At 39.2% G+C, this 115,343-nt stretch carries 101 protein-coding genes and 1 tRNA gene (2 of these 102 cut by a window edge); 32 read left to right on the top strand and 70 right to left on the bottom strand.

What is annotated here, in order from left to right; translation table 11 throughout:
- The 4 genes from SanaruYs_RS12950 to SanaruYs_RS12935 form a co-directional block, all read right to left on the bottom strand.
- On the bottom strand, nucleotides 1–3,181 hold the start of the coding sequence (locus SanaruYs_RS12950) for a PAS domain S-box protein (RefSeq protein ID WP_127122980.1). Its footprint begins 5,642 nt before the window's first position; 3,181 of the gene's 8,823 nt are visible here — the first part of the coding sequence; the start codon lies at nucleotides 3,179–3,181; the stop codon falls past the left edge of the window.
- A gap of 103 nt (nucleotides 3,182–3,284) precedes the next feature.
- Nucleotides 3,285–3,668, bottom strand: coding sequence for a tellurite resistance TerB family protein (locus SanaruYs_RS12945; RefSeq protein WP_127122979.1), 384 nt, complete (start codon nucleotides 3,666–3,668; stop codon nucleotides 3,285–3,287).
- A 160-nt stretch (nucleotides 3,669–3,828) separates the two neighbouring features.
- Nucleotides 3,829–4,662 (bottom strand): alpha/beta hydrolase family protein, encoded by an 834-nt coding sequence (locus tag SanaruYs_RS12940; RefSeq protein ID WP_127122978.1) that lies wholly within the window; start codon nucleotides 4,660–4,662, stop codon nucleotides 3,829–3,831.
- A gap of 750 nt (nucleotides 4,663–5,412) precedes the next feature.
- Nucleotides 5,413–5,486, bottom strand: a tRNA-Asn gene (locus SanaruYs_RS12935).
- A 180-nt stretch (nucleotides 5,487–5,666) separates the two neighbouring features.
- On the opposite strand from SanaruYs_RS12935, the gene SanaruYs_RS12930 reads away from it, so the two are divergent.
- A complete protein-coding gene (locus tag SanaruYs_RS12930; protein ID WP_127122977.1) occupies nucleotides 5,667–6,290 on the top strand; it encodes a hypothetical protein in 624 nt (207 codons plus the stop codon).
- On the top strand, nucleotides 6,287–6,589 hold the full coding sequence (locus SanaruYs_RS12925) for a winged helix-turn-helix domain-containing protein (protein ID WP_246011909.1): 303 nt from the start codon (nucleotides 6,287–6,289) through the stop codon (nucleotides 6,587–6,589). The genes SanaruYs_RS12930 and SanaruYs_RS12925 overlap by 4 nt, the downstream gene beginning before the upstream one ends.
- Before the next feature lie 120 nt (nucleotides 6,590–6,709).
- Here SanaruYs_RS12925 and SanaruYs_RS12920 read toward each other — a convergent pair whose 3' ends face one another.
- From SanaruYs_RS12920 to SanaruYs_RS12910, 3 genes are all read right to left on the bottom strand, one after another.
- A complete protein-coding gene (locus SanaruYs_RS12920) occupies nucleotides 6,710–9,085 on the bottom strand; it encodes a carboxypeptidase regulatory-like domain-containing protein (protein WP_127122975.1) in 2,376 nt (791 codons plus the stop codon).
- Nucleotides 9,086–9,120: 35 nt separating this feature from the next.
- Entirely contained in the window at nucleotides 9,121–9,849 is a 729-nt protein-coding gene (locus tag SanaruYs_RS12915; RefSeq protein ID WP_127122974.1) for an outer membrane beta-barrel protein, read from the bottom strand.
- 565 nt (nucleotides 9,850–10,414) lie between these two features.
- The gene (locus SanaruYs_RS12910) at nucleotides 10,415–11,050 is read right to left on the bottom strand and encodes a carboxypeptidase-like regulatory domain-containing protein (RefSeq protein WP_127122973.1); all 636 of its coding nucleotides are present in this window, start codon (nucleotides 11,048–11,050) and stop codon (nucleotides 10,415–10,417) included.
- A 67-nt stretch (nucleotides 11,051–11,117) separates the two neighbouring features.
- Here SanaruYs_RS12910 and SanaruYs_RS12905 point away from each other — a divergent pair, with 67 nt between their 5' ends.
- The 3 genes from SanaruYs_RS12905 (at nucleotide 11,118) to pruA (ending at nucleotide 13,996) form a co-directional block, all read left to right on the top strand.
- Nucleotides 11,118–11,528, top strand: coding sequence for an ArsR/SmtB family transcription factor (locus tag SanaruYs_RS12905; protein ID WP_306307935.1), 411 nt, complete (start codon nucleotides 11,118–11,120; stop codon nucleotides 11,526–11,528).
- A 38-nt stretch (nucleotides 11,529–11,566) separates the two neighbouring features.
- A complete protein-coding gene (locus SanaruYs_RS12900; RefSeq protein ID WP_160118659.1) occupies nucleotides 11,567–12,268 on the top strand; it encodes a YjjG family noncanonical pyrimidine nucleotidase in 702 nt (233 codons plus the stop codon).
- Nucleotides 12,269–12,367: 99 nt separating this feature from the next.
- On the top strand, nucleotides 12,368–13,996 hold the full coding sequence (gene pruA / locus SanaruYs_RS12895) for an L-glutamate gamma-semialdehyde dehydrogenase (protein ID WP_127122970.1): 1,629 nt from the start codon (nucleotides 12,368–12,370) through the stop codon (nucleotides 13,994–13,996).
- A 134-nt stretch (nucleotides 13,997–14,130) separates the two neighbouring features.
- Here the strand turns inward: pruA and SanaruYs_RS12890 are convergent, their stop codons facing one another.
- The 4 genes from SanaruYs_RS12890 to SanaruYs_RS12875 all read right to left on the bottom strand — a co-directional run bounded on the left by SanaruYs_RS12890 (nucleotide 14,131) and on the right by SanaruYs_RS12875 (nucleotide 18,514).
- Entirely contained in the window at nucleotides 14,131–14,982 is an 852-nt protein-coding gene (locus SanaruYs_RS12890; RefSeq protein WP_127122969.1) for a transglutaminase-like domain-containing protein, read from the bottom strand.
- A 161-nt stretch (nucleotides 14,983–15,143) separates the two neighbouring features.
- Nucleotides 15,144–16,772: an acyl-CoA carboxylase subunit beta gene (locus SanaruYs_RS12885; protein WP_127122968.1), complete on the bottom strand. Its 1,629-nt coding sequence runs from the start codon at nucleotides 16,770–16,772 to the stop codon at nucleotides 15,144–15,146.
- A gap of 15 nt (nucleotides 16,773–16,787) precedes the next feature.
- Nucleotides 16,788–17,741, bottom strand: coding sequence for an MlaD family protein (locus SanaruYs_RS12880; protein ID WP_127122967.1), 954 nt, complete (start codon nucleotides 17,739–17,741; stop codon nucleotides 16,788–16,790).
- Between the two features lie 35 nt (nucleotides 17,742–17,776).
- Nucleotides 17,777–18,514, bottom strand: coding sequence for an N-acetylmuramoyl-L-alanine amidase family protein (locus SanaruYs_RS12875; protein ID WP_246011911.1), 738 nt, complete (start codon nucleotides 18,512–18,514; stop codon nucleotides 17,777–17,779).
- Nucleotides 18,515–18,641: 127 nt separating this feature from the next.
- Between SanaruYs_RS12875 and SanaruYs_RS12870 the strand changes: the two genes are divergently transcribed.
- Entirely contained in the window at nucleotides 18,642–21,284 is a 2,643-nt protein-coding gene (locus tag SanaruYs_RS12870; RefSeq protein ID WP_127122966.1) for a putative LPS assembly protein LptD, read from the top strand.
- Nucleotides 21,285–21,380: 96 nt separating this feature from the next.
- Here SanaruYs_RS12870 and lysS read toward each other — a convergent pair whose 3' ends face one another.
- Both lysS and SanaruYs_RS12860 read right to left on the bottom strand, forming a co-directional pair.
- Nucleotides 21,381–23,114, bottom strand: a complete 1,734-nt coding sequence (gene lysS / locus SanaruYs_RS12865) for a lysine--tRNA ligase (protein WP_127122965.1) — start codon at nucleotides 23,112–23,114, stop codon at nucleotides 21,381–21,383.
- Between the two features lie 72 nt (nucleotides 23,115–23,186).
- Nucleotides 23,187–24,374, bottom strand: a complete 1,188-nt coding sequence (locus tag SanaruYs_RS12860; RefSeq protein ID WP_127122964.1) for a proline dehydrogenase family protein — start codon at nucleotides 24,372–24,374, stop codon at nucleotides 23,187–23,189.
- Between the two features lie 129 nt (nucleotides 24,375–24,503).
- Between SanaruYs_RS12860 and SanaruYs_RS12855 the strand changes: the two genes are divergently transcribed.
- Nucleotides 24,504–25,595, top strand: coding sequence for a bifunctional 3-deoxy-7-phosphoheptulonate synthase/chorismate mutase type II (locus SanaruYs_RS12855; protein WP_127122963.1), 1,092 nt, complete (start codon nucleotides 24,504–24,506; stop codon nucleotides 25,593–25,595).
- Nucleotides 25,595–26,632, top strand: coding sequence for a 3-dehydroquinate synthase (gene aroB, locus SanaruYs_RS12850; RefSeq protein ID WP_127122962.1), 1,038 nt, complete (start codon nucleotides 25,595–25,597; stop codon nucleotides 26,630–26,632). Before SanaruYs_RS12855 ends, aroB begins: the two co-directional genes overlap by 1 nt.
- Here aroB and SanaruYs_RS12845 read toward each other — a convergent pair.
- Nucleotides 26,629–26,817, bottom strand: a complete 189-nt coding sequence (locus SanaruYs_RS12845) for a hypothetical protein (RefSeq protein ID WP_127122961.1) — start codon at nucleotides 26,815–26,817, stop codon at nucleotides 26,629–26,631. The two genes, aroB and SanaruYs_RS12845, sit on opposite strands and share 4 nt — an antisense overlap.
- 75 nt (nucleotides 26,818–26,892) lie before the next feature.
- Here SanaruYs_RS12845 and SanaruYs_RS12840 point away from each other — a divergent pair, with 75 nt between their 5' ends.
- Nucleotides 26,893–28,113 carry a 3-phosphoshikimate 1-carboxyvinyltransferase gene (locus SanaruYs_RS12840; protein WP_127122960.1) on the top strand — a complete coding sequence of 407 codons (1,221 nt, stop codon included), beginning with the start codon at nucleotides 26,893–26,895 and terminating at the stop codon, nucleotides 28,111–28,113.
- A 104-nt stretch (nucleotides 28,114–28,217) separates the two neighbouring features.
- Here the strand turns inward: SanaruYs_RS12840 and SanaruYs_RS12835 are convergent, their stop codons facing one another.
- The 6 genes from SanaruYs_RS12835 to SanaruYs_RS12810 all read right to left on the bottom strand — a co-directional run bounded on the left by SanaruYs_RS12835 (nucleotide 28,218) and on the right by SanaruYs_RS12810 (nucleotide 34,220).
- Nucleotides 28,218–29,009 (bottom strand): ABC transporter substrate-binding protein, encoded by a 792-nt coding sequence (locus tag SanaruYs_RS12835; RefSeq protein ID WP_127122959.1) that lies wholly within the window; start codon nucleotides 29,007–29,009, stop codon nucleotides 28,218–28,220.
- A gap of 139 nt (nucleotides 29,010–29,148) precedes the next feature.
- A complete protein-coding gene (locus SanaruYs_RS12830) occupies nucleotides 29,149–30,222 on the bottom strand; it encodes a PAS domain-containing sensor histidine kinase (RefSeq protein ID WP_127122958.1) in 1,074 nt (357 codons plus the stop codon).
- 38 nt (nucleotides 30,223–30,260) lie between these two features.
- Nucleotides 30,261–30,770 carry a YfiR family protein gene (locus SanaruYs_RS12825; RefSeq protein WP_246011908.1) on the bottom strand — a complete coding sequence of 170 codons (510 nt, stop codon included), beginning with the start codon at nucleotides 30,768–30,770 and terminating at the stop codon, nucleotides 30,261–30,263.
- A 100-nt stretch (nucleotides 30,771–30,870) separates the two neighbouring features.
- Complete coding sequence (locus SanaruYs_RS12820; protein ID WP_127122957.1) at nucleotides 30,871–31,386, bottom strand: YfiR family protein; 516 nt, start codon at nucleotides 31,384–31,386, stop codon at nucleotides 30,871–30,873.
- A gap of 161 nt (nucleotides 31,387–31,547) precedes the next feature.
- A complete protein-coding gene (locus tag SanaruYs_RS12815; protein WP_127122956.1) occupies nucleotides 31,548–32,618 on the bottom strand; it encodes a M42 family metallopeptidase in 1,071 nt (356 codons plus the stop codon).
- Nucleotides 32,619–32,648: 30 nt separating this feature from the next.
- Nucleotides 32,649–34,220, bottom strand: a complete 1,572-nt coding sequence (locus SanaruYs_RS12810) for an acyl-CoA carboxylase subunit beta (RefSeq protein ID WP_174842774.1) — start codon at nucleotides 34,218–34,220, stop codon at nucleotides 32,649–32,651.
- Between the two features lie 96 nt (nucleotides 34,221–34,316).
- On the opposite strand from SanaruYs_RS12810, the gene SanaruYs_RS12805 reads away from it, so the two are divergent.
- Nucleotides 34,317–35,237, top strand: coding sequence for a Ppx/GppA phosphatase family protein (locus tag SanaruYs_RS12805; protein WP_127122955.1), 921 nt, complete (start codon nucleotides 34,317–34,319; stop codon nucleotides 35,235–35,237).
- A gap of 56 nt (nucleotides 35,238–35,293) precedes the next feature.
- Here SanaruYs_RS12805 and SanaruYs_RS12800 read toward each other — a convergent pair whose 3' ends face one another.
- The 3 genes from SanaruYs_RS12800 to SanaruYs_RS12790 form a co-directional block, all read right to left on the bottom strand.
- Complete coding sequence (locus tag SanaruYs_RS12800) at nucleotides 35,294–35,806, bottom strand: YfiR family protein (protein WP_127122954.1); 513 nt, start codon at nucleotides 35,804–35,806, stop codon at nucleotides 35,294–35,296.
- Nucleotides 35,796–37,763 carry a TonB-dependent receptor plug domain-containing protein gene (locus SanaruYs_RS12795; protein ID WP_127122953.1) on the bottom strand — a complete coding sequence of 656 codons (1,968 nt, stop codon included), beginning with the start codon at nucleotides 37,761–37,763 and terminating at the stop codon, nucleotides 35,796–35,798. The genes SanaruYs_RS12800 and SanaruYs_RS12795 overlap by 11 nt, the downstream gene beginning before the upstream one ends.
- 127 nt (nucleotides 37,764–37,890) lie before the next feature.
- Complete coding sequence (locus tag SanaruYs_RS12790) at nucleotides 37,891–39,510, bottom strand: DUF4139 domain-containing protein (protein WP_127122952.1); 1,620 nt, start codon at nucleotides 39,508–39,510, stop codon at nucleotides 37,891–37,893.
- Nucleotides 39,511–39,597: 87 nt separating this feature from the next.
- Between SanaruYs_RS12790 and SanaruYs_RS12785 the strand changes: the two genes are divergently transcribed.
- Complete coding sequence (locus SanaruYs_RS12785) at nucleotides 39,598–40,677, top strand: Ldh family oxidoreductase (protein ID WP_127122951.1); 1,080 nt, start codon at nucleotides 39,598–39,600, stop codon at nucleotides 40,675–40,677.
- On the opposite strand, the gene SanaruYs_RS12780 is transcribed toward SanaruYs_RS12785, so the two are convergent.
- From SanaruYs_RS12780 to SanaruYs_RS12750, 7 genes are all read right to left on the bottom strand, one after another.
- On the bottom strand, nucleotides 40,674–41,216 hold the full coding sequence (locus SanaruYs_RS12780) for a hypothetical protein (RefSeq protein ID WP_127122950.1): 543 nt from the start codon (nucleotides 41,214–41,216) through the stop codon (nucleotides 40,674–40,676). The two genes, SanaruYs_RS12785 and SanaruYs_RS12780, sit on opposite strands and share 4 nt — an antisense overlap.
- Nucleotides 41,217–41,507: a septum formation initiator family protein gene (locus SanaruYs_RS12775; RefSeq protein WP_127122949.1), complete on the bottom strand. Its 291-nt coding sequence runs from the start codon at nucleotides 41,505–41,507 to the stop codon at nucleotides 41,217–41,219. It abuts the gene before it with no gap.
- A 149-nt stretch (nucleotides 41,508–41,656) separates the two neighbouring features.
- On the bottom strand, nucleotides 41,657–42,487 hold the full coding sequence (gene tsf, locus SanaruYs_RS12770; RefSeq protein WP_127122948.1) for a translation elongation factor Ts: 831 nt from the start codon (nucleotides 42,485–42,487) through the stop codon (nucleotides 41,657–41,659).
- 87 nt (nucleotides 42,488–42,574) lie between these two features.
- On the bottom strand, nucleotides 42,575–43,336 hold the full coding sequence (gene rpsB, locus SanaruYs_RS12765) for a 30S ribosomal protein S2 (RefSeq protein WP_127122947.1): 762 nt from the start codon (nucleotides 43,334–43,336) through the stop codon (nucleotides 42,575–42,577).
- A gap of 11 nt (nucleotides 43,337–43,347) precedes the next feature.
- Nucleotides 43,348–43,734, bottom strand: a complete 387-nt coding sequence (rpsI, locus tag SanaruYs_RS12760) for a 30S ribosomal protein S9 (RefSeq protein WP_127122946.1) — start codon at nucleotides 43,732–43,734, stop codon at nucleotides 43,348–43,350.
- Nucleotides 43,735–43,737: 3 nt separating this feature from the next.
- Complete coding sequence (gene rplM, locus SanaruYs_RS12755; protein WP_127122945.1) at nucleotides 43,738–44,181, bottom strand: 50S ribosomal protein L13; 444 nt, start codon at nucleotides 44,179–44,181, stop codon at nucleotides 43,738–43,740.
- A gap of 182 nt (nucleotides 44,182–44,363) precedes the next feature.
- Nucleotides 44,364–45,080: an RluA family pseudouridine synthase gene (locus SanaruYs_RS12750; RefSeq protein ID WP_370684887.1), complete on the bottom strand. Its 717-nt coding sequence runs from the start codon at nucleotides 45,078–45,080 to the stop codon at nucleotides 44,364–44,366.
- 297 nt (nucleotides 45,081–45,377) lie between these two features.
- On the opposite strand from SanaruYs_RS12750, the gene SanaruYs_RS12745 reads away from it, so the two are divergent.
- Entirely contained in the window at nucleotides 45,378–46,229 is an 852-nt protein-coding gene (locus SanaruYs_RS12745; protein WP_127122943.1) for an SPFH domain-containing protein, read from the top strand.
- A 149-nt stretch (nucleotides 46,230–46,378) separates the two neighbouring features.
- Entirely contained in the window at nucleotides 46,379–46,540 is a 162-nt protein-coding gene (locus tag SanaruYs_RS12740; protein WP_127122942.1) for a type II toxin-antitoxin system antitoxin, read from the top strand.
- Between the two features lie 83 nt (nucleotides 46,541–46,623).
- Here SanaruYs_RS12740 and SanaruYs_RS12735 read toward each other — a convergent pair whose 3' ends face one another.
- From SanaruYs_RS12735 to SanaruYs_RS12715, 5 genes are all read right to left on the bottom strand, one after another.
- Complete coding sequence (locus SanaruYs_RS12735) at nucleotides 46,624–47,052, bottom strand: hypothetical protein (protein ID WP_127122941.1); 429 nt, start codon at nucleotides 47,050–47,052, stop codon at nucleotides 46,624–46,626.
- A gap of 206 nt (nucleotides 47,053–47,258) precedes the next feature.
- The gene (locus tag SanaruYs_RS12730; RefSeq protein WP_127122940.1) at nucleotides 47,259–48,302 is read right to left on the bottom strand and encodes a sensor histidine kinase; all 1,044 of its coding nucleotides are present in this window, start codon (nucleotides 48,300–48,302) and stop codon (nucleotides 47,259–47,261) included.
- Between the two features lie 122 nt (nucleotides 48,303–48,424).
- Entirely contained in the window at nucleotides 48,425–49,114 is a 690-nt protein-coding gene (locus tag SanaruYs_RS12725; RefSeq protein ID WP_127122939.1) for a response regulator, read from the bottom strand.
- 100 nt (nucleotides 49,115–49,214) lie between these two features.
- Nucleotides 49,215–50,261, bottom strand: coding sequence for an aminopeptidase (locus SanaruYs_RS12720; RefSeq protein ID WP_127122938.1), 1,047 nt, complete (start codon nucleotides 50,259–50,261; stop codon nucleotides 49,215–49,217).
- A complete protein-coding gene (locus SanaruYs_RS12715; RefSeq protein WP_127122937.1) occupies nucleotides 50,245–51,360 on the bottom strand; it encodes a lipid A deacylase in 1,116 nt (371 codons plus the stop codon). The genes SanaruYs_RS12720 and SanaruYs_RS12715 overlap by 17 nt, the downstream gene beginning before the upstream one ends.
- Before the next feature lie 353 nt (nucleotides 51,361–51,713).
- Between SanaruYs_RS12715 and recA the strand changes: the two genes are divergently transcribed.
- Nucleotides 51,714–52,748, top strand: coding sequence for a recombinase RecA (gene recA, locus SanaruYs_RS12710; protein WP_127122936.1), 1,035 nt, complete (start codon nucleotides 51,714–51,716; stop codon nucleotides 52,746–52,748).
- A gap of 94 nt (nucleotides 52,749–52,842) precedes the next feature.
- Here the strand turns inward: recA and SanaruYs_RS12705 are convergent, their stop codons facing one another.
- Entirely contained in the window at nucleotides 52,843–54,108 is a 1,266-nt protein-coding gene (locus SanaruYs_RS12705; RefSeq protein WP_127122935.1) for an ABC transporter permease, read from the bottom strand.
- Nucleotides 54,109–54,250: 142 nt separating this feature from the next.
- Nucleotides 54,251–55,510 (bottom strand): ABC transporter permease, encoded by a 1,260-nt coding sequence (locus SanaruYs_RS12700; protein ID WP_127122934.1) that lies wholly within the window; start codon nucleotides 55,508–55,510, stop codon nucleotides 54,251–54,253.
- A 229-nt stretch (nucleotides 55,511–55,739) separates the two neighbouring features.
- Between SanaruYs_RS12700 and queA the strand changes: the two genes are divergently transcribed.
- Nucleotides 55,740–56,786 carry a tRNA preQ1(34) S-adenosylmethionine ribosyltransferase-isomerase QueA gene (gene queA, locus SanaruYs_RS12695; RefSeq protein WP_127122933.1) on the top strand — a complete coding sequence of 349 codons (1,047 nt, stop codon included), beginning with the start codon at nucleotides 55,740–55,742 and terminating at the stop codon, nucleotides 56,784–56,786.
- A 78-nt stretch (nucleotides 56,787–56,864) separates the two neighbouring features.
- Here queA and SanaruYs_RS12690 read toward each other — a convergent pair whose 3' ends face one another.
- Entirely contained in the window at nucleotides 56,865–57,122 is a 258-nt protein-coding gene (locus SanaruYs_RS12690; protein ID WP_127122932.1) for a hypothetical protein, read from the bottom strand.
- A 24-nt stretch (nucleotides 57,123–57,146) separates the two neighbouring features.
- On the opposite strand from SanaruYs_RS12690, the gene SanaruYs_RS12685 reads away from it, so the two are divergent.
- A complete protein-coding gene (locus SanaruYs_RS12685; protein ID WP_306307934.1) occupies nucleotides 57,147–57,830 on the top strand; it encodes a 2-C-methyl-D-erythritol 4-phosphate cytidylyltransferase in 684 nt (227 codons plus the stop codon).
- Between the two features lie 126 nt (nucleotides 57,831–57,956).
- Here SanaruYs_RS12685 and SanaruYs_RS12680 read toward each other — a convergent pair whose 3' ends face one another.
- Nucleotides 57,957–58,178, bottom strand: coding sequence for a DUF2795 domain-containing protein (locus SanaruYs_RS12680; RefSeq protein ID WP_127122931.1), 222 nt, complete (start codon nucleotides 58,176–58,178; stop codon nucleotides 57,957–57,959).
- Between the two features lie 239 nt (nucleotides 58,179–58,417).
- Here SanaruYs_RS12680 and ettA point away from each other — a divergent pair, with 239 nt between their 5' ends.
- From ettA to SanaruYs_RS12665, 3 genes are all read left to right on the top strand, one after another.
- Entirely contained in the window at nucleotides 58,418–60,100 is a 1,683-nt protein-coding gene (gene ettA / locus SanaruYs_RS12675) for an energy-dependent translational throttle protein EttA (protein WP_127122930.1), read from the top strand.
- Between the two features lie 70 nt (nucleotides 60,101–60,170).
- Nucleotides 60,171–60,539, top strand: a complete 369-nt coding sequence (locus tag SanaruYs_RS12670; RefSeq protein ID WP_127122929.1) for a DMT family protein — start codon at nucleotides 60,171–60,173, stop codon at nucleotides 60,537–60,539.
- Nucleotides 60,540–60,733: 194 nt separating this feature from the next.
- Entirely contained in the window at nucleotides 60,734–61,798 is a 1,065-nt protein-coding gene (locus tag SanaruYs_RS12665) for an META domain-containing protein (RefSeq protein ID WP_127122928.1), read from the top strand.
- 25 nt (nucleotides 61,799–61,823) lie between these two features.
- Here the strand turns inward: SanaruYs_RS12665 and SanaruYs_RS12660 are convergent, their stop codons facing one another.
- The 4 genes from SanaruYs_RS12660 to SanaruYs_RS12645 form a co-directional block, all read right to left on the bottom strand.
- Entirely contained in the window at nucleotides 61,824–62,297 is a 474-nt protein-coding gene (locus SanaruYs_RS12660) for a DUF456 domain-containing protein (RefSeq protein ID WP_127122927.1), read from the bottom strand.
- Between the two features lie 319 nt (nucleotides 62,298–62,616).
- Nucleotides 62,617–64,179: an alpha/beta hydrolase gene (locus SanaruYs_RS12655; protein ID WP_127122926.1), complete on the bottom strand. Its 1,563-nt coding sequence runs from the start codon at nucleotides 64,177–64,179 to the stop codon at nucleotides 62,617–62,619.
- Between the two features lie 54 nt (nucleotides 64,180–64,233).
- On the bottom strand, nucleotides 64,234–66,462 hold the full coding sequence (locus SanaruYs_RS12650) for a zinc-dependent metalloprotease (RefSeq protein WP_127122925.1): 2,229 nt from the start codon (nucleotides 66,460–66,462) through the stop codon (nucleotides 64,234–64,236).
- Between the two features lie 21 nt (nucleotides 66,463–66,483).
- Nucleotides 66,484–68,094 (bottom strand): hypothetical protein, encoded by a 1,611-nt coding sequence (locus SanaruYs_RS12645; RefSeq protein ID WP_127122924.1) that lies wholly within the window; start codon nucleotides 68,092–68,094, stop codon nucleotides 66,484–66,486.
- Between the two features lie 825 nt (nucleotides 68,095–68,919).
- On the opposite strand from SanaruYs_RS12645, the gene SanaruYs_RS12640 reads away from it, so the two are divergent.
- From SanaruYs_RS12640 to SanaruYs_RS12625, 4 genes are all read left to right on the top strand, one after another.
- Nucleotides 68,920–70,458 carry a T9SS type A sorting domain-containing protein gene (locus SanaruYs_RS12640; RefSeq protein ID WP_127122923.1) on the top strand — a complete coding sequence of 513 codons (1,539 nt, stop codon included), beginning with the start codon at nucleotides 68,920–68,922 and terminating at the stop codon, nucleotides 70,456–70,458.
- Between the two features lie 121 nt (nucleotides 70,459–70,579).
- Nucleotides 70,580–75,052, top strand: coding sequence for a beta propeller repeat protein (locus SanaruYs_RS12635; protein ID WP_127122922.1), 4,473 nt, complete (start codon nucleotides 70,580–70,582; stop codon nucleotides 75,050–75,052).
- 595 nt (nucleotides 75,053–75,647) lie between these two features.
- Nucleotides 75,648–76,007 carry a YciI family protein gene (locus SanaruYs_RS12630; protein WP_127122921.1) on the top strand — a complete coding sequence of 120 codons (360 nt, stop codon included), beginning with the start codon at nucleotides 75,648–75,650 and terminating at the stop codon, nucleotides 76,005–76,007.
- A gap of 97 nt (nucleotides 76,008–76,104) precedes the next feature.
- Complete coding sequence (locus SanaruYs_RS12625) at nucleotides 76,105–77,370, top strand: RNA polymerase sigma factor (RefSeq protein WP_160118658.1); 1,266 nt, start codon at nucleotides 76,105–76,107, stop codon at nucleotides 77,368–77,370.
- Here SanaruYs_RS12625 and SanaruYs_RS12620 read toward each other — a convergent pair.
- The 10 genes from SanaruYs_RS12620 to SanaruYs_RS12575 all read right to left on the bottom strand — a co-directional run bounded on the left by SanaruYs_RS12620 (nucleotide 77,359) and on the right by SanaruYs_RS12575 (nucleotide 86,259).
- Nucleotides 77,359–78,249 (bottom strand): 1,4-dihydroxy-2-naphthoate polyprenyltransferase, encoded by an 891-nt coding sequence (locus tag SanaruYs_RS12620; protein ID WP_127122919.1) that lies wholly within the window; start codon nucleotides 78,247–78,249, stop codon nucleotides 77,359–77,361. The genes SanaruYs_RS12625 and SanaruYs_RS12620 overlap by 12 nt on opposite strands.
- Nucleotides 78,250–78,490: 241 nt before the next feature.
- Nucleotides 78,491–78,955 carry a 3-oxoacyl-ACP synthase gene (locus SanaruYs_RS12615; protein ID WP_246011907.1) on the bottom strand — a complete coding sequence of 155 codons (465 nt, stop codon included), beginning with the start codon at nucleotides 78,953–78,955 and terminating at the stop codon, nucleotides 78,491–78,493.
- A gap of 6 nt (nucleotides 78,956–78,961) precedes the next feature.
- The gene (locus SanaruYs_RS12610; RefSeq protein ID WP_127122918.1) at nucleotides 78,962–79,477 is read right to left on the bottom strand and encodes a glutathione peroxidase; all 516 of its coding nucleotides are present in this window, start codon (nucleotides 79,475–79,477) and stop codon (nucleotides 78,962–78,964) included.
- Nucleotide 79,478: 1 nt separating this feature from the next.
- Nucleotides 79,479–79,967, bottom strand: a complete 489-nt coding sequence (locus SanaruYs_RS12605) for a glutathione peroxidase (RefSeq protein ID WP_127122917.1) — start codon at nucleotides 79,965–79,967, stop codon at nucleotides 79,479–79,481.
- A 39-nt stretch (nucleotides 79,968–80,006) separates the two neighbouring features.
- Nucleotides 80,007–80,777, bottom strand: a complete 771-nt coding sequence (locus tag SanaruYs_RS12600; RefSeq protein ID WP_127122916.1) for a DUF6090 family protein — start codon at nucleotides 80,775–80,777, stop codon at nucleotides 80,007–80,009.
- Nucleotides 80,778–80,804: 27 nt separating this feature from the next.
- Entirely contained in the window at nucleotides 80,805–82,592 is a 1,788-nt protein-coding gene (gene argS, locus SanaruYs_RS12595) for an arginine--tRNA ligase (RefSeq protein WP_127122915.1), read from the bottom strand.
- Between the two features lie 81 nt (nucleotides 82,593–82,673).
- Nucleotides 82,674–83,651, bottom strand: coding sequence for a deoxyhypusine synthase family protein (locus SanaruYs_RS12590; RefSeq protein ID WP_127122914.1), 978 nt, complete (start codon nucleotides 83,649–83,651; stop codon nucleotides 82,674–82,676).
- A gap of 55 nt (nucleotides 83,652–83,706) precedes the next feature.
- Nucleotides 83,707–84,111: a DUF3052 family protein gene (locus SanaruYs_RS12585; RefSeq protein ID WP_127122913.1), complete on the bottom strand. Its 405-nt coding sequence runs from the start codon at nucleotides 84,109–84,111 to the stop codon at nucleotides 83,707–83,709.
- Between the two features lie 173 nt (nucleotides 84,112–84,284).
- Nucleotides 84,285–84,854, bottom strand: coding sequence for an LPP20 family lipoprotein (locus SanaruYs_RS12580; protein WP_160118657.1), 570 nt, complete (start codon nucleotides 84,852–84,854; stop codon nucleotides 84,285–84,287).
- 100 nt (nucleotides 84,855–84,954) lie between these two features.
- Entirely contained in the window at nucleotides 84,955–86,259 is a 1,305-nt protein-coding gene (locus SanaruYs_RS12575; protein WP_160118656.1) for an LPP20 family lipoprotein, read from the bottom strand.
- A 165-nt stretch (nucleotides 86,260–86,424) separates the two neighbouring features.
- Here SanaruYs_RS12575 and SanaruYs_RS12570 point away from each other — a divergent pair, with 165 nt between their 5' ends.
- Nucleotides 86,425–86,916: a hypothetical protein gene (locus tag SanaruYs_RS12570; RefSeq protein WP_127122910.1), complete on the top strand. Its 492-nt coding sequence runs from the start codon at nucleotides 86,425–86,427 to the stop codon at nucleotides 86,914–86,916.
- 4 nt (nucleotides 86,917–86,920) lie between these two features.
- Here the strand turns inward: SanaruYs_RS12570 and SanaruYs_RS12565 are convergent, their stop codons facing one another.
- The 5 genes from SanaruYs_RS12565 to SanaruYs_RS12545 form a co-directional block, all read right to left on the bottom strand.
- Nucleotides 86,921–87,295 carry a DUF1801 domain-containing protein gene (locus SanaruYs_RS12565; protein WP_127122909.1) on the bottom strand — a complete coding sequence of 125 codons (375 nt, stop codon included), beginning with the start codon at nucleotides 87,293–87,295 and terminating at the stop codon, nucleotides 86,921–86,923.
- A complete protein-coding gene (locus SanaruYs_RS12560; protein WP_127122908.1) occupies nucleotides 87,295–87,756 on the bottom strand; it encodes a GyrI-like domain-containing protein in 462 nt (153 codons plus the stop codon). Before SanaruYs_RS12560 ends, SanaruYs_RS12565 begins: the two co-directional genes overlap by 1 nt.
- Nucleotides 87,757–87,821: 65 nt before the next feature.
- Nucleotides 87,822–88,343 carry a DinB family protein gene (locus SanaruYs_RS12555; protein ID WP_127122907.1) on the bottom strand — a complete coding sequence of 174 codons (522 nt, stop codon included), beginning with the start codon at nucleotides 88,341–88,343 and terminating at the stop codon, nucleotides 87,822–87,824.
- On the bottom strand, nucleotides 88,333–91,785 hold the full coding sequence (locus tag SanaruYs_RS12550; RefSeq protein ID WP_127122906.1) for a sensor histidine kinase: 3,453 nt from the start codon (nucleotides 91,783–91,785) through the stop codon (nucleotides 88,333–88,335). Before SanaruYs_RS12550 ends, SanaruYs_RS12555 begins: the two co-directional genes overlap by 11 nt.
- 94 nt (nucleotides 91,786–91,879) lie before the next feature.
- Nucleotides 91,880–92,836 (bottom strand): lysophospholipid acyltransferase family protein, encoded by a 957-nt coding sequence (locus SanaruYs_RS12545; protein ID WP_127122905.1) that lies wholly within the window; start codon nucleotides 92,834–92,836, stop codon nucleotides 91,880–91,882.
- A 27-nt stretch (nucleotides 92,837–92,863) separates the two neighbouring features.
- Between SanaruYs_RS12545 and SanaruYs_RS12540 the strand changes: the two genes are divergently transcribed.
- A complete protein-coding gene (locus SanaruYs_RS12540; protein WP_127122904.1) occupies nucleotides 92,864–93,355 on the top strand; it encodes a SixA phosphatase family protein in 492 nt (163 codons plus the stop codon).
- Between the two features lie 163 nt (nucleotides 93,356–93,518).
- Here SanaruYs_RS12540 and SanaruYs_RS12535 read toward each other — a convergent pair whose 3' ends face one another.
- The 4 genes from SanaruYs_RS12535 to lon are packed head-to-tail and all read right to left on the bottom strand — an operon-like array spanning nucleotide 93,519 to nucleotide 99,519.
- The gene (locus tag SanaruYs_RS12535; RefSeq protein ID WP_127122903.1) at nucleotides 93,519–94,598 is read right to left on the bottom strand and encodes a DUF4421 family protein; all 1,080 of its coding nucleotides are present in this window, start codon (nucleotides 94,596–94,598) and stop codon (nucleotides 93,519–93,521) included.
- A complete protein-coding gene (gene hslU / locus SanaruYs_RS12530) occupies nucleotides 94,598–95,989 on the bottom strand; it encodes an ATP-dependent protease ATPase subunit HslU (RefSeq protein ID WP_127122902.1) in 1,392 nt (463 codons plus the stop codon). The genes SanaruYs_RS12535 and hslU overlap by 1 nt, the downstream gene beginning before the upstream one ends.
- Entirely contained in the window at nucleotides 95,986–97,002 is a 1,017-nt protein-coding gene (gene porQ, locus SanaruYs_RS12525; protein ID WP_127122901.1) for a type IX secretion system protein PorQ, read from the bottom strand. Before porQ ends, hslU begins: the two co-directional genes overlap by 4 nt.
- Nucleotides 97,003–97,062: 60 nt before the next feature.
- Nucleotides 97,063–99,519, bottom strand: a complete 2,457-nt coding sequence (gene lon, locus SanaruYs_RS12520; protein WP_127122900.1) for an endopeptidase La — start codon at nucleotides 99,517–99,519, stop codon at nucleotides 97,063–97,065.
- A gap of 154 nt (nucleotides 99,520–99,673) precedes the next feature.
- On the opposite strand from lon, the gene SanaruYs_RS12515 reads away from it, so the two are divergent.
- Nucleotides 99,674–101,638, top strand: coding sequence for an OmpA family protein (locus tag SanaruYs_RS12515; protein ID WP_127122899.1), 1,965 nt, complete (start codon nucleotides 99,674–99,676; stop codon nucleotides 101,636–101,638).
- 240 nt (nucleotides 101,639–101,878) lie between these two features.
- Nucleotides 101,879–102,901: a threonine aldolase family protein gene (locus SanaruYs_RS12510; RefSeq protein WP_127122898.1), complete on the top strand. Its 1,023-nt coding sequence runs from the start codon at nucleotides 101,879–101,881 to the stop codon at nucleotides 102,899–102,901.
- On the opposite strand, the gene SanaruYs_RS12505 is transcribed toward SanaruYs_RS12510, so the two are convergent.
- The 8 genes from SanaruYs_RS12505 to rocF form a co-directional block, all read right to left on the bottom strand.
- Nucleotides 102,898–103,248, bottom strand: coding sequence for a T9SS type A sorting domain-containing protein (locus SanaruYs_RS12505; protein WP_127122897.1), 351 nt, complete (start codon nucleotides 103,246–103,248; stop codon nucleotides 102,898–102,900). The genes SanaruYs_RS12510 and SanaruYs_RS12505 overlap by 4 nt on opposite strands.
- 103 nt (nucleotides 103,249–103,351) lie before the next feature.
- Entirely contained in the window at nucleotides 103,352–104,854 is a 1,503-nt protein-coding gene (locus SanaruYs_RS12500) for an NAD(P)H-hydrate dehydratase (protein WP_127122896.1), read from the bottom strand.
- Nucleotides 104,855–104,933: 79 nt separating this feature from the next.
- Nucleotides 104,934–106,145, bottom strand: a complete 1,212-nt coding sequence (locus SanaruYs_RS12495; RefSeq protein WP_502697145.1) for an NADH-quinone oxidoreductase subunit D — start codon at nucleotides 106,143–106,145, stop codon at nucleotides 104,934–104,936.
- 23 nt (nucleotides 106,146–106,168) lie between these two features.
- Nucleotides 106,169–106,660, bottom strand: a complete 492-nt coding sequence (locus SanaruYs_RS12490; RefSeq protein ID WP_127122895.1) for an NADH-quinone oxidoreductase subunit C — start codon at nucleotides 106,658–106,660, stop codon at nucleotides 106,169–106,171.
- Entirely contained in the window at nucleotides 106,653–107,219 is a 567-nt protein-coding gene (locus tag SanaruYs_RS12485) for an NADH-quinone oxidoreductase subunit B (RefSeq protein ID WP_127122894.1), read from the bottom strand. Before SanaruYs_RS12485 ends, SanaruYs_RS12490 begins: the two co-directional genes overlap by 8 nt.
- A complete protein-coding gene (locus SanaruYs_RS12480) occupies nucleotides 107,197–107,685 on the bottom strand; it encodes an NADH-quinone oxidoreductase subunit A (RefSeq protein ID WP_174842773.1) in 489 nt (162 codons plus the stop codon). Before SanaruYs_RS12480 ends, SanaruYs_RS12485 begins: the two co-directional genes overlap by 23 nt.
- A 45-nt stretch (nucleotides 107,686–107,730) precedes the next feature.
- Nucleotides 107,731–108,705, bottom strand: coding sequence for a TolB family protein (locus tag SanaruYs_RS12475; RefSeq protein ID WP_127122893.1), 975 nt, complete (start codon nucleotides 108,703–108,705; stop codon nucleotides 107,731–107,733).
- 71 nt (nucleotides 108,706–108,776) lie between these two features.
- Nucleotides 108,777–109,739 carry an arginase gene (gene rocF / locus SanaruYs_RS12470; protein ID WP_246011906.1) on the bottom strand — a complete coding sequence of 321 codons (963 nt, stop codon included), beginning with the start codon at nucleotides 109,737–109,739 and terminating at the stop codon, nucleotides 108,777–108,779.
- Nucleotides 109,740–110,027: 288 nt separating this feature from the next.
- Here rocF and SanaruYs_RS12465 point away from each other — a divergent pair, with 288 nt between their 5' ends.
- The 5 genes from SanaruYs_RS12465 to SanaruYs_RS12445 all read left to right on the top strand — a co-directional run.
- On the top strand, nucleotides 110,028–111,422 hold the full coding sequence (locus SanaruYs_RS12465; RefSeq protein ID WP_127122891.1) for a type III PLP-dependent enzyme domain-containing protein: 1,395 nt from the start codon (nucleotides 110,028–110,030) through the stop codon (nucleotides 111,420–111,422).
- A gap of 185 nt (nucleotides 111,423–111,607) precedes the next feature.
- Complete coding sequence (locus SanaruYs_RS12460; RefSeq protein WP_127122890.1) at nucleotides 111,608–113,242, top strand: N-acyl-D-amino-acid deacylase family protein; 1,635 nt, start codon at nucleotides 111,608–111,610, stop codon at nucleotides 113,240–113,242.
- Between the two features lie 15 nt (nucleotides 113,243–113,257).
- Nucleotides 113,258–113,830, top strand: coding sequence for a Crp/Fnr family transcriptional regulator (locus tag SanaruYs_RS12455; protein ID WP_127122889.1), 573 nt, complete (start codon nucleotides 113,258–113,260; stop codon nucleotides 113,828–113,830).
- Nucleotides 113,831–113,941: 111 nt separating this feature from the next.
- A complete protein-coding gene (locus tag SanaruYs_RS12450; RefSeq protein ID WP_127122888.1) occupies nucleotides 113,942–114,469 on the top strand; it encodes a YceI family protein in 528 nt (175 codons plus the stop codon).
- A 272-nt stretch (nucleotides 114,470–114,741) separates the two neighbouring features.
- A protein-coding gene (locus tag SanaruYs_RS12445; protein ID WP_127122887.1) for a DEAD/DEAH box helicase crosses the window boundary here: on the top strand, nucleotides 114,742–115,343 show its start. 700 nt of this gene lie beyond the right edge of the window; only the first 602 of its 1,302 coding nucleotides appear in the window; it begins with the start codon at nucleotides 114,742–114,744; its stop codon lies beyond the right edge, outside the window.

Below are 115,343 nucleotides of genomic sequence, written 5' to 3'. Positions count from 1 at the left end.
CGTTGTCTGTTTCCTCACCTTGCAGAAAAGATCCTGGTTTTTTACCCATTACCTCACCCAGTGAAAATTCAGAGATTCTTTCGAAACCCTCATTAACCCACGTTATATTACCCAATACATCAGTAAGAATAACTGCATTGCTGGTATGGCTTGCAATCAAAGCAAGTCTATTGATTTCAAGTGTAAGCTTTTTCTTTTCTGTTATATTGGCAGCAGTAAAACTGACGCCAATTACTTTACCTTCAGCATTAACAATTGGTAAGTGTCTATATAACCACCACGATAGTTCTTGTTCTGGTGAAGACACTTCAACTTCAGCTTCCTTCTCAACGCCATTTAAAGCTTGCTTAAAATTGCTTATAAATATATCTGAAGATTCAGGTAAGATATAGTTAAGAATACTTTGATTCTTTCTTGGCGTTCCGTTAAAAACCAGACCTGATTTATCTACAGCCTTTTTATTGAAATCCAGTATAGTATAATTGTGATCCAAAAGAATAGTGGCATCCAATTTACTATCAAAGAAAGCGCGAAGACGGTTTTGCGATTCTTGTAATTTAAACTCAGTCTCTTTTCTTGAGGTTACATCTGCTATATATCCATACCACTGTATACTACCATCACTCAGTTTATCAGGTGATGCATAACCTTCTACCCATTTTATTTCGCCATTAGTAGATATAACTCTATATTCTTCACTCCAAATACTAAGATTATCAGCGGAAATCTTAATTGTGTCATAAATTCTTGAAAGGTCGTCCGGATAAACAGACTTAAAAATTTTTCCTCCATCTTCTAAAACTTCTTCTTTAGTAAAATTATAAATATCTACTATGCCTGAGCTGGCATAAGGGAAGGAGGATTGACCATCCGGTTTAAGTATATATTCGAAAATAAATCCCGGCAAATGATTTGTAATCTTTTCAAATCGTTCTAAAATTTCTTCTCTTACCTGCTCGGACTTCTTTCTATCGGAAATATCCCTCACTAAAATTGATGCTCTTAGCGCCCCACTAGGATCTATAAAAAGTCGTGAAGCAATTTCCGAAGGAAAAACAGAGCCATTGCCTCGTCTCATCAATATCTCGCCTTTAAAAAAACGCTCTTCATCTCTTTGCTTCAAAATTCTGTTTAAATTATCCTGATCCTCAGCCACCAGTCCACCTCTACCTGTCCTACAAATCTCCTCCTCAGTCATTTTAAAAATCCTACATGCTTCTGGGTTAGCAGATAACACTCCACCCATGGCATCAGTGAATAAAATTCCTTCGCCACTATTTTCAATAATTAAACGGTTCTTTAATTCACTTTCAGCGATCCTTAACTCGTCAAGCTTTCGCTGCGTAATATCCTGCATGAATCCATACCAGTAATTACTGCCATCTCGCTCAATATAAGGGTTGGAATTACCGCCTATCCATTTAATATCTCCGTTTCCATTTATCACCCTAAACTCATAGGCCCAGGGCTCATTAGACTCAAAAGCAGAAATGATAGATGCCTTTACACCGGAAAGGTCATCATGATGGATAAAGTCAAATAATAAACTGCCATTTTTCATCAACTCCTTTCTATCAATTCCAAATAACTTTTCGCAACCACTGCTCACATAGGGAAATACGGGCTCCAAATCCGCAGTTAAATAAAAGTTATAAATCATGCCCGGCACATTAGCGGATAAACGCTTAAAAAGTTCGTAAGTATCCCTCAACTCTAACTCTGCCTGTTTAGAAACAGATATGTCGTGGTAGTAAATGAATAACCCCTCAGGATTAGGATAAATATTAATATTAAATATCTGATTATGGTTTGCGGGGTTTCTATGCTCTAACTGAACTGACTTTTGTGTTTGTAAGACTTCCAAATATGTATTAACCAAATCACCACCTTTCATAAAAGGAAATAACTCCAGCATATTTTTGTCGAGCATTTCTTCAACTTCCATTTTTGCCATGGCCGCAAAAATGGGGCTTATCATCGTAAAATTTAATAGCTTGTCGGTGGCGAAGAAACCATCTGTTATACCCCCAAGCATCATTTCAATTTGCTTAGCTTTAGCCAGCATCTCTTTTTGTGCCAGCCGCTTTATAGTAATGTCCCGAAGAATACCCAACGCCATTCCATTTTTACGAAATCTTCCCTGGGCATCGATATAAAGTAGTTTTCCTTTGGCTGTATTGAGTCTGAATTCTACGTTCAATACAAAATCATCAGGGCCAGTGGTTACTTGCTCAATACCAGCTGCTATTTTCTCGTAGATTATTGGAATATCTTCTAGCACAATATACTGGCTTAGAAAATCATCAAGTAATACTGACCTAACATTTGTATCATCTTCTTGCAACAATTCTAACAACTCGCTGCTAAGTTCTAGTGAATTTGTTTCCAGATTCAATTCGGCTGTGCCCATTCTGGCAAATTGCATTGTCTCACTTAGTCGTTCTGCAATTAATTTATTATTCTCCTCTTCAGCTTTCCTTTTCGTAATATCATTTCTAATAGATAGAAACTCTGTAATTCTTCTCTTTTCATCCACCAGTGGCATGATAAAAGTATCAACCCAATAGTAAGTTCCATTCTTCGCTTTATTCTTAACTTCTGCACGCCAGTTTTCTCCCTTCGAAATGGTCTTCCACATTGCAGTCCAAAAACTTTTAGGATGATACCCAGAGTTAATGAGATGATGATTTTTACCAAGTAATTCTTGCTCGGAGTATCCACTGATGCGTACGAAATTTTCATTGACAAATGTGATGTTACCACGTACATCAGCAATAGATACTATTGACGAGCTTTCTACTGCTTGCTTAAACTGTAAGTCATAGGCAGCAGGATGTTCAATATTGTTAGTTGAATTAGCATGAAATTCAGCAAGTGCATAGTTTCCAGATTTGGCACTAATCGGATGTAGATATAGATCTAAGTGTTCTCTCTTGCTTTTTGTATTTATAAAAACACCTACTTTTTTCTTTGTTTTACCAAGTTTAAGTTTCAGGTAGTTTGCGTCAATATCATTAATCAGTTGAGTAATTTCCTGTGAAGTCAGGAATCGTTTAGTATAACCAAAGGATTTGACAGCGGCTTTATTGACTTCTACTATTGAAAGATCCCGTACATCATATAGTACCATTGGTAGAGGATGTGAATCGAAATAAACGGGAAGCTGATACGGTGTTTTCATGGCCTACTGATGCGTGAGAAATACAGTAGGAAATTTAGCCATTATAAAAATCCCAAACAGCCGTGCAAGTACTTACGTAGATATACGTAGTAAGCGCAAACAATCAAACAGACTTTGCTGCAAATAATCTAGCAGAAGCAATAAAATCAGCACGTTCGCCCAAATCATGGTTAGTGAAATAATCTACCACTTCAGATTTATAATTAAGTTTAACAGCCAAGGCTTTACAATAAGCAGCTTCATCTGGATGAATTATACCATCTGCTTTAATGATACGTAATGCCCAATAAAGAATGTCGGTTTTTGTCGGCACTTCTTTAAAATCATTTAAGTCAACGGGTAAAACTTTATCTGTAACGAGAGAATCAGAAAGTCCTGCATCGCTTAAAAGATTAGCTAATACTTCTTTTTCAGTTTCATCAAATCTTCCATCAATTTTAGCAAGGTGCACCAACAGGTTTAACTTCTTGCGGGTAACATCATCCATGACCTTAATTTTTGCTTCAATGTAGTTGAATAAAATAATCTAGGCATCAGTGGAAATACGTAAATTCTACGATGAATAAAGTGAAATTAATTCAAGACTCAAATTTGGAATTAAAGTTGTGATCTGGTTTAACATAGACTCGGTATTTTGTCGTAGTACTTCAGTCCAAATGTTTTACAATCACAGGCCATACTTTATCCTTCATTCTTTTTGATAAAAAAGACGTGTGCCCAATTTTTGAAAGATTAAATTGACTGGGTATTAGTTGTATTGATTGTGTAAAAGCTTGTTTATAAAATGAGAGCAGCTTGGGAACATTCTTAGCATTGGCAATAGGATCGTCTGTAAACCAAATAGATGTTATCTTTTTATCAAAAGAATAAAAATTACTTGTATCTCTAAATGTTTCTGTACCAAAGTAGCTCGGTGACATACACCATTTACGCCATTGCATACCAGCGCCTGTTGGATAATTATCGCCTTGTTTAAAAAATTTAGCATTAATAAAACCCCAAATGAATACTGAAAGTGGCATAATAGTTTTTAAGAGTAAGAAATTCTTCCATCTATTTTTTGTTTCAAACCAATAACCCGTAGAAGTTGCAATAAACACTGCATTTGAAAAAAGATCTTTATTATTAATAAAACCGAATAACTGACCTCCTATGCTGTGTCCTAAAAATATGCATGGTAATTGAGGATGTTGGTGCTTTAGCCAACCAGCGGCTATTTCCATATCTGCCACCCAATCATTAAGATCTGCAGAAAAATTTTTTAGTGTTGCTGGCGCGGACAAGCCGACACCTCGGTAGTCAAGAATAAGAATGGCGTAACCCTGCTCAGCTATCCAGCTACTCATATTTATGTAAAACTTGGCACTTATACCCATTGCAGGACAAACTAAGATAGTCCCCTTTAAATCATTATGTGATGACGTTACCCAATAACCACAAAGAGTGTGGTCTACATTTTGTCTTATTTCGATTCTTTCCATGGATTTCCCTTAATTACACCTTTAAATTGCTTTCTAAATTTAACAGCAGGTATAACTGGAATATCCGCCTTCAAACTTTAAATTAGGTTTAAAAAAAAAGGGATGATGCAATATAAAGTTCAATTCTTGTTGGTATATGTTGAGTTTAGAATTTAAGAGATGGAGCAGGGATCTCATACTAAAAAGGAGTCTGCTGCAGAATTACAATGCAGGATGATCAATGCTATCAAAGTTGTACCTATATAACTTTGATAAATAATTGTATAGTCGCAACTAGGCCCAAAAAAAGCCCTGACAGTTACGTCAGGACTTTTGCTTTTGCTCTTCCTCTTGTCTCGATGAATCGGGAGAACCAATCCCGACATTTCGGGACTGACTAACAGTCAGGCACAAAAGATGCACAAAAATCAAATCGGAATATTTCATCCGACAGCAGACGCTCAATAAATTTTTGGCTCTTCATTGATTTAATCTTGCCCTCCAATGCTAATGCCGAAGTTTTATTCTTACAAACAATGCTACGTTTCAGTAACCAAGGCAAACCCTTTGCTGTAAATTTTCTATTCTGGTGGATGATTGTGGATGTGTACACGCAAGGAAAGATCATCTGTGCCGCCAAGGTAGTACTTATCTAATTTTTCTGAGTAAAGAATGTATACACAACTTGAACCTATATGCAGATCAACAGTAATAGCCTAAAATATGGAACAGGCTAAAAGTAAAAAAGCTGACCTACTAGTCAGCTTTTTGCTCTTCCTCTTGGGTTTGAACCAAGGACCCCCTGATTAACAGTCAGGTGCTCTAACCAGCTGAGCTAAGGAAGAATTTTACTATTCCCTAAAATTTGGGAGTGCAATATTACGGCTTTGATTATAATATTTCCAAAAACCAGCGCAAAATTTCATCAAAAATCCTGATTATTTAATTCGAATAAGTTTTGGCTAAAAAATAAACCTTGTCAAATCCCCTTCATTCGCTAACTTTGGTAAACAAAGTACTTTTAAATGAAGGAGATTGACGAATATCAGCAAGACATCGCCTCTATAAGATCGATCATGGAGCGATCGGTTAAGTTCGTATCACTCAGTGGGCTATCTGGTGTTTTGGCCGGTATTTATGCCCTTTGCGGGGCTTTGGCTGCTTATTTTACCATCTATTATCCCAATTCTCCCTTTGGTTTCCGTTTCCATTACATCAACGAAACGGTTACATTGATCAAACTTTTTACGATCGCTGCCATCGTTTTGGGTGCATCCCTTCTAACTGGATATTTAATGAGTGCACGTAAGGCTAAGAAACTTGGTCTTACTGTATGGAATAACACTAGTCGTCAATTGGTAATAGATCTCTTAATACCATTAGTAACAGGTGGATTATTCATTATTGTACTAACTTATCAAGGCTACTTCGTAATCATTTCATCAGCATGCCTGTTGTTTTATGGCTTAGCACTAATTAATGCCAGTGGCAGAACCTTTAAAGAAATTAAATACCTTGGACTCCTTGAAATTATTTTAGGACTTCTCTCAGCGTTTTTACCTGGATATGGCCTTATCTTCTGGGCAACAGGATTCGGTGTTCTACACATTATATACGGTATCTTAATGCATTATCGTTACGACCAGTGAAGAATCCGTTCGATAATTTAGACAAAACACTTGAGCATAGAGTAAGACTTCAAATTATGTCTGTACTTATTGCCAATGAATATGCTGATTTTAATTCTCTTAAAGAAATGCTGGATATTACCGATGGAAATCTGGCATCTAATATGAAGGCACTAGAAAAAGAAAAATACATAAGTGTTAATAAGTCATTTACAGACCGCAAGCCGCTGACAAAGTATAAAGCAACAGAAAAAGGCAGAACAAGTTTTAGAAAACACTTGGACGCACTCGAAGAGATTCTTAAACAACAGAAAAAATAATATACCCCCTCAATATCAGTATGAAATTCTCGCCAAATACAAAAGCCCTCAAATTTGAGGGCTTTTGTATTATTTAAAAAATCAATGCCTGTTTTTAAAACAAACTGCGATTTTAAAAGCTTAATTCTCAATAGCTTCTAACCGTACACCTGTACCGGCATCAATAGTTAAATTATAAACTTTACCAGTTTGTACAACAATGTTCGTGGTAGTACCTGAATAGCCTCTTGCAGCATTGGTTCTGTTAAGGTTAGCTAAATAACCAGCGCCAGGACTTAAGCGAACAGTTGCTCCGCCCCATGTAACCAATCTATTGTCAACGTTTTGAGTTGTGGTTAGATTAAACACAGCACCACTACCTGGTGCACCAGTAATGGTTGGTACTATTTCAACACTTACGGCATCATAACCTTGTCCTGTAATTGTATTGGCTGCATCAGGTATCAAACGCTGGTTACTTAAACCTCCATCAGCAAAAGGATTTTGGAATGTTACTTGTCCTGTAACTGCATCAATAGTTAAATTTGCCGCTGCTGCTTCTATTGTTCTGTCTTGTACAAAAACTGTAGGGGCAGTAGTCCAAAAACGGTTTGTTCTAAAGCTCAACCCTTCATTAAGGGCAATTATGTTGGTTCCGTCTGTTGTGAGATTAACAATGAAATCCGCATTTGAGGTTTGTGTAGTTCCAATAGGATTGATCAAATCAACTTTACCACTGATCTCTATTGTTTGCCCATCAACCGCATTAGCAGGATAGATGAACTGGATATCATTAGGTAGTACACGATAAGGTGTAGTAGCTACGCCAGTTGGCAAGCTAAAATTAAATTGTGTTCTAAACGCAGGCACAGTAACAGAAGCAGTATTAACTGGCGTACCACCCGCAGCAAGTGCAATGGTAGGCGCAGTAGTATAGCCAGATCCGCCATTGGTGATTTGTATACCCCCCAATTCACTATAGTCATCAACGACAAAAGTGGCTGGTGTTGTTGGTGCCGCAGGCTGACCAGTTGCCACATCAACGACTCTATACCCAAAACCCTGAATTTGATTCGGTGTAGTGTAGGGTGCATTTGGTGCAAAACCAGCTACGTTAGGCAATGGTCTTAAGCCTGTAGGCAATGCGCCTCCAATCGCTAAAAATTGACCTGATGTTGCATAAACCTGAACGGCAGCGTTTTGATCAATATAGGTAAACTCAATAACATGAAGTCCGCCTGCATAGCCTGATCCACCATTGGTGATGTTAAAACTATTGGTAAGAAGACGTAAGAAGCTTTCTGCTGTAGCACCAGAACCACCACCGCCAGAAATGGTTACAGTGGGTGCGCTTGTGTAGTCAAGACCCCTTGAATTAATCCTGTACGTTGTATTGCTAAGTGTGGTGTTACCCGTATTAGAAACAGTACCTGTACTTAATGGTCTTGCCACTGGCGTAAAATTAGTAATAGTAAACCCTCTACCTGCGGGTGCAGGTGTACTACTACCATTGTAAGTAAACACTGCACGGGCACCTGGTATTACTGGAATGTTCGTTGAAGCAGCCGTAGCAGGATCCCAACGTACAGGCACCTGACGAAACTCTGGTGTAATGTCTACGCCATTCAGGCGTCTCACAGCGATGCGTTGTGTGCCTACTATAGTAGGATAAATCATACTGATATTAAGACCGTTTGCTGTTGCCGGTACGCGCATAGAGAAAGCACCAGTAGCAGCATCAATAGTGGCTACTCCCAATGAGCCTTCGCCACCTGTGAAACGATAATCTGCCACGCAATTACAAGAAGAGGTAATGGAACCGGCATTGGCCAAAGCTGTACTCAAGTTTGCAGCAACCACAAGTTCAGCAGGAATTGCATCCATGACATTAGGATCATTGGTCAAATCGTTCTCAATACGGAAAGTGCCTTGAATAACGGCTGTATTGCCTTCAGCATCTGACTCAGAATAAAGTGGTAACGCAAAGTTTTCAAAACGTTTTGGTGGTGCAATGTAACGTGTTACCGAAGTTCCATTGATGTTTGTATTGAGGGCAATTGGTACCGGAGGAGTACCAAAATCAACACGAGCCGAAGCTGAAACATAGTTTGCTTTAGATAATGAAATAACATTATCACCAATGGTAACACGTTCAAAAACTGCACGACCTGCTGCATCAGTTACAACAGTTACCTCCTCTTTTGTGCGACCATTAGTAGTTTCAGTGGAGCCAGAAGCGATTGATACACTTACCCCTGCAACAGGTGTATTATCTTCTCTTACTAATACTGTAATTGATAATAAATCTCCTGCTTCATTCAGCGCGGCAATGTACGATTCGGCTTGCTCTTGCGTCATGGCCTCCAAATAGGCAGAGTCTCTCTTTTCCTTTTCTTTAGCCAGCTCATTTTGGAGTTTTAGAAAATCCCCTTCTGTAAAATCATCTTTACAGCCAAAAAATGTTGCAGAAGCAACAATGGCTATCATGCCAAAAAGCTTTAGTTTTCGTAGAATCATAATTGGTTAGTTTTAGTTGTAATTGTGGAGTTGTTTTAAAATTTGAATAAAGTCATGGCAAAACTGATGGTGAGGCTGGATGAATAGAGATCACCTTGCTGCCCTACAGTACCAGGTAAACCATCTAATGGTGGAACTACATAGCTTAAGTTGTTCAGCTGATTAAGACCTTTGCGATAGCGCACTTCAAAAGTGCAAGTTTGATCTCCGCTGGTAAAGTCTAGCGCAAAACCTGCAACAAAGCCCCATTGGTTTTGGGTGTAATTAGAACCCACATTTTCTGTTTCATCTGAGGTGTTGGCAAAGGGAATTGTACTATTGGAGAAATAGTACATTTTATCGTGTTGCTCATATGCACTAAGGTTCATGCCATAAGCTGCACCCACTACTAACCTCGGTGAAATATATTCGTCAGAAAAAGAAGGATGAGATAACTCTAACAAAAGCGGAATTTCAAGATTGTGAAGCACAACAGAACGATTGCTGTAATTAACGTACGACACATTACCGCCTATCGAAGAATAATCGCGATAATAATCTTGTCTGGCACCACCTTGCTGATTATAGAGTACTTCTGCCCTTACATCTAAAAAGGAAACAGGTTTATACTTAACAAAGGCTCCTCCGCTGAACCCAAAGGTGGTTCCTGGCTGGTTAAATTGATTAAGGTTAGCACCTACTTTAGCACCGACCGATATTTGTGCAACCGATAAGGACTCGCATAATACTATAATGAGTAGAGAAAGAGTAAGTTTTATTTTCATAGTAATCAATTTTGCTAAAATCTAGTTTGACAGTATTCCTTTAAGAATTGCTGCAGAGCAAAATTGATGAGGGAAATATTACTTTGAAAAGTTTTGGACTTTACACAATATCAATTGATTGAATAGTGAGATAAGTATTTAGTGCTTGCAAGAATTGTAATAGTTCAACAACTTAAATTTATATGCCGACTCAAATAACATGAGCCTTAAGCAATATAAAGTGATACTTTTCGTGAATTGAATTTCATTAAAGATGATGATTTACATTGAAGCAGGGTATCAATCAAATGCATATGTTTTATAGTTACAGATGAACCATCGTTTGTGCGTAAAAAGTGTATGTAGCTTAATGATGAAATTTTTCTTCGTAAAACATCGAATGCTTATACGTTTGTTGGCAACCGTAAATAACCACTAAATTTATTCTTGTAAGATAAAGTGAAACGTGACGTTTAAGGTAAGGCAGTCAATTACTAGACCAGGCGCTATCAAACTATCTGAAAGCAAAAGCCATTACTTTCCCTGCCCAAACATTTAATGATTACGTGCTTAACCTGTTAAATGACTATTTCTTCTTTTTATTCTGTTTCAGCGATTGAATAAACTTGGCCCAGTTAAATGGATTGAGCAGAGGATTAGTGATAGGCACGTATTTAGATGATTGCGTATAATTAAGTTGATCTAACATATAACGTTGATTCGAATAACCATCCATTGGTGTGGTTTTCAAAATCAAAGCCAATAGTTCTGCATCCAAATTATTTTTGTCGTAAGCTGCATCATCTAAAGGAAGGTTAAGTGCTAAAACAGCTTCTTTAAAAACCTCTTCCGTAGGAAAAGGCAAGACAGTTAATTCTTTCAAATAAGTAACATCTTCACTCAACTCGAAAATGAGCGTTAAAAATTCCGATGTGTGGTTGGGTATAATATAATACTGACGCTCATAACCTACTGCGCTAATCACTACGCTATCCCCTACTTGTACTGGCATAGAGAAGAAACCCATAGCATTGGAAGGTGTACCCCTACCAGCTTTAGGTACATAAATATTAACCCCGGGTATACCACCCTGTAAACTATCTGGGCCTAACACAATCCCTGATAATTGTATTAAGCGTTTTTGTCCCTGGGCCAGGCTATTAGTAAAGAATAACGCTGCCGAAGAAATTAGAATAAATAAAATTAAAGCCCTATTCTTCACAAATTCTTATGTTTTTGAACAACTCAAATATAGATATGGCAGTGATAAGTGCCTAATTTCCATACCTTTGTTGGGCATAAAACGTGCCATGCGGTTAAAAAATTTCAATCTCACCCTAGGATCGCAAATTTTTAAGGCTTGTGCCGATGAATCTCGACTCCGGATACTGTTTCTGATCTTCGAAAATGGAGAAATGTGCATCGCAGATTTAGAGAAAATTCTTGATTTTACGCAGGCTAAAACCTCCCGGCATTTGATATACTTGAAAAATGCAGGAATACTATCTCATAAACGCTATAATCACTGGGTTTTTTACCAGCTAAAAGATGAAGTGGAAGATATAATTGGTCAGATTTTTCAGTTTTTGAAGAAAGACCCTCAGCTGCAAAAAGATATTCAGGTTTACCAAACTCTTTTTACCAATAGAGAGTTAGCTGTAAATAAAATACAAGTACAACAATGGCTGAAAAGTAGCTGACAATTTTGCCGGCTATAATCATCAAACAAATAAAAAGCGTGAATACAAAAAGCTACAAGACCATTTTTTTCGACCTGGATCACACCCTATGGGATTTCGAAACAAATTCTCATGAAACACTTGGAGAACTTTATGATAGTTATCAGCTTGAAAAGCTTGGTGTTACCTCTTTTGAAGCTTTATGCAAAATTTTTAGTGAAGTGAATAGCGATTTATGGTCGCAGTACGATAAAGGCCTGATTAAAAGTGAGGTAATACGTGCAGAACGATTTAAAAGAGTATTAGCTCCCTTCGAAATTACTGATGAGGAATTGATTGGAAAAATATCTCATGAGTATCTGTATACCTGTCCTCGCAAAGGAACTTTACTACCCGGTGCCATTGATACGCTTAACTACCTTAAAGAAAAGTATTCGCTATCGCTGATTACTAATGGCTTTGATGAAGTACAGCATATGAAACTTGCATCTGGTAAAATTGCCCATTACTTTAAACATGTTGTTACCTCCCAGCAAGCGGGCCATAAAAAACCATCTCGTGAGATTTTTGATTATGCGCTCGGTCTTCATGCAAATCATGCTAACGAAGCCATTATGATTGGCGACAACCTGGAAACAGATATTGTCGGTGCACAAAATGCTGCTGTTGATGCAGTTTTTTTTAATCCAAAAGGCATCAACCATGATCAAAGTCCACATCATGAAATTATCAACTTAAACGAATTACAGACAATACTCTAATTTTGGCCTCACCTCCTGTGCTCTCCTGAAGGAGAGGATGAATATTGATTACGATTATTTAATTTTGAATATTGAAACATTGAATTTTGAATTACTCATATGAACGGATTTTTTAAAGTACCAGCTCCCAAGAATGAACCGGTTTTAAATTATGCACCAGGTTCTAAAGAACGCACATTATTGCAGAAGGCATTGGCAGAAGCACGCGCACAAACGCTTGATATACCCATGTACATCGGTGCAGAAGAGGTAAGAACAGAGAAAAAGAAATCATTACATCCTCCACACGATCGCCAGCATGTACTGGCTTACTTTCACGAAGGTGATAAGAGTCATGTAGAGCAGGCTATTAATGCAGCATTAGGTGCTAAAGAATTGTGGGCCAATCTTGATTGGGAATATCGCGCCAGTATCTTTTTAAAAGCAGCTGAATTACTAGCTGGCCCCTACCGTTACAAAATAAATGCAGCCACAATGTTAGGGCAATCTAAAAATGCCTATCAGGCAGAAATAGATTCAGCATGCGAGCTAATCGATTTCTTGCGTTACAATGTGCATTTCATGAGTGAAATCTACCGCGATCAACCTGATTCAGGACCAGGCATCTGGAATAGAATGGAGTACCGACCGCTTGAAGGTTTCACTTTCGCACTAACGCCATTCAACTTTACTGCTATTGCCGGTAATCTACCAACAAGTATGGCAATGATGGGCAATACTGTTGTGTGGAAGCCCGCGAATACACAGATATATGCTGCTAATGTAATCATGCAAGTTTTAAAAGAGGCAGGTCTACCCGATGGTGTAATCAACTTAGTATATGTGAGCGGACCTGATGCAGGTGAAGTAATTTTTAATCACAAAGATTTTGCCGGCTTACATTTTACAGGAAGCACTGGGGTTTTCCAAAATATGTGGAAGACTATCGGTAACAATATTCATAAGTATAAATCGTACCCACGCATTGTAGGTGAAACAGGTGGTAAAGATTTCATTATGGTACATAAGAGTGCCGATGCTAAACAAGTAGCCACAGCCATTGCTCGAGGTGCGTTCGAATATCAGGGGCAGAAGTGTTCTGCAGCATCGCGTGTTTATGTTCCCTCTAATTTGTGGGATGATGTGAAAAAGTATTTGCTTGAAGATTTGAAGAGTATGAAGATGGGGCCGACTGAAGATTTCGGAAACTTCATTAATGCTGTAATTGATGAAAAAGCTTTTACCACTATTACAGATTACATAGAGAAAGCAAGGCAGAATCCATTGAATGAAATTATAGCAGGAGGCCAGTACGATAAATCGAAAGGTTATTTTATTGAACCAACAGTCATCGAATCTAAAGACCCATCGTCACTCACCATGTGCGAAGAGATTTTCGGGCCGGTGCTAACTGTTTATGTTTACCATAGTGAGAACTTCGAACAGACGTTAGAATTAGTTGACAGCACATCACCTTATGCTTTAACGGGTTCTATTATGGCAAAAGATCGCTATGCGATTGAAATGGCCACTAGAAAACTAACACATGCTGCTGGTAACTTCTATATTAACGATAAACCAACAGGAGCTGTAGTGGGACAACAACCATTTGGTGGAGCGAGAGGTTCAGGTACCAATGATAAAGCTGGTGCTAAAGTGAACTTGATGCGCTGGGTGAGCATGCGAACCATTAAGGAAACTTTTGTAACACCCGTTGATTACAAATATCCATTTTTAGATAAGGAATAACTTACATCTTTCTAAAAGCCACAGATAACACAGATTTTCACAGATTATTAATGAAAATTTATGGTGTCTGTGGCTCTTTTACTCAGCGCAGATCTGCCTTTGAAGTTCAGCATTCAGCAAAAATATTTGGATTGTTATACACCAAGATCAGCCGCATCGGCAACGATCAATAATAATTCTTTCACTTCTTCTGCTTTGGCATGTTCGCCCATTTTATCGAACGACATTACCAGGTTGCGAAGTGTTCTGCGAATTATTTCCAGACTTGAACAAGGTTGAAAAAAAGAATCTTGTGGTGTCAGTCTTAATTCATGAATGTAATTTTCAATATCCTGTTTAGAAAAAATCAAACCACGATTAAAGGCATTGATATAAAACTGCACCTTATCATCTTTAAATGTTAGGATAAAAAGATTTGGAAGGTTAACACCATGAATGGGTAATTTCAATTTTTGTGCTACCAACATATAGATAACGCAAAGGGAAATCGGATTACCCTTTCTGGTTTCTAAAACGATATTGATAAGTGAATTGCCAGGTGAGTGAAAGTTTTTGGTGTTTGCACCAAATTTGAGTTTATTAAAAAAAACGCTGTTAATAAGTTTTACCTGATCGAATGGATGCAAATCCGGTCTGAACTCCAGCCATGCTTCATAATAAATTTGTTCTAAATCTTGCTTTAATTTTGCGAGCTCAATATCAGGATATTGATAAGTAGAAATGAGCCATAGTCCTGTGAGCAAATCCTGCTCGGGGTCATCAAACCAGTTTTGAAGCCGCTCTTTTAAAACCTGAAACTGAAGCGTATGTATAAGGTCTTCAATTTTTCTTTGCAGCCCCGGATTAAAAGTACTCTCCCACTCTTGCTCCAGATAAGGGATTATCTCTTTACCAAGTGAGCGTATCTTCTCTTCAATGTGTGCAACGATTTGGTCGTCCTCATCATCAAGTAAAGAAACTAAAGCCTTAAGTTCTGATTCCTGCAAAATTGTATCTCCTTTATGAAACTAAGTTACAAAATTGATTTAACTGATAATCCACATCTTTACTTAAAATCCTTCTGATCGCTGTTTACTTCTGCTTTCAGCGGTCTGGACGGATGGTCTATTTTATCAAATCAGAATAACATATTGATTTATTACCAAGCCTAGGTTTGAATAACCCCCACGTTAAATTTCTCTACCGGAGCGTTATTCGCAGCTTCAATTCCCATAGAAATCCACTTTCTGGTTTCTGCAGGATCTATTACCGCATCTACCCACAAACGTGATGCAGCATAGTAAGGGCTTAATTGCTCGTTATAGCGGTCTGTAATTTCTTTTAGCAGATTCTCTTCCTCCTCTTTGCCAATGGTTTTGCCTTGCGCTTTTAAAGAGGCTACTCTGATTTGCAATAAAGTTTTAGCAGCAGAAGAACCACTCATTACTGCAATCTGCGCTGTAGGCCATGCAGCAATCAGACGAGGATCATAAGCTTTACCACACATGGCATAGTTACCTGCACCATATGAATTACCCATAATAATGGTAAACTTAGGCACTGTACTATTAGCCATCGCATTAACCATTTTGGCGCCATCTTTTATAATGCCACCATGTTCGGATTTACTGCCCACCATAAAACCACTTACATCTTGCAAAAAGACCAAAGGGATTTTACGTTGATTACAATTCATAATAAAACGCGCTGCCTTATCTGCAGAATCTGAGTAGATGACACCACCCATTTGCATCTCGCCTTTTTTATTTTTAACTACTTTGCGTTGATTAGCTACAATACCAATAGCCCAACCGTTAACTCTCGCAAAACCACAAACAATGGTTTTGCCATATAATGCTTTATATTCATCAAATGAATCTTCGTCAACAATACGTTGAATGATATCTATAGTGTCATAAGGTTTAACGCGATCGCTTGGGAACAATCCATAAATTTCTTTAGTGTCAAAAGCTGGTGCTTTAGGTTCTACACGATCAAAACCTGCTTTTTCAAAAGCCCCTACCTTACCCATAATAGATCGGATGTAATCCAGGCAAGCCTGATCATTAGGGAACTTATTATCCGTAACACCAGATATTTCGCAATGCGTTGTTGCACCTCCTAGTGTTTCATTATCTATATCTTCACCAATAGCTGCTTTTACCAAATAAGAACCTGCTAAAAAAATTGAGCCTGTCTTATCAACGATCATTGCCTCATCACTCATGATAGGCAAATAGGCACCACCGGCAACACAGCTACCCATGATAGCCGCAATTTGCACAATACCCATGGCTGACATTTTAGCATTGTTGCGAAACTGTCTTCCAAAGTGTTCTTTATCCGGAAAAATTTCATCCTGCATCGGCAGAAATACACCAGCGCTATCCACTAAGTAAATTACAGGCAGGCGATTTTCCATCGCTATTTCCTGAGCACGCAAATTCTTTTTTGCTGTAATGGGAAACCAGGCACCAGCTTTAACGGTAGCATCATTCGCAACAATCATACAAAGACGATCCTGCACATAACCGAGGCCAGCTACTACACCACCTGATGGGCAGCCGCCTTGCTCTTTGTACATGCCTTCTCCTACAAATAAACCAATTTCTAAAAATTCAGAATTCTTATCTGTAAGATATTCAATACGTTCACGTGCAGTCAGTTTTCCCTTTTGATGTTGCTCATCAATCTTCTTCTCACCTCCACCCAGTTTTGTTTTCTTTGCTTTTGTATCTAGCTGATAAATGATCTGCTTATACTGGTCTTCATTTTTGTTGAATTCCAGATTTTCCATGTGCTTGTCGTTTAATTAGTTTGATTTACTTTCTTTGGCGTGGTCACGCGCAATCTTCCTGCTGCTTTTTCCTAAGGGTGCCAAAAAATGTTTAGGATGTGTGTTAAAATGATTTGCCAAGGTATCCATTGTCAACACAAGTTTATTCAAATTAACGTAGAGAGAATCTTCTGTCATTAACTTGCTAACTGTATTATCACCACTATTAAATCTGCCAAGGGTTTCATTAAGTTTAACCATGGCCTCTTCTGTACGCTGTAGTGTTCCGCTTAGGCGCAGGTCTTTCAATGAGTCGGATAGTGTTCTAAAATTATTTAATGTAGGCCGAAGATCACTTAAGGCACCATTAAGGTTTTGCGAAACTGATTTAGCCTGATCAGAGAGCTCTCCTATTTTTTGTTGCGTAATAGTAAGAGTTCCGTTGATTAGGCGTGGAGTGGCTGCTAATTCGGCAAACATCTTGTCCATTTGAGCAGTATTCTTTTCAAGGTTGCTTAAAATATTATTGACCTTAATCAATGTTGACTGCAAACTACTGGCTACAGGAGCGGCCTGCTCTAAAAGTTCGGCCATACCTTTGTCTAACTCAGCTTGAAGGGTATCGTTTTGCTGTAAAATCTTTTGACCTTTACCCAGATCCAGCAGAATTGACTTTGTGCCCAAAAAATCACTTGTTAGCATAGCAATGGTCTCATTGTTAAGCTTAACCTCGGAATCAATTTTTAACTCTACTAATACTTTATTGGTAGCACCCTGAATAATACGGATATCACTAACGCGCCCAACAGCCAAGCCATTCAAGAAAATCTGGTTGGATTGTGTGAGTTTATCAACATTCTCGTAAAAAGCATAGTAACGCTTTTGGGATGAAAAGAAGTCTATTCCTTTTAAGAAGTTAAATCCAAAATAGAGTAGGACAAGGGCTGAAACCATGAAAATGCCCACCTTTATTTCTTTAGAAAATTTCATAGAGTCGAAGGTAAGGAGAATTGATAGAAAATATATTATTTAACTGCTTCTACTTCTGCTTTGTATTCCTTAAAAGCCCGGTAGATACCAGATGCAATATAGTCCTGACCCTGAGTAGATAATAAATATTGTTCTTCTTTTTCGTTAGACAAAAAACCTGTTTCAATTAGTACACTTGGCATGGCAGTACTCCACAACACCCAAAAGGGTCCTTGTTTTACACCCCTGCTATGTCGGCCAACCCTGTTTTTAAATTGACTTTCCACCTTATGAGCAAAGCTTAAACTATTCTCTTGAAAGGCACTTTGGGTTAATGAAAACAAAATATATGACTCAGGGCTTTCAGGATCAAAGCCTTCATATTTTTCCTTATAATTTTCATCTAAAAGTATAACGGAGTTTTCACGTTTAGCCACTTCAAAGTTCTTTTGTTCTTTAGCTAAACCCATTATATATGTTTCCGTGCCAAACGCCTTTGTGTTGGGATTGTAATTTGCATGTATAGAAATAAAGAGATCGGCATTATTACGATTGGCAATTTTAGGTCTTTCTTCCAAAGCAGGAAATGTGTCCCCTTTTCTTGTATAGACAACCTTCACATCCGGTAAGTTCTCCTCGATATATTTACCCAGCTTAAGGGCTATCTTTAAGGTTATATCCTTTTCTTTTCCTTTAAGCCCTAATGAGCCAGGGTCTCTGCCTCCATGCCCTGCGTCAATCACCACTACGTCCACCTTAAAGTCGGTTAGCGGGGCACTCGCAGAATTTAGCATTGTTATTGCTATAAGTGCGGCTGAAATACTAAGATTCTTCAAAGGCTTTATAATGATCACTAGATTTGCAATAACTTTACGCAAAAATGCGAAAAAATCGCAGAATGGTGTATATAAACCGAAAAGTGTGCGCATACGTTTAGTCCTTTTTATCTTAGTTATTGGCCATTTTTCCGGTTTTGCTCAGGTTGAACGTCCTGTAACAACCCCTGTTATCAACCAACCAGCAGCGACTGATTCCATTAGCAAAACTGCTCTGGCCGGTTCTGATACTCTTAAGCTTCCAAGCGACAGCTTAAAGGTTAAAAAGAAAAGTGCCATCGAAACAACTATCAATTATACTGCCAATGATTCAATTGTTTCGAGCATCAATGGCAAACTTATATGGTTGTATGGTAATGCTAAAATTACCTATGGCGTAATTGAACTTGAAGCTGATGAAATTTTAATTGACTACGGAAACAATACAGTTACAGCTAATGGGAGGCGCGACTCTGCCGGTAGGCGCATAGGCTTTCCGATATTTAAAAATGGCAGCGAAGTTTATGAAACTAAAGACATTGTTTACAACATTAAAACTAAGCGTGCTAAAATTTCGGAAGTAGTTACTAAGCAAGGTGAGGGCATTATTCATGGAAAAACTGTTTATAAAAATGAAAAAAATGAATTGCTCACTAAAGACAATCTTTATACAACCTGCACACTTGAACATCCACACTTTGCCATCCGCTCAACAAAAGTAAAGGCCATTCCTAACGACAAAATTGTATCTGGTCCTTTTCATTTAGAATTTAATGATGTTCCTATTTACCCGGCAGGTTTTGCCTTTGGTATGTTCCCTGCAGAACGTGAAAGTAAATCAGGCATAATTTTTCCATCATACGGTGAGGAGCGAAGAAGAGGTTTTAACATTCGCCAGGGCGGCTACTTTTTTGATATTAGCGAATACTTGAAATTAATGATTGTTGGAGATCTCTACTCTAAAGGTGGCCATGCCATCAGAACAAACGTAAATTATAATAAACGCTACGCATATACAGGCTCATTAAACTTCAGCTATTCTAAAACACCGCAAAGTCGGGATATCGAAGACAGGTCGTCTGCTAATGATTACTCCTTAAACTGGTCGCACAGCCCGCAATCGAAGGGAACGGGTCGTTTTTCCGCCTCCGTTAATGCTGCTACCTCTACTTATAATTTGAATAATAATTTATTCAGTAATAATGTTTCGCCAAACTCAAATGGCCTTAACAATACGCAAAGGAGAATGCAGTCCAATGTATCATATGGTAAAACTTTAAAAGGCACACCCTTTAGCTTTGGATTGAATGCTAGTCATAGCCAAGATTTAATAACTCGAAAAGTAGATCTCCTTCTTCCCTCTCTAACTGTAAACATGAATAACATTTACCCATTCCAAAAAAAGAGTGGAGGCAAAAGTGGCCCCTTGGAAAATTTTAACTTCCGTTATACCATGGCTGCGCAAAATAAAATCAACAATAATTTGGGAAGAATTGGGGCCAACGCACTTGAGGATAGCATTGCAGCATTTACTCCGGCAAACTTTAATATTTTTTGGGATAAGGGGAATCGTGGTATGCGCCACACAATACCTTTTTCTACATCAGCAAAAGTTTTTAAATACTTTACCCTTGCTCCAAGTGTACAATTAGAAGAGGTGTGGTACGGAGAAAGACTTGAGTGGGGCCGAAACGAAGATGGCGCAATTGTTAAAATAGATACTGCTAAAGTTTTTAACCGTGTTACTTCCTATAGTGGAAGTTTGAGTTTGAATACCCGTATTTATGGAGGTCTCACTTTTAAACGCGGTTCAGTAAAAGCAATCCGACATGTTATAAACCCAAGCATTTCCTACAGTTATCGTCCTGACTTTTCGGAAAACGAGAATTACTTTCAAAGGTTTGTTGATACTGAGAGAGACAGGGTTGAATACAAATCAAGACACGAAGGTTTTATGTATGGCGGTGCCTCTATAGGGAAAAATCAATCGATGGGTTTTTCTATCAATAACAACCTTGAAATGAAAGTAAAGTCTAAAGATGATACCGTTGCTAGAAAAGTTACCATCCTAAACCAATTATCACTCGGATCAAGCTATAACTTTTTAGCTGACAGTTTTAAACTGGCACCTCTTGGTCTAAGCGCCAATACCAATGTGTTAAATAATAAACTAAACATTAACGCCAGTGCTACACTTGATCCTTACACATATCAAAATGGAAGAAGAATTGATGTTTATTCTCTTAGTTCAGGAAAGTTAGGCCGCATTACTAACGCCAATATCGCTTTAGGAACTAATTTGAATCCTAAAGGCCAGGAAAGTGACGCGAAAACACAAGAGAAAATAGGCAAGTCGAATATGTCTGAAGCGGATAAACAGTACATGCTTAATAATCCAGGTAATTATGTTGACTTCTCTATTCCATGGAACTTGCGTATTAATTATAACCTTAGCTACAACAATACACTGCTTAATCAGAGAGACATTAAGCAAAATCTACAATTCAGTGGTGATTTATCTTTATCGGAACAATGGAAAATTCAGTTCAATTCGGGTTTCGATTTTGAAGCCAAGAAGCTGACACAAACTAATCTTGTCATACTTCGCGATCTCCACTGCTGGACAATGTCTTTAAACTGGACACCCTTTGGTTACTTTACCCAATACGATTTTAGAATAAATGTGAAGGCCAGTGTACTACAAGATTTAAAGATGGAAAGAAGAAAACCTTTCTTTGACAATTTCTAGAGAAAGACTTTAGTAGCAAGACATAAGTATCAAGATATGAGTAGCATCTTACGTCTTGCTACTTATGTCTAATGTCTTGCTACTAACGTCTTAAGTCTAGTTCTTCAGCCAAGCCTCAACCTCTTCCATCGTAGGGTTCTGCACACTTTCTAATTTCATCTTCTTACGCATGCCGCACACATCGTTAAACAATTTTGAAGCTTTTATTTCCTTAAATTGTTCTACTGATTGTATGTTCAGCTTTTGAATAATCTGAACTAAATCCTTTCTAATACCCAAAGCCTCCATGGCAGCCTCATCAAAAACAGGTGCTGCTTTTTCTGGCTTCATTTGTGGGAAGAAAAGTACATCCTGAATAGAAGGTGAGTTGGTCATGATCATACTCAAACGATCAATACCAATACCTAAACCTGCCGTTGGCGGCATACCATACTCCAGTGCTCTTAAAAAGTCCTCATCAAGTGTCATGGCCTCTTCATCGCCACGTTTACCTAAAGCTACCTGTTCTTCAAAACGTGCACGCTGATCGAGCGGATCGTTCAATTCACTAAAGGCATTACAAATTTCCTTTCCATTACAAATCGCTTCGAAGCGTTCAACTAAACCAGGTTTAGTACGGTGCTTCTTTGCCAGCGGAGACATTTCTACCGGATAATCAGTAATGAAAGTAGGCTGTATCAGTTGCCCTTCGCACTTCTCGCCAAAAATCTGATCGATGAGTTTGCCTTTACCCATAGTGGCATCGAAAGGCACATGTAATTTTTTACATGTTTCAATTAATCCTGCTTCATCCATTGAAGAAATGTCGATACCTGTGAAATGTTCAATTGCTTCAAACATTGTAAATCGTTTCCATGGACGCTTAAAGTCTATCACTTTATCACCTACAGTTACTTCTGTTTTACCGTGCAGTTCCAGCGCTACTTTCTCAATCATTTCCTCCACCAGCTCCATCATCCAATAGTAGTCTTTGTAGGCTACATAAAGTTCAATTTGGGTAAACTCAGGGTTGTGGAATCGGGACATACCTTCGTTACGAAAATCTTTTGAGAATTCGTAAACGCCTGGGTAGCCACCAACAATTAATCTTTTTAAATACAACTCATTGGCTATACGCAGATAAAGCGTCATGTCTAATGTGTTGTGGTGTGTTTTAAACGGACGTGCAGCTGCACCACCATACAGTGGTTGCAGAATAGGCGTTTCTACTTCTAAATAGTTTTTATCGTTTAGGTAAGAACGCATGGTGTTAACCAACTTGCTACGCTTTACAAAAGTTTCACGTACTTCAGGGTTTACAATCAAATCCACATATCGCATTCTATAACGTTGCTCTGGATCCGTAAAAGCATCATGTTTGTGCACAGCACCTTGCTCATCTACAGTTTCTTTAACAATAGGCAGCGGCTTGAGTGATTTCGAAAGTATTTTAAATTCAGTAACGTGAATAGAAATTTCTCCAGTCTGTGTTGTAAAGCCATATCCTTTTACACCGATGATGTCACCAATATCTGTTAATTTCTTGAATACAGTATTATATAGAGTCTTGTCTTCATCCGGGCAAAGGTCATCTCTACGGAAATAAACCTGTATACGACCAGTCTCATCCTGCAACTCAGCAAAGGAAGCATTTCCCATTACTCTGCGGCTCATAATTCTACCAGCAATTGATATTTGCCGGTAGTCACTCTTATGACGCTCATAGTTTTCCAGGATTTCCTGAGCAGAAGCATTTACTTCAAACAATTCGGCTGGGTATGGATCAATACCTAATTTGATCAATTCAGCCAGGCTTTGCCTGCGTACTAATTCCTGTTCACTTAGTTGCATATCTTAAATTTTGACAAAAATAAATAATCTCTTAAAGGGTTGTCTTATGCTGATAGTTATTGCAGTTTAGAACTAACCATTTTCATCTTTTCTTCTTCTTAATTCCTTTCTGATCAAGGTCAATTCTCTGCTGCTTTGCCCTGCCACCGAAGTATTTTCTTCTGCTCTTCTAAGTAAGTAAGGCATTACTGATTTAACAGGACCATAGGGTAAATATTTGGCTACATTAAACCCGCCTTTGGCCAGGTTAAAGGAAATATTATCACTCATACCAAATAGCTGCGCAAACCAAACACGATTATCATCTGGGTTCATGCCATGTTTATTCATGAGTATGGTCAGATAATAATTACTGTAATCATTATGTGATCCGCACATGAAGGTAATGCGTTGCTTATTATCTATGCAAAACTCAAGTGCCTTATTGAAGGCATCATCTGTGGCTTCTTTAGTAGGCTGGATGGGATCGGCATAATTATTATCTGCCGCGCGCTTTCTTTCTTTCTCCATATAAGCACCCCTTACCAGCTTTACTCCAAAAAAATAATTATGCATAGCTGCTACATGAAAAGCTTCGCGCAAATTTTTTAGTGATTCCGTCCTGTAAAGTTGGTATGTATTAAAAACAATGGCCTTTTGTTTATTGTATTTGGCCATCATGTCATAAGCCAAAGCATCAATGGGATTTTGTATCCAGGTTTCTTCTGCATCTATCAATACAGGCACTCCCATTTCAAAAGCTTTTGCACAAACCATATCTACACGTTTTTTCACGCGCTCCCAGGCTTGTTGTTCATCTATGCTTAATGCCTTGTCGTTTTGAATATTCTCTAATAGCTCTGCCGAAGCAAGACCTGTCATTTTAAAAACTGAAAACGGAATATGCACCGAGCTTTTAGCTTTCTCAATCGTTCGTAAGGTCTCTTGAAGGGTGGCATCAAAAGCAGCATCATTGTGTTCGCCTTCTACTGAATAATCAAGGATGGCACCTACATGGTATTTGCCTAACTTTTGTATAGTTTGTTCTGCCTCTTCTATACTTTCTCCTCCGCAAAAATGCTCAAAAACAGTAGTTCTGATCAGGCCTTCAATTGGTAGGCCTAATTTAAGCCCCAACTTAACGGCTCCCGTTGCAAAACTTGATACCCATGGATGGTTTACGATAGTAAATACGAAATTGGCTTTACGTATTTCTTTATCGCTTTTATAAGAAAAAGCTGTGGCTGTGTCATCAAATGAGATTTCCGGTCGTGTTTCCATAGTAACAGAAAAGGTGCGCAAATATAGGTATTGATTGTAATTTAGCCTTTCTAAAACAGGCCGGGCTACTAACTTAAACAAGCATTGGCTGCTGCTGTTTTATAATCGATATTAGCGGGAGCATTTTACATGGAAATTAAGCCTTGGTTAGCGGATTTTAGTCAGTCGAAACACCCCTTTATTGTTGCAGGCCCATGCAGCGCAGAAAGCCCTGAGCAATTATTGACTATTGCCAAGGCTGTTCAGGCGCTGGGAATTACAACCATGCGGGCAGGTGTTTGGAAACCTCGCACCAGGCCGGATTCTTTTGAAGGCAATGGCAGTGTTGCTTTTCAGTGGATAGCAGAAGTGAAGAAGGCCACCGCTATTCGTTTTGCAACTGAAGTAGCAACAGCAGATCATGTAGAGCAGGCGTTAAAAGCAGAAATAGATCTTTTATGGATAGGGGCGCGTACCACTGTAAATCCTTTTACTGTTCAGGAGATTGCAGATGCTTTGCGAGGTGTAAAAATACCTGTTCTTGTCAAAAACCCGATCAACCCGGAACTGGCCTTATGGCTTGGCGCGATAGAGAGAATTTATAAAGCAGGTGTAGAAAAGGTAGGCGCAATCCACAGAGGCTTTTCTTCTTATCAGAAATCCCGTTATAGGAACCAGCCTTATTGGCAAATACCACTATCCTTAAAAAGTCAGTTCCCCGATCTCCCCCTAATTGCCGACCCTAGCCATATTGCCGGGACAAGAAGCCTGATACAAGAAGTATCGCAAAAGGCAATGGACTTAGGCTATGATGGTTTAATGATTGAGACTCATCCTGATCCTGACAATGCTTTAAGTGACGCACGTCAACAAGTTACACCCGCTAGTCTTGGTAAGCTGTTAGAGGAATTACGTGTCAGTAACCCCTCATCAAACAATGTACTTTTTGTAAATAAGTTGGAGGGGCTTCGCGAAAAAATTGATAACCTTGATCAGGAATTGATTGATACGCTGGCTACACGTATGAAACTAGTTGAGCAAATTGGTGAATACAAAAAAGAGAATAATGTTACCGTTTTTCAACTTGAACGCTGGCAGGAAATTATACAAACCCGACCTGAATGGGCTACCCGACAGCAACTCGCTATTGACTTCATTGCAGAACTTTTTAAAGTCATACATGACGAATCCATTCGTATACAATCAGAAATAGTTAATAAAGAAACCCCAACCAAAAGCTGATGCTTCCGGAACATATTCGTATTACTACAAATCCCGGCCTGGATCTCGCCCAATACATTGCCAGCAAAAAGTATAGTCAGGTAATTGTGTTAACGGACAATAATACCAGAGAACATTGCTATCCTTTAATAAAAGATGAATTACCATCGCATCTCGTTTTAGAAACAAAGGCAGGTGAAGAATATAAAAACATAGAAACCTGCTTATCCATCTGGCAGCAATTGACTGATGCCCAGGCCGACAGGCATGCCTTACTCATTGTAGTGGGTGGTGGTGTGCTTGGCGACATGGGAGGCTTTTGCGCTGCCACTTATAAACGAGGAATTGATTTCGTTTTAATACCCACCACCCTACTTGCCCAGGCAGATGCCAGCATTGGGGGTAAGCTGGGAATCGATTTCAATCATTATAAAAATCATATCGGTGTGTTTCAACAACCGGTTCTTACACTGTTAAGCAGCACATTTTTAAAAACATTAAGTACCACTGAGCTGCGGTCTGGTTTTGCAGAGGTGATTAAACACGCCCTGATTTCAGATCCTGAACTGTGGAGAGAAATTAGTTCCAAGAAACTTGATCAACAAAATTGGGACAAACTTCTTCAACATTCAGCCGAATTCAAATACAGTATTATTGAGCAAGACCCTAAAGAAAAAGGTATCCGAAAAATTTTAAATGCCGGTCATACCATAGGGCATGCTTTAGAAAGTTACTTATTGGGTGAGGGTAGAAAAGTAATGCACGGAGAAGCTGTTGCGGCAGGACTGGTGGCAGAAGCTTACCTGGCACACCAAAGGAATTTATTAAGTCTTGATGAGCTAAAAGCAGTTCAGCTCTACATAGAAAGCATTTATAGTAAACTTAGTTTTGAAGAAAATGAAATTGGAGAAATTGCCTCGTTAACGCTGCAGGATAAGAAAAATAAAGGCAATGAAATATTATGCGTCCTGTTGAAAAACATCGGGACGGCCGGATGGGATTATGCTGTTAGTTTAGAAGATGTAAAAAGGGCTCTGACATTTTACGGGGCTTCTTAAACGTAGTGTGCTTCAGAATCATCAAAAGATTTCTTCTTGCTCTTCAGGTCATTTTTTAAGGTAAATGCCTTCTTAACAATAAAGTCCTTTGTTCTCTTTTTGCGGTCACCGGTTAATAACCATGCCGCCAAAAGAGCGCCTGATGCTACACCTAATCCAAGTGCTATTTTTTTTGTTGCGCTCATACCGTTTATAACTCAATTACAGCTCAAATAGTTTCGTTGCTCGCTAAAAAACTTTGTATTCTCTAACTTGCCAACATGAATTCCATCACGCTGTCTCCTAAAAATTCTATTCAAGGTGAAGTCACGCACCTGCCCTCCTCTAAAAGCATTAGTAATCGCGTACTCGTCCTTAATGCACTGGCTGGGAATGTTGGTAAGCTTCACAACTTATCTGACGCTAACGATACGCAATTAATGCAGCGTATGGTTTTATGTAACGATGAAATCATAAATGTTGAGGACGCAGGAACTGTAATGCGTTTTCTTACCGCTTACTTTGCAATAAGTGGCAAGACAAAAACACTTACAGGTACTGCACGAATGAAGGAGCGACCCATTGGTATACTTGTTGATTCCTTACGTTTGTTAGGGGCCGACATCGACTATCTTGAAAAAGACGGCTACCCTCCTCTTCGCATCAAAAGCTTTCAAGATCAAAAAACAAATACGCTTCAGGTAAGGGGTGATGTAAGCAGCCAGTTTATTTCAGCTTTGATGATGATTGCCCCTGGTCTTCCAAAAGGATTAACAATTGAAATAACAGGACACCTCGGCAGCAAGCCATACATAGATATGACAGCGAGCCTCATGAAAGGTTTTGGTGCTAAAGTAAATTTTGATGGCCGTCTTATACAAATTGAAAAGCAGGTTTTATCTGTAAATGAACATACAGTAGAAGGCGACTGGTCAGCTGCAAGCTATTGGTTTGGTTTTGCTGCTTTGTGTAAAGAAGCCAACCTAATATTGCCTAATATGGCTCTGCGCTCTCTGCAGGGTGATCGTGTTGTAGTTGATATGATGGAGAACCTGGGCGTGGCGTGCGAGCCAAGGGGGAGCAAACTTCACCTGCGCAAAAAAGACCATATGCCCTTTTTCTCCTGGGATTTTACGCACTGCCCTGATTTGGCACAGACCATTGCAGTAGTATGTGCAGCTAAAGGAATTGAAGGGAGTTTTAAAGGACTTGAGAGTTTACGCATTAAAGAAACAGACCGTATAGCTGCATTACAAAATGAGCTTGCTAAAATAAATGCACAACTGATTGAGGAAGGTGATACCTGGCGATTAGTACCCTCAATCAAATTACCGGATAAAGTAAGTATACATACTTATCATGATCACCGAATGGCAATGGCCTTTGCTCCATTGGCTGGGTTAATGCAAGTTGAAATTGAAGATCCGGCTGTTACGCGTAAATCATATCCAAAATTTTGGGACGATGTTAAGCGCTTAGGAATTCTGGTCAATGTAGTTTAGTTAAGTTAAGACTTTTTATTGGCCCTGCCTTTGCCGAAGCGGCTACGTACAGGTAGGCTCACCTCCAGTCCTCTCCAAAGGAGAGGATGACTAAGGAAGCTTAACTAAACGACATTGGAATTCAGGTAGTGACTCAGTGAGTGTAAGTAGGCTGGGAATTTTAACAAACGACTACCATACCAGGAGAACATTTCTCCATCAACTAATATAGTTTTGGCGTTAGGTAAAACACGTTGAAGCTCAGCCATATGTTTTTCCTTAAATGGATAAGGCTCTGATGAAAGAAAAACAAGATCCGGATTTAATTGTTCAATAACTGATGCCGATAATTCGGGATAGCGTTCATCTACAACACAGTTGATTAGTCCGCTCATCGTTAGCATAGTATCAATAAAGGTATTTTGGCCTGCTGCCATCCATGGCTTTCGCCAGATTAAGTACAAAACCCGTTGCCCATTGAATATGCTAATAGAGGAAAACTGATGCTGGATTTGCTGTACCAACTGACCTGCTCTTTCCTTTTTTTGCGTAAGCAAACCAAGTTGCTCAATCATATTAAGAGCATCTTCTAGATTATAAATATCACTGATCCAAACCGGGTAGTCACGCATCAGTGTTTCAATCCCCTCTTGAAAATTTTCTTCCTTATTGCCAATGATAAGGTCGGGTTTAAGACTGTGGATAGCCTCCAAATCAAACTGTTTGGTTCCACCTATAATGGTTTTACGTGTTCTCCATTCTGCAGGGTGAATGCAGAACTTTGTAATACCCACCACTTCCTGATCAAGACCTAAATCATACAGTAACTCTGTTTGTGAGGGCACTAAGGAAACTATTCGCTTTGCTTGTGCCTGAATATTTACGGGCTGTTGAAGTTGGTCGTATACAATTGACATTGTAACAAAGCTAAGTGTGTAACCTCAAAAGCAAAAATCCTGTACAGCTATTGCTGCACAGGACTTGCATGTGTTACGCACAGGGTACGAAGAGAAAAGACCCTCTCAACAAAAACTCAACGACCCCGCGCGTAATTTCTTATAATATCGTACGACTTGATTGATTCGGTATTTCTACTACAAAGGTAGTACCTACATCTTTCATTGAAGAAACATCAATCGACCCATTAAGTCGTTGAACGGTATCTTTTACGATAAACAAACCGATTCCATTTCCATAGGATTGACCCGTGGCTCTGAAAAACCGATCAAATATTTTTGATTGGTATTGCGACTCAATACCAATACCATTGTCTTGTATGCGTATTATACACATAAGTTCATTTACCTCTACCTCTAATCTTATGCTGGGTGCTGCCTTAGAAAAGTCAGCATACTTTAGCGCATTAGATACAAGGTTGGTGATAATTGTTTTTACCCGAAATATATCTGAATAAAAATCAACCTGTTGATCAATATCCAACGATATGGCTATGCGCTCTGTCTCATGGAAATCACGTAGATTGTCAATTTCCTCTAAAATCAAAGGCTTCAATTCAATTTTTTCTCTCTTTATTTCAAGCCTTTCTCCTTTGAAGAAGTCATTGATTTCTTCAAGGTAAATATCAAGCTTTAATAAACTTTTTTTAATCAGAGATATATATTCAAGGCGTTGAAGGTCATCCGAAGTATTTTGTGCCAAACTGATGAGCCCTAACACTGACCTCAAAGGAGCCTTCAGATCGTGAGTAGTCTTATAAAACACCTGATCTAGATGCTGATTAGAATCTATCAGTGCCTGTTCTCTCTTTTTAATTTCAGTTATGTCGTGGAGTTTTACAATAATACCTCTCACCTGACTGTCATCGACCAGGTTATTAAATTGAGCCGAGAAGTAACGCTGTTCTTTATTAACAGGTATTCTGATACTAATATCAATAGTTTTGTGCTCAGATAATGATGAAACAGAATTTTTCCATTCCTCTGCGCTATTATCATTAATAAATTCAAAGATCGGACGGCCCAGTAAAGCCATCGGCTCCTGACCAAAAATATCTGTTACTGATGATGAGATATATCGGATTTTAAAATCCTTATCTGTAACCACCGTAATATCGCATGAGTTTTCTACTAACTCACGAAACATATCTGTTTGAACTTCCAACTTTTCCATAAACCAACCCCTCTTAAAACTTTCTTGCTGGAATTTACTTAGATGAGAATTGCCATACTGCTCAACTGGCTTGACACTTTGAGGTTGTTGCTACCAAAAGTTCCTTGATTCATCTCGAACTTTAGTTTTCCATCAATTACTTTAAAATTTATGCAGCTTCCCTTTTGTGCCAGTCCGTTACCATTGGTGATGGTAAGCACAGGCTTACCTGTAATGCTTCCTTTTATGGCTTCGAATTGATTGCTTTTGCCCCTGCCTAAGTAAACCACAGCACAGGTTGCTGCTTCTTCGGCAGATGTTAATTTCTTAATTACGTATTTCTTGCTGCCTTTCGGCTTGCCGTCATACCACTGTTTAAGGGTGTTAAATACATCTTCATCACCCATTACGCCCACAACAAATTCGCCACCTTCGGCTTCGTTGGGCCATTGTACATACTTAATAAAGTTGTACAACATGGCTGAGTGTATTTCATGAACGGGCTTGTCCTGGCCGAAAGCCAGACTAAGCGAGAAAAGCATAATGCTTGAGAGAATTAACTTTTTCATGGGGCTCCTTGATTTAGATTATTGGTAATGCAATCTACAATTTTCATTCCACAAGAAGAAGCCCCGGCCGTAAAGCCGGGGCCAATTCCCAAACAACCCATTAAATCACTATTGCCATTGAAGAGAGTGCACTAGACACTTTTAGGTTTGAAGCCTCAACTGCCTTTTGATTTAACTCGAACTTCAATTTATTATCGATGGTGCGGAAGTTAATCGCGCTACCTTTTTCACCAAGACCAGCCTTATCGGTGATAATAAGGGTGTTTTTGCCCTTTACTTTATTGCTGATCGCCTCAAAATCATTGCTTTTAGATCTGTCGATGTATACTACATCACACGCTGTAAGGTCTGCTGCTGAGTTGAATTTCTTAATTATGTAAGTCTTACCACTGCGTTCTTTGCCACCGTGCCATGTATTAAGTGTTGTGTAAATTTCGTTGTTACCAACGACTCCTATTACGAACTCGCCTCCACTTGCCTGATTAGGCCATTGAACATACTTTACGAAGTTCACCATCATCATTGAGTATACCTCATGAATTGGTCTGTCTTGAGCAAAAGTGTTAACGCTTACAAGAAGTGCCAGGGCTAGAACTACTTTTTTAATTGCTTTCATGTTGTTTGAGAGTTTTTGTGTCATTTGTTGATACAAAAGTAGGCCTCCCCAACAATCTGGAGAGGCCTATATAAAACTCAAACTTTCTGATGTAAGGTTTTTACAAATGCTGTGCTATTAAAAGTCCATTTTATATAAAAAATGGCTTTTTTTGCTTAAAATCACTTAATATACCTAAAGTCATGCCCTGATTTGAGCTGCAAAAGGAACTGATAAATTAACTGAATTACATTTTCCACGTCCTTTTTATGCACCATTTCTACAGTTGTATGCATGTATTTGAGCGGAAGCGAAACTAAAGCAGATGCTACCCCCTCTGCAGAATAGGCAAATGAATCCGTATCTGTACCGGTAGATCGGGAAACGGCTTGACGTTGGAAGGGTATTTTTTGCTTTTCAGCTGTTTGTAAAACCATTTTTAAAACATTGTTCTGAACAGCTGGGCCGTAGCATAGCACCGGGCCTGAGCCTGCCTTCAAATTGCCACTTTCCTTTTTATTGTACATGGGCGACTGTGTGTCGTGAGTAACATCTGTACAAATTGCCAAATCAGGTTTAATTCTGCGCGAAATCATTTCAGCACCCCGAAGACCAATTTCTTCCTGCACCGAGTTGACGATATAGAGACCGAAAGGCAGCTTCTTCTTGTCTTCTTTTAATCTTCTAGCCACCTCTGCTATCATAAACCCACCCATACGATTATCCAGGGCGCGGCCAACCAGCCAATCGTTATTTAACTCCATTAGCTCATCTTCGAAAGTGATTACGCAGCCTACATGTATGCCCATACCCTCAACCTCCTTCTTACTTTCTGCACCTACATCAATAAAGATGTTCTTCAATGACGGAGCTTCTTCCTTGGAAGAGTCGCGAACATGAATAGCAGGCCAGCCGAAAATACCTTTTACTATTCCCTTTTCAGTATGAATGTTTACGCGTTTACTCGGTGCAATCTGATGATCGGAACCTCCATTTTTGCGCACATAGATGTAGCCATCATCGGTGATGTAGTTGACAAACCATGAAATCTCATCGGCATGTGCTTCAATCACTACTTTGTAAGCTGCTTTTGGGTTTATTACACCAACAACAGTACCATATACATCAACAATATAATCATCAATGTATGGCTTAAGATAATCCAACCATATCTCCTGACCAGAAGATTCGAAACCTGTTGGTGATGCATTGTTTAAATAGTCGTATAAAAACTTTTTGCTCTTCTTATCCATATTCTAAAATTCAAAATTTCAAATTGCTAATTACAGCGGAATATTACCATGCTTTTTCCTCGGTAGCTTATCTACTTTATTCTCCAGCATCTTAAAGGCACGCATTAATTTTTCACGAGTTTGATCAGGATAAATTACTTCATCGATAAACCCACGATGCGAAGCACGATAAGGGTTTGCAAACTTACGTGTGTACTCGTCTACCTTTTCATCTAGTTTTGCTTTTGGATCAGCAGCTTCTGCAATTTCCTTCTTAAAAATAATTTCGGCTGCGCCTTTAGCGCCCATCACTGCAATTTCAGCAGTAGGCCATGCATAGTTTAAGTCTGCACCGATGTGTTTGCTGTTCATTACATCATACGCACCGCCATAAGCCTTACGTGTAATTACAGTTACGCGAGGCACGGTGGCTTCTGAAAATGCAAATAACAATTTGGCACCATTGGTAATAATGGCGTTCCACTCCTGATCTGTACCTGGTAGAAAACCCGGCACATCTTCAAATACCAACAACGGAATATTGAAACAGTCGCAGAAACGAACAAAGCGTGCTGCTTTTACACTTGCATCAATATCTAAAACACCAGCTAATACCGCTGGCTGATTACCAACTATACCGATGCTTCTTCCTCCTAATCTGGCAAAACCGACTACAATATTTTCAGCGAAATTTTTATGCACTTCGAAAAACGAACTCTCATCAACCACACCACTAATCACCTCACGCATGTCGTAAGGCTGGTTAGGGTTAGTCGGAATAATGGTGTTAAGCGCTGGTCTCAGTTCATTACCTTCTGTATAAGCTTTGCGTGGTGCAGTGTCCTCACAATTTTGTGGAAGATAGCTAAGCAGCTGTTTAATATTTTGAATACATTCTACTTCATTAGCGGATGCAAAATGTGTTACACCGCTTTTAGTGCTGTGGGTAGAAGCACCACCCAACTCTTCTGCTGTTACGTTTTCGTGTGTTACTGTTTTTACAACGTTAGGCCCAGTTACAAACATGAAAGAGGTGTTCTCTACCATGAAGATGAAATCAGTAATAGCTGGTGAGTATACTGCACCACCTGCGCATGGGCCCATGATAGCGGATATCTGTGGAATAACTCCAGAAGCCAGTGTATTACGATAAAAAATATCTGCATAACCACCGAGTGACACCACACCTTCTTGAATACGCGCACCACCAGAATCATTCAAACCTATTACAGGTGCTCCATTTTTCATGGCCATGTCCATGATCTTAACTATTTTCTCGGCATGTGTTTCGGACAGTGAGCCCCCAAAAACAGTAAAGTCTTGTGAAAAAACATAAACCAAACGCCCCGAAACGGTGCCATATCCGGTAACTACACCATCGCCCAGATAATATTCTTTATCTAATCCAAAATCTTTGGATCGGTGCATTACAAATTTATCCAGCTCTTCAAAAGAACCTTCATCCATCAATAGGTGTATTCTTTCCCTCGCAGTTAGTTTCCCTTTAGCATGCTGCTGCTCAATACGTTTGGCGCCTCCTCCCAGCAATGATTCATTATTTTTGCGGTCCAGTTCATCAAATTTAGCCTGCAATACCGGGTCGTTTATGCTCCTTTTCGTCATGATCTCTTTAAATAATAACAGCCCGAAATATAGCGCCCTTTAGGCTATACAAGAAGCCTAAATGGTAAATCCTTCTATTTTTGCGTGTCCAAAAATATGCAGGAAAGAATAGCCATTATTGACCTCGGTACCAATACTTTTCACCTGCTTATTGCTGAGAAGGTAAAAGAACAATATACTTTTATTTACAGGGAGCGACTAGCTGTTCGATTAGGCCAGCGCGGTATTAACGAGGGTATAATTCAGCCAGATGCCATAGAAAGGGCTGTTCGTGCCTTAGCAAGCTTTAAAACTACCATCGATCAATATGATACCATGGCCATTTTTGCATTTGGCACTAGTGCCCTTCGCAATGCAAAAAATGCTTCAGAGGTGGTAAAGACCTTCAAAGAAAAAGCGGGTATAGACATTAACATTATTTCGGGGGACAGAGAAGCAGAGCTCATTTTTATGGGCGTGCGCTCAGGGCTTGCATTGGGAAGGGATTATTCATTAGTAATGGACATAGGTGGAGGTAGTGTTGAATTTATCATTGGTAATGAAAAAGAAATTGTATGGAAGCAAAGTTTTGAAATAGGTGCCCAACGGTTGCTCGAAATGTTTCATCGCACTGATCCAATCGATCAAAATGAAATCGACCAACTTAATCAATACTTCGCTTCTCAATTACCAGCCTTATTTGATGCACTTAACCAATGGAAGCCAAAAACACTTGTCGGCTCTTCGGGTACATTCGATACTTTAAGTGATATTCATTGTATAAAACATGACTTGAACAGTAGCGTAGAAGATATTGAAACGCCACTAAGCATTCAGGGATTTAATGACATCTATGAAGAGCTATTGATCAAAAACCGGGAAGATCGCATGATGATACCCGGAATGATCGAAATGCGCGTAGATATGATTGTGGTAGCATGTTGTTTAATAAATTTTCTATTGGATAAATACACTTTCAAACAAATAAGGGTATCTACTTATGCACTTAAAGAAGGAATACTCGCTTCCTTAAAATAAAAAGAGCCAGCACTAAGGCTGACTCTTTCAATTATTCGGAGTAACTACTATAACCTTTAAATAATCTCGTGAGCAAGGGCCTGCATTTGAGTAGAAGTCTTTATGTTTCTTCCTGAAAGCTCAACATTATTGATATCGATACGCAATTTATTATCGATCGCAATGAAACTCATACCTGCTCCCTTCTTATGCAATCCTTCACGTTCTCCGATAATTAATACAGGCTTTCCTGAAGTCATTTTTTTAACATCGTCTAATTGCCCGCTCTTACCTTCAGAAACATAAAGGATATGAGGTTCACCAACCGTTGAAATATCTTCAGCCTGGACAATCTTTATCGGTAAGCCGTTTACGGTTTTTCCGGATAGCCCTTTCATCATTTCATCGTACACCTTCGACTTGCCAAACACCACAATAACAAACTCTGCTTTATTATTAGATGGCCAAGACATATACTTTGTCATGCCATAAACAAAAACAGAATATGCCTGGTAGTTGGTTGTTTGTCCCTTAGCAACAAAGCTTAACGCAGCTACACAGATAACCAGTAAAATAAATTTACTTCTCATCACTCTTGAAATTTAATTGATACGATAGTTTAAGAACAAGCTCCCGGCTTCTGCCTGGCAATGGAGCATATTCTCCGTTATAAGCTTGAGCAATTGCTGGTTTCTCATTTAATAAATCATAAACCCCTACTCCAATATTCAGGCCAGGAAGTAAATTTTTATAGTTTAAGTAAATATTTGCCAGGGTATAAGCTGGTAACTCTTCAGACACAACGCCCTCCCCATTCAAATCAGATAAGTATGCAAAGCGCTTGCCACCTGCTATCAATGAGGCGTTAACAGACAATTTCTTTGTTGCATAAACATTTGCTTGTAAAGTGAACTTGTGCGCTAACTGACCTGCATATTGCCTTGTTGTTTGCGTTACGATGTATTTATCCACTGTGTTTCCAGCTAAGGCCTCACTAAAAGAATAAGTGGCATTAACATACCATAAAGCTTTTCGCACACTGTAAATCAATTCCAGTCCACGACTCCCTGATTTATCATAGTTTTCATACCATTCATTAAAATCGACATCTGTCTCTTCAAAGCCATAAATGAGCACATCTTTAGTCGATAAGTAAAAAGCATTAACAGAAAGCAACATTTCGGGTGTAAATTGGTAACCAACTTCTAATTCAAAAACATCAGAAATTTCTGGTAATGCCCCCGTTGTGTCAAGTTTTACATTCTGTATTGAAGGAGAACGGAAAGCCCTGCTGTATAAAAGTTTAAAATGAAGATTTTCAATCTTTTTCGTGAGCGCCATGCGTGGTACGAAAGCACCATCGTAGCGATTATTTTTCTCGAAGCGGAAACCAAGAGTGGCATTCGCCAGACGATGTTTAAATAAGGCCTGAGTATAGAATGCGTAATTTTTCAGTATAAGCGTTTCTTCATAAAGATTATCAACGCCCTTATCTTGAAAGTACAACGCCCCCATATTTATGTTAACCCTTCTACTTAAATCGTAGTTAGCATCTAACTGCCCCAGTACGCGTTGGGCATCCGTATTAAAATCATTCTCAGGCGTTTCGTAATAATCATAATCCCATGGGTTCTGCTTTTGAAACTGGAATTTTGGTGCCAGTGTAAATTTCTCATTCATTTTAAAAGCATACCCAGCTTCAAGGAAATAACTCTGGTAAGAAATTTCTGTTGTCGGATCTGTTACCTCAAAGTTATCATAGACAGCACGCACATAAGCATCCTTATATTTTATACCAAGGTTTATATTCGTTGGGTCTGACGATGCAAGGTCTGTTAGATTCACCGGATCAGACTCTCCAAAATAATCCTGATAATCACCGTCACTGGCAATTGCCTTTCCCTGATAGGCTGTAAGATCCCATGATAAGTCTTTATTTTTTTGTGCAAGCATTACACCTGCATTGCTACGACCTACAGCTGAAGAATGTAGACCACCGGTTGCAAATACCGCCACTCCATTTAAAGAACTCGCTGCTCTGGTAATAATATTGATTACACCATATTCAGCAGAGCCACCATAAATTGCTGAACCAGGACCACGAATAATTTCAATCCTCTCTATTGTCTCAATGAGAAAACGATTACCCAGAGCAACAGTCTGATAAAGGAGGTCATTCATTGGCTGACCATCCAGCAAGAAAAGGACTTTACCTTCGTTAGCCCAATTGCCACGCAAGCTTACGCCCTGTACAAATTGCAGGTCTTGCGAGATATCGAAACCTGGAATAAGTCGTAGAACATCAGTAATATCACGCGCACCTGAATTCTCAAGGTCTTCACGTGTAATCACGCTTACAATACCTGGCGTTTCTCGGGTAGTCAATGAAAATCCAGAACCTACTTTTGTTGATTGATTAAGCTGTTTTTGCAGATCACTCTCTGCGGTAAAGGCATTCACGTTCAGTAGTGAGTCCAGGTCTTGTGCTTTGGCAAAACCGGACGCAAAAGCGATTATTAAAACCGCTCCTAAAAAGGGTTTAAACATAAATAGACAGGGGGCTAAATTGGAGCCCAAAAGTACGAATAGAAAGGAAGAATGCAATTGTCAATCAAGCGATTAGCTCTGATTTAAATCATTGAAAAAAAGAAGCCCTCTTCGGAGGGCTTCTTTTTTATTCTAGACCGCTTATTTGCTTATCCTTTGGATATTTTACTTCGTATTTAAATTGAAATTTCTTTGTCTCATTGGGTTGTAAACCTACCTCCCAAATCAGTTTACCGGTTTCTTTATTAAACCTTGCACCACCACTATCTAACGCAGTAATCTCAATCTGGCTATTCATCGATATTGGTAGTTGATCTTCAACGATAAGCTGTATTGATTCTGCCTTAGTGTTACGAACAGATATCTCAAACGTATAGGTGTCGCGTTGATTACTACCTATTGTCCTTCTGCTGCTGAAATCCTTTAGTTTTTCACGTTTTACTACCACCCGCTTATCGCGACCTAAAGAAATTGCAAGCGTATCTTTAATAGAATTCGGATCAATAAAAGAGGTGCTTACAAAAGTACCTTCGAAAAATATGTTGGCTTGTCCAGGAAGCAGGTTAAAATCTTCCCAACCCACTGCTTTTGCCAATAAAAATGCATCGTTGTCAAGCTTTGGCGCAACTGAATATACATAGCTTGCTTTCATCTCATAGCTTCTAATATCCACCATTGTTGGTTTATTGGCAGAAGACACAGTGTATGGCAGACTAATAGCAAACTCTGTATTGAGCGAAGTTTGAATGGTGTTTACAAATCCTGACATACTTTCTACTTCTTGCAATCTATCAGCAACCACAGCAGATTCTTCAGCTGCAACCATGCTACGCATAGCTGGCTTACTTTGCATTTCCATTTTCCTGTTACCATAAATAGGTTGTGGTATATAGAAATCAAGTAGCCATGTGTAGAGTTCAGGTTTTACACCGCCTTCACTTGGGTTTGCGGTACTTAGGGTAAGTTTTACATTATTCCATTCTTCACCTGTGCTCTGGTAAACATTTGCTTTGTAATTTAGCTGAACAGGGCTTTTAGTATTAGTAGCTCTCAAATCATAAATGGGTTGCCATCCAGCGTTGCCAACTACATAATTTAGTTCCAACTCTACTGCTGTTGCTGCATCCGCAGAAAGCGCCACAACAATTTCACTTGTATTGCGGCTATACATATCATTTTGTTCTGCTATCTGTCGTTGCAAGCGCACAATACTGGCATTCGCCTTCCTGATTTTATCTTCATGCTTCATCCGTGTGGTTACTATATCAGTCATTCTTGTTCTAAAGAAGTCTGACATTGCTTTTAATTCCGCCACTGTTAGGTTGCTTTGTGTGCCACCAATTTTTTGGTTACTCAACAACATTTGCTCTTCCTTGTTAAGGATTTCCTTCTGGCTCTGCTCTAATTGCAGTTGTCTTTGCAATAACTCAACGGAATCTTTCAGTGATTTTAGTTTAGCAGGCATATTGAATTCATTTAAAAAATTCTGGCGATGCGAGATTCCTTCAATCACCACCTTACCCTTACCCGATACTTGTACGGATTGTTGATCTAACAATGCAGTAAGCCCGGTAACTACCAAAGTACTGCGACCCGCGCCTACCTTGGTTTTAACCTCTCGTGTAACCTGCGCTTTATTTAAAAATACTGTTACATCGGTAATCTTACTATCAACGCGTAGTTCGGTTTGTGTATAGGCCTGTACATGCATTAAAGCAAACAAGGCTACTAGCATAAGTTTTCTCATATATAGAAATTTATAAAGAAGATGCGGTTATAGGGCTAATTCCATACCATAACTTAAAATATTTCAGCTTCGTTCTATCTTTGTGCCATGACAGACGTTACCCTCCCTTTTGAGCAGCTCCGATCTTTTGCTCTAACTGTTTTTGCAAAAATTGGTTGCTCACCTGAAGACGCAGCATTGGCTACCAATGTGTTACTCAGTGCCGATTTACGTGGTATTGACTCTCATGGTCTTGCTCGATTATCCGGATACGTAAGATTATGGGAAGCCAAGCGCATTAATACACAAGCAAATGTAAAGGTAGTTTATGAAACGCCCAGCACAGCAGTAGTAGATGGCGATTCCGGTCTTGGTTTAGTGGTTGCCCCTAAAGCCATGCAAATAGCCATAGAAAAAGCTAAAGTTGCAGGTACTGGTTGGGTTTCTGTTAAAAACTCTAATCACTTCGGTATAGCTGGCTATCATGCTATGATGGCTTTGCAACACGATATGATCGGCATGGCCATGACCAATGCGAGTCCGCTTGTTGCTCCAACTTTTTCAACGGAGCGTCTATTGGGAACCAACCCCATCGCGGTAGCAGTGCCTGCTAAAGAGCAACCTGCCTTTGTTGCTGATCTTGCTACCACCACTGCTGCCAATGGCAAACTAGAAATTTTACAACGAAAAAATAAAACAGCACCCACTGGCTGGATACAAGACAAGGATGGTAATACCTCTACTAATCCACATGAGTTAAAGGATGGTGGTGCGCTTATTCCGTTGGGCAGCGATTATGAACATGGCAGCCATAAAGGATATGCTTTAGGTTCTGTGGTTGATATTTTTTCGGCAGTACTCTCAGGTGCTAACTATGGCCCTTGGGTTCCTCCCTTTGTTGCTTTTTTACAACCACCAGCCGACCCGGTGGGCGAGGGTATAGGTCACTTTTTCGGTGCCATGCGTGTTGATGCATTTAGACCTGCCGAAGAATTTAAAACACACATGGATAAATGGATAACTCGTTTTAGAAGTGCCAAAACTGTAGAAGGAAAAGATCGTGTGTTAATTCCCGGAGATCCTGAGAGAGAAATGGAGAAAATTCGCTTAACCAGTGGCATACCGCTTAATGCCAAAGTGGTTGAAGACCTTACTGAGCTTGGGAAAAAATTTGGGGTAAATTTCTAAAAGGAAAAGAAAACCCTGAGAACCCAAGGTGAACCGAAAGGTCCTGAATTAGTAAACTTAAGATCGTATAAGGCGACAAAGTTAAGAGCCCCGCGTGTTCCGATTCGCTGCGTATAACCAGCACCCACCAGAAAACGCTCGAATATTACTCGCTCATTATTATCGTTAAAAATGTCTGGATCAACACTGATAAAGTTATATTCTGTAAGTGCGAATAACTCGTTTGTTACATTGTAACGTAAAAAAGGATTTCCACCATATTGAGAAGTTGAAATATCCAGGTCTGAATAATTTAAGTAAGTATAATTGATACCAACACCTGTAGAGAGTTTCGGTGTTAGCATATACCCAAGTATTGGTGATACCTGTGCATAAAAATAGCGGTAACCGTTAAAGTCGCGGCCGGCATCCATACCTAAACCACCACCAACATACATTCTATCCTTCAGACTCCAACCAGTGTCTTCTCCTATTTCACGTTGTGCAAAAACGAGGTTAATAGATAGAAAAGTAACAATCAGGGTAAGTGATAATCTCATTTATTCTTCAACGACTAAAAAGATTTCTTCGGTCTCTTTTTTCATTAAATATTTTTCACGCGCGAATTTCTCAACCGATTCGCGGTCACCAAAAAGATCGTCATGATCCTTTTGTACCTCTTCAATCTTTTCCTCATAATACTCCTTCTCTGCTTCTAAAGATCGGAGCTTGGCTGTTAACCTGAATCTGGACAGGAAGTCGTTTTGATCTAAGAAAGACATCCATACAAGAAAGAAGACTGTCCCAACAACATAAAAGTTGCGAAAAATAGGATTTACTCTTTTCAACATAGTTTAAAAAATGATAGCTAAGGTAGTAAAAGCAATCTAATATAAAAAGGCCAGGAAAATCCTAAAATGACAGAGGCCTACATACATAGTTTAAAAACAAAAAAAGGGAGTCAATAGACTCCCTTTTTTTTTACTATTTTATTGATGGATTAACCAATCATTACACGCTTAAACTCAACTACTGTTAACCCTTTAGTTACGCTGTCTAAATATTGTGCTACAGTCTTAGAGCTGTCTTTCACAAAAGTCTGAGGTAACAAAGTGCTGTCTTTGAAAAACTTGTTCAATTTACCAGCAGCAATTTTCTCTACCATGTTTTCTGGCTTGCCTTCAGCAAGGATTTGCGCTTTAGCAATCTCCAATTCCTTTTCGATAAGGGATTTATCAACTTGTGTTTCATCAACAGCTACAGGGTTCATGGCTGCAATTTGCATACCTACATCCTTACCTGCTTCAGTTACATCTTTGCCATTAACACCTTTCAGTGAAACCAACACACCTAATTTAGAACCCATGTGTATGTAAGGCACAACTGCTTCACCAGTCATACGCACATATTCGCTGATCTCGATCTTCTCACCAATTTTACCAACCAACTCAATGATTTTATCATTGATGGTTAAGCCACCACCGGCAGCTTGTGTTAGTAAGTCCTCCTTTGTAGCAGGTTTATTAGTGAAAGCCGTTTCAGCAATCAACTTACCTAAGTTTTGGAACTCTTCGTTCTTACCTACGAAATCAGTTTCGCAGTTAAGGGCGATCAATACTGCTTCTTTCTTATCATCGCTGCTCTTTACAAAAACAGAACCTTCTTTTGCATCGCGATCAGAACGGGAAGCAGATACTTTCTGTCCTTTCTTTCTTAATATTTCAATTGCCTTTTCGAAATCACCTTCTGCTTCGGTAAGGGCCTTTTTACAATCCATCATACCCGCACCAGTCATTGTGCGGAGTTTGTTTACGTCTTGTGCTGATATCATATGTTTATAAATTAAAAAAATTCAAAATTCAAGGTTCAAAATTGAAACCCTGAATTTTGAATTTCAGATTTTGAATTTTAAATAATCTTAAGCTACAGTCTCGTCAACTTTACGCTTTTCTTCTTCGTCTTTCTTAGAAGCTACATCTTCCTTGTCCTTCTTGCGCTCTGCCAATCCTTCTTCAATTACTTTACCAATGTGTTTCACAATGATAGAGATTGATTTGAAAGCATCGTCATTAGCAGGTATAGGGAAATCTACAGTAGTAGGATCTGAGTTAGTATCCACCATAGCAAATACAGGGATATTCAACTTCAATGCTTCTGTGACTGCGATGTGCTCACGCTTAACGTCAATGATGAAAAGTGCAGCAGGTAAACGGTTAAGATCGGTAATACCGCCTAACAATTTCTCTAACTTAGCCTTCTCACGTGTTACCATCAAACGCTCACGCTTTGCAAGGTTGGTAAACGCTTCGTCCTTCATCAACTTCTCGATCTGAGAAAGCTTCTTCAATGACTTACGGATAGTAGCGAAGTTTGTTAACATACCACCTAACCAACGCTCGGTTACGAAAGGCATGTTTAAGCGTGTTGCCTCATCTGTGATGATGTCTTTAGCTTGCTTCTTAGTTGCTACGAACATGATCTTACGACCAGAACGTACAATATTCTTCAAAGCGAAGCTAGCCTCATCCAGGCATGACAAAGTCTTGTTCAAATCTATAATGTGGATACCATTGTTTTCCATAAAGATGTACTCGGCCATCTTTGGGTTCCACTTGCGGGTAAGGTGACCAAAATGTACACCTGCCTCCAATAATTCCTGATAGGTAATTTTTTGTGCCATTGTCGTATCGATTAACGCTTGCTAAACTGGAATCTCTTTCTTGCTTTTGCACGACCGAACTTCTTACGTTCAACCATACGCGAGTCACGGGTAAGCAGGTTGTCTGTTTTCAGGGCTGCTCTGTTTTCTTCGCTTATGCGCACCAAGGCACGAGCAATACCTAAACGGATTGCCTCGGCTTGTCCTTTAATTCCACCGCCTTCTACATTAATTGTTACATCATATTGGCCTTCCAGTTTAGTAGCTGCTAAAGGCTGCTTCACAGTAGTTTGATGTATTTCTGATAAGAAATATGTTTTCAATTCGCGGTTATTGATAAGAATAGCGCCATTGCCTGGTGTTATGTAAACACGGGCTATGGAAGTCTTTCTTCTACCGACTGCATTTTTAGTCTCCATGTGTTAGAATTTAATCTGTTTAGGTTGTTGTGCCTCGTGAGGGTGCTGATCGCCCACGTATACATGCAAGCTTCTGTATAACTCGTTGCCAAGTTTATTCTTAGGAAGCATACCGCGTACTGCGTGTTCAATCAAGCGCTCTGGGTGTTTGCTCAGGATCTGCGTAGGTGTATGCTCGCGTTGTCCACCTGGATAACCAGAGTGTGTGAACAATACGCGTTGCGTTAACTTACGGCCTGTCATCTTTACCTTTTCAGCGTTGATAACTACCACATGATCTCCACAATCCACATTAGGTGTGAAGTTGACCTTTCTTTTTCCACGTATAATGCTTGCCACCTGGCTGGCTACTCGACCAAGAACTTGATCTTTTGCATCAACCAATACCCAATTCTTCTCAGCAGTTGCTTTGTTGGCGTGAGTGGTTTTGTAACTTAAATGATCCACTTTATTTTAAGTTTTAATTGTTTAAATACCCTTCTCTTCTAAAAAGGGACACAAAAGTAGGTGTTTGGTTGAGATTATCCAAAGTGGCGCGTTAATAATAACACAAATGAGCAAAATTAACTGACAATCAAGTAATTAGCAGTTGGAAACGTAATGTGTCCTGATTTTTATCGGTTGCAAACTTAAGAGGCCAGGTCTAGCTGCCTCACCAAGGCCGCAAAATCTTTAGGGTAAGGTGCCTCAAATCGTTGTTTTTCACCATTAATAAGGTTGAATTCAAGCGAAAACGCGTGTAGTGCCATCCTTTTCATCAGTGGCTGCTCTTCGGTATATTTTTTAAGATTGAAGCCCCGTTTTAGCTGCGAAAGCATGACCGGCCTTCCTCCGTACTGCTCATCTCCCGCAATGGAAGCTCCCAGACTTGACAAATGGATACGGATTTGGTGCATCCGACCGGTAATGGGCCTACACTCTATTAATGTATGTTGACGGTAAGATTTAACGGAGGTAAAATAGGTTTGTGCCTCTTTACCCATACGGGAGAGTTTAACAATGCCATCATCCTGCTTTAGAATGGGGGCGTCTACCAGTTGATCCTGAAATCGATGAATCCCATCGACTACTGCATGGTAAATTTTATTGACCTCGCGGTGCTCAAACTGCATACTCAGGTGACGGTAAGCCTCTGGATTTTTGGCAAAGGCCAGCACACCTGAAGTATCCTTATCTAAGCGATGGCAGGCTTGCGCATCATCCGAATATTCCTTTGCCAGTGCCAACAGATTTACCTTCTCTACTCTATCATTTAGTGTAGACATGTATGGCGGCTTATTCACAAGGAAGAAATCTTCATTTTCAAAAAGAAGAATGTCGGATATGGATATTTTGGAGGCTTTCAATCGAATTTGGTAGTTGAAAGTACAAAGTTACCATTTTTCGGGACGGATTTTTTTTCACCACCCTGAAACTTTATTTTTCGCAAACCGTTTATCAATATGATATCAATTTAATATCAAAGGGAATTAAATATGAAATTTACCTAGTACTAACAATGTCGTGCACGTAGGCCTTCTTTTCTTTGCCCTCACACTTGCCTCTGCCTGGGAGAGTATAAATAGAGCTTAAGTAAACGACATTGAATCACTGAAATTTATGCACCTTATTTTATTCGTCCTCAACCCTAAAATTCTAGTAAGATGAAAAATGAAAAAGACTTTTCGCCCATATCAGGTTATGTAATGCTGGTGATCATTTTTTTAACCTTTTGCTTCAGTTTGTTTGGCCTGATTGCAATGCGACATCCAATCTTTGTTTTTCCATTAGTTTTCGCGCTCATATTAATACCGGGTTTCTTTTTCATTAACCCTAACAGCTCGGTAGTACTTGTGCTTTTTGGAGATTATAAAGGCACAGCAAAATCCAATGGCTTCTTTTGGGTTAATCCATTTTTCGCTAAGAAGGCAATATCGCTGCGTGCCCGAAATTTCGATAGCGAAAAAATAAAAGTAAATGATAAAGTGGGGAACCCTATTCAAATCGGTGTAATTCTGGTGTGGCAGGTAAAAGATACTTTCAAAGCTGCTTTCGAAGTAGATAATTATGAAAACTTTGTGCGCATACAAAGCGATTCTGCTGTGCGAACACTTGCAGGTGAATTTGCTTATGACAATTTCGATTCTGAAGAAGAATTAACGCTTCGTTCAGGGCATACTGAAGTGAACCATGCACTTGAAGAAAACTTACGCAAGCGATTGGAGATTGCGGGCATTCATGTTATTGAAGCACGCATTGGTTATCTTGCTTACGCACCTGAAATTGCAGGCGCTATGTTGCGTAGGCAACAGGCTACAGCAGTAGTAGCAGCACGTCATAAAATTGTAGAGGGGGCTGTAAGTATGGTGCACATGGCTTTGGAACAATTGTCGAAGCACAATATTGTTGACTTGGATGAGGAACGAAAAGCAGCCATGGTTAGTAATTTAATGGTTGTACTTTGCGCAGATAAAGATGTTAGTCCTGTAGTAAACACAGGTACTTTGCATAATTAATAAATTCAAGGTCGTTTAGTTAAGCCTTTATTATGGCCCTGCCTATGCCGAAACGGCTACGTGCAGGTAGACTCACCTCCATTCCTCTTCCAGAAGGGAGAATATGGAATCTTAACTAAACGACATTGATTAACAATTTACGAATCATTATGGCTCAGAAAAAACCATTTGTACTTCGGATAGAACCAGAGATATTAAAGGCACTCGAAAAATGGGCCGCTGATGAATTTCGAAGCACCAATGGTCAGATCGAGTTTTTACTTTCTAAGGCTTTGAAAGAAGAAGGTAGAGTTAAGTCAAAAACAAAATAAGCACTTTAAGTTTTTATATATTTCTTTTAGAAATCTAAAACATTATTCTGAAACCAAGTAACATTTCCAACATACTACTGATGCTACTTTTGAATTCTACTGTTTAAAAAATCACTCAGTTGTGTCGGTGCATCACTTCCTACCCTAATAGATTTAAGTTTATCTTTAAACAGGATTTCAACACAATCCACGCCACCTAAACTGTAAAGCATATAGTTAGAAATTTGACCAGAACCAGCGACAGAACTTTTTGCAGGCCTGGCTTCTTGCAAACTATGGATTGGAATTGTTTTCCTTATTAATCCAATTCCAAATGCTATGACCAGTTTGGTGTCGCTAACTTTAACTTCAAGCTTATAAAAGAAAATAAGAAACACTAAAAGAAATGTGCTAAAACCAAACATAAGCTCGTGCGAGGGCTTTTCAGCATAGAACAACATAAACCCAATTAAAGTCATCTCAACTATTATGCATACCATAATAATGGGTCTTCCAATTTGCGTAAATTTCATAGGTGATTCAATACTTGAAATCAAATAACTGCACAGTTTAATCAAGCTGACTCTAATCCTTTTTCGGAAAATCAAATTGATGAGCCCAAATATCGTGATAAGGGTTATCAGGATTGGTTCAAATGATATCTTAAACGTGTAATTATTTCTGAGAGAAGATAGTTTAGAAATCTATCAATTCATTTCTAGATATATTGAATTAATTCTCAATCCTCCTCTGGCTTTGCACGCGGAAGTCTGAAACTAAATACTGAACCTTTACCGATTACGCTCTCGACTTCAGGTTTGCTTTTATGATTTTCTAAGATGTGTTTTACAATGGCCAGACCTAAACCTGTTCCGCCTTTTTCGCGACTGCGGCTTTTATCTACTCTGTAAAAACGTTCGAATATACGAACCAAATGTTCCTGTGCTATACCTTCCCCATGATCACGCACACTAGTGATTATATTTTTCTTGGTTACTTCAAAACTAATCAACACTTCACTCTCTTCACTGGAGTGTTTAATAGCATTTGAGATGAGGTTTGTCATTACCTGATTGATACGCTGCCAGTCTGCATAGGCAATCACTTTATGAGGATGTCCGTCAATGCGTAATTTTATTTTTCGTTCTTCTGCTTTTTCCTCAAACTGTTCTATCACTTCCTCAGTCAACTTCACCATGTCTATGGTTTCGAAGTGCATTTTAATCTGGCCTGTTTCTATGTGCGAAAGTGTAAGTAAGTCTTGTACGAGTGCATCCAACCCATCAAGACTCTTGGCTGCTTTCTTTAAAAACTTAGTGCGAACATTTTTATCGTTCACTGCCCCATCTAACAAAGTATGTACAAAACCTTGTGCTGCAAAAATGGGTGTCTTCAACTCATGTGATACATCTGCAATAAATTCTTTTCGAAAAGCTTCCAGTTTTCTCAGTTCATCAATTTCTTTCTGCTTCAATTCTGCAAATGAAAAGATCTCTTCGTTAATACTTTGCAGTGGGTTTAATGTTCCCGATTTCTGTTTTCCTAAACCACCCAATTCTTTCTTTTTGAGTTTGCCTACCAGCTTATAGATTTTATTGACTTCACGAAAAATCAAAAACTCCAACACAACAAAAGTTAGCAGGTAGGAAACAGATAAACTGATAAAAGCAGAAACCAGTAGTGCACTTGTTTCAATGCCTTTAAAAAGAGAAAGGAATAAGGTTGTAATCAGCGAAATGCAAAAAGCGAGCAGAAGGGCTAGTACACGCGAACTATAAACCATGATGATTCGGTGATTCGTTGATTACTTGATTCGTTGATATAGATAACTTTTCAATAACTTTATTCAAATATAAAGGTAACATTTAAGCAATCATCGAATCAACGAATTTACAAATCACCAAATTAATTTAAGCTAAACTTATACCCTACGCCTTTAACGGTAGTAATAAAGTCTTCCCCAATTTTTTCTCTCACTTTTCTAATGTGTACATCCACCGTTCTGGCTAGCACATAAACATCCGAACCCCAGATATTTTGTAGCAAGTCTTCGCGACTGAAAACCTTGTTGGGGTTTTGAGCCAGAAAATAAAGCAACTCAAATTCCTTTTTAGGCAGGTTAATTTCTTTATTACGGATCTTAATGGTGTAACTGGTTCTATCTATAGTAAGCTCGCCAATTGAAATTTGGCTGGAAGGCGCTTCTTTCTTTGTATCCCTGCGAAACAAGGCACTTATGCGGCTCATGAGTGCCCGGGGTTTAATGGGCTTGGTTATATAGTCATCGGCTCCAACATCAAACGCTGCCACCTCCGAATACTCTTCTGATCTTGCAGTAAGGAAAACCACAAAGGTTTTTTCCAGTTCAGGTATGCCCTTAATTTGTCGGCAAGTTTCCACGCCATCCATTTTGGGCATCATAATGTCCAGCAAAACGAGATCGGGAAGAAAACGCTTGGCAATTTCAACGGCTTTCATTCCATCGCTGGCTGTTTTTACATCGTAGCCCCCTTTTTCTAAGTTATACTTGAGTAACTCCAGGATTGGTTCCTCATCATCTACAACCAAGACTTTCTGTGCGGGCTTTGTGGGCATGGTATTTCAGTTAATGGTCAAAAGTAGGGAGTAGTACTCTATTTAAAAATACGAAGTCTTTTCTTAACAATTCCTTAATTATGGGCAAAAGGTCTTAACATCAGTCAGATGCGTACTTCTGCTTAAGGTGCTCGAGATATTTCTTCAAATCATTGTTAAACCTGGCTTCACATTCTCTTTCAAAATAATTCTGTTTGGCTTCATATTGCATAAAAGACATGAAATAGGCATTGTTGGGCAAATGATTAACAAACCGTTTTGAAGGCTTCTCCACAAGCTTAAGGGAAAGGGTATCCAATCTCATTACAATCGAGCGGATTGTTGCTTCTTTTAACTGCTTCTTTTCCTCAATACTTTGTTGTTCTTCAAAAGTTGTATACAAGCTATCCAGCCTCTTGGTTCCCCTTAACATGTGTTCGGCAAACAATGTATAATCATCGTCTTCATACAAATACTCAAAATATTGCTTGCTTTCTTTGCCAAATTTATGTCGCACAAACTCCAGAGCCCCTGCGTCACCAATAAAATTGGCCAGGTTCTCATTAAAGTCTATGCTATCCTTAATAAACATGGTGGTGTGCACCATTTCGTGAATAATCAAACTGGCAAGATCGCCCTCGCTTCGTTTCAGCATATTACTCAAGATGGGATCGTTGAACCAACCAAGTGTAGACCAGCCACCGGGGTTACGAACCATTACATCTTTACCTGATGCTTTCAATTCATCGCGTAAAGCAAGCGCAAGCTCTTGTTTGAAAAAACCTTTGTAAGGTACAGCACCAATAAGCGGGAAGGTCCATTTTACCGATTGCAAAGCAAACGGTTCGCAGGCCTGCACTACCCACATGATTGGCTTGCCTTGCTGGTCGTACATTTTTTTATATACATCGGTATCGTTAAGCCCAAGTGAGTCTATGGCGAAGCGCCTGATCTCTCCTATCAGCAAAAGTTTTTGTTTTAATGAATCCGGATAATTAGGGTCTGCAATAAAATCCTCCACCGGTTTAGCATACCAGATTATTTTTGCCTGCCCTATCCCCTGCCTTACACCATACACTACCAACTCTTGATAGATGGCGAAGAGCAACAATAAAATGCCTGCACTGAATAAAAATATTTTCCTGCCAACTCTACTTTTCTTTTGCATGCCCTAGAAAAAAGCGATCGGTAAAATTGAAATAAAAGCCATAAGCATATTGAATGTTGCTGGTATAGGTATCATAAATTGGTTCTACACGCGCAGTCAAAGTCAGGCCTGTTGTTAACTTCTTTTCGTATAAAAATCGTAACATATAAAGTATGCGAGCCTGCTGAACTAAATACGGATAGCGTTCCGTTGTAACTGGATACATCTGCCCACCATCATTGGTTAAAAACTCATTACCATACCAATAACTACCCATAACACTTAACCCAAAATTTGATTGCACATAAGGATTGATGTAAATGCCATTGCCATCTTTATATGGAACAATACGGCTGGTAAGACTTTTATACGTGAGGAAGTAAGATTTTAAACCAAAGGCTTTAATAAAACCACTGGTGCTTTTATTAATATTAAAACCACTGGCAGAAGCAAATACAGAAGTGAGTGGCTGAGGATTACTATCGATCTGCCCTCCTGCGTGGCGTACAGTTGCCTGAATCGGAACTGAAAGCGACCAATCATTTTTGCTTAACACTTCCTTATTTAACGACAAGCCAGCAACAAATCTTTCCTGATCGGGGTCGTTGAAGTAGATCATCTTCTCCCAGTTTACCCAGGTATCTACAAAAAGTCCGTCTCGCTCAACTAAAAATTGTAGTCCGTTTTCAATACGTTTATTTAACACATTCTCGAAGTCGTAAAGCGGCTCTACTAATTGATGATGCAAGCTGCCTTCTATGGTGCCAATCGTTGCTGAGAAATCTCTGTGTTTGAATTTAAGGGAAAGTGTGGGCACAAAGGTAGACAGGCGATCGTTGCCAAAATCTTGTTGCAGATAAGCCCCAACATCCAACCTGAGTTTGCTACCAACCTGATAATAAACAAAGGGGTTAAGCTGATAACCAAACAAAGTATAACCACTGTAGGTAGTTTCGAAGTACTCGTTGTTTTTGCCAAAAGCCAAAAGACGAATACCCGCGTACAGGCGATTAGAGTCTTGAGGGCTAAGACTTAACTTTTGATCAAAAGCGGTGTTATCAAGCTGAGCCTTGACTGAAAAGCCTGTGAAGAGCATTAAACAAAAAATCAGGTATTTCATGGATTGCGAATATAGCGAAAGGACGCGTTCGAGATACAGCCTACCACAACCATTGGCAGTATTACTAAAAGTTAAAGGGAAAAAACCATCCCATATTTTGTTTGGGTCGCAGTTTATATCCTTCCACTCAGCAAACAGACTGATTGGGCATAAATAAAACGACAATTGATGTCGCAAGCGGTTTAGAGGCTTTTTAATTAGCGACCCAGTCGCGTACTTTGACCTAATTAATTATAATGAATTCCATTAAATTAAGCCTTTTGATAGACTCACCTGTAATCCTCTCCGAAGGAGAAGTAAATAGGAAGCTTAACTAAATGTATTTGAATCTGTAATAAATAAATAAAACATATATGAGTGACGCAAAAGAGAAGCTAAAGGCCCTTCAACTGACGATCGATAAACTGGAGAAGACTTATGGCAAGGGTACCATTATGAAACTTAGCGATGAGCGTGTAGTAGATATTCCCGCTATTTCAACAGGTTCTTTAGGTTTAGACATTGCCCTGGGAATTGGCGGTATTCCGAGAGGAAGGGTAATAGAAATATATGGCCCAGAATCATCTGGTAAGACAACCCTTACCATGCACATGATTGCCGAAGCACAGAAGAAGGGCGGTTTGGCTGCCTTTATTGATGCAGAACATGCTTTTGACAAGTCTTATGCCGAGAAACTGGGTATCGACACTGAAAACCTATTGATTTCTCAACCCGATAATGGTGAACAAGCTTTAGAGATTGCCGATCATTTGATTCGTTCTGGCGCCATAGACATTATCGTAATCGACTCCGTTGCTGCTTTGGTTCCTAAAGGTGAATTGGAAGGTGAAATGGGCGAAAGCAAAATGGGTTTACAGGCACGTTTAATGTCGCAAGCCCTGCGTAAGCTGACAGGTACGATTGCTAAAACAGGATGTTCTTGTATTTTCATCAACCAGTTGCGCGAAAAAATCGGTGTAATGTTTGGTAACCCTGAAACCACTACTGGGGGTAATGCCTTAAAATTCTACGCTTCTGTTCGTCTTGACATTCGCAGAATAGGACAGATTAAAGATGGTGATGATATTAATGGTAACCGTACAAAAGTGAAAGTGGTGAAAAACAAAGTGGCACCTCCTTTCAAAGTTGTTGAGTTTGATATCATGTACGGTAAAGGTATTTCTAAAGTAGGTGAGATTATTGACCTTGGTGTTGAGTTAAATGTGATTCAAAAATCAGGTTCATGGTTCTCTTACAATGGCAACAAACTTGGTCAGGGTCGTGATTCTGTTAAGCAATTGATTGAAGATAATCCTGAACTTGCTGATGAACTGGAGAAGAAAATTAAAGATCTGGTAATGGTTGCTAAGGATAGTGGCAAACCAGTATTAGCTGAAGAGAAAGAATAAATTGTTGGTTGTTCGTTGTTGGTTGTTCGTCTAAAAATGCATTGACAAACTGACAACCAACAACGAATAACGACCAACGAATAACTAACAACCACTAATTCGAACGTATAGCTGCCACAGGATCTAACCTAGCCGCCATGGCTGCAGGAACTATACCAGAAACCAAACCAATAACAGTAGACACGCCTAAGCCAAGTACAATATTTTTTATTGTAAGCACAACCTGCAAGCTACCCATCGGAATAAAAGTAATCAGCCACACCAGAACCAAGCCTGCGAGACCTCCAATTAAACTCAGAAAGACTGCTTCGAATAAAAATTGAAAGAGAATAAAATAGTTTTTTGCACCCAGCGATTTTTGTAAGCCAATAATACTGGTTCGCTCTTTCACAGATACAAACATGATGTTGGCAATACCAAAGCCACCTACTAAAATAGAGAAACCACCAATAACCCAGCCGGCCAAACCAACTACATCAAACAAACTACCAATTACATTGGCAATAGCTTCTGGTCGGTTAATGGCGAAGTTATCTTTTTCTGTTGGCTTCAATCCCCTGCGACCACGCAAGTAGCCACGCATTTCGTTTTCTAATTCAACTAAACCTATATCAGTTTCTTTTCCTTTTATGCCAATGCTTGATCCTGTTTCATTCCAACGGCCGGTACCGGTCTGATACAAGCCTCTGAACGCTTTGTAAGGAATTACGCAAGCATAATCGTTGCTGGGCGTTCCTATAAAACTTTCCCCTTCTTTTTTTACAACACCAATTACAATGTATTTCAGGTTCTTGATTTTTACTTCTTGTCCAATAGGGCTCTCGTTATTTGGAAAAAGTGCCCTAGCGACCTCATGACCTAAAATCACCACATTTCTTCCTCCATCTAATTCATCTAAAGTAAAGTATCGACCATTCTCTACATTTACTTCAAATATTTTATCATAACCCTCGCTTCCACCAATCAGCATAATCTGACCAATGCTGCTGCTTTTTCTTCTGATAACCATATTCCCCTTACGGGCAAGAATGGCAATCGCATCCGCATTTTTTAAGTTAGTCTGAAGAAATCTAAATTCATTATAGCTTGGATTAGGTCTGCGCCAGAAATCCCACCACTTATATTCTCCGGTGTTGTCTGCTGTGTATGGCCATTTGTCGACATACACCACTCCTGTTCCTAAAAAGTTAAAGCTGTCCTTGATGTTCTTTTCTAGTGAGTCAACAATAGTTAACACAGCAATAATGGCAAAAATACCCACCGTAACGCCAAGCAAAGAAAGTATCGTTCGGAGCAAGTTCGACTTAAGTGCATTTACAGCAAAGCGAAAACTTTCAAAAATCTGACGGACTAAGAACATAGGACTTATAAAATTTCAAACTCAAATTAAGCAATAAACATACTTGTTGTTGGTTGGTCGTTATTGGTTGTTCGTATTAATTTCAAATAACTACTAAAGGTCATCCAACAACGATCAACCTGCAACGAATAACCATCAACCATCAATTCGAACGAATTGCCGCAACTGGATCTAAGCGCGAAGCCATGGCAGCCGGAACAATACCCGACACTAAACCAATTACTGTAGACACACCTAATCCCAATACTATATTTTTAACGGTTAATACCACTTCCAGGCTACCCATAGGAATAAAAGTAATCAACCACACTAAGAATAATCCACCCAAGCCACCAATCAGACTTAGGAAAACTGCTTCAAAAAGAAACTGGAATAAGATGAAATAGTTTTTGGCACCAAGTGACTTTTGCAAACCTATAATGCTTGTTCTCTCTTTTACTGAAACAAACATGATGTTGGCAATACCGAAGCCACCTACTAAAATAGAGAAGCCACCTATTACCCAGCCTGCTAACCCAACAACATCAAATAAACTGCCTATGGCATTTGCAATTGCTTCCGGTCTGTTCATCACAAAGGTGTCTTTATCCCGAGGTTTTAAACCACGCTTGGATCTTAATAAGCCTCTGGTTTCATTTTCTAATTCAACTAACCCTATATCACTTTCAAAACCTTTAATGCCTATTCTTGAGGGTATTTCATTGTACCTGCCAGAACCTGTCTGATACAACCTCCTGAAATTATTGTAAGGAATAATCGTTGTGTAATCGTTACTGGTAAAACCCATAAAGCTTTCACCTTCTTTTTTAGTAACACCGACAACAACGTATTGCAGATTTTTGATTTTCACCGTTTGTCCAATTGGATCTTCTCCATTGGGGAATAATCCATTTGCTACTTCATAGCCAATAATGGCTACATTTCTGCCTGCTAAGAATTCTTCTGGTATGAAATAGCGTCCTCTCTCAATATTTAATTCAAAAATACCGTCATATCCTTCGCTACCGCCCACAAGTCTGATATCGCCAATAGTACTGCTCTTACGCTTTACAACTTGTCCGCCACGACCTGCAAATATGGCAATGGAACTTTGATGCTTTAATTTTGATTCTAGGAAACGGTACTCATTGTAAGATGCTTGAGGTCTTCTTAAATATTCCCACCAGGCGAAGTCCGGGTCGGTATTAAAAGGCCATTTCTCAACATAGATTACACTACTTCCAAGAAAATTAAGACTGTCCTTAATATTCTTCTCTAAAGAATCAACCATTGTTAGCACGGCAATAATTGCGAAAATACCGACTGTTACTCCCAACAGAGACAAAATGGTGCGTAAAAGATTGGATTTAAGCGCAGTAATGGCAAACCTGAAGCTTTCAAGAATTTGGCGTACTAAAAACATAAGCTGTATGTCGGAGGCTAAGCACTAAAATTACGGCTATGACTGCCTTTTGACCTTTTTTGTTACAAAAATTTGCCTTTGCGAGTACCAATCGATTAAAGTGACCTTATTTTTACGCCCTTAAAATTATTGTAAACCGCTAAAATCCGCCCTTAGATGGCGGAGCCTTACTAACAAGGGTTTGCAGGATCAGGCCTGTAAAAAAGCATTAAATGTTAGCCCGTAAGCTATGAAGTTATCCGAATTCAAATTCGAACTCCCTCTTAATCTAATTGCCATGGAACCTGCCGACAACCGCGATGAATCGCGTTTGATGGTGGTACATCGTGATAGTGGTAAAATTGAACACAAGGTTTTTAAAGACATTGTTAATTACTTCGATGATGGCGACATTATGGTTGCCAATGACACTATGGTTTTTCCTGCCCGCCTTTATGGCCGCAAAGAAAAAACAGGTGCGAAAATTGAAGTTTTCCTATTGCGCGAACTTAATGCCGAAATGCACCTTTGGGACGTGCTGGTAGATCCTGCCCGTAAAATACGTGTAGGTAATAAGCTGTATTTTGGTAATGGCGATTTAGTTGCCGAAGTCATCGACAACACAACATCACGCGGAAGAACTATTCGCTTTTTATTTGATGGCACTTCTGCTGATTTCGATAAGGTAATTGAAACCTTAGGTGAAACACCACTTCCTAAATACATTAAGCGTAAAATCAAGCCTGAAGACAAAGAACGTTTTCAGACAATTTTCGCAAAGCATAAAGGTGCTGTGTCTGCCCCCACGGCCGGTATGCACTTTACACGCCAGTTGGTAAAGCGTTTGCAGTTGAAGGGTGTAGACATGTCGTACATTACCCTGCACATTGGTTTGGGTACTTTCCGCCAAGTTGATGTGGAAGACCTGACTAAACACAAAATGGATTCTGAAAATTTTATTGTGGGTGAAGAAACAGTAAATGCTGTTAATAAAGCGCTTGATAATAAGAATCGTGTTTGTGCAATTGGTACAACTACTATGCGTGCGTTGGAATCATCTGTATCCGCTACAAATAGATTGAAACCACGCGATGGATGGACAGATCGTTTTATCTTCCCGCCTTACGATTTCAAAATCTGTAATGCCATGGTAACTAACTTTCACCAGCCTGAGTCAACTTTATTGATGATGACAGCTGCCTTCGGTGGTTTTGATTTAACAATGGAGGCCTATAACGCAGCTAAGAAAGAAAAATATAAGTTCCTGACGTATGGTGATGCAATGCTTATTATATAAACTTCAGCATTCAGGATATAGAATAGTAAAAAAAGTAAAGAGGCCATTTCAATGAAATGGCTTCTTTATTTTAAGCTGTTACAAAACCTTCTCTTCCCTGATCAGATAAATGAAGAATGATACAGCTACCGGATAAATAAGCAGGTAGACCATAGAAAAGGGAATGATTCCGAAAATGATAGCCAGTGGCACTATCAATAATACACCACCTGCAAACCATATTACATTCTTTTTAGAAGATGGTATGTCTCTTTTGTATAATTGAATCATGTTGTAAACAAGCAGGGTTATAACCACAACATTAAAAAGAAGCACTAAAAAGCGAAGGATAATCATAGCAATTGATATTTTAGCAAAAATATGAATTTGAAAGAATACGCACTCATAGTTGCCGGTGGTAAAGGCACTCGCATGAAAACTAAATTACCTAAACAGTTTTTGGCACTCAGTGGCTTACCTGTGCTCATGCATACCATCAATGCCTTTTATCGCTATAACGCGAATACTGAAGTTATTCTGGTATTGCCTGAAGATGACTTTCAGCTTTGGGAGGAATTGTGCGTAAAACATAATTTCAAAAAAAACATCAAACTTCAAAAAGGTGGCGATTCACGCTTTCAATCTGTAAAGAATGGTTTGAGTCTGATTGAAGGCGAAGGCCTTGTGGCTATACACGATGGCGTAAGACCCCTGGTTAGCGAGGACATCATTGGTGCATCTTACCGACTGGCAGCAGTGCACGATTCTGCCGTAGCCGCTGTGCGTTTGAAAGAGTCAATTCGTATGACCGATCAGGACAATACAAAAGCTATGGATCGGTCGCGCTTTCGTTTAATCCAGACACCGCAAACCTTCAAAACCGCCTTAATCAAACAAGCCTACGAAGGCAAGGAAGATGCCAGCCTGACGGACGATGCGAGTGTGGCAGAGCGTGCCGGGCATGTTATTTCTTTATTCGAAGGCAGTTACGAGAATATTAAAATTACTACTCCTGAGGATTTGGTGGTGGCGAAGGCGCTGATGGATGACAGAAGCAAGACGTAAGATTTTAGACATAAGACGTTAGACGTAAGACTTTAGACCAGCTAGAGGCTAGAAGCTAGAGGCTAAAAAAGAAAAAGCCCCCAACAGGAGGCCATCTTCAAATCTTCAAATTCTCAAATCACCGAATCAATATTCGTCTTCGTTAAAAAAGAAATCCTCTTTGGTCGGGTAATCCGGCCAGATCTCCTCAATACTTTCAAAAGGTTGACCATCGTCTTCCAACTCTTGCAAGTTCTCAACTACCTCCAGGGGAGCTCCCGTGCGGATGGCATAGTCAATCAACTCTTCTTTAGTAGCCGGCCAAGGCGCATCTTCCAGGTAGGAGGCAAGTTCGAGAGTCCAGTACATAGTATAAGCCTTTAATTTTCCGCAAAAATAGAATTAATCTGATAGAAACAAACTACTTGCCAGGCCTGTCATCTATTAACTGTCGACCGCTTGACAAAAAGTTGATTTCAATGCTTTAAAACCGCTTTTTGTAACCTAAAGTTTCAGATTAATCGCACTTAATTATTAAGCCATAACCTACAAGCTGTCAACTGTCGCCTACTTTTTCCCATATTTGCCTTCTTATTTGAAAACAGATCATGGCTGACGAAAAAATAATCTTCTCAATGACCGGGGTGAGTAAAATTTACCCTCCACAAAAACAGGTCTTAAAAAATATCTACCTCTCCTTCTTTTACGGTGCCAAAATTGGCGTGCTCGGTTTAAACGGATCTGGTAAATCATCGCTATTGCGCATTATTGCCGGTATCGATAAAGAATTTCAAGGTGAGGTTGTCTCTGACCTAAGCTTTAGTGTTGGTTTGCTTGAGCAAGAACCTCAACTGGATAAAAGTAAAACAGTAAAAGAGATCGTTGAAGAGGGTGTTCAGCCTATCATGGATCTGCTAAAAGAATTTGAAACCATCAACGAAAAGTTTGCCGATCCGGATATCATGGAAAATCCGGATGCCATGGACAAACTGATTACCCGCCAGGGAGAGGTGCAAGAAAAACTGGACGCCATTGGTGCCTGGGAACTGGATAATAAACTGGAGCGTGCCATGGATGCATTACGTTGCCCTCCTGCTGATGCCAACGTTGAACACTTATCGGGTGGTGAGAAAAGGCGTGTAGCCTTATGCCGCTTGTTATTGCAAGAACCGGATGTGCTTTTACTTGATGAACCTACTAACCACTTGGATGCAGAATCTGTTTACTGGTTAGAGCAACACTTAAAACAATACAAGGGAACTGTTATCGCAGTTACCCACGATCGTTACTTCCTCGACAATGTAGCGGGATGGATTCTTGAATTGGATCGTGGAGAAGGTATTCCATGGAAAGGCAATTATTCTTCATGGTTAGATCAGAAGCAGAAGCGTTTGGCACAAGAAGAGAAATCTGAAAGCAAGCGTCAGAAAGCATTAGAAAGAGAATTGGAATGGGTGCGCATGAATCCGAAAGGACGTCAGGCAAAAGGTAAAGCACGTTTGAATAACTACGAGAAGTTAATAGGACAAGAAGGCCGCGAGAAGGAAGAGAAATTAGAGCTTTACATACCACCAGGTCCGCGCTTGGGCAATGTCGTGATTGAAGCACAAGGTGTTGCTAAAGCTTATGGAGATAAACTGTTGTATGAAAATTTGAATTTCACTTTACCTCCTGCAGGTATAGTAGGTATTATCGGTCCTAACGGTGCAGGTAAAACCACTTTGTTTAAAATGATCACTGGTAAAGAAAAACCAGATGCCGGAACATTTAAAGTAGGTGAAACAGTGCAAATCGCTTATGTAGATCAGGAGCACGATGATTTAAAACCTGAAGAAACTGTTTTTCAGGCTATCACGGGTGGCAATGATCTGATCATGATTGGTGGCAAAGAAATGAATGCGCGTGCTTATGTAGGCAAATTTAATTTCGGTGGTAACGATCAGCAGAAAAAAGTGAAAGAACTTTCGGGTGGTATGCGTAACCGTGTACACTTAGCGATTGCCTTGAAACAAGGTGGTAACTTGTTGTTACTAGATGAACCTACCAACGACCTGGATGTAAACACACTCCGTGCGTTAGAAGAAGGTTTGGAAAACTTTGGTGGTTGTGCTGTAATTATTTCTCACGATCGCTGGTTCCTTGATCGTGTCTGTACACACATTCTCGCTTTCGAAGGCGACTCACAAGTATTCTGGTATGAGGGTACCTTTAGCGAGTACGAAGAGAACAGACGCAAGCGTTTAGGTGATGAACAACCGCATAGGATTAAGTATAAGAAACTAGTTAAATAATGTTGACCGTTGATAGTTGTTGGTTGATCGCACCACCAACAACTATCAACTAACAACGAACAACTACTTAATGAAATCCCTCTACACCATCATCCTCCTCACACTCTCCAATGCCTTTATGACCCTGGCCTGGTATGGTCATTTAAAGTTTAAAGACATGAAGTGGAGCGAGAGTCTTGGACTAATTAGTATCATTCTTATCAGTTGGGGTATCGCTTTGTTTGAATACATATTACAAGTACCTGCTAATCGTATAGGGTTCAAAGAAAATGGCGGGCCTTTCTCTTTGGTTCAGTTAAAAGTAATTCAGGAAGTAATTACACTTAGCGTGTTTGTTATTTTTTCGCTCGTCTTTTTCAAAACAGAAACATTCCGTTTCAATCACTTAATCGCCTTTGTGCTGCTTATTCTTGCCGTTTACTTTATGTTTAAAAAGTGAACTAAGACAGTCTTTTGTCTCCGGTAAAAATTCATTATCTTTTAGTATAAAATCGAATGTCGCTTAATTAAGCCTCTTATGGCCTTGCCTTTGCCGAAACGGCTACATGCAGGCAGGCTAACCTCAGATACTCTCCTGTGGAGAGGACGAATTCGGAAGCTTAACTAAACGCCATTTGTATTAAATCCGAAGCCATGAAAAAATTTGTCTGCCTTTTTATTCTGTTAGCTGCTTGTTCAACCCAAAACAAAAAAGAAACTAAAGAACCTGTTACTGCACAAAAAATAATGGGCGTTTACACAGGTGTAACCCCTTGTGCCGATTGCGAAGGTATCTATACAAAAATTGAATTCATTGATTCTATTACTTTCATTAAGTCTTCTAAATACTTGGGTAAGAGTAGTCGTGCGTTTTTTGATATGGGGCAATGGAGCATTGAAAATGATTCAGTACTTGTTACTACTGCACATGGAAAACAACAACATTATCTGCATGAAAACAGTGGGTTAATCATACTCAGTCAGGATGGTAAGCGCATAAAGGGTGAGTTGGCTAACTATTATAGATTAAATAAAGGCGAACCTGAAGGAAAGAAAGACAGAAGTAATGAAATAAAAGCAGGTATCGATTTTATTGCGCGAGGCAATGAACCCTACTGGAATTTAGAAATTGATTTTAATGGAACGCTTCGCTTTACCACACTGGAAAGTGATAGCATTGTTAGTAAAACACCTTCACCTGTACTTGACGGCAATACTACACAACTACAGGTTATTGAAGGCGAAAAACAATTGTCTGTTAAATTCTCTCCGGTAGGCTGTATTAATAATATGTCAGGCGCATACAGTGATTATGCAGTTGAAATTAATTTTAATAATGGGGAGCTTGAATCAGGATGCGGTGAGTTTATTAATCCGGCCTATCAACTTTCTGGCACCTGGCAATTGGTAAGTCTTAATGGAGAGGTTGCTAATGTGGAAGACTATGCAAAGGAACTACCGGAACTTAATTTTGAAGCATTCAACAAAAAAGTAAGTGGCTATAGCGGTTGTAACAGACTTACTGGTAACTATAAAGCAGATGAAACAGGTTTACTCAATTTTTTACCGCTTGCCACAACACGCATGATGTGTATGGGTAAAAATAAAGAAGGCGCTTTCTTAAGTGCACTCAATGATGTTAGTGGTTACAAATTCGAATCCGATCATTTGCTATTGTTGAAGGGAGATGAAGTAGTCGCAGAGTTCGCTAGTAAATAAAACTACACTTGGTACAGAATTTTCACTACCAAAGACTAACAATAAAGTAGTAGGTCATTATACCGCAGACAACTAGCTTTAATAAGGTGCCTGTTAAAAAACCTAAGAAGGAACCGATGGCTGCGCGAAGTGCTTTGTCCGGATTGCCCATGGACATCCATTCGCCAATGTATGCACCAATAAAAGGCCCGATAATAATACCAAAAGGTCCTAACCAGAAACCAGCCACTAAGCCTATAGTGCAACCCCATACACCTGCATTACTGCCTCCAAATTTCTTTGTACCGTAAATTGGTATAACGTAATCCAACACTGTAACCACCACAACAATGGCAGCCCATATCAACAAAAACTTCGTGGAAAATGGAGATACCTCTCTTAATTGCAAAACCAGAAGTCCTGCATAGGTAAGTGGTGGGCCAGGCAACAATGGCAAAAGACAGCCAACTAAGCCCGCCAGCAGCAGTAGAATTCCAATTATCAGCCAGAAAACATCCATTTTTCTTAGGGTTTGAAAAGCTTTCAGTAAATTAAACTTAGATTATTCATTAGCATTTAACGGAACCTTTCGTAAATCTGACGAATGGTTAAATTACCGTAAGCATTGGCAAGGTTTAACTCATTAAGTTACGGTCAGGTCAGACATTTATCGTCTCACTCTGACAATGAAAGTCATTAACTGATTCAATCTAAATTAAAGTTAAGTTGGCGATTTTTATTTGTCAAATTATGACATAATTCTTTTCATAGTCGGAATCTATATAGTAAACCATAGAGACTTGGGGATTGATTGACGCACCTTTATCCACCTGAATTCATTATTGTAAAAAGTAAATATCATTTAAATACACCCTATCCTGCCCCTCTACAATCTCACCTGTAAAATCGAACTGTACCCTTAAAACGTTTTTATTACCAACCACATTGAAGATAGATACAGGGATGGTGTATGACCTCATGGAGTTGCGAGGACAAAAAGGAATATCTAGACTATTGATGTTTCCAATAGAAGTTGTTAAATCTACCCATTCGCTTGTGGCGTAGCCCGAACCAAAAATCATTTCATTGTATATGAGCCTCACTTTGCCCCCAATGCCAACAAGGGAATGCAATTCTCCAATATCCTGATTAACAAGTTCTCCGGCTCTGAAATGCAGATAGTTGATACCTGTTACAGAAATCGGATTAGTAAAAGAGAATGTAACACTTCGGGATGGATTTTTGACATTGAGTATGCCCCCTCTGGTAATCCGATAAGAATTGGCCAAGTTTAAGGATTTTGTAATAGAATTGTCGATCCCCAAGTGTTGGGCAGACGGTCCGTACAGTACACTCAAGCCAATAGCAGAATGAGTCGTTGGGTTCGGTAAAATATTGTTAGGTCTCCAATATAGAATATACGAATCAGATAATTGAGCATCAAGTGAGGTCAAGCTTTGTTCTTGAAGCACAATATAGTTTTGTAAGTCCTGAGTTTGACTTTTTAGAAATGCTTTTGCAACAATTTTTAAAACTTCAATGGTGGCATTCCTATTTTGTATATAGTGGAAAAACTGATAGCCCTTGAACAAAATATAGGCTCTTGCAGCACTGGTCTTTTCTTCTAATAGCGACACTTTATAGCTAAGTGGATTTACTACGCTGCCAAAATGGTTGCAGTCGTTTCCATCAGTATCTTGATTACCTTGAACAATAAAAATGGGCAGATTTCCCTGGTGCGGCATATCATCAGGAATAGTGGGTGCAATTAGGCCAAGTGCTTTTAGGTTTAATGGGCTTTGTTCTAGCGATTCAATCGTGGATTTACTGTAAGTAAGGATCGCCCTTCCTCCCGCACTGTGTCCGATAAACATCACATCTTTGCCAATCAACGAAAATTGCCCCAAGGGAGGTGGCGTGTATAAATTATCTAATATTATTTCATTGTTGTAGTGTTCGTATAAATACGCGATGTATTCTCTGATAACATGAGGCGCCAGGTGCTCGTCTTGATAGTTGTTTGATTTAACCCGATTGGCGGATAGCACGAAGAATCCTGAAAGAGCCAGGTCAACAGCAAGGGTTTCATACTGTAGATGATAGTCCTCACTATCTCCTTGCAAACCATCCGCATGAAGAATGATTATTAAGGGAAGATTCCCTGAATTATTGGTGGGGTAATAATTTTTACCTCTGAAGGTTTCAGTGGCACCGTCTAATACTTCTTCAAATTCAAATGTGTGTGTAGTAACTATTGGTGCAAAAATATTGAAACCATTTTCAATGTTGACAGATTCGTAATTCTTAGTATATAAAGTTGGTTCATCGACAAATGAACTTGTGCAAGAAATGATGCTAATGAAGATGATAAATAAATATCCACAATATTTTTTTGAAGTCATGGCTTAAAAGGTTTAAAAAGGCCCTTCGCTTTGCGAAGGGCCTCAAGCTATATCTTATTTTATAAAGAGTTTTTTGATCTCCATTTTATTGCTATACTTAATTTTGATAATGTATAATCCACGCTTTAGTGGTGGTAATTCAAAATCATTTTCTGATGATTGATTGTTCCATCCTTCGTAAACCTTACTGCCCTTATCATCCAATATTTCAATGAATGAACCGATCTTAGGGCTATTCACCTTTACCTTGCTCCCGGATTCTGCAGGGTTGGGGAAAACTGTGTTCGAGCGTTTGAGTTCTTCCAAACCAAATGGTGTCTGCACTATTTGTATGTCATCTAGGTAGATGCCGTAAGAATGCTCATTTTCATTTTCAAAAGTAAACTGAAAAATAACTTGGTCTTGCCCCTTTAGTGAGTTGATATCTACCTGAACTGTATCCCAATCTGATATTTCAAGGTACCAATTTAAGTCAACCATTGGCTCTTTTTTGGGATTGGTTGTAGATGCATCTTCTCCATTCCTACTCCATATTTCTGTAAACGTAGAAGCGCAATCGGTACTATAGGCCAACTTTATTGATGCATAATGGCCATCAGGAATACCGCTATTATAACCTGTATGGGCATATTTAAAACTAATGTTCAAATCCTCCTCAGTTAATTGACTGAAATCAAAAATTGGAGACATGAAATGTTCCGGCTCAGTGACAATAGAGATACCTGGATAGTTATTAAAATCTGCTAATATGCATTGTTCTCCTTCATAGGCTGCATGATCTGTGATCTTGATATAACGTTTGGAGGTTGGTGTGGTCCAACCTTGATAAAATGTTTCAAAATCAAATATCTGAGGATAGGTATCTCTTATCCCCCTTACCCAAAGGGTTTGTTCTACTACATCTGTTATTGTTCCGTTATCGATTAAAAGTTTTACTTTACAAGTTCCAGCAAAAGGAAAATCAATAACAGGGTTCTTTTTCTCACTTGCGATAGTCCACATGCCACCAATATCAAACAACCAAAAGTATTTAGTAATAGGATCTGCAAGTGCACCAGTATAGGATTTATCCAAAAACTGAACTGACTCCCCTAGACAAACCTCTTTTTTACTCATGCGGAAACCTGCATATATTTTAGCTTCATCGATGGGTTCTGCTTTATCAGATTTACTCTGCTTTTTTCTTAAAGGGTCATGGGCGAGCACGATTGCCTTCCTGACTACCTGCCCATTGGTAAAAGAGTTTAAGCAATGTTCTGAAGAATAGTCCATATGATTTTCGAACATATCTGGCAAATCGCCAGGGCCATCATTACAGGTATTAAGCTCATAATTCTGATTACAAAGATTCAGATATGATGTAGCGTAAAACTGATTTGGGGTATCGTCCACATAATCTGTATCCTTACAAAAATCCCATTCTCCTTTATCTCCCCAAATATGGTGCAAGCCTAACCAATGACCTACTTCATGTGTTAATATTCTGCCAGTTTGCCTTTCTGGTTTCAAATCCAAATAAGGTAAAGGAATTGGATTGTCAAGCAGGTCATAATTAGAACCAAATGAGTGGGTATCCATTATTATGCCGTCTAAATTCTCATCATATGCTTCCGGAATGCTAATTCCACCTACGCCCGAAAAAAAAGGATGCGGAAACCATGCAATACCATTTAGCCCTCCCATGAGATCCATCACATAGATATTCAGATAATCATAGGTAGGCCATCCTATTTGGTTTTTTAAAACGGAAACCTCATTGGTGTTGTCTTCCATAACCATCCATTCTTTATAGGGTCGTTTCACACGGTTTATTCCGGGTTCCTTTAACGGCAATCCATTGGGGTCTAGGGTGGCAGGTACAAATTCAAGGTTCAATGAAACTCCAACTACTGGCAAAAAGGCTGGTCTTACCAAAGCAGCATCCAAATTCTCTCTTCGCATATCTCTGTTAAGGATGGCAATCTGATCATGTATTCTTTGCTTGGATAAATTATATCCATTGCCAATAATTTCTCCAGAATGAATTATGTGAACTATCACAGGAATATAAATCCTGCCATGATCATCTCCATCATCATCATGGTTTCGTTCAGGACCTGAATGGTCGCTCATCCATTTTTCGAATTGCTTAATAAATTCTTGTTGAGAACCATTAATGGTTGGATAGATTACATCCGATTTGATTTTTTCACCCGGAATGATCTCGTTTCTTTGAGCAAACAGTGTTATTGATACTATTGTTAACATCAATAATACCATGATTGCTGGTTTTATTCTTTTCATATTCGTTTGGGTTGGTTTATTTTAATTCATAAAAGCAAGATCATCAAACACCAAGCGTTTACTACCAAGTGTATTGGTGAAGTCGAATTCAATACCTATTACATCGGCACCTATAGCGCCTCCTGTGAACTCATTAAGTCCTATTACATAAGTTTGCATGATGTTTCTTTTGGGATTGCATCCTGCTAAAGAAAAAGGATGAATTGGAGCGTTTTGAATTTTTCCACAATTAAGTCCATTAACTCTAAATGAGTAACTTACCATTTGCATCCAATCACTAGTAAGGGGTCTTTTGAAGTTTCCGGAGTAAATCAGTCTGATTCTTGGATTAATGCCTTCTACATTATAATCTTCTGTTGAAAAATCAAATAATTCACCTGCATTGAACCTTACATAATTGGCATTGCTCGTGGGTTCACTTAGCATAAACTTAAGTCTATTTCCCTCTACAGCATTGAGTCCTAGCGTTGCTTTTAGCACATTAGAAAAATGTAGGGATTTTGTTTGTAGGGTAGAACCAAGCAAAAGGTTAGACTGGATTTTTTCATAGTTAATGCCATCAGCAAAAATAGTTGCAAATTTTGATCCTGCCGGAAGTACTCCGGTATTAGCCTCAAAGTACATCGCATCTTCATTGTTCCAATACAAAATATTCGAATTATCAATGTTGTCAATCTGATAGCGAAATGTGTTATCGAAAGAACTTCGATCACCTTTTAAAAAGGCCGAAAGAATAGCTTTGCAATATTCAATTGTTCTGGTTGGCAAGTCCTGAATCCAATGCTCCCCTACATTTAATAATATGTAAGCCCTCTCTGCCCCGCCATGAATTGCGGCTTTCTCATTCTCCAAAACAGGTACTTTGGCGAGCTTCCAATCGATTGGTGACGTTAAAGTATTTCCGTAATGCATACATTCGTTCGCATCCGCATCACTATTTCCTTGAATGATAAAAAAAGGAATATCGAAAATATCAAAATCCAATACGCCTGCATGCATGGTTGGAGCTATTCCGATAATTGCCTTAAGTTGTAAGCTTAAATCATTTACCGCAGATTTTCCCTTGAAAATAAATGCTCTACCGCCCGCACTATGACCAATAAGCATTACATCGTGAGCGATAAGTGGTGTTTGATTCTCATTTATAATAGATTGTCCAATATTTAAGATCTCTCCATTCCAAACGTTATAGATATATTTTAAATGAGTTTGAAGTAAATCATACATCTGAATAACACCTTCATCCAAATTCGGAAGTGATCTTCTATCAATGCTAACTACAAACGAACCTTGTTCCGCCAATGCTGTTCCTAATGCCTGATAATTCGAAGGTCCAAAATTAGGGTTATCATCATTATCTGCGTGAGCAATCACTACGAGTGGCAAATTAGTTTGGTTGCCAGGATAATAGTACTCTGCATACATTCCACTATCTACATCCCCGTATGATCCGTTTATAATTGGAACTATCTCTCCTTTAATCATTTCAAGATTGGTATTTTGAAACGCTTCTACATCTGGTTCTATAAGTTCATTTTGTTTTTGCTGATGAAGATCGCAAGATGAAATAACCATCGTGCAAATAAAGCCCATGAAAATATTTCGAATCAAGTACTGTTTCATTCTGTTCATACTTATTGGTTTAGGGTTTGCATAAATTTTTTTTCGATATCAATTTTTCAAGCAATAACCTTAGGGTGGAAAAGTACTTGTAAAGACAAACTACCATTAAAAATAAGTTGGAACCTAATCTATTGGCGTACCTACAGTTTACGATTTAATCTTGTTTAAATATTAATGAGCTACAATCATAGAATATTGATCGTGTAAGAACGTTTTCACAATTTGTGAATTTATCAACACACACCTTAGTTGATTATTAAGAACAGCTTGAATTAGGTGATAACTCAATAAATAATATAAAGTGCAGGAATTAATTAACTCTAATTGAACCTTACGCAACATTTTTAAACCATTTTGGTTGCTTATAAAAATAATTATTAAATAGAAGGATTAGCTGAAGAGAATACTGATCCAGCATTTACCTCGCAACCATTTCGTTCAATTATCGGGGAAGACATTTTCACAAATCGAAAACATAAGTTTACATGTTTCTCTTTATATCGCATGAATACGTTATCTCGAGGATGAATGAGAGCATCTTGAACTTTGCACAGTTAAGCCCATTAACTCCAATTGAGTAACTTCCCATTTGCATCCAATCACCAGTAGTGGGCTTTTGAAGTTTCCGGAGTAAATCAATCTGAATCTTGGAATTAATGTCTTCTATGCTATAAACTTCTGTTGAAAATCAAACAATTCATCTGTATTGAATCTTACATTATTGGCGTTGCTCTTAGGTTCAATTAGTATAAATTAAAATCCATTTCCATCAACAACATTGAATACGTTAGTTTACTAGTTCTGTTTTATTGATATTAAAAAAAAGATAGACTTATGAAGAAGATAATAATCACAGTATTACTAATTGTTTGTATTATATTTTTTACCAAGGGACAGCCATGCACACCTGCCTTTGAACCAGATTGGTGGATGGGTGCAGTGGGGTCTTTTAATTCAGAGATTAAAGACATCGCGAATGCGCCTGCTCACGCAACATTGGCTTATGAAAACGGAAATGTGGAAATCATTCAATGGCACACTAAAGATACCTGGAGTTCAACTACTTTTTTAGCGGTAGATCTTTACTCTCCTTATGCAGGCCCCATCAGCTATGGAAAAAATCCTGCAGTGATGAATGAGGAGTATGCAGCGGTGGCATTTACCACTGCCGATGACAAAAAATTAGTAAACGTATTCAGAAAAGACGGCAGTGGGGCCTATCAACACCTAGCGCGCAGAGTGATCTTTCCTGACATGCCAGGATCCTACATAACGGGTGTTGCAATCACTCAAAAACGAACAGACAATACGCGTTTTCTTTTTGTATCATGGAGGCATGAGGGTAACACCGTGAGTGGGATGAATGTGTTCAAATTAGATGGAAATACTTTTGGTGATTCTGCAGTGATACCATGGGCAGACTCCTTTTGGAATTGTAAAGAAGTGTATGCTATTGAAGCCCTTCAAGGCGTAACCGATAAGGATGATGCGCTAGTGGTTGTAGCACAAACGGACTACAAGCAAGCAAGCTGGCCATATAATGGGTGCGATTTTTCTAAGATGAGTAGTAGTATTACTCTGTATGGGCTTGACAACAATGATGGTCAATTTAAAACAAGAACGACCGTGGGTGTACCGGGTTTGATCATTTACGACATTTCCTCAAGTGGCGACAGAATTATTGCCCATCAGTTCAACGACATCAACAGCGTTCTTAAAGTAAATCACAATGGTGTCGCATACAGTTTGCAATCCGTTTATGACTATGATCCTTTCATATTTTATTGCACAGCGAATGATCCTGCTATAGACGGAGCGCCTGTTTACATAAAGCCGCAAATGCTAGGTTTTGGTGGCGAAGCAGTGGCGGAAATATTTAGTGGTGAGGATAGAATATTGATTGGATGGCGTTCATCTGAAAACTCTGACGTTTTTTCGCTTCATGGGACTGCCATCCCTATTAGCAGTTCAATAGTTAGTTCCTACAACGGTTATCTTGCTTTTGCCCACCCTGTAATTCAACAGGTATTCATAACCTTACCGTTCAATTATGAAAACCAGGGCGGATCGAGAATAAAAACAGAAGAAGAAATATCCGCGAAGTCTGAAATACTTTTCGAAGGCATGGAATTCGAAATTTTTCCGAACCCAACAACGAATATGATAAGCATGCAATGGCAGGAAAATTTTACTGATGTCGTAGTTGAGATTGTAAATTCAATTGGAAAAACAGTTGGAAAAAAGCAATTGACTACTTCTAATAATCAAATCGATTTGAGCGAGCTTAATGCAGATCTCTATATGTTGAAGATTAGCTTAACAGATGGTGGTGGTAAACGTAAATCCTTAACTCGACCAGTGATCAAACGATAGTACAGTCAACTTATTGAAATAAAGACAACTACTATTCAATCAATTTAATAGTGTATTCAAATGTGCCCCATGATAATTTATTAAAAAATGAAAACCATTTACTACAAACTTTAAACAGATTATGACATCTTGTTATTTCACAAATAGAAAATGGTTATGGGTCTTTTCTTTACTGTTTACTTCAGCTTTGCTAAGTACAATTTTTCTCAAAGACAATACCGATGCCGAAGCACCACTGGTTGATTTTGTAAAATATGAAAAGTTTCAGATCACAAATGAGATGATACAGTCATGGGAAGAACATGACCAGAAAATTCTTAAACAGCTTGATCAGGCATATTTTAATGGATTGAGCGCAACTTTTCTAGGACCTGATAAGGTTGGCGGAAGAACTACTGGAATCCTGATCGATGTGGCTAACACCAACCGGATTTTCGCTGGTAGCACTACAAGTGGATTATTTTTGTCATTAGATAATGGAGCCTCCTGGAATGCTGTAAACGATCAACACAAAACGCTGAATTATACAAGCATAACACAAAATCTTTTTGATCCCGAGGTAATATATTTTGGGACGGATGCCGATGACAATATTTTCAAATCAATTGATGGAGGAGCAACATTTACAGAAATAGCACTGCCAAACGGGGTTGTTGATGTCTTTGATTTAGAACACTCAAAAGTGAGTAACAACACCATCTTTGCTGCTACAAATGACGGTTTGTTAAAGTCAACCAATGGAGGTCTCTCATGGATCGAATTAATGGATGGTGAAGTGTTTGATGTTGTCTGCCTTCCCTCAGGAAAAGTGCTGGCTACAAATAATCAGGGTATTTACTCGTCTCAAGATGGCGATCCGTTGAGCTTTAGCTTTGCCAATTATGAGCCCTTTACAGGTTATAGCAGCGCACTCGTTGCTAAAATTGCCTACTCCTATGACTTTCCTGATCATGTTTATGTGCTTGGAAAGAATAGTGGCGATTATTTTTTGATGAAATCAGAAGCTGGCGGTACAAATTGGACTGGTGTATCTGGCGTTCCGGATTTAGGTCATCAGGCTGGTCAATTTATGGCCATCGTTGTAAAGAAAAACGATCCGGAATTTATTGGCATCGGAGGAATATCTGGTTTTGGTCAATATTCTACGGATGGCGGTAGTTCGTGGAATCCATTTCCCGCAGGCCATGCCGACCAACAAATTTTTCTTCAACATCCAGCAAATCCTGATGAATTCATCATTGGAAACGATGGGGGAATATGGAGAAAAAACTGGTCTGCCATTACTGATGAACCAGAAGACCTGAACGAGACTTACGGCACGACACAATTCTACTTTGGTGATGCTTACAACGGAATGGTTATTGGAGGCACACAAGATAATGGCACATGGTTATTTGCTGATGGAGAATGGAAGAACATTCGAGGCGCGGATGGCTTTAGTTGCTGGATCAGTCGTCAGAATCCGAACAAGGCTTATGGAAGTATTCAGAATGGTCACATTTATGTGTGGAATAACCTATTGAGTGACAATCCTGAGTATGAACAAATTGGACCTAATCCGGGAGACGCCAATGTTGCAATTTCTACGATTTTTGCAATGAATGAGGCGGATGATGAACAATTATATTTTATCGATGGCGGCATAAAGCGTACAACAGATTCTGGCGAATCATGGGAAACCATTATATCTGATTTTGTCCCGACTGCGATTCGAGTTGGAAACACTGTTAATCCCACCCTTTATTATGCTGGCCTTAATGTATATCCGATAGTCAATAAATTGGGTAAAATGGTTAATGCCGCTACCGCATCAGCCGGAGAGGAAATTGACTTGAGCTGGAAATTGCCCGAAGATTTACCTCTTGGAGCAATTTCGTCTATTGCAGTACATCCACAAACAGAAGAACTCTTTATCACTTCAAACTCTCAAAGCGCAAACCATGCTAAAGTTTGGAAATTGAGCAATGTTGATATTCAAATTGAGGGCCCGGAGGGTCCTGACAACGGTCAGGCAACACAAAGATCAAGTGGAATACCACCAGGGCTTCCTGTAAATTCAATCGCAATCAATCCTGTGTGGCCCAACAATATGATCATTGGAACACCCTATGGAGTTTATGAGACCCTCGATCAAGGTGGCCTTTGGGTAAAGGTAAGCGACATACCTAATGTGAGAGTAGATGATATTCGAGCTACATCGGATGGAAAATTTGTGATTTTCACCTACGGAAGGGGAATATGGGAGCTGAATCGACAGGATGAGCCAGGTGGTGATTTTGTTACCGTTCCCTATTCTCAAAATTTTGAATCTCCTCTTGATGAGGAGCATTGGATAACCAATACCAGCACATTCTTTGGTGAGGTTACTAAAACGATTAGTATTGCTTATGATAACTTTTGCGGCAATGGGAAACTATTGCTTCGAACTATTACAAACCCGAATCCAAGTTTAAATTCAGCAACATTAAAGCTCGATCTTAAAAATGTTTCAGAGCCAGTAATTGTTTCGTTTGCCTATAAAGACAATAATGCCAATGAAGAAATTGGTGGTTACGCGGATCCTAACGCGGGTTTAAGTGGAATATTTCTTTCAAACAATGCTGGCTATTCTTTTGTAAAGATATCGGACTTCTTGCCTGTTAACGAATACACTTATCAGACACTTGATTTATCTGCACTGGCTGCAAGCCAAGGTCTGGCTCTTACTCAATTCATGATGCTCAAATTCCAGCTGTATCAGCAACCTAATCAAACATCACTGATTGACAACTTGACGATTGATAAAAACACCGCGGCTCAAGTTCCAATTCTGGAAAGTTTCAGTTTAAGAACAAATCCCTACTGGACATTCCAAAGCACAGGTGATGGTGAGGTAAAAAAATCGAGCGAATATATTCCGCAAAGCGTTCCCTCTCATTTGGTAATGTTTGGTGGTTCTTCTCAAATCGGATATGATCTGAATCAAGCAAGACTGACAATCGACCTTCGCGATGATGTGCCTGCAGCGTTAACATTCGATTGGAAGTCCTTTGGCAATGAGCATCACGCCTCAAATGGTGTTTACTTCTCAGATAACGGAGGAGCTTCATTTGTAAAAGTCCTAGACTTGAATACAGAAGAACATTTTGTCTATCGAAAGGAAACAATAATGCTTAAAGAAACAATAAATGACCTGGGTCTTTGTCCTACAAGAAATTTTGTAATCAAGTTTCAACATTATGGCAAGTATGGACCTCCAATGGCTGGGGGACTTGCTTTCGACAATGTATCAATTATAGAATCGCCCTACACTGGAGACTATACTTCGATACCTTTTAAGGAGAATTTTGAAAATCCTTTAAGTCCATCGTTCTGGGAAAAATATGCAAGCACTGCGTATAGCCAAATCGTTGCTACGCAGAGTAATGCTTATGCTGACTTTTGTTCTGAGGGCAAACTTGTTATGCGCACACTGATCAATGATGTCCCATCGTTAAATGAAGCATGGCTTGGAATCAACCTTTCAAATGTATTAGGCTCTATAACCTTATCATTTGCCTATAAAGATAATTATGAAATAGGAGGATTAACTGAAGAAAATGTTGATCCGTCTTTTAACTCTGGGCTATTTTTGTCAAATGATAGGGGAAAGACATTTTCGCAAATTGCAAACATAACAAAGTCAAATGACTTTGCTTATTATACTTTTAACCTGTCAGAATTAGCGCAAGAAAATAACATCACACTGACAGAAACAATGGTCTTGAAATTCCAGCAATATCAGCAGCCTGGAGAGCTTGTGTTAATTGATAATCTGATGATCGACAAAGGTGGAATTGCCAGCACTCCCTATTGCGAACCTTTCTCAGGCAATTTTTTACAAAGCTGGAGCCTTTCCAAAACCAATGACGGTGTAGTGAGGGTAGACTATAACCCATTGGTTAAAGGCAGTGGGAAGCTTATCATGAATTCAGGGCCTTCGTCCATTAGCTATGACCAAATGCGAGCGGACTTGCGTATTGATATAAGTACATCCAATGACCCACTTGAATTATCGTTTGATTGGAAATCACTGAATAACACAGACGTACAAAACGCGAATGGCGTTTACCTTTCTGACGATGGGGGACTGACATTTGTCAAAGTCTATAACTTGAATACCAATGTTCACAATGTATATCAGAATATAGTGTTGAATCTTACCGAACTGATGCAAGCAAATGATCTGTGCGCTACCCGTGATTTTGTAATACGGTTTCAGCACTATGCTAAATTCGGACCACCATCATTTACTGGAGGATTTGAATTCGACAATGTTTGCATTGAACCTGCCCCCGATCTTTTAATGTCCAGACTTTCTATAGAAAATTCTTTTTCCGTTTATCCAAACCCATATACAACTGGCGGCAACCTTAGTGTTTTAACCAATTATGAATCAGTAGTCATTGAATTAGTTGATGGCAATGGGAAACTGATTTCGCGGACAAGAGCCGGAGTAGTCAACGAGTCTATTGAAATAGGTATTGATAAAGTCTTAACTAAACTGGCATACATAAGGATTATTCCAGACGATAAATCCAAGAGAACACAAAGCACAACAATCATCAGGAATTAACCTGATGATTGTTGAAATACTATTATGTCAAAATAGCCATTAGAAAAAACTGATGGCGGCCATTGGAGAAATCTACATTTATAATATTAAAATGGCCGGTCTGTTCTGTAGTCAAACACTAGATTAAGTTAATGACAAAATTGCCAAATAGATTATTGTAGTCATCTGTTGATTTTAAAATAGAGTCTATCAAAGTCTTTTTTCTGGTACTTTCCCTTGAGGACATGACAAGTTCCTGAAGATTTCTTTAACATTGGTAATTGCAATGTGTACCCATTTGGGTTCATCAACACTTTCATTTGCCGCATTATAACTAATCATCACTTCATTGACATTTCTTTATAAATTACGTCTTTTACGGAACGTAGTCGCTAAAATGACTCTTACAAATAACTTCAGTTGGAAACAGGTCAATAAAATTGAGTAGGTTCAAGGGCCAATATTTTTAAACCAAGCTCTACAACCATCAAGAGAATTTATGCAGTATTTAGGTATCTTGACGAATCCGTAGAAAATATTTTCACAGATGTGTCCATATTCCACTTTGCTGATCGTCATAGTACCATAAAACGATAAACACTTAACGTAAAAAATTATGAAAGATTTCATGCTTGTTTTCCGCAACTCCGCTCAAAGTCAAGAGCAATTTGCTAATCAGTCGCCAGAGCAGATGCAAAGCGAAATGGCTCTCTGGAATACCTGGATGGGTAAGTTAGCAGCTCAAAACAAATTAATGGGTGGCGAGCCATTGTATCCGGAAGGAAAAGTATTACATGGCACAAAGAAGAAAGTTACCGATGGCCCATACATAGAAGGCAAAGATGTTGTAGGCGGTTATGTAATCATCAAAGCAGAAAGTTACGATGAAGCCGTTGACTTGTCGAAAGATTGTCCGCAGTTGAATGCAGATGATGGCACTGTTGAAATACGTGAGATTATGAAAATTGATCAGTAAGCCTGACACTTAATCTATGCCTCTGACCAATGATTCTTGAAGTTTATATTGTTCGGATGCATAGATTCATTTCAAAATTTGATACTTAATCACTGAATTGGAAAGCTCTATTCATACCAACCTCAATCATTTATTCAGGCGTGAATACGGTAAACTTATTGCTTCACTCACTAAAACTTTTGGCACACATAATTTAGCATTAGTAGAAGATGTAGTGCAGGATACTTTATTGAAAGCACTGGAGACCTGGAAATTAAAAGGCATTCCTGATAATCCATCTGCCTGGCTATTTACAGTAGCGCGCAACAAAGCTCTTGATCTCATCCGCAGACAAAAACATCAGCAGGCTTTTGCAGCGCAACTTACACCACTGCTTAAGTCGGAGTACACAGCGGCAGCAACACTTCAGGAGATAGTAAAAGATGGTAACATAGAAGATGAGCAACTTCGTATGATGTTTGTTTGCTGCCACCCTTTGCTTGCTGAAGAAACACAGGTTGCCTTAATTCTTAAAACACTTTGTGGTTTTAGTATTGCTGAAATTGCCTCGGCCTTTTTGACTAGTGAGGAAACTATAAGTAAAAGACTTTTCAGAGGACGTGAAAAATTCAGGGAGGAGAAAATTACTTTTGATTTACCTGTTGAAAAAGAACTCCCCGAACGTTTAGAGAGTGTGCTCACTGCAATCTATCTTCTTTTTAATGAAGGTTATCATGCCACTCATGTTGCTGGTATTATCAGGGATGATTTGGTGGAAGAAGCATTACGGCTCGGAAATTTATTACGTTACAATACAAGTACTGACACAACGGCCACCAAAGCCTTGCTGGCGCTAATGTGTTTCCATGCTGCACGCTTGTATCAGCGCATCGATGAAAATGGGTCGCTCTTAGCATTAAAAGATCAGGATCGAACAAAGTGGAATCATGCACTGATTGTACAGGGTCATTATTTTTTAAAGCTAGCCTCTTCAGGAGAATCGATAACCGCATATCATTTAGAAGCAGCTATTGCTTACGAATATTCAGTTGCCCCGAGCTACGAACTAACCAACTGGAAACAAATTGATGAGCTGTATAAGTCACTGTTGAAATTAAAACCTTTACCCCTGCTTGAATTTCAACATACTATTGTAAAAGCTGAATGTTATGGATATGCACAAGGATTAGATGAATTACTCAGGCTTGAAGCCAGTGGCCTGTTTAGCAGAAACCATTTCTTCTACACAACAAAAGGTGAATGGTTATCAAAGCTAAATCAAAAAAAAGAAGCTGAAGAGAGTTTGTTAAAAGCCAGTGAGCTGGCGCATACAAAAGCGGAGAAAAATTTTATTTTAAAAAAGATAGTATCACTAGGATACTAGTAATCCAATTCCAAACAGCAGTACAAAAAGTAAAGTGCTAATTGCCATTTTCTTTAAATAGGGATCAAGTTGATCGGAAGGTTTATTCAGCACTGCTATATTAATGGAATATAGAAACGGTGTTGTGAGCAAAAATAGCAATTGCCATACCGCAACATAGTTGAGTAACACAAAGACTACTGCGCTTAACACGCCAACAAGGCTAAGGGCTATATGATAGATAGCTGCACTTTGTTTACCAATGCGAACAGGTATAGAGAATTTACCAGCTTTTTGATCTGATTCAATGTCTCTGATATTATTAATATTCAATACTCCGATTGAAAGCAATCCGCAGCTAAAGGCGGGCAGTAATACCATCCAGTTTATGGTTTGGGTAAATAAGTAGTAAGAACCACCAACACCCACAATACCGAAGAACAATAACACAGCGATATCGCCTAATCCCACATAACCATAAGGACGCTTACCAACAGTATATGCAATAGCGGCTACTATGCTGAGCAACCCAAGACCGAAAAAGAATAAAAGAGCAGACCAATTCAAACCAAAAGCCACCAACAACAAGGTAATACCACTTACTAAGGAGAGTATCACAAATATTACCATCGCTTTGCGCATTTGCGCCTTACTAATGGCACCACTTTGTACTGCACGTTTAGGACCTTTGCGTTCTTCACTATCTATGCCACTTACGGCATCACCATAATCGTTGGCCAGATTAGATAAAATCTGAAGAAAAATAGTAGTGAGTACTGCCAGTAGAAAAATATCAAGTCGAAAGAAGCCCTCTGCGGCTGCCAAAAAACTTCCCATTCCAATGCAGGATATCGCTAAAGGAAGTGTTCTTAATCGGAAGGCGTGTAACCAGGCTTTCATCTCTTTGTAATTTAGTATTTATGGCCAGATGGAATATCAAGTTTGTGTGAACAGATATGCCAATCATTTCAATTTGCGTTTTGAATTAGTTGCAAGATAATCTTTTAAATTTTTAGTATAGATTGGATTGCTTACTTAATATCCGTCTGACCGTTATTTACTTTAATATTCAGCGTTCTGACGGATCCGCCTGTGTTTATTTAATTTTGGCTGATGATTTAAGTGAAGCACCTTATTTTTCTTAAGCTATCTCGCTTATACTCAGTTTCAGCTTATTAAACATAAAACTATCTCCTTGCTTTAATTTTAGTAAGGTAAGCGCAATAGGTGCCTGTGCTGAAACCGTCAAAAAAGATTGATTTCCAATCTCCACTTTACCAGCACTGATTCCAATATAAAAATGGACAGTATTTGTCATTACCAAACTACCAAGTCCAATTTGCGAATTATTAATCTGTGGTATAATACTTCCGGCAACACGTTTTAGCTTCAACCCTTCTTCTAATTGTCCGGCTGCCTTATCGCGTTCTATCTGCATCATAGCGCGGGTTGTTTCATATTTATCGCCCGCACTACTCTTCTCCTCTTCATTGGCCGCTGCCTGTGCCGTTTCCATGGCAGTACGCGCTGTTTCTATTCTTGTATTCGCGTAAGCGATACAATGCAATTGTAATTGTTGTTTAATTAGAAGAAGTGCTTTGCTCAAAAAAATCTAATCTAGTTTAGAGACAATACTGGCATCCAACGGACTAACTTTTGAAGGATAGAAAATCACTTCACCATTCTTCTTCACTAAATATTTACAAAAATTCCAGGATGGTTCCTTGCCAGTCATGCCTGTGAGCCATTGAAAGATAGGGTGTTTAGCTTTACCCTTTACTGACACCTTTTGTGCCATTGGGAAACTTACACCATAGTTTACCTGACAAAATTCTGCTATATCGTTATTGTTACCTGGTTCCTGCCATAAAAAGTTATTAGCTGGGAAGCCTAACACCTTCACTTTGTTTCCATACTGTTCGTGGAGGCGTTGCAACTCTTCATATTGATAGGTGAAGCCACATTTGGAAGCGGTATTCACAATTAACAAGTTATCATCTTTGAAGTCTGACAACTTTACTTCCTTGCCTGAAAGTGTGGTGAACGAATATTCAAAAATTGAATTCTTTGGTTTGCCGATGCTTTTAGCCCGCGATAACTTCCCTGCTAAAAATGAAACAATCCCCATCTTACAAATCCGCTACAATTTCTATTGGATTTACACCAGAAGCATAAAACTTAACAGTACCATCAGCCTTCACTAAGTATTTACAGAAATTCCAGGAAGGTTGTTTACCTGTTTTCTCTTCAAGAAATTTATAGAGTGGATGTTGATCTCCACCTTTCACAGATATTTTCTCAAACATTTGAAAAGTAACGCCATAATTGGCTTTGCAGAAATCTGCTATCTGCAAATTTGTTCCCGGTTCTTGTCCACCAAAATTATTTGCTGGAAAACCGAGGATGGTAATCTTATCTCCATATTTTTCGTGTAGCTCTTGAAGATCTTCGTATTGTGGTGTGTAACCACATTTAGAAGCAACGTTAACAATCAACAGATTTTTGCCTTTATAGGCCGCAAAATCAATTTCTTTTCCATCAATTGATTGCAGCTTAAAATCATAGACGCTACCAGCTGTAAGTGAAAATGCCATAAGAAACAAAAGGAAGGATTTCATATTAGTTTTTCTTTAAAACAGGTTCCCTCCTATAATTGTTCAATGAATGGGCACTAAACTTTTTCTCAAATCCTGAGCAAGAACCAATGCTTCCTGATAACGTTCAATACCGTCTTCTAAATGAGAAGTGGCCAGCAGTAAGTTGTTTTTAGTCTGAACTGATGACAATACCGAACGATTGATTACGCTGCGTAAAGTATAATTGATAGAAGGGCTGAAGTAATTGTTCATGTCGAGTAAAGAGTTGCTGTAAACATCTTCAAAACGTTCTATGGTTTTGTAGAAGTGATAATACTCAGCGAGTTTTATTCGAACCTCCGGATCGGTAATAACTGGTAATTTGGTTGTGCTTATCATGGAAAGATAGGTATGGTTATCGCCTTCAAAAGTATCTATTGAAAGAATAGCCACTACTACAGATGCTAAAGAGTCACCCACAACCGCCTCCTTCCCGAATTTTTCTACATATGGGATTAGAACTTCATAATCCTCTTTTAGTCCGGCAAGACTTGCTGTAAGTCGCGCTATATCTTTGTCTACGTCAACCGCCAGATTATTGATATAGAAATTCTCTTCTGCCAATTCATCCTTAGCAGTCATCCAATTGTTGATAGCAAAGGCTATGGTTATGCCTATTACTAACACTAATAGATCGAAGCCTTTGTTGGTGAGCAAGCTTTTCCAAAAATTACGGGGTGGCTTGTTATGCCTAAAACGTTTATTGCCATTACCACCACCTTGCTTGGGGTTAGTTGGCCTGGCTTCATTGCCACTCTTTTTCTGGTTCTGATTTTGGTTCTGGTCTCTCATAGATAACTTGAAGATACAAATAATCTCTTACATTCTTTCAGGCACATCAATGCCAAGTATTTTCATGCTTCGCTTTATCAGGTTTGCAACCGTTTTAGAAAGCGCGATACGAAACTGCAGTTTTGCATTATCGTTCTCTGTAAAAATGGGAATAGCCTGATAAAACTGATTATAGGTTTTAGCTAATTCATATACATAGTTGGCAATTACAGCCGGTGAATAGTCCTTAGCGGCTTCCTTAAGTTTACTCTCAAAACCTGAAACCAATTGTACTAATGCTTTCTCGCTGGTTTCTAAGGAGGTTATGCTTTTAAGCGTTTCTGCATCTGTCTTAATCGCTAAACTGTCCGCTTTGCGAAGAATGGCTTTGATACGCGCATGCGTATATTGAATGAAAGGACCTGTAAAACCTTGCAGCTGTATCGATTCATTGGGATCGAAGAGCATCTTCTTCTTTGGATCAACTTTTAATAAGAAGAACTTTAGAGCACCCAAACCAATCATGTTAAATAAGGTTCCGGATTCTTCATCGTCCATGCCTTCGGTTTTACCTAGCTCTAAGGTTTGCTTTCTGGCTTCAGCCACCATTTCGTCTATCAAGTCATCAGCATCTACTACTGTTCCTTCTCTCGACTTCATCTTTCCGGTGGGTAAATCAACCATACCGTACGACAAATGGTAACAACGTTTAGCCCAATCGTAGCCAAGCTTTTGTAAAATCAGGAACAATACTTTAAAATGATATTCTTGCTCGTTACCAACAGTATACACCTGACCGTTGATATTTGGATAATCATGAAAACGAAGAATGGCTGTGCCAATATCTTGCGTCATATACACGGAGGTACCATCAGAACGCAAAAGCACTTTCTGATCCAGACCATCGCCTGTCAGGTCAACCCATATGGATCCATCTTCCTTTTTAAAGAACACACCATTCTCTAATCCGGTAAGCACTTGTTCTTTGCCAAGCAAAAATGTATTTGACTCGTAATACAGTTTATCGAAGTCAACACCCATTTTTTTGTAGGTTGTATCAAAGCCTTCGTACACCCAGCTGTTCATCATTTTCCAAAGCTGCAATGTCTCATCATCACGGTACTCCCATTTGCGCAGCATATCAATGGCTACCTTCATAATGGGAGCTTGCTTTTCTGCTTCTTCTTTAGGAATGCCTTTGGCTTCCAATTCTTTTACCTGCTCAGTAAGTACTTTGTTAAATTCAACATAATACTTACCTACCAGATGATCACCTTTAATACCTGAACTCTTGGGTGTTTCGCCATTCCCATATAGTTTCCAGGCAGCCATTGATTTACAAATGTGTATACCGCGGTCGTTAATAATTTGAACCTTATGAACTTTATACCCACAGGCTTTATAAATCTCAGCTACGCTCCAACCTAAGAAGTTGTTACGTAAGTGGCCTAAGTGCAAAGGCTTATTTGTATTCGGTGATGAATACTCTATCATGATCTCCTGACCATTCTTAGGTAGCTGCCCCAAATTAGCTTGCGAAAACAGAGAAGTGAATACCTCCACCCACACGCTGTCTTTTAAGCTGAGGTTTAAGAAGCCCTTTACTACATTGTAAGCAGCAACTAATTGGCTATTGGCTATTAAGTATTCACCAACAATTTTAGCTGTTTCCTCAGGGTTTTTCTTTGAGATTTTTGTTAAAGGAAAACAAACCAGCGTATGCGAACCTTCAAACTCTGCATTGGTAGGTTGTACCTGAAACTGATCTGTGTCTGCACCAAAAACAGCCTGAATAGCTTGTTGGATTTCGGTGCGAAGGATGGAATCTAAATTCATTTAATAAATCGTTGTTGGTTGATGGTTGTTCGTTGTTGGAAATCTTGAAACAGATAACTAGCAACGAACAACCAACAACAATTACATATCCAGGATATAAGCAAACATAAGCGGAGCTACAATGGTTGCATCACTCTCTACGATATACTTTGGTGTTTCAATGCTAAGTTTACCCCAGGTTATTTTTTCGTTTGGTACAGCACCAGAATATGAACCGTAGCTTGTTGTACTATCACTGATCTGGCAGAAGTAGCTCCAGAAAGGAACACCATCACGCTCAAGATCCTGATGCAACATTGGCACAACACAAATAGGGAAGTCACCTGCGATACCACCACCAATCTGGAAGAAACCAATACCATCTTTACCAGCATTGGTTGTATACCAATCGGCCAACCACACCATGTATTCAATACCAGACTTCATGGTAGAAGCTTTCAACTCACCGGTAAGTACATAAGAAGCAAATATGTTACCCATGGTTGAGTCCTCCCAGCCGGGTACAACCATTGGCATGTTTCTTTCTGCTGCGGCAATCATCCATGAATTCTTAGGATCGATTTCATAATACTGTTTTAAATCACCGCTGTTAATCATGCGGAACATGAATTCGTGCGGAAACAAACGTTCACCTTTATCTTCAGCATCTTTCCAAACCTTAAACAAATGTGATTGTAATCTTCTGAAAGCTTCTTCTTCGGGAATACAAGTATCCGTAACACGGTTCAGGTGGTTGCCTAATAATTCCCACTCTTGTTCTGGGGTAAGATCGCGATAATTCGGGATACGCTTGTAGTGGCTGTGTGCTACCAGGTTCATAATGTCTTCTTCCAGATTGGCTCCGGTACAAGAAATGATATGCACTTTATCCTGGCGAATCATTTCGGCAAAGCTGATGCCCAACTCCGCGGTACTCATCGCACCCGCTAAAGTCACCATCATTTTTTTGCCTTCGGCAATGTGTTTTTTATATCCTTTGGCAGCATCAACCAAAGCTGCAGCATTAAAATGCAGGTAGTTTTTTTCAATGAATGAAGAAATCGGTCTGTTCTGGCTCATGGCACGTATTTTTTCTTAATTAAGGTGCGAAAATACGCAATTAGCAGGTATTTCCTTACCGATCTTTCAATCGGAAAACAAACTTAAGCCCCGACCAGACTTCACTAACCGCACAGACTTTTACATCTACAAGGCCGTTTTGAAGACCAAAATCCCTGATTACATTCTCGTCTAAGTCTGTTGGCTCCTTACTGGCTTTTTTAGGCCAGGAAATCCACAACATAGCATCAGGTTTTAGATGAATTTTGGCTTTTAAAAATGACTCTTTAAAATCTTTTTGATGGGTAACGAAAAGGTGTATAAAATCCAGCTGACCAGACAATTTAGTTTTGACAGCGATTTCGTCTGGTAGGGGCGCGAGCCATTCAAAATATGCTGTTGGGGCTTTGTTGACGTAAATAGAGTGCCCCATTTTCAAACCCAGTTTTTTTACTAATGGAGTTGATGAATAGCCTGCCATAGTTGATAAAGTTACAGCAATAAGGAGCTTATTGTTTTTCTAATTTATGCTATTCTTTATCAAATATCAATCAACAACGAATTATCAAATCAACACATTAACGAATCAATTCTTTTTTAAATGCAAAAAGCCCCTGCTAAGCAGAGGCTTCTGTTTTACAATGAACAGGATGATTAGTTACCCTTACCCATTTTATCCATTTCCTTATCGAAAGTTTCTTTGAACTTCTCGTAATCGTAATCGATTTTAAGACGTTCGTCTTTAGAAAGTTTTTCGTTGTAAGCAGACACTAAATCAGCAGCGGAAAGCTCAAGTGCCATGTAGGTCTTGTAAGTACCTTGTTCGGTGCGCATTAATTTTTCGCAGATTGTACGAACACCGGTTAACTGTTGCTCAACAACTTCTCTGTTTAACTGCTCATAACGTTCTTCAACTTCCTCGCGGTTGTTCATTTCTCGTGAGTTTAGGTAGTTGTCAGTTACAGCTTTAACGGTAGTAGAAATACTAGCTGCTAATTCTGCACGTGCATTAGATAAGGCTTTCTTTTTAGAAGCTACCTGATCTGAGCTTTCACCGATTGAGTTAGCACGGAAAACTTTAGCAGTTGTAAAGTATTCTGAACCTGAGCATGGCACTACCACTTCTGTTTCACCTTTTGGTTGGGCTGCTTCTTTTTTGCCTTTACAACCAACCGCAAAAACGGCCGCGGCCAGTACAAGTAGGGAGTAGGTTAACTTTTTCATATTCATCGTTTGTTTTGGTTATAATGGTCTTTGCAATTCTGATACCAATTTAGCTGACTATTTGCTGCCTTTTATAGACTATGCTAATTTTCTTTAATTTTTACTGTAAAATGGTGCTTAGTAGCTCATTAAATTTTTCTTTTTCAAGGGTTTCAAGCCCGCGGTTATAGGCATCCTGACTTGATCGCTCAAAGTCAAGGCCATAACCTTTAATACGGTCGAGGGTTGTTGTATAGATTACTTTATTCTCTCTTGCCGAGTACACCTTAATGACACTGGTTAAATAGGTAATGTGGATACTACCATTTACTGAGCCTTTTTCTGAATCAGACGAAATCTCCAAAAGCAAATCAGCCTTGGGACGATCGTTCATAAATTCAAAGCCTTCATTGCCAAGCATATTTTTTAGCTTGTTGGTGATCTGATAGTTATTCTTATTTGAACCCAAGCTTTTTTCCTCAGAAATCATATATACCAATGGTCGCTGAACTTCTAGCACAATCTGTGCTGATGGTACTTTAAAGGTTTTGGCAATAAGAGAATACACTTTTGAGTTGGCACTACCGCTTAAAGCATCAATGTTGATCTTTATATTTACTGTTTGTTCAAGATCACGCGAATCTATTTTATTAATCAAAATTTTAGCCTCTCCTGCCGCATCTACTTTGTAATCAGGGAAAACAATACCTGCTCCTTTTTGAAAAACTGCACTAAGTGGAACATCTTTAGCCGGTGAGTTTAAATCTTTATTAGTAACACTGGCTATTACCGATTGCGCATCTTGTGCTACTCTCCTGTTGATACTCAACGAAGCCGGATTTACCTTCACTTCAAACTTATCTAACAAGGTTTGAATTTTGGCATAAGCCTCATTGACCAATAAAATATCACGACCATCAACATTAGCGCGAATAGGTTCAGCCAAATACTTTTCCACTGTGCGCAACGACTGAAAATAGAAACCAATTGCCTGAAGACGTTCATTATTCTTTTCGGATTCGATGCCTTTTTTAAAATAATCGGTTGCCAGCAGTGTAGCGTTACGCTTTTGTTCCTCTTTTATCTGACGATAACGTGAAATTGACAACCGGTAATAAATCCAGTAATTGGTTTCATCCTCCCAAGCGTCCACAGTTTCAAATTCTTCAATTTCATCAGCTGCAGTGGTTTGTATAATCTGTTCGTAACGCTCTGAAAATTCTTTGTTTACATCTAGCTGACTTAGAACTGAAGTACTGGAAACCTGCACCTTAATTTCAGAAACCAGATCATCAAGAGCACTTTTTTTTGCTGATTGGATATAATTATTGGAACCATCTTTATTACTATGCCCAATACCTGTGTAGTAGCCATCCTGGTAGGGTTTTGTGCTTAACCAGGCAGGTTTTGGAGGAGCTTGGCTCACATTTTTACTAGAACCACAGGCAAGGCACACAAATAGGATCAAGAGGGAGTATAAATATTTCACAAAAGCTGATTTTTAGGGGTTATACCATTTCTCATGCCAATTACGTTAATAAAGGTAAAACCGATACATCAAAAAACTTAACTTTAACAAAAATAGTTGATTATGAGACGCTGGGGATTAATCCTGCTACTAATAGTGGCTTGTGAGGAGAAAACAATTCAGGAAGAGGTTTTCACCGGAAATGAGGTTGTTTATAACTTACAGGCAGGGTCTGCTTATACTATTTCCGGGTTACTCACCTTAAAAGAAAAAACAGATGGTAGCACACTAGTTAGTATAGTGCTTGATGGTACGGAGGGTGATGTTCAGCATCCTGTTCATCTTCATATGGGCGATTTAGGAGAAGCTGATGCGGCCATTGCAGCGCTGCTGACACCTGTTGACGCCAAGACTGGCAAGAGTGAAACTATCTTAAAACAATTGGCCGATGAGTCTGCTGTTACATATACTGAACTGGTGCAATTATCAGCATCTATTAAAATTCATTTAGCAGAAGCAGGGGCGGGACGTGATGTGATCCTGGCGGGATCAAACATTGGTACGGCAGTTAGCAGTAATATGAATGCACGCCTGGGGATAGCTGTCTGTAAGTAAACCCTTATTTGGTCTTGATCTTAATTTTTCCGGATTTATAGAGCTCAAGTGCTTCTTTCAAAAGCAATTTAATTTTCTTAATAGGTAAATCTTCTTCAGGGTTTATCAACAGTACTTTCATTCGCGCTCGCTTTTCTTTAAGCAAATCAGGGTGTTTCAGTCTATTACCTTCTACAAAGCCAATATAGGGAAGGTTATGTTGCTTATGAATCCATAAGTAACAAAACATCTTCCCTTTATAGGTAAAAAATGGCATTCCATATTTCAGCGTGTTTTCAATTTCGCTGCCTTGCGCAAGAATAATTTCACGCAAAGCCATCAAACAACTTTTAACAGGCTCGTCTTTATCCAAATAATAATTACTGAGCTGATCTTTCATTAATTAACTGAGATAAAAATATCGACCGATGCGTTGTTAGGATCTTGGGCAGCCGAACCGTAGACTTCAAAGTCAGCCTGATAGGCTCTGTTTAAATTAGAATTCCAGATGTCTGTCCAAGCTTTGTAAACAGCACCTTCTTGTAAATTTGCTGTAGCCACGATTTTAGTGTAGTTATTAGTTGGAACAAATTTCGCCACCAAACCTTCAGGAACTGTGATGGGATTGTTCGCGACTTTACAACCTAAAATGGTTGTATACGGCTTTCTGAAATCGTCTTCGTATTCTGTATACATACAATAAATCTGTTGATCTGCTTTATCCGAAATTTGTGCCAAGATATTTTCAGACATGAACTTGTTCCATAGTGCTGGTATGTCTTGGGCTGCCTGACCATTTTCATTCGTTGTTCTTACTGCCAGGCCTACTATGGTAAAACCCTCGATTGTTTCTTTTTCCATACAATTCTTTTAACGCAAAGAAAGGCAAGGCTTTGTCAACCCTATGTCAGTAGATTTTCGGACTTCTATTTTAATATGCCAAGGTACTCAAACCATGGGCCTACTTCATGCTTGTATTGTTTGGCCATTACTCGCGCTACCTGCGCTATATGATTCAAGTCGTGCACAACCCACGTGGCCAGAAGCTGTGCTAAAGTTACCTCTTCCAGTGAAGGATGCATTCCCTTAAGCGTATACTGCAAATTTGTCAATTTCTTATTTCTTACAATCTCTAAATTGTGTTTACGCAGGATTTTAAATTCTTCCAGTAATTGGTGTAAAGTCTTGCCTTCACTGTTTTTGAATTGAGCAAAACGATCGAAAGGATCAAACTTACTTCCTCCTTGTTGCGCCAATATTATTTCCAACCGTGGAATCCAGTCCGTTTTTTCTCCATGAATCAAATGACCGATTACATCATACGGACTCCAGGTTTCATCTCCTTCATTGTTGAAAATCCATTCATCGGAGAGTCCCTGGAGCATTGCCTCCAAAACCGTTGGTGTTTTATCCAGAATCTCCAACGATTTTTTTAAATCAAACTCCATGGTTCTTTATTAGATTAAACTGTACGAAAAAACTCGCTCCTTTGCCTATCTCACTTTCGCACCATATTTTCCCATCCATTACATCTACAAATTTTTTCACAATAGATAATCCTAAACCAGTAGAGGACTCGTTGCCTGTAGGTGTTGCACTAAGCTTTTGGTACTTCTTAAACAACTTATCCTTATCGCTCTCATGAAGACCAGGCCCTTCATCTCTTATTTCACAAATCGCAACATCTCCATCAGCGTTCAACTTCACATAAATATTTTTATTGTTGGGTGAGAACTTAATTGCATTGGATAATAAGTTTTCGATTATCTGATCGGCATAGGACTTATCAACATAAATAAAAACATCACTAGGCATGGATGCCTTAAATTCGATTTGCTTCAGTCTTGCATCCAAGGTTGTTCGATTAATAACTGTGCGTACCAACTCAACAAAATTCACTGTCTCAAGATTCAGGTTATGCTGTTTCGCTTCAATGGCCTCAACATTCAAAATCTTGTCAATCATTGATGTGAGTCGCTTAGCACTGTCGTTAATCATTCTGATATATTCGGCATTTTCTTCATGTGTTAACGAAGGCGGTTCTTTTATTAAAGAAATTAAACCCTTTATTTGGTTGAGTGGCGTTTTTAAATCATGCGCCACTATGCCTATAAGGTTATTCTTTTCTATATTCAAATTGTTTAACTCTTGATTTTGTGATGCCAACTCTTCGCGCTGTGTTGACAGTATAATGTTTTGCTGAGACACGAGGTCACGCTGAGCTGCTATTTCTTCCTTGCTCTGTTTTAATCTTTCATTCTGGGTTGCTAACTCCTCTCCTTGTTCAGCTAAAGTAAGATTAGCTCTTTTGAGTTCCTTTGTTTTTTGTTCAACAATTATGGCTAATGCTTTATTGGTTCGTCTGATACTTTCTGTTCGAATAAAATAAACTAAGGCAGCCACACCCAAAACTGAAATAAAGACGAGCAATTTAAACCACCAAGTTTCCCACCACGGTGGAGTTATTGTAATGGTTAAGGTGCGTCCATCATTATTCCACACACCATCATTGTTTGATGCCTTAACACGAAAAACATAAGTACCTGGATCTAAATTAGTGTATGTTGCAAACCTTCGTTTGGCATCTGTATAATTCCAATCCTTATCGAATCCATCTAGCTTATAAACGTATTCATTTTTTTCTGCCTGGAAGTAGGAAAGCGCAGCAAACTCTATTGTAAAAACTGATTCGTTGTGAGATAGCGTAAGTTTTTCTGTTTGCGAAATAGACAATGGCATTATAAAACCATTAACTTCTTTACCCGGAAGCACGCGTTTATTAAATATCTCAAAGCCACTCAAAATAATAGGTGGTGCATAATTATTGTCTTGCATTGCATCTGGGTGAAAAACAGCAAAACCATTTGTGCCCCCAAAATAAATTGTGCCGTCTTTGCCTTTAAAACTCACATCCAGCTCTGTGCCAGGCAATCCATCTGTTTGATCATAATTTCGAAAACTCCCCCAATTGCCTTTTTGAATTTGCTCATCACTGGCTGGTGTAAATCTGGATAGGCCTCTACGAGTAAACAACCATAGTCGTCCGGATTCATCTTCTTGAATTGAAACGATTGCATTATTAGGCAAACCATGCTTCTCATTTATCACTTTACATTTTTGTGTCTTCCTGTCAAAAAGATTTAAACCATTGGCTGTCCCAATCCATAATCTTCCATGACTGTCTTCGTATATTGAACGAACAGTATTGCTAGATAAAGATGTTGTGTCGGAAGCGTTGTGCTCAAAGTGCTTAAATGATTTTGTGCTGGGATCAAACAAGTTAAGACCACCACCTTGTGTGCCGATCCATAGTCGTCCGTTTCGATCTGGATAAATAGTTCTAACTACATTGTGCGAAAGTGACGATTCATTTTGCGAATCGTGCTGATAATGAATAAATTTTTTTGTTTGTTGATCAAAAATACTAATACCACCACTATAGGTACCCACCCATAATTTTTTCGGATTATCTTCAAAAAAAGAAGAAATAAGATTTACGGATAAGGAAGAAGTATCACCAGGAATATGTTTATAATGTGAAAATGTATTTGTGGTTGGATTAAATTGATAAAGTCCTCCTTCATTAGTGCCAATCCATAATTGATTCTTAGTATCCTGATAGATAGCAAAAATGCAGTTACTTTCCGCTGCAAATGCACTCTGCGCATTAATTGCATAACGCTTAAATTTCCCAGCGTCCCTATCGAACAGATTTAAACCATCCCATGTGCCTACCCAAATTCTATCAAGCTTATCTTGATAAACCGATAATACAATATTGCTAGACAGGGAGTTTATATCTGAAGGATCGTTTCTATAAATGGTAAACTGACTCTCCTGTGAATCGTAAATATCAATACCATTTTGAGTGCCTATCCATACACGACCGCTTCTATCTTCACAGATAGCCTGTATCCAATTGCTTGACAGGGTTTTCAGATCATTCGGATCATTCAGGAATGTTTTAAATTTTGTGTTTGACGGATCAAAGATTCTAAGTCCCGTAGAATTAGTGCCTAACCACAATTTGCCATCCCTATTAACATAGATACAGTTGAACCAATTACTGCCGGTTAATCCCTCATTGGCAAAGCGCTTAAATGTTTGTGTAACATTATCAAACATGTTAAGACCATTGTACGTTGCGACCCATATTCTTTTATGAGCGTCTTCACGTACATTGTAAATCCAATCATTAGATAATGAAGTTGAATTGCTTAAATCATGCTGAAAGCGTTTGAAGGTTTTCTTTTTAGGATCAAAAATGTTTAGCCCACCATAAGTGCCAACCCAAATTCTACTCTTGCTATCTTCATAGATAGACAAAACTCTTTCGTTTGATATGGAATTGGGGTTTTGTGGATCAAAAGTGTATTGTTCAAAAGTTTCTGTTTCAGGGTTGAAAATATTAAGCCCACCATAGTCAGCCCCAACCAATAGCATACCGTTGCTATCTTCCCACAAAGCATTAATCATGTTGCTTGAAAGCGAATTAGGATTCTCTACATCGTGCCTGTAGGCTTTGAAAGTTTCCGTTCCTGGATTAAAAAGATTAAGTCCACCATAACGTGTACCTATCCAAAAGCGACCCTTTTTATCTTCGAGAATGGAGAGGACGACATTACTAGAGAGACTCGTAGAATCCTGCGGATCGTGGCGATAAGATCTGAAAGTATAGCCGTCATAATAATTTAGTCCGTCTTCTGTGCCGAACCACATGAGCCCTTGTTTATCCTGAAAGATGCAGTTAACCCTTAATTGAGAAAGCCCCTCTTCTAATGAAAGGTGTTTCAATTTTATATTCTGTGCAGATAAAGGCTGATGAAAAAATACATTTACAACAGAGAAGAATATATAAGAGATTAGTAAGCGGAGCATCAGAAGCTTCATCTCAAAAAAATGGTTTTACTGAGTAAAGATTAAAGCTAATGCTTAATAAAGTGATATGCAAAATGATTTGATAGATGGTTACTGAATATACTAACTATCTTATCTCCTGCCCCGGCTGGGTTTTCCATCGCTCGTGCATCCATACCCATTGTTCGGGATGTTTACGTACTTGTTCTTCTATGAAATCTGTGTATCGTTGCGTGTTTTCTATCAAGTCAGTTTCCTCATCACCAGAAATAGTTGTTTCAATGGCTGGCATAAACCGCATGTGTTGCATGCCATCCTCACCTAGATGAATAAAAGTAGGTACTATTACAGCCCCTGTTTTTATTGCAAATGTGGCTGCACCTACCGGAGTGGCGGCAGGTCGTCCAAAGAAGTTAACGAAACGACTTTTCACTTTTGTATCCTGATCGATGAGTATAGCAAGGGACCCACCTGACTTTAATTCCTTTAACAAACGAAACATTTCCTTACCGCGTTCTACAGCAATAGCACCGTGAGCATTGCGTTGCTTCCACAGCAAATCATTTAATCGCTGATCTTTCAATGGCGTACCGATAATCAGTGGCCTCATGCCTTTTAGTGACATATACGTTACCTGCAAATCAAAAGCTCCAATATGGCAAGTCAGGAAAATTACACCTCTATTTTGTGCCTTAGCTGCTTCAAAATTTTCGTAATCGTGGATGACCAAAAATTTCTCCATGTCCTCCAAGGTTCGTATACTGGTTGCTCTCAATATTTCACCAGTATTTTTACCTAGCATAACAAAATTTCTTTTTGCCAGTGTTTTTACCTCCTCATCTTTCAGCTCGGGAAAAGCAATACGAATATGTGTATGCATTAATTTTCTGGTCTGACTGGCAACATGGTAGGCCACCCAGCCCAAAGCACCACACACTTTCAACCAGATTTTTCGGGGTAGAGCATTGGAGATTGCTATTAAAAAACGTACCAGCCAATAAACCAAGGCATAACGGATGGGACGAATGAAATTCTTAATACCTGACATTGGTACAAATATACAAGCTTGTTTTTGCTCAACCACAGCCTTATATTTTTTGTAATTTGAGCTATGAAAACATTGTACCTAGTACGGCACGCTAAATCCAGCTGGGATAATCCCCTGTTGGATGACTTCTTCAGACCACTCAATGAGCGTGGTAAACGTGATGCCCCAAATATGGGTAAACGTCTAAAAGAAAAGAGGGTGGTGCTGGACCTTCTATTAACCAGCACTGCGGTACGCGCCATATCAACGGCTAAAGAAATAGCCAAAGTGCTTAATTGCGATGATCATAAAATCAAAACGCTTCCTGAACTTTATCACGCTTCACCAGAAAAAATACTTGATGTACTGAAGCAAGTGAATGATAAAGTTAATGTAGTTATGCTGGTAGGGCACAACCCTGGCTTGACTGAGTTAATAGACGCCCTTACCGAATTAGCTATCGATAATGTGCCTACTTGTGGTATAGCTGCTTTTAAATTAAATATTAAATCGTGGAGAGAGTTGGAAATGAAAAAGGAGACTTTGTTGTTTTATGATTATCCAAAGAAGAGTTAGTATCTGCTTTCTTCTGTTTAAGCTTCTAGCTACGAGTGAAAAGCTACGAGCTGCTTGCAATATGAAAAAATATTCAACCGCTTTGTATTGAGATGAGTTAATTTCAAATTCGGAAATCATCACATCAATCAACGAATCATCACATCAACGAATTAACGAATTATTAAATTTTAAACGGAATAAAATCTACTGCCCGTTTTTTTAGAATGCCAAACTCCTTAAACCGCCAACCGGCAACGAGTTTAAAAAAACCTGTTGAATTAGATACACGCATGTCTTCGATTTTTAAATTTCTGGATTGGTTTACAAAACCCATACCTGCAAAAAATCTATCATTATTATAACCTAAGCCTATTCGCAAGACCGATATACTATTAATAGATACATTGTATCTCTCCCTTCCATCATCTCTTTTCAAATACGTCCAGTTATGCGCTGGCCCAATACCAAATGTAAGATTCAGAAAAAAGTTTTTATATACAAAATTATGAGAGTACCCTGGTGCAACACCTAAGGTTGTATAACGCAATGAAATAAAATCTGGGTTTGCACTGAAACGTTCCCGATTATCTATTGAGAGAATAACAGAATCGCCATCCATGCGGAAGGAGTTTATTGTGCCCGTAACAAACCACGATCCTCTACTATACAATTGATGCTCTGCATAATTATACGAAGAGCGAAACGAAAATTTATCGCGATTAAAGGTATAAATGCCAGCAGCACCAAAATTCCTAGTAGCAATATCTGCGCGCTGGGGAAAGGGCTGGTCGCGCAAAAGCGGAGTAAAGGAATCTTCAAGGTAAAAACCTTCGTACTTCTGTCGGTAAATATCAAAACCCCAATACTTACCCAAAGCATTGAGTTGAAAATCTGATGCATCTGTTTTTCCAAAGCGTGTGATACTCTGTTCATTGATGGGCACCGCCTTTGTTAATTCGAAAGCGACTTCAAAAAGGTAAAAGCCTACTCCCATACTGACTGAGTTATTCGGCTTGAATGTAACCAACCTATTATTGTCAACTAAACTTCTTGCTTCTACCTGTAACGATCGCTGCTTAATTACAGGCCAGATAAAAAAATGATCGGGATATGAACGAACAAATTTACTACGAATAGAATCATGTAATTGTCTCTTTCTCCTTCCTAAACTGTCTTCGTCAAGCCCTACAGTAATATCAACATCGGTTTGCGCCTGAAGCAATAAACTACTGAATAAAAATAGGGGCAGGAGAAATTTCATTAAAGTATGTATTCGCTAAGATCGCGGTTTTTAACCAGTGAATTTAATCTGTCTTTTACCATTTGTGCATTCACCACTATATGAGCATTGGCTCCAATTTTATCTGGGACATCAAATAAAAACTCATTCAACAAACGGCTCATTACAGTATGCAAACGTCTTGCTCCAATATTTTCTACTTCTGCATTAATAGCAAAAGCTGTGCTGGCAATCTCTTCCACGGCATCGTCACCAAAATCAATGCGCACACCCTCTGCTTCAAATAATGCCTGGTATTGCTTAGTGAGGGCGTTGCGTGGATCTTTTAAGATGTGAATGAAATCTTCTTTTGTCAGGTTAGTTAGCTCAACACGAATTGGGAATCTGCCTTGTAATTCCGGAATTAAATCCGAAGGCTTAGACACGTGGAAAGCACCAGCTGCTACAAAAAGTACATGATCTGTATTGATGACACCGTGTTTCGTATTTACTGTAGTGCCCTCAACAATCGGCAATAAATCACGCTGTACACCTTCTCTGCTTACATCAGGACCACCACCTTTGCCCTGTGAAGTGGCAATCTTATCAATCTCATCAATAAAAATAATACCTGCATCTTCTGCTCTGCGTATTGCTTCTTCCTTTACTTCATCCATGTCAATTAACTTTGACACCTCCTCTTCAAGCAGTATTCGTCTGGCTTCTGCTACAGTCACTTTTCTCTTCTTACTTTTCTTAGGCATCATGCCGCTTAGCATTTCCTGAAGGTTCATCATAGATGCTTCATCCATCATACCTGCACCAATCATACCAACATTAGAACCACTACTGCCCTTCATGCTGATTTCAATCTTACGCTCTTCCATTTCACCGTTCCTGATTTTGTCGCGGAAGAGATTGCGGGTACGCTCATTTAATTCTGCATCAGTGGTTGGTGGTGCATCATCACCATTTGTGAACCCAGTAGGTCGTACAGATTGTGATTTCAAAGGAGGTATCAGGGCATCAAGAATTATTTCTTCAACAGCTTGATTGGCCTTTTCCTTTACCTCCTCCTTTTTCTTAGCTTTCACCATGTTTACAGATTGCTCTACCAAATCACGCACCATGCTTTCTACATCGCGCCCCACATAACCAACTTCTGTAAACTTAGAAGCTTCTACCTTAACGAAAGGTGCATCAGCAATTTTCGCCAATCTTCGGGCAATTTCTGTTTTACCTACACCGGTAGCACCAATCATTAAAATGTTATTGGGGATAATCTCGTTGCGCATATCTCCTTTTACATGCATGCGCCTCCAACGGTTACGCAAGGCAATAGCAACATTGCGCTTAGCTTCATGCTGACCTACAATGTACTTATCTAGTTCAGCCACAATTTGCTGAGGTGTTAAATAATTACTTTCTATCATATCTTTTCGCGTTTACGAATAATCTTTTTTAAATCACTATTCAGTGTAAAGCCGTAGCTGGCTTGCCTAGGCCCATAACCTACACGACTCAGCACCAACTCAATGGTTTTAATCTGAAATGAAAGGCCAAGGGATAGGCCTGCCCCACCACCAATCTCTTCTAGCTTTAACTCTTGTCTTCTGCGAAAGTTGTAGGCCAATAGAATATTAACGTTTTTACTCAATAATAATTCTGTTCCTACATTCAAATGCCGCATAACTTTATCAACCGGAGACGGGCTATCTTCCTGGTTTTCAAAAGCATCATAGTCAGTTAAATCAAAAGCTGTAATTGAAAAGCGGAAAGGCATGTGTTCCGGTTTAAAAGTCGTACCTACCTGTACATCAAAAGGCAACTGTGTGTTACCGCTTTCTGTATATTCTGTAAGACTAAAACCTATATTTTTAATGGCTAAGCCTATCGTCAAATTCTGTTCAGGATGCACAAAGAGACCTCCCAAATCGAGTACCAAAGCTGTTGACCGAAAACCAGCAAGATTTGAGAATACAGTTTTGAACGTTGCGCCAAACCGGAATACATTTGCGGAAAAATATTTACCCAGCATCAAAGCTGTTTCTCCGGAATTGAAAGTGCCCACAGGCAAGCCAGCAGGATCATAGCTATTGATAGTTCCATAGGAAAAATGCTGAACACCAAAATTAAAGCTCCCTGCTTTTTTGAATTTATGTTGGTACGTAAAATTTGCTTGGCCTATGTCTGCCAAATAAAATTGATAATTAGCGGAGACAAAACCGTTAAGGGTATCACCAACCAAAGAAGGGTTTGCACTGAAAAGGTTAACATCCCTGTCGGCCAAAGAAACATTAACACCCCCTAAAGCAGCTAACCTTGCTGAAGAAGGGGTATTTAAAAAAGTATAAGCACTCTGACCTTGTACCCAGCCAGTAAAAAAGAAGAAACAGGCAATGCCTATTGCCTGTTTCTTAAATATCTGTACAAAACCACCTTTCATCTTATTGTTGTGGTAAAAATGCCGTTTTAAAGAATAATACACAACAATGAAAAGTGCCTTTTAAGCAGGTTGCTTTTCTGCGAATACGAATTGCATAGGTTTCTCTACCTTATCTTTCAATAAAGCAATTTTTAAAACCTCTGCTACATTTGCTACAAAGTGAAACTTCAATCCTTTGATATAGTGCTTTTCAATTTCATCGATGTCGCGCTTATTCTTTTCGCTTAAAATAATCTCTTTAATTCCACTGCGCTTGGCCGCTAAAATCTTCTCTTTAATTCCTCCTACCGGAAGCACTTTACCGCGCAGGGTAATTTCCCCAGTCATGGCCAAATTTTGTTTAACCTTACGCTGAGTAAAAATTGAAGCCAACGAAGTCAGCATGGTAATACCTGCTGAAGGACCATCCTTTGGCACAGCTCCAGCCGGTACGTGAATATGTAAATCATATTGCTGAAAAAGTCGGTGATCAATATTTAAATCATCAGCATTCGATTTCAAATATGATAAAGCGGCCACAGCAGACTCTTTCATCACATCACCTAATTGACCTGAAATGGTTAAAGCACCTTTTCCTCTGTTCAGGCTTGATTCTACAAACAATATCTCTCCTCCTACTTGTGTCCAGGCAAGACCGGTTACTACACCAGCTACTTCGTTACCTTGATACAACTCATCATCAAAAATTTCAGCACCTAATACTTTACGTACAGTTTCAGCAGTGATTTCTTTGTCATACTCCTCCTCCATGGCCACAGCCTTGGCAACGTTGCGCACCATCGTACCGATTTTTCTTTCTAAGGTACGCACACCAGATTCACGTGTATAACTTTCGATAATTTTTTCAACTGCTTCCTTTGCAAACTTTACATCTTTAGGAATAAGTCCGTGCTCTTTTAACTGTTTTGGCACCAAATGCTTTGTAGCAATATCTACTTTCTCCTCTCGCGTATAACCTGTAATCTCAATGATTTCCATACGATCGCGCAAAGCAGGTTGTATGGTGTCTAAAGAGTTAGCCGTAGCAATAAATAATACTTTCGATAAATCGTAATCAACTTCTAAGTAGTTATCTACAAAAGCACTGTTCTGCTCAGGATCTAACACTTCCAACATCGCTGAAGAAGGATCGCCTCTGAAGTCAGCGCGTAGTTTGTCAATCTCATCTAAAATAAAAACAGGATTAGAAGATTGAGATTTTTTGATATTCTGTAAAACCTTGCCTGGCATTGCGCCAACATAAGTCTTACGATGCCCACGTATTTCTGCTTCATCATGTACACCGCCTAATGACATGCGCACATATTTTCTATTCAACGCTTTCGCGATAGATTTTCCCAATGATGTTTTACCTACACCCGGGGGACCGTATAAACATAAGATAGGACCTTTCATATCGCGCTTTAATTTTAATACTGCGAGATACTCTAGAATTCTTGTTTTTACTTTTTCTAAACCTGAATGATCCTGATCTAAAATCTTCTTGGCTTTCTTTAAATCAAAATCATCTACAGTGTATTCCTGCCAAGGTAAGTCAAGCATAAACTCCACGTAATTCATGCCAACAGGAAATTCTGCTGCTTGTGGATTAACACGTCCAAGTTTATCTAATTCCTTATTGAATTGTTTTTGTGCATCTGCTGACCATTTTTTAGCCTCACCTTTTTTACGGAGCGCTTCAATCTCTTTATCCGGACCATCGAAACCTAGCTCGTCTTGCAACACGCGGATTTGCTGTCTTAAATAATAATCGCGTTGTTGCTGATCGATATCTGTGTGAACTTTTTTCTGGATCTCACTTTTTATTTCCAGCATCTGAATTTCGCGGGACATGTATTGCAAAAGCAAAGTGCCCCGCGCTATGATGTTAGGCGTCTCTAAAATTTTTTGTTTATCAGAAACATCCACATTTAGATTTGATGATAAAAAATTAATCAAGAAAGACATGCTCTGAATATTATCCAAAGCCACCTGTGCTTCCTGCGGAATCTCAGGATTCAGTTTCAGAATTTTTAGGGCTGCTTCCTTTAACGATTGCACAATTGCTTTAGCTTCACGGCTGTTCAAATTAGCTTTTTCTTCAGCCAACAATTCGATACGCGCAGTCAGGTAAGGTTCTTCTTGTACAAATTCTTTTATAGAGAAACGATTCTTACCCTGAATAATGATAGTAGTATTTCCATCAGGCAACACCAGCATTTTAATAATGCGTGCAACAGTACCTATGCGATAGATGTCATCAATGGTCGGCTCTTCTTGTTGCGCATTTTTTTGTGGCAATACGCCAATAATGCGATTGCCCTGATAAGCCTTCTTCACCAACTTAATGGATTTCTGACGGCCAACAGTAATAGGAATCACAACCCCTGGAAAAAGGACAGTGTTTTTTATAGGAAGAATGGAAAGTTCCTCAGGGAGGTCTTCTGCCTTCAGATCGGTCTCCTGTTCAGGATTGATCATCTGGATCAGGTCGTCATTCTCTTCTTGAACTAATTGTATCGGCTTATTTCTGAACATGTATGTAGAATGCCAAAATGGCAATATTAGTCTGTTAATGTATTAAAACGTAAAGTCGGGCTTGTAGGACAATAGTAATGCCAATGGGTTTGTAAAAGAAGAGAAATTATATCAACTTTATCCGGAAGGCCATTTTTTACCAACTCAACAAGGAGTGAAAGCCCACTTTTTAGTCTCACTTGCAGTGTTTTACCTTTTGTCACCTCATATTGCCGAGGCGCAAAAGAAGAAAACATCCTTTAAAAAAGGAGGCATTATCCAAGTGAGCGATAGCCTGACAGTTTACAGCCAATCTGACATCTTTGATTTTCCCAATCTGAACAAAGTCAAGTACTATTTTGATGCTAAAAAACTACGAGCACTTGATGATTATCCGCGCACGGATGAAGGCCTTTATCGACTCACCAAAGCTTATGTAAAGAACTTCGGCATAGAAAATTTCTATCGCAATAACTCTATGTTGTGGGAGCTGGCTAAACTCTCTCAACAATTTGGACCAAAGGGTGAAGCAATCCTGCTCTACAAACTTATTTTAAAACATCACCCAAAAGAGGCTAACATAAAAAAGATACAGGCGGAATACGATTCACTCAGTAAAAATCAGCGTGAAAATTATGTGCCGCTTAACTATTACTATGAGTTAGTAAATTATAGAAGAGAGATTGATACTTTACAACCTCCGCATGGTGTGTTAGTAAATATGGGGCCGCTGATTAACTCACCAAGTGCAGCAGACTATGGCCCAACCATTGGCAACCGTGACGATGTTTTGCTATTTACCTCAAAACGCAACTCGATGCGAACGGGTATGGAGAAAACAGTGAATGAAGATATATTCTACTCACTTAAACAAAATGGTGAGTGGCAATGGCCTGAAGAATTTAAAAATGTTAACACCGGTTACAACGAAGGGTCTGCTTGCTTAAGTAAAGATGGCAAGCATTTATTCTTCTCTCGGTGCAATGCACCTGGAGTACTCGGCAATTGTGATATATTAATTGCAGACATGCAAGTCGATAGTACCTGGGGGAACATTCGCAACCTCGGGCCTACTATCAATTCTGTTTTTTGGGATTCTCATCCCTCACTTTCACATACGGGAGACACATTGTTTTTTGCTTCGGACCGTCTGGGTGGCTTTGGACTATCTGATATCTATTATACTATTAAGGACGAAACAGGGAACTGGACAGCTGCTAAAAACCTTGGCCCTATTATCAATACCAGGGGCAATGAAGTTAGTCCTTTCTTTCACCATCGTTTTAATGTTTTATACTTTAGTTCTGACGGACACCCTTTAAACTTTGGTGAGTTTGATATTTATAAATCCTACAAAAAAGGAAACTCATGGACGGAACCCAAGAATACAGGCCCGTTAGTAAATGGTGAAGGAGGTGAGTACTATTTTACTATTGATACTGAATCAAGTCATTTGTACTATGCGCGTGCTGATACTTTTGATTTACAAAATCTTGATCTTCATTCTTTCCCTGTGCCTATGGAGGCGCAACCCGAAGCTGTTGTCATCCTAAAGGGAAATTTAAAAAGTAAAACTACTGGCAAACCTTTAAAAGGTATTGTTTCTATTATTGATTTGGATAAAGGTGTTGAGGTGGCACCGCAGTTTATCAGAGAAGATGGCAGTTTCGATTTTAGTCTGATTAATAAACGTAACTACTTACTGATTATTCAGGGGGATGATTTCTTTCGCATTGAAGAATTTTTTTATCTAGATGGAGACATGGAAATCAATAAAGAAGCGGAGCCCATTGAGAGTAAGATTGCCTTTGATCAGTTAGAGTTTGAAAATGGTAAAGCTGATATTTTACCAGCTATGCATAATGATTTAGACCGCCTGGCTAATTTTTTAATTGACCATCCTACGTTCAAATTATTCATTTCAGGCCATACCGATTCACAAGGCAAGGAAGAATCGAATTTGCGTTTGTCGCAAGCCAGAGCTGATGCTATAAAGGCGTATCTGACTTACACCTTCAAAATTGATACAAATCGCATTGATGCTCATGGCTATGGTAGTGCCAATCCTATAGTAGAGGAATCTGATGATCATTCGCGCAAGTTGAACAGACGCGTGGAGTTTGAGATCAGGAGGAATTGAAAATTTTAATCATAAACTCTCATCAGAATACAGATGATGCAATCTTTGTTGCTTTTATAAGATTCGAATACTAACAAATCATTATAATAAAAATAATAATTGAGTTTTCGCTCTCAGGCCGCTGGGCCTCGCATACTCATTCAAGGCATTATCTGAACAAAATAATATCTAACCACAAATAAAATTCACAGTGATAAAGTCATTCAAATTTATAAACTTGAGCACCTAATATTAAATGTTATGAGAGCCTTCGCCAGCGATAATTATTCAGGTATACATCCGGAAATCCTAAAAGCCATTGAAACGGCTAACCAGGAACATGTTGGCTCTTATGGCAATGATCCCTACACAGAAGAAGCGACAAAAAAATTCAAGCAGCATTTTGGTGAAGACGTAGAAGTGTTTTTTGTTTACAATGGCACAGGCGCTAATGTGTTAGGCTTAAGTGCCATGACTAAAAGCTTCAACTCTATTATTGCACCTGAATTGGCGCATATTAATGTGGATGAATCAACAGCTCCTGAAAAATTTCTGGGTTGTAAAATTATTGGTGTCCCCGCCCCCAATGGAAAGCTTACACCAGCTGCAGTCGAAGAAAGAATTATACGTGTTCAGGATCAGCACCATCCTCAGGCAAAGGTTATCTCGATATCTCAGTCTACTGAATACGGAACTGTTTATAGTATTGAGGAAATCAAAGCGTTGTCATCTCTGGCAAAAAAATACAAGATGTACTTACACATGGATGGATCAAGAATTGCCAATGCAGCTGTGAGTTTAGGTTCAGATTTTAAAAGCTTTACGCGTGATGCCGGTGTAGATGTACTTTCTTTTGGAGGCACTAAAAATGGTATGATGATAGGTGAAGCGGTTGTTTTCTTTAATACTTCGCTCGCAGCTGATTTTTCATATCAACGTAAACAAGGGATGCAATTGCATTCCAAAATGCGTTTTATCAGTACCCAGTTCAATACATTATTAAGCAATGACCTTTGGAAAAGGAATGCGACTCATTCGAATAACATGGCAAAACTATTAGCCACGAAGTTAGGTGCAATATCTTCTATTAGAATTACGCAGCCAGTAGATGCCAATGGGGTGTTCGCTATTTTGCCGCAAGCCATTATTGAAAAAGTACAGGAAGCTATTTTCTTTTATGTATGGAACGAGAAAACAAATGAATGCAGATTCATGTGCTCTTATAATACAACAGAAGAAGATGTGAATACTTTAGTGGAGGCTATAAAAAAGCAAAGCGCTTAACGCTTTAGAAATTTGTAGGTGCCTTTGAAGTTGGAGGTCTCATCATACAAGGCAAGGAGATAGTAACCCGTGTTGTAGTCTTTAACTTTAAGTCTGAACTCATCATCACCAACAAAATCAATTTCAGTTTGTATTTCGTTGCCTATTATATTGCGAACAGCGATCTGCAGGTTGCTGACTTTAACACCTTCTAACTTAACATGTAAAAATTCTGCAGCAGGGTTAGGGAAGAGTTGGATTTTAGCTTGCGGATCTTGCTGATTGAAAGTTGACTCAAAGCCTGACTGTGCTTTTGCAGCAATCGCAAAAGAAAAAACGATCAGTAGTATAAGATTCAGGCTTTTCATTCGTTATGTATACGCAAAAATATGTCCAAAAGTTTTTAATTCTAGGTCAATTATCACCTATTAGATGCAATTGGACGCCTAAAAGTTTAATCTAACTTAAGAATTACCTCAAATCGTGGTAGGCCGGGGGTATAAAATCGATAATATCTGAGGCAATCAATGATATTTCACCCATTTTTCGAACAGCCAAATCGCCTGCCCAACCGTGTAAAAAGACCCCAACAATGGCTGCATCAAGCGGTTTATAGCCTTGCGCCAGTAAACTCATAATCATTCCTGTTAACACATCACCACTGCCAGCCGTTGCCATACCCGGATTTCCGCTTGAATTAAAATAAACTTTTCCATTAGGTGAGGTAATGCTGGTGTGAGCTCCTTTCAGCACAACGATGCCTCCTATTTGTTTTGAGAAATTCTTTTGCTTCTCCAATCTGTCAAAGTCGTTTGCCCAATCACCCACCAAACGTCTGAATTCACCAGGATGAGGCGTGAGAATTGATTGAGGTGGTAATAACAGTAATAGAGAAGGATGGTTCGCCAATAAAGTGATGGCATCAGCATCTACAACCAAAGGCTTTTTTGATTGCTGTAACAGTTTTTCAAAAGCACGTTTTGTTTCGTTATGAAGCCCTATACCCGGCCCAACACCAACAGCATCTATATCCTCGCATGAAGGGGTTGTTGTAAAGTAATGTTCATGACCATCTACACTTGCCATACTTTCAGGTGCACTATTTTGTATAATAGTTAAGCATGCTGAAGGTACATGTGTGGTTAGCAAACCTAAGCCGGTACGCATGGCGGCACGAGCTGCCAATATAGCAGCACCCATTTTTCCATAACTTCCGGCAATCAATAACGCCTTGCCATTGTTGCCTTTGTGATCAAACTTATTCCTTGGTTTTAGAATTGCTTTAACATCTTTTTTCTCTAATAGAAAATGTTTTGTATCCGATGTTTCAATAAATTTTTTGTCGAGACCAATACGCACAACTTGCCAGTTGCCTACATACTGAAAATTTTCGGGCAACAGAAAAGCTAATTTAGGTAATTGAAAAGTTAAGGTAAAGTCTGCTTTAAAAATAGTTCCAATAGATGGTTTATCGATTTGTAGACCCGAGGGGACATCAACCGCTATTTTGTAAGCAGTTGTATCATTCATTTTTTTGATAACTGCTTCTTGTAAACCTACAACCTTTCTTGATAAGCCTGTTCCGAACAATGCATCAATCAATACATGGCAATCCGTAAAATCTGATGATGATAGCTCTTGTTCGTTGCTAATTTCATTTACCAGATGTTTTGTAGCAATACGATTTAAGTTAGCTGTAAAGTCTGTGCTCTCTTTTGATTCTCCTCTTACAATCCAGACTTTAACTTTGTAATTGTATGTTAAGAGTAATCGGGCAATTACTAAACCATCCCCACCATTGTTACCCGTGCCACAGATTATGCCAACTGTTTGCACCACATCAACATGCCTGCAAAACCAAGAGACAAAAGCTTGTCCTGCACGCTCCATTAAATCAACCGAAGTGATAGGTTCATTCATGATGGTGTGCGCATCCAAAGCCCTGATTTGTTCTGCTGTGAGTATTTTAAGCATATTTCTATAGCTGCTAGCTTTGAGCTACTTGCTACTAGCTCATGATGAAACCCTAACTAATTTATTTAACAATATAAATTTAGCGATCTACTTCTCCCATGACCACATCAAGAGAACCTACTATTGCAATTAAATCTGCAATGAGTACACCGCGTGTTATCTCCGGCAACACCGACAAATTAACGAAGCTTGGCCCTCTGGCCTTACAACGGAAAGGCACATCGCTTCTTCCATCTGTTCTGAAGAAAAAACCTAACTCCCCTTTCGGGTTTTCTGCACGCACATATAAATCTTGTGCCTGCGGACGTATTTTCTTCGGTACTAAAGCCTGTGGATCAAATTCTTTTGTGCGCTTATGTTCTTTAGTAAGTTTCTCTAAACATTGCTCGATAATTCTAACAGACTGATACACTTCCTGCATTCTCACCCAGGTTCGATCCCAACAATCGCCCAATGTTCCCATCTTGCCTTCACCTATCGGGATATCAAAATCAATTTCAGGATAAACAGAGTAGGCGTCTACTCTGCGTAAATCAAAACGCAAACCAGAGCCGCGCAACATAGGGCCGGTTATGCCATAATTAATGGCCATATCGCGGGGTAACACACCAATGTTGGCGGTGCGTTGAATAAAAATTTTATTGTCAATCAGGATACTATCGAGTTCTTTCAGTTTTGGTTTCAGATAAGTAACAAACTCTTTACAACGATCTTCAAACCCTACCGGTATATCATAGAAGAGACCTCCTACCCACATGTAGTTATACAATAAACGCGAACCACTGGCCCATTCAAGCAAGCGCAAAATATGTTCGCGGTCACGCATTACCCAGAAGAAAGGTGTGAAAGCACCAATGTCCATTCCGTAAGTACCAATAGCAATAAAATGTGAAGCAATCCGATTGAGTTCTGCCATTAACACCCTGGTGTACTCAATACGTTTAGGGATTTGTTCAGTGATACCCAACATACGCTCTACGCCTAGTACATAAGCATGTTCCGAATTCATAGAGGCCACATAATCCATCCGGTCTACAAAAGGAATAATCTGGTTGTAAGGAAGATTCTCAGCATGCTTTTCGAAGCAGCGATGTAGATAACCGATGTGTGGAACAACTTCTTTAATCACCTCACCATCCGACAATACTTCCAAACGCAACACACCGTGTGTTGATGGGTGCTGTGGCCCAAGGTTGATAATCATCTCCTCAGAACGCAATTCTCCTTCATTGAACTTTCCTGGCTCAGAGGTGAGAAGATTTTGGGCGGTATCTGTTTTTTTTAGATTCAAAATTGACAATTGACAGTGGACAATTATTGAGTTCTGTCTTCGTATTTAACGGTCACACCATTATATTCTTCCTGTGTCTGATAATCTTTACGTAAGGGATAACCTTCCCAATCGGCTGGCATGAGTATTCTTCTTAAATCGGGGTGACCTTTAAAAACAATGCCATACATATCAAAAGCTTCACGCTCCTGCCAATCGGCTGTGCGCCAAATAGAAATGACAGAATCTATTTCAGGTTTTTCTCTTGGTAAAATTACCTTCAACATTAAATGATGATTGAAAGGAATGGAATAGAGATTATAGATCACTTCCATGGTGTTCGCCTCTTTACCGTTATCCAAACCTGTAATACAGGAAAGCATGTCGAAATAACAAGTAGGATGTTTGTATAACTTTTCGCAGACAGCCAAAATCTTATCGATACTTATTTCAATAGAAAAAGGTGTGTTCGCTTTATTGATAACAGGAGCTTGTCCAATCAAAGGCGTAAGGACTTCAACTAATGTTTCATCCATGCTGCTTATTGTTTAGCTTATCTGCCATCAAAGTCTCCTTACTTATCTTCTCCTGCAATTGCATAATACCTCCAATTAATGCTTCTGGTCTTGGTGGACATCCGGGTACGTAAACATCAACCGGTATAATTTTGTCGACACCTTTTACTACATGGTAGCCATGCTGCCAATAAGGCCCACCACAATTTGAACAAGAGCCCATGGAAATCACGTAGCGTGGTTCCGCCATCTGTTCATATAAGCGCTTAATGCGATCTGCCATTTTAAATACTACAGTGCCTGCGATGATCATCACATCGGCTTGTCTGGGTGAGGCACGAGGTGCCATACCAAAACGATCCATGTCGTAAGGTGTAGTGCCTGTACTCATAAATTCTATGGCGCAACAAGCCAAACCAAAAGTCATGGGAAACATAGATGACAATCGCGACCAGTTCAGCAAGTCATCTAGCTTGGTAATGATTACACCTGCATTGCCAATGGATTCTTTGTAGATCGGAACTTCATCACCAACCGCTTTCGCGAATTGATCAAAGTTACTTGGTTTTATATCGCTCATTGATTTGCTCGTAAAGTTGTGATGGCACGGGAGACTTTATATCACTTACTTGTGACTTATCTCCAGTCCAGTTAAAATAACCCTTTGCCCAGGCATAAACCAGTCCAACCACCAATACCAACACAAAGGTTACTACTTCAAACAAAGTAAACCATGCCCATGTTCCATTGCTTGCCTCTATTAATGCTTTGTCCGTAAAAACACTTGCCCAGGGAAAAAGAAAGATCAGCTCCACTTCAAAGAGCAGAAACAAAATGGCTACTACATAAAAGCGAATATTGAATTGTGGCCAGGCTGATGAAACGGCTTGCTCACCACTTTCATAGCTTGAGAGCTTTTCTGTATTCGGACGGTGAGGGCGCAGCAGCCTGGATATCAGGAAGGTGAATGACAGGAAGGTTATGCCACCAATAATAAATAGCAGTACAGTGGAAAATTCTGACAGATAAGAATTACTTGTATTCACGTGTTCAAATATAGGGAAGGTAAGCCTGCCCTGCTAATCTTTAACCTATTGAAGTACCTCCACAAATACGGGAGCCTGTTCGTACTGCCAGCTGTCTGTGAGCTGCTTAATTTCTTTGGTTTTCCAATTCATCAGGTAAACATCTACATGGCCTTTTGAGTAGTCGGCCATACCAAAAGTCAGCCACTTACCATCAGAACTCCAGCTATGCCAGTCTTCTTCAAGGCCAGTCGTATTTTCTATCAGCCTCCAGGCTTCGCCTCCTTCAGGTTTGATGGCAAACAAACGGTACTTACCGTCTCTGAAAGATTGATACGAGATGAAATTTTCTGTTGGGTGCCATTTAGGTGGCCCTGCATGGTAAACAAACCATTCAGCGCTTGTGTCTGATTCAGGAAAGAAGGTAAGCTGTCTTTTGCCGGTGCCATCAGCAGACATTAACCATAATTCAGATTTTTCATTTTTGTAGTTGCGTTTTTGCTGACGATGGCGAAATACAACTTGTTTACCATCTGGCGAAAAGGCAGGGTCGCTAAAAGAAGAGGCTGTGTCTTGTACAAATGGCTCGTAGGTTCCTGTTTCAGTATCGATAAGAAACAACTGCTGCCTTATCTCTCCACCAACACGTCCGGAAACAATCATCTCTCTACCTTCATTCCGTGTGTTATGCCAGGAGTCCTCCAGTCGTAAATTCGATATTTTTTTGACATTGTTTCCATCCGCATCCATGCTGTACAAAAAATACATACGATGTGTAGTGTCGCGATCTGAAACAAAGTAGATTTTATCTTTATAGGTATAGTACATCCAATCAACTCCGGGAGAATTAGAAATATTTTTCTTGCCAGTACCATCCATGTTCATGACAAACACTTCATAGTCGTCATTCAGGGTGTCGTAATAGACATTGTAGGCAATTTTATATTGAGTTTCCTTTTTGCCTGAGCAGGCAAAAAACAGACAACTTGTAGTTAGCAGTAGTAAGGCTGCCGAAAAAGTTGATTGAATCTGATGCTTCATAAGGGAAGGGATTATCTAGCTAAGATAATGATTTTGTCCCCATCTTTAAGCTAAATCCCTGACCTCAATGCCTACTCAGCCATTACCGGCCTAGCCATAATAGCTTTGGCGGTTGCCTCCATAATTTCGAAAGCACCCTCTGCCATGCGGTTTTCAGTATCAAGCGTTGGATTTACCTCTACAATTTCCCAGGCACAAACTTTAGGGCTCTTAGCCAACTCTTCATTTAAGACTTTGGCTTCATCTACTGTAAGTCCGTTAGGCACTGGTGTACCTGTTCCCGTAGAGATACGGCTATCCATACTGTCTACATCAAAGGAGATATAGATGTAATCACAGTGATCCAACATCTGCAGGGCCCTTTCTGCAATCTTAACCGGACCGAGTTTCTTCACATCTTCGGTCTCAATGAAACTCATGTTGTGCTTATTGATCAAATAGTTTTCAGGTTTTTCAAAATCACGCACAGATATAAACACGATATCTTCCGCATAAATTTTTGGTCCTGCAACACCTACATTTTTCAATTGCTCCCAATACTCTATGGTTTCACCTTTAGGATCATTCACCTTACATTCCAGGTTATCAAAACCACAAGCCATCGCTAGAGGCATACCGTGCATGTTACCCGATGGTGTAGTGTAAGGTGAGTGCAAGTCTGCGTGTGCGTCAATCCAGACCACACCAAGACGTTTTTTAGGATGCGTTTTTTTAATACCTGCAATGGTTCCGTAAGCAGTAGAATGATCACCTGCCATTATGATGGGGAAGAACTCATCAAACAACTGTTCATATACTTCCAGACAAACACGTTCCTCCATGATCATTACGCCATCAATAAATTTGGCGTGTGCGTGCTCGGCACCATCGTAAAGCATTTCGTTTACGTTTTCCACCTCAATAGAATCGTACTGTTTAAAAAAATCAGATTTTAAATCAAGGCTGGCAATCTTCATAGCTTCCACACCAAGACTAGCGCCACGAGTACCGGCACCGATCTCTGATTTCACCTCTATGATCTTTATCTCTTTCACAAAAAATAGAATTAATAGTAATTGAATAGTTAATAAACCGCTGGATAGAAAAATACGAAGCAAACCTCTCGACCTTAATAGTCGGGCAGTGCATACAAGCCTGTGTAGGGCGGCACTGAAAATTGGTTGCTGTAAGGGTTTACCATAATTAGCTAGACCTTGCAAAGATGGCAATTTTATGTGATTTTTGCACTCTTTCCCAATTCGAAGGATGGTTTTAAGGCTAATGTGCTGATTCTCATCAACGAAATGGCCTTTTTTCATAATTACAATCTATCCATACCATAAATGAAGAGCTACCGCGACCTGATTGAACAGACTTTTGAGTTTCCACAAAAGGAGTTTAAAGTCCGTGATCATGAATTGCTGTTTAACGATGTGCCCCTAATGGACATTGTAAAACAATATGGCACACCGCTAAAGCTTACTTATCTGCCCAGAATCAGCGAAAACATACGGTATGTGCAGGCTACTTTTCAAAATGCGTTAGAAAAAACGAAATACAACGGTACTTATACCTATTGTTATTGCACTAAATCCTCGCACTTTTCTTTTGTGATGGAAGAGGCATTGAAGAACAAGAATGTTCACATGGAAACGTCTTCTTCTTTCGATATTCCAATTGTTCGTTCATTATATAATAAAGGAAAGGTAACTAAAGATACATATGTGCTTTGCAATGGTTTTAAACGCCCATTGTACATGCAGTACATTACCGAATTGTTAAATGATGGCTTTAAAAACTGCATTCCTATTCTCGACAATTTGTATGAGATGGATCATTACGAAGCTGGTGTAAATGTTCCTTACAAAGTTGGTATCAGGGTTGCTGCCGATGAAGAACCAAATTTTGAGTTCTATACTTCGCGCTTAGGCATCCGTTATAGCGACATTAATAGCTACTACAAAGAAAAAATAGAAAAGAGCGAAAAAGCTGAATTGAAGCTCCTTCACTTCTTTATTAATACAGGCATTAAAGATACTGCATACTATTGGAGCGAATTAAGCCGCTTCATATTTAAGTATTGCGAATTGAAAAAGATTTGCCCTACCCTCGACTCTATTGACATCGGTGGTGGATTCCCAATCAAAACATCGCTCACGTTCCAGTACGATTACAAATACATGATCGAACAGATCGTGGAGAATATTAAATGGATTTGTGATAAGAATAACGTGCCTGTTCCGCACATCTATACAGAATTCGGTAGCTATACCGTTGGCGAAAGTGGTGCGGTTTTATACCAAATCATTAACGAAAAATTACAAAACGATAAGGAGCTTTGGTACATGATCGATGGTTCCTTTATCACGCACTTGCCAGATACATGGGGCATGAGTCAAAAATATATTTTGCTTGCGCTTAACAAATGGGATGATCCTTATCATAAAGTAAATATTGGAGGACTTACTTGCGACAGCCAGGATTATTACAACTCTGAAGCTCATACTGGTGAAGTTTTCTTACCGATGCGCAACGATGAAGAGCAATTATATGTTGGATTCTTCCACACCGGAGCTTATCAAGAGTCGTTGGGTGGTTATGGCGGTATTCAACATTGTTTGATTCCAGCTCCTAAACACGTATTGATCGATCGCAATGAAGATGGTGAGATAACCACTTCGTTGTTCGCCACTGAACAGAGCAGCGAGAGTATGATGAAGTTATTGGGGTACGCGTAAGCAAGTCGATCCTTCTTAAAGGAAATAACTGAGCACCAGCTTCTAAAAATTTCCGTTGCCACAGATTACACGAAGATCCACAGATGAAAGCTTTGATTCTGTGCAAATCTGTGTGGTCTGTGGCGATTAATATTTAAAGTAAATACACAGATCAAACAATTAGCATTTTTTCGTAACATGGTGGTATGAAACCATGGCTCGTACTTTCTAGCCTCTTGATTGCGCTAACCTCTTGTGGCGAACAACAAATGTATGATGTTGTAATCCGCAATGGACAGGTGTATGACGGCAGTGGTGCACTTCCAAAGCAAACAGACATAGCCATTAATAAAGATACCATTGCTTTTATTGGTGATCTTTCTTCGGCCAAGGGCAAAAAAGAATTTGATGCTAAAGGTTTAGCTGTCAGTCCTGGTTTTATCAACATGCTTAGTTGGGGAGATAGAAGTCTGCTGATGGATGGTCGTTCCTTATCCGATCTTAAGCAAGGCGTTACCTTAGAAATCTTTGGCGAAGGCTGGTCACCAGGACCTGTCAGGCGAAATCTTAAAAAACCAGTTGACAGTCTCTGGACTACACTCGATGGTTACATGCAATGGCTTATAAAGAAAGGTGTGACTCCAAACGTAGCCTCCTTCATAGGGCACACTACTGTAAGGCATTATGTTATGGAATACGAAAACCGTGTTGCCACCAAGGAAGAGTTAGAAGAAATGAAAACACTGGTGCGCGAAGCCATGGAGGCAGGAGCACTCGGATTGGGTACTTCACTTATTTATGCTCCTGCCAACTACGCCCCTACTGAAGAATTAATTGAACTGGCAAAAGTTGCCTCTGCTTATAAAGGCATCTACATCACCCACATGCGTAGTGAGAGTGATTTTATTTTAGATGCACTTAACGAAATGCTACGCATTGCGAGCGAAGCAAATATTCCTGCTGAGATCTATCATTTAAAAATTAACCATGAGCGTAACTGGACCAAAATTGATACTGTTCTTGCAAAAATAGACAGCGCTCAAAAAGCAGGATTAAAGATCACTGCCAATATGTATCCGTACGCTGCCAGTAATACTTCACTACTGGCGCGACTACCCACATGGGTACAAGAAGGAGGCGCAAAAGAAATGCGCAAAAGACTTCGAAATCCAGCCATCAGGAAAAAAGTACTTGATGAAATGCGAAATGGTATTCCTTCAAAAAATGCTGAGCCAGAAAATGTAATGGTGTTGGGCTTCAGGCTGGATTCATTAAACAATTTATACAGAGGCAAACGACTAGATGAAGTAGCCCGCATACACGGCAAGGATGCTGATGAAACTTTACTTGATCTATTATTGGTTGATAGGTCACCGGCTGCTGGCGTATATTTTTTAATTTCTGAAAGTAATATGAAGCGCATGTTACAGTTGCCTTATGTTAGTTTTGGTTCTGATGGCACTTCGTTGGATCAGGTAAAAGGTTTTAAAGACTTTGGCATGGTGCACCCGCGCACCTACGGAACTTTTGTACGTGTATTAGGTAAGTACACACGCGATGAAAAACTTTTTACGCTGGAGGAAGCCATTCACCGTATGACGGGCTTACCAGCAACTCGTTTAAATTTATACAAAAGAGGTCTTCTAAAAATTGGTCATTACGCTGACATCGCTATTTTTAATCCTCAAACAATAGAAGCTAAAGCCACTTATGAAGCTCCTCATCAATATGCCGTTGGTGTAGAACATGTCTTCGTTAACGGGCAACAAGTATTGGACAACGGTGAGCATACAGGTAATTTCCCCGGTCGAATTGTTTATGGTGCAGGAAAGAGAAAATAATTGTTACTTCGCTTCATGAGTATCCTTCAGGCTATAGAAAAACATATAACACTTTCAAAAGAAGAAGGAAATTATTTCTTATCACTTCTTCAACCACATGTACTTAAACAAGGTGAGTTCATTGAAAAAACAGGAAAAATCACTGAAGATTTTATTTATGTGAAAAGTGGTTGTTTGATGACCTACTACACCAACGATCAGGCACAAGAGCATGTCATCCAATTTGCCATGCCCAATTGGTGGACGGGAGATTTAAACAGCTTTACCAAACAAGTAATCTCCGCTTATTCAACTCGTGCACTGGCCGACAGCGAAGTGTTACTAATCAAAAAGAAAGATCTTGACGGACTATTTGAGCGCTTTCCTGTATTTGAAAAATATTTCCGCATCATTTTTCAAAACTCCCTTATTACCCATCAAAATAGGATTGTGCAAAATATTGCTGCCACAGCAGAAGAGCGTTATCTCGATTTTCAAAAGAAATACCCAAGCCTTGAACAATATGTTCCCCTCAAGTACATAGCCTCTTATTTGGGCATTACTCCTGAATTTTTAAGTAAAATCAGGCGGAGACTAATGGAACGCTAGTTTCTTAATCTAGTTCAAGATATCTACTGCTCATCTTAATCCAGTTCAAGTGTTAAAGGAATCACTAATGCGATCTTTGTCTTGTAATTGTAACAAACAAAAAAGATCGATATGGCTACTACAAAATGGGGCATTGACCCAACACACACAGAAGTACAGTTTAAAGTGAAACACCTTGTTATTGCAACAGTAACAGGTTTCTTCAAAAAATTCAGCGGAAGCATTGAAAGTGCAAGCGATGATTTCGATGGTGCCACAGCAAACTTTAGTCTTGATGTAAACAGCATCGACACTAACCAGGCTGATCGTGATGCGCACTTGAAATCTCCTGATTTCTTTGCTGCTGAGCAGTACCCTACTATTGATTTCAAAGGAACTGTAAAGAAAGTATCTGGTAATGACTATAAATTAACAGGTGACTTGACTATGCGTGGCACAACTAAAGCAGTTGAATTGTCTGCTGAGTTTGGTGGTATCATGGTTGACCCTTGGGGAAATACAAAAGCAGGTTTTGAGATTAACGGTAAAGTAAATCGTAAAGATTTTGGGTTGAATTGGAGCGCGGTAACAGAAGCAGGTGGCGTAGTGGTAAGTGACGAGGTGAAGCTTCATTTGAATGTTGAATTAGCTAAAGGTTAATTCATTAATTCTTAAATTACCTAGAGTAAAGCCCTTCGCAATGCGAAGGGTTTTTTTGTGGTTCTGCCTTTGCGAAACGGCTACTTACAGGCAGGCTGACCTCAATCCTCTCAAAAGGAGAGCAGGATTAAGAACACGAGAATCCGATTTAATTCCGTATATTTGTATCGTCAGCTCGCATAAACGTACAATAAATTCAAATACATTCTTTGGCTGACTTCTAAAGAGGCATCATTAAAATTAATACAGCGCCTCGTGTAACAAAATAATACATGTCATTTTCGTCATTACAGTTAATAGAACCCATCGCGAAAGCGTTACAAGCAGAAGGTTATACTAAACCAACCCCCATTCAGGAGAAAGCCATTCCCGTTCTTTTAGAAAGAAAAGATTTATTGGGTTGTGCCCAAACAGGAACAGGTAAAACGGCAGCTTTTGCTATACCCATTCTTCAATTATTGCATCAGGACGAACTTTATAAAAAAGGACCTGCTGGCATTAAAGCCTTGATTTTAACACCAACAAGAGAGTTGGCCATTCAGATTGGCGATAGTTTTTCTGCCTATGGTAAATTCCTTCGCATCAAACACACGGTTATTTTCGGTGGTGTGTCTCAAAAAGCACAAACCGATGCCCTGCGCGGAGGTGTTGATATTTTGATTGCTACGCCTGGCCGTTTATTGGATTTGATCAACCAACGTTTTGTTAAGTTAGATCAACTCAAAATGTTTGTGTTGGATGAAGCGGACCGCATGCTGGACATGGGTTTTATTCATGATGTTAAAAAGGTAATCGCTAAGATTCCGGCTAAGCGTCAAACACTTTTCTTTTCAGCTACCATGCCTAAAGAAATTGCTGAACTTGCCAATACCAT

Origin of the sequence: Chryseotalea sanaruensis (genome assembly GCF_003990915.1) — a bacterium.
GTDB lineage: Bacteria > Bacteroidota > Bacteroidia > Cytophagales > Cyclobacteriaceae > Chryseotalea > Chryseotalea sanaruensis.
The sequence above is the reverse complement of the archived record's forward strand: the minus strand, read 5'-3'. Positions and strand labels throughout refer to the sequence as shown.

Bases quoted from the DNA above. Each gene is read 5' to 3' on its own strand.
- SanaruYs_RS12860 (WP_127122964.1), bottom strand. From the start codon at position 24,374: ATGGAAACACGACCGGAAATCTCATTTGATGACACAGCCACAGCTTTT.
- lon (WP_127122900.1), bottom strand. From the start codon at position 99,519: ATGTTCAGAAATAAGCCGATACAATTAGTTCAAGAAGAGAATGACGAC.
- SanaruYs_RS12600 (WP_127122916.1), bottom strand. From the start codon at position 80,777: ATGAGAGACCAGAACCAAAATCAGAACCAGAAAAAGAGTGGCAATGAA.
- SanaruYs_RS12560 (WP_127122908.1), bottom strand. From the start codon at position 87,756: ATGGAAAAAGAAACAATCGAGGGTTTTACCATAGTAGGCCTGGCAGTA.
- SanaruYs_RS12825 (WP_246011908.1), bottom strand. From the start codon at position 30,770: ATGAAAAAGTTAATTCTCTCAAGCATTATGCTTTTCTCGCTTAGTCTG.
- pruA (WP_127122970.1), top strand. From the start codon at position 12,368: ATGAACGGATTTTTTAAAGTACCAGCTCCCAAGAATGAACCGGTTTTA.
- SanaruYs_RS12640 (WP_127122923.1), top strand. From the start codon at position 68,920: ATGAAGAAGATAATAATCACAGTATTACTAATTGTTTGTATTATATTT.
- SanaruYs_RS12725 (WP_127122939.1), bottom strand. From the start codon at position 49,114: ATGCCCACAAAGCCCGCACAGAAAGTCTTGGTTGTAGATGATGAGGAA.
- argS (WP_127122915.1), bottom strand. From the start codon at position 82,592: ATGAATTTAGATTCCATCCTTCGCACCGAAATCCAACAAGCTATTCAG.
- SanaruYs_RS12645 (WP_127122924.1), bottom strand. From the start codon at position 68,094: ATGAACAGAATGAAACAGTACTTGATTCGAAATATTTTCATGGGCTTT.
- SanaruYs_RS12475 (WP_127122893.1), bottom strand. From the start codon at position 108,705: ATGAAGCATCAGATTCAATCAACTTTTTCGGCAGCCTTACTACTGCTA.
- SanaruYs_RS12920 (WP_127122975.1), bottom strand. From the start codon at position 9,085: ATGATTCTACGAAAACTAAAGCTTTTTGGCATGATAGCCATTGTTGCT.
- porQ (WP_127122901.1), bottom strand. From the start codon at position 97,002: ATGAAAGGTGGTTTTGTACAGATATTTAAGAAACAGGCAATAGGCATT.
- SanaruYs_RS12555 (WP_127122907.1), bottom strand. From the start codon at position 88,343: ATGGAGTTTGATTTAAAAAAATCGTTGGAGATTCTGGATAAAACACCA.
- SanaruYs_RS12690 (WP_127122932.1), bottom strand. From the start codon at position 57,122: ATGATTATCCTTCGCTTTTTAGTGCTTCTTTTTAATGTTGTGGTTATA.
- SanaruYs_RS12465 (WP_127122891.1), top strand. From the start codon at position 110,028: ATGAAGAGCTACCGCGACCTGATTGAACAGACTTTTGAGTTTCCACAA.
- rpsI (WP_127122946.1), bottom strand. From the start codon at position 43,734: ATGGAGACTAAAAATGCAGTCGGTAGAAGAAAGACTTCCATAGCCCGT.
- SanaruYs_RS12565 (WP_127122909.1), bottom strand. From the start codon at position 87,295: ATGAAAGATCAGCTCAGTAATTATTATTTGGATAAAGACGAGCCTGTT.
- tsf (WP_127122948.1), bottom strand. From the start codon at position 42,487: ATGATATCAGCACAAGACGTAAACAAACTCCGCACAATGACTGGTGCG.
- SanaruYs_RS12915 (WP_127122974.1), bottom strand. From the start codon at position 9,849: ATGAAAATAAAACTTACTCTTTCTCTACTCATTATAGTATTATGCGAG.
- SanaruYs_RS12840 (WP_127122960.1), top strand. From the start codon at position 26,893: ATGAATTCCATCACGCTGTCTCCTAAAAATTCTATTCAAGGTGAAGTC.
- SanaruYs_RS12605 (WP_127122917.1), bottom strand. From the start codon at position 79,967: ATGAAATCCTTCCTTTTGTTTCTTATGGCATTTTCACTTACAGCTGGT.
- SanaruYs_RS12485 (WP_127122894.1), bottom strand. From the start codon at position 107,219: ATGAGCGATATAAAACCAAGTAACTTTGATCAATTCGCGAAAGCGGTT.
- SanaruYs_RS12550 (WP_127122906.1), bottom strand. From the start codon at position 91,785: ATGAAGCTTCTGATGCTCCGCTTACTAATCTCTTATATATTCTTCTCT.
- SanaruYs_RS12790 (WP_127122952.1), bottom strand. From the start codon at position 39,510: ATGAGAAAACTTATGCTAGTAGCCTTGTTTGCTTTAATGCATGTACAG.
- SanaruYs_RS12510 (WP_127122898.1), top strand. From the start codon at position 101,879: ATGAGAGCCTTCGCCAGCGATAATTATTCAGGTATACATCCGGAAATC.
- SanaruYs_RS12930 (WP_127122977.1), top strand. From the start codon at position 5,667: ATGAAGGAGATTGACGAATATCAGCAAGACATCGCCTCTATAAGATCG.
- SanaruYs_RS12795 (WP_127122953.1), bottom strand. From the start codon at position 37,763: ATGTTTAAACCCTTTTTAGGAGCGGTTTTAATAATCGCTTTTGCGTCC.
- SanaruYs_RS12805 (WP_127122955.1), top strand. From the start codon at position 34,317: ATGCAGGAAAGAATAGCCATTATTGACCTCGGTACCAATACTTTTCAC.
- SanaruYs_RS12885 (WP_127122968.1), bottom strand. From the start codon at position 16,772: ATGGAAAATCTGGAATTCAACAAAAATGAAGACCAGTATAAGCAGATC.
- SanaruYs_RS12875 (WP_246011911.1), bottom strand. From the start codon at position 18,514: ATGCTAAATTCTGCGAGTGCCCCGCTAACCGACTTTAAGGTGGACGTA.
- SanaruYs_RS12580 (WP_160118657.1), bottom strand. From the start codon at position 84,854: ATGAAAAAGTTAACCTACTCCCTACTTGTACTGGCCGCGGCCGTTTTT.
- SanaruYs_RS12680 (WP_127122931.1), bottom strand. From the start codon at position 58,178: ATGTACTGGACTCTCGAACTTGCCTCCTACCTGGAAGATGCGCCTTGG.
- SanaruYs_RS12830 (WP_127122958.1), bottom strand. From the start codon at position 30,222: ATGGAAAAGTTGGAAGTTCAAACAGATATGTTTCGTGAGTTAGTAGAA.
- SanaruYs_RS12505 (WP_127122897.1), bottom strand. From the start codon at position 103,248: ATGAAAAGCCTGAATCTTATACTACTGATCGTTTTTTCTTTTGCGATT.
- ettA (WP_127122930.1), top strand. From the start codon at position 58,418: ATGGCTGACGAAAAAATAATCTTCTCAATGACCGGGGTGAGTAAAATT.
- hslU (WP_127122902.1), bottom strand. From the start codon at position 95,989: ATGATAGAAAGTAATTATTTAACACCTCAGCAAATTGTGGCTGAACTA.
- SanaruYs_RS12635 (WP_127122922.1), top strand. From the start codon at position 70,580: ATGACATCTTGTTATTTCACAAATAGAAAATGGTTATGGGTCTTTTCT.
- SanaruYs_RS12720 (WP_127122938.1), bottom strand. From the start codon at position 50,261: ATGCAAAAGAAAAGTAGAGTTGGCAGGAAAATATTTTTATTCAGTGCA.
- aroB (WP_127122962.1), top strand. From the start codon at position 25,595: ATGCTTCCGGAACATATTCGTATTACTACAAATCCCGGCCTGGATCTC.
- SanaruYs_RS12490 (WP_127122895.1), bottom strand. From the start codon at position 106,660: ATGGATGAAACATTAGTTGAAGTCCTTACGCCTTTGATTGGACAAGCT.
- SanaruYs_RS12460 (WP_127122890.1), top strand. From the start codon at position 111,608: ATGAAACCATGGCTCGTACTTTCTAGCCTCTTGATTGCGCTAACCTCT.
- recA (WP_127122936.1), top strand. From the start codon at position 51,714: ATGAGTGACGCAAAAGAGAAGCTAAAGGCCCTTCAACTGACGATCGAT.
- SanaruYs_RS12785 (WP_127122951.1), top strand. From the start codon at position 39,598: ATGACAGACGTTACCCTCCCTTTTGAGCAGCTCCGATCTTTTGCTCTA.
- SanaruYs_RS12585 (WP_127122913.1), bottom strand. From the start codon at position 84,111: ATGGCAGGCTATTCATCAACTCCATTAGTAAAAAAACTGGGTTTGAAA.
- SanaruYs_RS12775 (WP_127122949.1), bottom strand. From the start codon at position 41,507: ATGTTGAAAAGAGTAAATCCTATTTTTCGCAACTTTTATGTTGTTGGG.
- SanaruYs_RS12700 (WP_127122934.1), bottom strand. From the start codon at position 55,510: ATGTTTTTAGTACGCCAAATTCTTGAAAGCTTCAGGTTTGCCATTACT.
- SanaruYs_RS12745 (WP_127122943.1), top strand. From the start codon at position 45,378: ATGAAAAATGAAAAAGACTTTTCGCCCATATCAGGTTATGTAATGCTG.
- SanaruYs_RS12500 (WP_127122896.1), bottom strand. From the start codon at position 104,854: ATGCTTAAAATACTCACAGCAGAACAAATCAGGGCTTTGGATGCGCAC.
- SanaruYs_RS12455 (WP_127122889.1), top strand. From the start codon at position 113,258: ATGAGTATCCTTCAGGCTATAGAAAAACATATAACACTTTCAAAAGAA.
- queA (WP_127122933.1), top strand. From the start codon at position 55,740: ATGAAGTTATCCGAATTCAAATTCGAACTCCCTCTTAATCTAATTGCC.
- rpsB (WP_127122947.1), bottom strand. From the start codon at position 43,336: ATGGCACAAAAAATTACCTATCAGGAATTATTGGAGGCAGGTGTACAT.
- SanaruYs_RS12855 (WP_127122963.1), top strand. From the start codon at position 24,504: ATGGAAATTAAGCCTTGGTTAGCGGATTTTAGTCAGTCGAAACACCCC.
- SanaruYs_RS12620 (WP_127122919.1), bottom strand. From the start codon at position 78,249: ATGAAAGCCTGGTTACACGCCTTCCGATTAAGAACACTTCCTTTAGCG.
- SanaruYs_RS12730 (WP_127122940.1), bottom strand. From the start codon at position 48,302: ATGGTTTATAGTTCGCGTGTACTAGCCCTTCTGCTCGCTTTTTGCATT.
- SanaruYs_RS12835 (WP_127122959.1), bottom strand. From the start codon at position 29,009: ATGTCAATTGTATACGACCAACTTCAACAGCCCGTAAATATTCAGGCA.
- SanaruYs_RS12535 (WP_127122903.1), bottom strand. From the start codon at position 94,598: ATGAAATTTCTCCTGCCCCTATTTTTATTCAGTAGTTTATTGCTTCAG.
- SanaruYs_RS12735 (WP_127122941.1), bottom strand. From the start codon at position 47,052: ATGAAATTTACGCAAATTGGAAGACCCATTATTATGGTATGCATAATA.
- SanaruYs_RS12660 (WP_127122927.1), bottom strand. From the start codon at position 62,297: ATGGATGTTTTCTGGCTGATAATTGGAATTCTACTGCTGCTGGCGGGC.
- SanaruYs_RS12665 (WP_127122928.1), top strand. From the start codon at position 60,734: ATGAAAAAATTTGTCTGCCTTTTTATTCTGTTAGCTGCTTGTTCAACC.
- SanaruYs_RS12540 (WP_127122904.1), top strand. From the start codon at position 92,864: ATGAAAACATTGTACCTAGTACGGCACGCTAAATCCAGCTGGGATAAT.
- SanaruYs_RS12650 (WP_127122925.1), bottom strand. From the start codon at position 66,462: ATGAAAAGAATAAAACCAGCAATCATGGTATTATTGATGTTAACAATA.
- SanaruYs_RS12610 (WP_127122918.1), bottom strand. From the start codon at position 79,477: ATGGGGATTGTTTCATTTTTAGCAGGGAAGTTATCGCGGGCTAAAAGC.
- SanaruYs_RS12570 (WP_127122910.1), top strand. From the start codon at position 86,425: ATGAGACGCTGGGGATTAATCCTGCTACTAATAGTGGCTTGTGAGGAG.
- SanaruYs_RS12685 (WP_306307934.1), top strand. From the start codon at position 57,147: ATGAATTTGAAAGAATACGCACTCATAGTTGCCGGTGGTAAAGGCACT.
- SanaruYs_RS12655 (WP_127122926.1), bottom strand. From the start codon at position 64,179: ATGACTTCAAAAAAATATTGTGGATATTTATTTATCATCTTCATTAGC.
- SanaruYs_RS12630 (WP_127122921.1), top strand. From the start codon at position 75,648: ATGAAAGATTTCATGCTTGTTTTCCGCAACTCCGCTCAAAGTCAAGAG.
- SanaruYs_RS12450 (WP_127122888.1), top strand. From the start codon at position 113,942: ATGGCTACTACAAAATGGGGCATTGACCCAACACACACAGAAGTACAG.
- SanaruYs_RS12715 (WP_127122937.1), bottom strand. From the start codon at position 51,360: ATGAAATACCTGATTTTTTGTTTAATGCTCTTCACAGGCTTTTCAGTC.
- SanaruYs_RS12670 (WP_127122929.1), top strand. From the start codon at position 60,171: ATGAAATCCCTCTACACCATCATCCTCCTCACACTCTCCAATGCCTTT.
- SanaruYs_RS12945 (WP_127122979.1), bottom strand. From the start codon at position 3,668: ATGGATGATGTTACCCGCAAGAAGTTAAACCTGTTGGTGCACCTTGCT.
- SanaruYs_RS12940 (WP_127122978.1), bottom strand. From the start codon at position 4,662: ATGGAAAGAATCGAAATAAGACAAAATGTAGACCACACTCTTTGTGGT.
- SanaruYs_RS12845 (WP_127122961.1), bottom strand. From the start codon at position 26,817: ATGAGCGCAACAAAAAAAATAGCACTTGGATTAGGTGTAGCATCAGGC.
- SanaruYs_RS12780 (WP_127122950.1), bottom strand. From the start codon at position 41,216: ATGAGATTATCACTTACCCTGATTGTTACTTTTCTATCTATTAACCTC.
- SanaruYs_RS12800 (WP_127122954.1), bottom strand. From the start codon at position 35,806: ATGAGAAGTAAATTTATTTTACTGGTTATCTGTGTAGCTGCGTTAAGC.
- SanaruYs_RS12740 (WP_127122942.1), top strand. From the start codon at position 46,379: ATGGCTCAGAAAAAACCATTTGTACTTCGGATAGAACCAGAGATATTA.
- SanaruYs_RS12815 (WP_127122956.1), bottom strand. From the start codon at position 32,618: ATGGATAAGAAGAGCAAAAAGTTTTTATACGACTATTTAAACAATGCA.
- lysS (WP_127122965.1), bottom strand. From the start codon at position 23,114: ATGCAACTAAGTGAACAGGAATTAGTACGCAGGCAAAGCCTGGCTGAA.
- SanaruYs_RS12820 (WP_127122957.1), bottom strand. From the start codon at position 31,386: ATGAAAGCAATTAAAAAAGTAGTTCTAGCCCTGGCACTTCTTGTAAGC.
- SanaruYs_RS12810 (WP_174842774.1), bottom strand. From the start codon at position 34,220: ATGACGAAAAGGAGCATAAACGACCCGGTATTGCAGGCTAAATTTGAT.
- SanaruYs_RS12880 (WP_127122967.1), bottom strand. From the start codon at position 17,741: ATGAAATTTTCTAAAGAAATAAAGGTGGGCATTTTCATGGTTTCAGCC.
- SanaruYs_RS12590 (WP_127122914.1), bottom strand. From the start codon at position 83,651: ATGAGCCAGAACAGACCGATTTCTTCATTCATTGAAAAAAACTACCTG.
- SanaruYs_RS12705 (WP_127122935.1), bottom strand. From the start codon at position 54,108: ATGTTCTTAGTCCGTCAGATTTTTGAAAGTTTTCGCTTTGCTGTAAAT.